We start from the raw sequence: 115,343 nt of genomic DNA, 5'->3' as shown, positions 1-115,343 counted from the left end.
CACGCCGTCCAGCTTCCCGTGTCGCCACTCGTTGAGAAGGATTTCCGACATAGGTTCGTTCGTGATGCCCTCGACAGCCTGCCAAGACAGTGGGCCCTCAACTGCGATGACGCCCGTCAGGTCGTCGGCCTCGTTTGCGTAGGTCCCGTCGAGTCCTTGGTCTTCGATGGCGGACCTCGCAGGCGCCAGAAGAGCGGTCTGCGAGTCCGCGATCACGACAATCGAGTCCTCATCCATGACGACAAGAGACGCCCCTTCGACAGCACCAGATTCGGCCAGAATCAAGGATTCGACGACGGTACCGGGCTCCGCGAACTCCGTTTGTTTGGCGAGCAGCCACGACAGGAGCTGGCCGCGATGCGTACCAGTCAGACGAACGGCTTCTCCTCCCCTGTCGTATACCGCGGCAGAGTTTCGGATCGCTGCGTAGCTTTCATTTGTGGTGAGCATGTTTCTCCTTCGGTGAGCTTTCGCCAGGAACGGATCGGCGCATTGGCTCGTCTTCTGATGCGGTGGATTTTCGATTACAGGTTCAGGCGTTCCAGGAGCATTGTCGACGCCATCGGTAGCCCGGCGATTTGGCGGTTGAGAGTCTGCGATGCGGGTCCGAACTTGATTCCCACATGTTTCCGGATGGCGGAGGCGCAGGCGTCCAGGTCGTAGATTTCAGCTTTGGGTACTGATGCAAGGTATTCGTTGTTGGTTAGAAGCGGAGCCAATTCGTCGGCCCAGCCAAAGGGGTTAACGAGGAATCTGACGTCGAACCCAGGAAAGTATGACTCCATCTGGGCGAGCCACTCGGTGGAGAAGGGGTCTGTGGAGCGATCGTTGCTTTCGTTGACCAAGGCCAGGGTCGCGGTGCCAAGTGCAGCCGCCTTGCCCATGGCACCGGAAGTCAGGTTGTCCGTGACGTACAGATCAGCGGCCGCCAGGATGTCAACAAAGTCATCCATGGGCTGGTACGAGGACGGCAGGAATTCAACACCGTTGTAATAGGTTGCGCTATTGCCTCCCGCTGACACCTCCAGGACAGTGATGGGCAGCCCGACTCTGCTGAACATCTCTGCCGACCACCGGTTCCTAAGATCCCTGTACGTATCCGAATCCGCGTCTTTGCTGATACGCCCCAGTAGCCCGTATGCGGAGGTGGCCCAGTTGGATTGGGCAACAACAACCAGCGACCGTTCCTGGCTGATCCCTAATCGGTCGAAGACGGCCTCTTTCGCTTGCCGCGCCTCCAGTAGAGTTCCGTAAAGGTTGAAAGAGTCGTCGGCGCGTCCAAGCCCGGCAACCGGTACCGGCCGGATCAGGTTCATCTCTTTTGGAAGTCCCGGGACCACAGTCTCGGGATGGAACCAACGGTGTATGGGCTTCATGGACGGTTGTCGGGACAGTGCCATCTTCATGATCGATTCCGAAGGCCCCAAACACAAAGAGTCCAACGTTACGACGGGACGATTCAGCCGAAGGACAGTCTCAAGAGGGAAGTTTGCTCGCTCGAGCGCAAACAGGTGATGGTCAGCAACGACGATTCCTGCTGGATTGAGGTCTTTCAGGATAGCCAGCGTTGTCTCCTGGTTCCGGGAGCCGCGGGGCAACGCGCGGGCTGACACGCCGGAACGCCGCGCAAGATCGAGATACTGTTCCGAAACGAGAAATTCGCTGGCGACCTCCGCAGGGAGTTGCCTCGCCACCGTGATCGCGTTCTGAAGCTCGCCAAAGCTGAACTTCCCCGGGCAGAGGAAGACGACGGGGGTGCGGATCGTCATCGGTCCATCTCCGCGAGAGCCGCGGATCGATGCGGCAGAATGCTTAGCTTCCAACTGCATTTCCCGGTTTCATTCTCGATACGTGACAGCAAAGAGAGGTGAATGCCTTTGGGCTCGGAGCGGACGAAGATTTCCTGGTTCACTCCAGCAACTGTCCGCGCGACGAGGTAGCCGCCGTTCTGCAACTCGATGGCGATGCGTGTCGTGCTGAGCGACCATGGGCGATTCGTTGCCTCCACAACCCACTTCTCGGTGCCTTGGCCGCCGAAAAGGATGGAAGCGCCGGGATTCGTTGCAGGGGTGACATAGAACGCCATGTCCGTTGGCGTGTTCCGGAACGCGAAGTCTGCGGAGATCTCTATAGCAGGGGTTGCCCCTTCGTTAAGGGTTACTGTCCAGAAGTCCTGCACAGTTTGGTCGCCAATCGGCCCGAGTGGAAGGGCCGATGCCCTGCCGACCCACTCAACACCCTGTTCGGGGCTGTCTCGCGGGGTGCATGTTGCGGCCCAAAGTCCCGCCGTCCAGTCGGTCAGCGAACCCCAGCTTCGGACACTGGGATATGGGCTGGAGAGAATCTCATTGCCCTGATGGGACCAGCCGATGATTCCTCTGGCAGACTCTGAGTAGCGCAGGCTCATCTGTTCCCCGCATTCCAGAACGTCCCTTCCCTGACGCTCGGAAGGGTGCCAAGACGGCGGGAGGCACTCGCGGGGCACGGAACAGTCGGGCCGCTGTACCCGCCTGACCTTTTCAACGTTCAGGCCCGCTGGAGCCAAGAAGCGATGCGGTCGTTCCCAGCCCTGGGCTGGGCTCACGCTAATGTCGTAGGTCAGCGGGATGTTCGCCGGTCGCCGGAACTGGGGAAGGTGGTTGCCTTCGTGCCGGACCGTCGTGCCAGCAGGCCAACTGGTGTCAATGACCATACTCGAGTTGCGCCATACGGATCGCACAGCCTCCGAGTTGCTCGGGATCTCATCGACGCAGGCCTCGAAATCCGTATAGTCGGCAGGCCAGATGCCGCGGACCGCGGGGCCGCCCACCCAGGCTTCACTCATCGTGAGGATGTATTTTTCGGCCATCCGCATCGAGACCCAGGGGCTTGCCACAAGCTCGCGGTCGCCGTCCTCGCTCAGAAGGTTGGAACTCACGGACATCTGCCCATCGGTAAACCTGATTAGCTTCGAGACCGTTCCGCTTTCTCCGGCGGATGTCATGAGCCAGCTGTCTTCAGCGGTTTCGAGGTGGACAGGGATCCGGTGGGGCCGACGCCAGCCCGTGGAGATATCTCCTCGAACTACGGGCCAATGATCAACCAGGGCCGGCCCGGGCAGTTCCGGGCCATAAATGCGTACGGAACCGAAGCTGTCCACCTCGGCGATGATCCCGTGTCCCAGGGTCCGGGAGGCCAAGACCTCAGGTCCACCAAGTTGGTCAAGTCCAGGGTGAAGAGGGAGGTCCCCGATGGAACCGGAGATGGTGTCATAGCTGAGTGTCCTTCCGGACTCCATGTCTATGTTCGCCCGCAATTTGAAATCCCCCGCGGTCAGGTCATAGCTGACGACAACTGCCCCGTCAGCCTGAACCCCTACGCCCGATGTCGGCGTCATGTCCCGCCCTCCCCCGGCATTTCGCCAGTTGAAACGCGGCAGAACTCCACTAAGCTCTTCGCCCACGTTGCTGCGCAGGAGATCTCCAATGACGCCGGGAAGGTGACTGACAAGCTCGACGTATCCGTCCTCATCCGCTCTGGCGTCCGGAAGGGCGCGGAACCCCACACGAAGGTAAAGCGGGAAGGCCTTCTTGTTTGTAGGGTTAGCCTCTATCCTCATTGCGCGCGTACCTTTAGCGACGAGCTTTTCGAAAGACTTCACGAACAGATTTCCCGCCAGCATGGAGTTCCGGTGCCTGGGATCCAAAACAAAAAGACCGGCAAAGACCTCCCCCTCCCGGGTTACGCGTCTTCCGGATCCGCGCATGAATCCGATGCACCCGATGATTTCCTCACCGTCTGAAGCGACCATGAATAGTTCTGGCGCTCTCTCGGTGAGGACGGCCGACATGCTTTGAGGTCCAAGCTGGGTGAGCCCGTGATGCGGGCCGTAACCGCTGCGAAGGAAATGGGCCGCGAGGCTGGCAGCATCGGTCTCCGGCACGTACTCCCTGATCACCGTCATCGGCCTGCCCCAAGCCCGATGCTGATGGCGACACTTCCTTCAGCAACGATCCTTTTGCCTACTAGTACCGTGCACTTGAATTCGATGAGTGAGCCCAGCGATACGTGCCTGGCACACTGAATCATCAACTGATCCCCCGGAACCACCAACTCCTTGAAGGCAAACCGCTTGACGGTAGCCAGGTATCCAATCGATGTCTGATCTTCTATTACTTCGGAATCCGTCGCGATCACCCCGCATGCCTGCGCTGCGGCCTCGATCAGCAGTACTCCGGGATATATGGGCTGGCCTGGAAAGTGGCCCGCGAACACAGGGTCGCTGATGCTGATGTTTTTCACCCCGACACCACTTACGCCGGGGACGATTGAATGCAGGCCATCAAGGAGCACAAAGGGGTGCCTGTGGGGCAGCCGGTGCGTGAGTTCTGCCGCTGTGAGCGCCCGTTCCACGTTAGGCGCCGTCTAATGCGGGCTGAGAAGCCTCGGCAAAGTCGACAAGTTTGTTAACTGAGCCAAAGACGAAACGCTGCTCGTCAGTGATGTAAACGCCGAAGTCTTCTTCCATCAGACTTACGATTTCAAGGGTGTCTAGCGAGTCGAGCTCAAGACCTCGGCCGAAGAGCGGCTGGTCATCGTCGACGAGGTCGGGGTCGACTGGGAGGTCCAATCCCCCGATGATGCTTCGCCTAACGGCGGCATTCAATTCATAGCGGTGCACGGCGCGTTCGTACTGAGCGGTTCTTTGTACCATTTCTTCTTCCTTCGGCTTGTTGGAGCTACTAAGCGGTCAGCCCGCCGTCGACCGGTAGGATCTGACCTGTGATGTAGCTGGACTCCTCGGTGGCGAGGAACCTCACTGCTCTGGCGACCTCTTCCGGTTTCGCGACGCGCTGAAGAGGGATGTGTTGAATCAGCCCGTTTCGGGCTTTCACGTCCATGCGACGGAACATGTCGGTCTCGGTGAACCCGGGGGCTACCGCATTCACTCGGATACCGAGTCCGGCCACCTCCTTGGCCAACGCCTGCGTCATGGCGTTGACGCCTCCTTTGCTTGCGCTGTAATTCACTTGGCCCGCTTGCCCGGAAACACCCGATGTGGAGCTGAGCAAAACGATCGCACCTCCGGTCTTGCGCATTGCCTTTATCGCCTCCCGGCAGACAAGAAAGGTTCCGCGCAGATTGACGGCTATGACCGAATCGAATCGGTCAGCGGACATCGTCGCCGCGAGTCCGTCAGAGGTAATTCCTGCAGACACGACCACCGCGTGCAGCCTCCGGCCGTTTGCGGTGAGAAGTGATCTGAACGCCGATCTCACGTCTGACTCCACCGCGACGTTTACCTTGTGCGTGACATATGCTCCGCCGGCCAGGTTGACCAGGCGGCATGTTTCTGAGTTGCCCGAGTCCCCCGACTGGGAAAAGCCGACGATGTCGAATCCGGCTTCTGCCATTGCAACTGCCGACGACTGGCCAATTCCGCGGGACGCTCCGGTAATGAGAGCGACAGGCCGCGCAGATGATTGGTCCGCCACTATCTTCTCTTCAACCACGGTTTGCTCCTCCGAAGTGCTTGACGTTGTCCTCCACGATCAACACTTCACGGTTCCGGACATAGGGTCTGGCGAGTCTTGCGAGGGAACGACCCGAGCCGAACACGCATAGCCGCTGGAAGTCGCTCGTTGCTTCCATCACCGAGGTCCACATCACAGGTTGACAAAGTCCGCGCTTCAGATCTTCCCTAACTTCTTCGCCGCGCTGTGTCGGCTTCCCGTCGGTCGATCCGATGTAGGTGCGGCCCGAATTCTGGATGACCGTGCTGTCCAGAACTTCATGCCACTCAGATTCGACAGGCTCCATGAAACGTGAATGGAATGCGTGGCTAACCTTCAGCCTCTTGGCTTTTGCACCCAGAGCCTCAGCGGCCGCATCCAAAGAGGCATGGCTTCCAGACAATACAACCTGTCGCGGACCGTTGTGGGCCGCGACATCCAGATCAAAGGTGCGCGCCATCTCCAGGCTGAAATGGTGGCTCTCCTCTCTCGTGCCGCGAGCTGGAACAGCGACCGCGAGCATGCCACCACTGCCCGGCGCATCGGCCATCAACCGGCCCCGGGTCCGGGCAAGAATGGCCGCCGACTCGACAGACAGATATCCGGCTGCGGCAGCGGCGGCGATCGCGCCGACGCTGTGGCCGGCAAAGGCTGAAACCACGCCCGTCCGGGCTTCCGATTCGAACGCGCTTTGCGCGGCGAGGCTGAAAACAGTCAGTGCGAGCTGCGCGTTCTCGGTTCGTTCGAGGCCCGAACTCTCACCGGTCCAGCACAGTTCCCGGACGTCGATTCCAGTGGCTACCCCGGCCCGGTCAAAGACCGAAGCGGCGACCTGATTGGAATCAGCCAGCCGACTGCCCATTCCAACATATTGGCTGCCCTGGCCGGGAAACAGCCCAACGGTACGAGTCATCACAGCGGCTCCTGTTAGCGGAAAAATGGTGCACTAAGTCCCACCAGCCCGCATATCACGGTGGCGTTGGGTGAGATCTGAAGCTAAATGGCTTTCACCGAATGTGGGTGCGGATCCGTAACATGCCCAAGGCAGCGAACAAGGCAAGTACACCGGCCATCACGGCGACGGCCATGGGCACGGTCACCGCGAGGTCTGAGACGAAGATGTGAACTCCGTAAAACTTGTCGAGCGCGGTGATCGCCTCTTCTTGTCCCCCAGCTAGCCGGTTGCTTGTCGCCTCGGTGAGCGGACCCCTGACCAACATGGCTGCCTGTGAAAACGGGAGTGCGTTGATCACGTTCCTAACGCCCTCCGGAAGGGTTCCAAGGGGAATGTAAGCCCCCGCCAAGAAGCCAATTACTGTCCCAACAATCGTCCCAAGCGATGAAAAAGCGCTGGAGCTCCGAATGAAGGTGACGATAAAAGAAGACAGTGCTGAAAACGACGCGGAAAGCAGGCAAATATATGCGAAGGTTTGCACCAGGCCTCCCCACGAAGTCACGGCTTGTCCAGTCCACGCCATGTAAGCCTGACCAGCGATGAGAATAACCGAACTCATCGAAACCGCAATGACGAAACTTGACAAGAGATATCCGCCAACTAGATGGCCGCGCCGGACAGGTGAAACCATGAAATCTTTGAAACGTCCAGAAGCCCGGTCTTCGACAAATAGATTGAGCGCAGACAGACTCGTAGTGAGCGTCGTGATCATGATAATACCGGCAAAAACCCAAGAATTGACGAACCCTTTAACGTCCTCGACAGTCGCGTTAGGGAACTTTTCCTGAACGTTCTCGACTTGAAGATTGCCAAGAAATAGAGCATATAGCGCGAATAGAATTACGGCTGACAGCAGCGACAGGAAAACTCCCATTCTATCCCTGAAGAATAGAGAGAGATTGCGCCCCATGAGAAGAGTAATAATGCGCATGTTATGCCTTTCCAGTCAGAGCCAGAAAGACGTCATCCATCGTTCCGTGCCGCAACTCGAAGTGTCCGATGTGTTCGCGGTGGGCCGTGATGACGGCAAGAGCGTCTTGTGCAGTTTCGACGTCAATTTCTAATACATCGGTTCTTGCTTCAAAAGTCAGGCCAAGATCGGTGACTGTTCGCTTAAGGCGATCTTGAGCCGACGACTGGATGGTCAGCACGCTGCGGCTGTACTGCGACCGCAGCTCAGCGGGAGTTCCGGCCGCGACCCGTCGACCCTTGTCGATGATCACCACCTCATCGGCGTTTTCGGTTTCCTGCATGTAATGCGTGGTTAGGAATACCGTAAGCCCCTGCTCTTCACGGAGAGTGTTGATTGCTTCCCAGACCTTTTCACGGCTTTGCGGATCGAGCCCGGCGGTGGGTTCGTCCAAGAAAATGACGGACGGGCTGTGTATGAGGGCACGTGCAATATCCACGCGCCGCTTCTGTCCTCCCGAAAGCAGACCGTATCGCCGTGAGGAAAAGTCTCCGAGATCGACCAGGTCGGTGAGCTCTTTGATCCGGGACTCCGTCTTGCTTCCCAAGTTATAGAAACCGGCGCGCAGGCGGAGATTCTCAACGGGAGTCGCCAGAGGATCCAGAAGGGATTGCTGGAAAACGACGCCTATATCCCGACGAATTCTCTCGTCGTCCTTCCCAATGGTGTTGCCGTTGATTACTATCACGCCTTCATCAAATGGAAGGCTGGTCGTCATACAGGAAATCGTGGTGCTTTTCCCCGCCCCGTTGGTTCCCAAGAACGCAAAGACCGAACCAGTGGGTATCTCCATGGATAGACCGTCAACAGCAGTGACGTCCTGATACTTCTTTTTTAGTCCTTCAACGCGAATCAAGAATGCAGCCCCCAAGCATGCTAAACGGTCTCTTCAGCATGACCAACAAACATCATGCCGCAGTACCTTTGTTTTGACCCGCCCCAACAATTGGCATGTCTAGTCGAAGAGTACATACGCGTTTGAATGTTGGCAAACGATGACACCGGACTCTCGGAGTCGCAAGTCAAGTGCGAACCGGCAGCCCTTCCCCACACAGAAGTGACGCCGCCTTGTGAATCGGTATGAACAGCTCGAAAGATCGGCACCTACTCTCTGTCACTGACAATCACGCGATCTGTAATAGCCCTTGACAAGGACAACATCGAAGGCCGCCCTTGCCAGTCCGCCGGCATCTGAAGTTGCATGATCGGGCCTCGACTTTGTAGCCCGCACTACGACCATTCGGCCTCCTTCGGGTCATGCCTGAAGGCAGAATGACCACCCGGAGACTCTCGACCGATTTCCTGCTCGTTGTCATATGGTGACCGCCTGGCGGGTCAAGGACCTCCGATCGGCGTTTGAAGACTGTAAACACGGGTCCCGCGCCTGCATCCTGCGAGATCGATATGGACAAGAGTTTTCATCGGCTGAGGCGGGGTATGCAGCCCGGGGAAGCCGGCAAAATACGGGGCGGTTCCAAGACTCTGTTACGGACGAACAAAGACAAGTCTGTGGTCAGCAACCCTTGGCGCCAGTCCGGATGAATGCCAGCGCGGCCCGCCCGACATTGTCAACGAGCATCGCAGCAGCCGACCCGTTCGACGGACGGTGACCCGGCGACTTCGACATCAGCAGTTCTTGCGATTTTCGAGAGTCGAACGACCGCGCTGGCACAATTGCCGCGGGCGCGGGGGAGGAGAGATTCAGACGGCCTGTGCACCCTGCGTGATACCAGCCACGGGACTGCGATCAGCAGGGACTCGGCTCCCGAGAGTAGTCGTTCGAGACCCAGATTGCCGACGACTGTCAAGACTCCGTTAGGGAGACAACGGATCAACGGTGGCAACCTTATGACGACTCCCGGGGCGACACCCGCGGTCACTTCCTTCGCGCAATCAAGAGGGTCCGAGGAACCCGAGGCCGTCAAGTGCTTGAGTCGCTCAAGTCCGATCCACTATTTGGTAAGGAAGCTCCGGCGCTGCTGAGGTCCTAGCGCTTTGGCCGCAGGCGGCAGAAGCTTCCACCGGGCCGTCCGGCGAGCCAGCGCGCCCCTACACGCCGACCCAGGCCAGCGCGGATCCCTCGCCCCGAATGCCGCAAGCTTATCCCGGTGCTTTGCAAAATCCAGCGGCGGCCGACGGGTCACATAGCGGTGAGTTCCGGCCGCTTCATTTGTTACGGATGCCGCATTTCTTGCCCAACTGGTCGAACCAGATCGATTGAATCGTTTTTCTGCCACTTGTGCGACCCGTTCATCTGGTGCACCACCATCAATCTTGTAAAGATCCGCGGTGCCAGCATTCGGCCAAAAAGGAGCAATGTCTGCCCCAGAATCTACGGGATTCCTCCCTTCCCAAGACGGAGCTCTCTGCCTGCGGATGCGATCATGCCTAGGTTTTCCTGCCGGGCCCGACGTTATGCAGTCTGTTCCTCCTGGTGTTTCGCATAAGAACCTTCCGCCAAGGTTGTTCATTCGTCAGGGAAGAGTGCGAAGAGGGTCGGAGGTCCAAAGACGACCAGCCATGTGACTCCAGCCGCGACGGTTGCTCCGAGCAATATGAGCAGGACGAGCGACAGTTTGATATGGATGGGCCGGAGTTTCTTGAAGGCATGCTCGTGTTGCTTCAACCAGTCGTTGGCCCGTCGGGTCGTTGCGACTAAACTCAAGCGACGCTGGACGGGAATGTTCCTGAGTTCGAGCAACCGGCGGGCCTGCGTTCTCATTGCCGACTCTATGACAATCCCGCGCATGCGACCCGCTCCGTAGGTGCGACAGCCCCAGATCGCCACGTAGAACGGCAATGAAGTCAGCAGGACATAGAAAGCCATGAAGCGAAAGAGCTTCTTGACGATGGTCGCACCGTCGGCGCCGAGGGATCCGTCGATTGCCAGCTGGAGGCCTGCCTCAAGGAAAACCGCGGCGAAAAGAAGCCAAAGCAACACTCCCATCGCTAGGTTTCCTAGCAACGGCCACGGCTTCTTCGCGTACCAAAGAACACACAGTTTTCGGAGTTGGCTAAATGCCAACCACCCCAACAGCGGAGACGCAACCGCGCCCGCAAAAGCAGCAGTCACGCCAAACCACAGCCACCCCGCCATACCGCATAGCACGGGGCATCCGACAAATAAAACAAGCAACTGGACTGTCTGGCTTGCCACTGCTGGACGGCCCGAGGGAAGTCCTTTCAAAAGCGTTTCGGTGTCACGGATTTCTTTCCAACGGTAAGCTTCCGACTGCGCTTCCAACAGTTTCGCATGCTCGGCTGCGTCGCTCGCGAACAACGCAATCAGCACCCCGAAGACCAGAGATCCCAACCCGTGAAGGACATTGAATGTCGGGAACGACGGGAATCTGCTGAAATCAAAAGACTGGGCAACACCCAAGGTCGTCAACCCGGTGACAGCAAGCAAGATGACCCAGCAGACCCAGCCTAGAAACTCGGCCGGACCTGGCTTGTTGCGCTTATCGCTCCTCCGCAATGAGCGCGCATGCACTTGAACTGCCACCACCAGAGTTGCCAAAAGGCCGAAGCCGGCGAGCAAAGATTCACCCGGAATCGACCGAAAGGAGAACCTCTCTGAGAACGTTTGGCTACTTGAAACTACCCACATGGCCAAGAGGTTCAACACACTGCACACCCAAGCCGGGATAATTCTCTTGAGCACCCTACGCCGATACTCCTGGACGTCGTCCGGTACCCGCTCAAGGACTCCCAAATCACGTTCAAACATCGAAGCCTCCATCTCAAATCGCGACGATTCCGATACACCACGCCCCGCCGCGCGCACAACCGAGGGCACCCGGACCAGGCGGAGACTGTGCGCTGTCTGCCCAGTCGTTGACAAGATCCATCCAGGCCGCCCGACTGTTGACACCCTGCGTGAGACGTCGACATTGCTTTGTCCCCGCATCCCATGCGGCAAACTGCCGGAGCTTGGGCTTTGCTGAGAGTTTGCCAATATCGTTGTACCCTCCTGTCCCTGTCGTTGGCACGAGCAGTGGAATCAATCCCTTCCGCGAGTACCCTGCTCGACGAGTTGATCTTCGCGCCCAAATTGGACGGATTCATTCACTGGACCACGCGCCTTGGCCGGAACCGCTCGATCATCGGGGCCCTGGCAGCAGTGCCTGTCAAGCGGCGGGTAAACCTGCTGTGGTACTGGTGCGGAGTAGGGCTTTGACCCCGGATTGACGTCATGTCCTGGGTTCTCTTGCTTGGATGACGGTGATCCCGGGTTCCGTTCCCGCGTGGACTGTTGACCGGGTCCGCAGGGGCTTGTCCGCGTGCGACCGGACTGCCTGGAGTCCTGCGCCGGCGACGAGCAAAAGGGCTGCGCCGAGAAGGGTGGGGGCGTGGATGGATATCCCCGTGACCGCCGCTCCGCCTGCTGCTCCCGCGGCGATGCCGGTGTTGAAAGCCACGACTGCAGCTCCGGAGGCCAGGGCCCGGTGTCCTGGTGTGCGCTCGAGCAGTTCCGTTTGGAACAGGGTCGGCAGCAGACCGAAGCAGATCCCCGCCAACGATGCGGTCATGATGGTTGTTGCCGGCCAGGGGGTGAGGCTTGCGACCGCCAGGATGATGGCTTCGGCGGCGATGACGGCAATTGCGCGTTGCAAACGCTGCCGGCCGGCGATGGTGCCCGAAAAGGCGGTCGAGATGACCACCGCCGCCCCATAGACGCTGAGGGCCAGAGGTGCCGGGACGGCGTCGGCGGTAGCTGCCGGTGCGAGGAAGGTGTAATAGGAAAAGTGCCCAGCCAGAGCCAGAGCGAATGTGGAAGTCAGCCAGAAAATGCCACGGGCCGGCCTGCTTGCATTTTCGCCGCTTTCGCTCTGGTCATGAAGGGCCGGGCGGGGTGCGAGGAGGGTGGAGACGAGAACGCCGATGGCGGCCAAAGCGATCGGTATCCGCCAGTTCAGGGTGGCCAGTGCCTCGGAGATGGGAACGCCGGCAGCCAAAGCGAAACCGTTGCCGAGCAGTACTCTGGCGACGGCCTTGCCTGTGTTTTGCGGTGCGGACGCAGCAGCAAGCGCGAGGATGAGGGGAAAGAAGGCACCGTGGGCCGCACCGTGGAGGGCGCGGAGAACCAGATAGGCGGGCAGATCGGGTGCCGCAGAGGTGGCCAGGCCCAAGGCCGTGAAGATCGCGCCGGCCAGGATAGTGGCTTTGCGCAGCTCGAATCGTTGGGCAAAGCCGGCCAGGGGCAGCGCGAGGACTGCTGTGCTCAGTGCGTACAGGCTGGAGCCTGCGGCTGCGGATCCGATGTCGGTGTTCAGTGCGGTGGCGATGTGCATGAGGGCGCCGGCGGGTGCCATTTCGACGGTGACTGCGAAGAAGACGGCCAGGGGCAAGGCCACGGTTGCCCGCAGCCTTGCTCCCGGAGTGTCAGATGGCACGTTCGGCCTCGGGAAGTTCCGGTATCCGAGCCGGCAGGGCCCGGGTGACGTGCTCGGGGTAGGTGCGGATACTCAGGACTTCGGTGGTTGTTGTCGCGGTAAGGGTGCCTGATTGCTCGCTGTGGGCGAGCAGCAGATTCCCGGCTGCCAGGGTTTCCCCGGCGAAGGCGGCTGCGCCGGAGAGGAGGAGCAGTGCTTCGTGGACTCTCTGGGTTCCCAGTCGGAGTTCCTGGCCGGGGGTGAGGATCCAGTGTTCGATGGCTTCCGTTTCGCTGTGCAGCATCCCGCGGCGGATCAGGCAACTCCAGTAGTCGTCAGGGTCGATAGTGCTGATGATCATGGCAGGGCGATCCGCAGCTCGACGGTGAACAGTTCGCCGCCGGTTTCCGGAGTGAACGTGGCTGTGGCACCGGCCGGGACCAGAAATGCGGTGGGGGCCTCGATGCGTGCCGTGGAGCCGGGGAAGGCGAGTTCGGCCGTTCCCTGGTTGAGGAAACCGGCGATTTCGGTGGCGTCCTCCCCGAGGGTGAGGGCTTGTCCGGTGGTGAGGGTGTGGCGTTCGACGGCGGTGAGCGGGCCGTCGAAGGTTCCTTTGGTGTCGATTCTGGGTACCGTGTTGAGGTCGAAGATCTGTGCGGGCATGGGTGCGGTCTCCGTGTGGTCGGTGCGGTTCAGGGCGTTCTGGGCGCGGGGTGTGAGCGTCTCGATGACCCACCAGTTCAGGGTGGTGTTCCCGGTGTTGCGCAGGCCGTGGGTGTTCCCGGGCGTGGTGAGGGCGAGTGTTCCCCTGCTGACAGGGTGCGGGGCGCCGTTGAGGAAGAATTCTCCGTTCCCGTCCAGGATGAGGTAGATCTCCTCGGTGCGGGTGTGGCGGTGTTCGCCAGAGACTGCCCCGGGTGGCAGGGTGGCCCATTCGACCGCCTCTGTCGGGGAGGCCAGTTCGCGGCGGGTGTAGAAGGCTTTCCAGCCGGTCTGGCCTTCCGCGCCATGGACGCCGAGAACGGTGGAGTGCCCTGCCGGGGTGCGTGGCCTAGGCGGAGTTGTTGTCAGGGTGTTCATGCGGCTGCGCCCTCGAGCTGGGCTGCCGTGGCCAGGATTTCCAGGGCCGCGGCGATGTCCGCGGGGGTGAGGTCGTTGACGAACACGGCTGCCCCGATGCCTACCGGCAGCGGAAGCCGCTGGAGGCCGTTGCGGTGCCGGGTCGTGTCGGCAAGGCCTTCGAGCAGGTTTTCGGCTGTCATGGCTGGATGGGTCACCGGCAGGCCGAGCTTGCCCATGACGGTGAACACCCGACGGGCCTGTTCTGCGGAGACCAGGCCGCGGTGGACGCCGATGGCGGTGGTCAGTGCCATGTCGAGGCAGACGGCTTCCCCGTGCAGGAGTTCGGGAAGGGCTTTCATTTCGACGGTCGGTGAGAAGCTGTGGCCGTAGTCGACCAGTCGTTCAAGGGTCTGCTCCCACAGGTTGGGTTCGAGTTCTTCGAGCATGCCGGCGATGGCCCGGTCGATGATCTGTTGTTCGGCGTCACTGTGTTGCTGGAACCGGCCGGTGAGGGCCGAGGCGCCGTGTTCTTCCAGCAGGGAGAAAAGGTCCCCGTCTTTAATGAGTGCGATCTTGAGGATCTCGGCGAGCCCGTTGGAGACGTGCCGGGCGCCGAGGGTGGCCAGGAACGAGGTGTCCAGGAGACTACGTGAGGCTGCGAAGTAGGTGCCGATCTTGTTCTTGCCGGTCTGGAAGTTCACCCCGGTTTTGACGCCGACGCTGGCATCGACGATGCCGATCAGGGTGGTGGGGACCCGGACGAAAGGGGTGTTTCGCCGGTAGATGCTGCAGGCGAAACCAACGATGTCGGTCAACACGCCGCCGCCGATGGCGATCACCGGTTCACGCCGGCGGTCCAGTTTGAAGGCTTCGATCGCTTCCAGGACGGTTTCGACGGCGATCCAGCGTTTGTTGCTTTCCCCGTGGGGCAGGACGAGGATCTTGTGTTCGGTGAGGTTAGCTTCGGCGTAGGCGCGGATCTTGTCTCCGTAGAGGGCATCTACGGTGGTGTCGGTGACGATGAGGCGGCGGGAACCGTGTTCGCCGTCGATGAGGGTCGGGTTGGCCGGGTCGAGGATGTTGAAGGTCGTTTCGACGCGGTAGTTCACGTCCTGTTGTGCAGAGACGGTCCAGGATCGGTTGTTCGTGGGCATGTCAGGCCTCTCGTGTGGTGGAACGTCGGGTGGTGCCGAAGGGGTTCAGAGTCCGGAGGGCATTGTTGGCGGGCGTTTCGACCAGCCGCCAGAGCAGCCACGAGGCTGCCAGGCTCACGGCGAAGGAAGCAACGATGACCCCGGCGGCGGGTAAAGGCTGCAACGGGTCGGGGCCCAGGATGGCCCTTGTTGCGGTCAGGACGATGTCGTGGACCATGTAGAGGGCGAAGGAGAGCTCTCCGAGCCGTACGGCGGCCGGTGAAGCAAGGATCCTTGGTGGTGCCGGTTCCTGTGCAGCCGCAATAACAAGCACGGCGACGGGCAGGAGGTAGGCGGCGTCCATCTGCCAGGGCAGCGGTACGAAGAGGCTGAGCGCGTATCCGGCGGCGGCGAACACGGCTGCCGGCACCAAGGGGATCTGCGGGATGAGTCCTTCGAGGACAGCGCGGGCTGCGAGCATGCCGAGGGCGAATTCGATAAACCTGACAGGGGGCAGTGCGTAGACGGCCCAGATCTGGGGGATGGATGCCCCATGGAGCGGGGATTGAAGGTGGTTTGCACCGAACTCGGCCCCATAGGGGAGCATCGCGGCGACCAGGGGTGCCGCGGTGACAAGAAGCACCAGGCCGGCGCCGACGGCGAGCAGCCGCTGGCGGGGAACATGCTTCACGAGCGGAAACGCGAAAGGGAAGGCGAGGTAGAAGAACAGTTCCGCCGACAGGGACCAGCTGGGGTGGTTGATGCTGAAGAATGCCGTGTCGGCCGGGATCCAGGAATGCAGCAGGAAAAAGTTCGCAATGGCTTCGCCGGTGCTCGCGGCACCCAGCCCGCCGATGGCCAGGGCGGCGAAGAAGGTCACGGCATGGTTGGGCACGATTTTGGCGATGCGTCGCCAGATGAACCGTCCCGGGGTGTCTCCGGCCCTGGCCGACCAGGCCAGGACGAAGCCGGAGAGCACGAAGAAGAACGTCACGCCGAACCAGCCGCCGTTTTTCAGGATGAAGCGCAAGGGTTCAACGGCCGGTGCGTCGCCGGTAAAGAAGCGGTTCAGGCTCAGGTGAAAGGCGAAGACGAGCAACGCGGCGTAGAAGCGCAGCCCGGTCAGGGCATCCAGGCGGCGGACGCCCCCTGGCGCCGGGGCTGTTGTTTCAGGCAAGAGGGATGCTCTGGGCATGGGTGAACACTCCTTTCGGGTCGTAGGTGGCGCGTGCGCGCTTTAGGCGGGGCAGGTTGTCCTTGTAGTAGAGCTGGAACGCGCTCAGTCCCGAGGTGTTCCAGGCCCGGTCGTTGAGGTCAACGTCGGCGTAGTTCACGAAGGCGCCGTCGGCGTTCTCGTTCGGGGCGGGCACGCCGCCAGTGGCGGCGAACATGTTCCTGTACGTGGTGCGGGTCCAGGCGACGTTGGCGTCATCGTCCTCCGGGTTGTCCCAGATGGAGACGACCTGGAACTTGATGATCGAGTCACGCTGCGGGACGGCGGTCGCCGCCGCGGAGACCTGGTTCACTGCGCCGCCGTAGGAGGCGATCATCAGCAGGGCCGTCGGGTTGGCGATGGCGGGATCGTTCAGACCCCGGTAGGCGGCGGCAATGGCGTCCGCGGTGTAGCTGCGGCGAAGGTAGGCCGACTTGCCTTTGAAGCGGCGGGTCGAGTCCGGGCCGGTGAACCCGCTCCACTGGGTTGCCTGCAGCCAGGGAACTAGCCGGTGTTGAACAACCTTTGGCGCGGGTATTCCGGCCGAGACGGCGGCGAGGTAGCGGTCAAGGACTCCGGTTGCGTCGGGTGTTGCCCCGTCAACGATGGTGTCCATCGTGATCGAGCCACCGGAGCGGTGCCAGGTTTTCAGCTGGGCGAACAGGTTGGCTTCCGGGGCTCCGGGAGCGGAGTTGACTTCGTGCCAGCGACCGTGGTTGTTCAGAAGGCGGGTGAACGCGGCCTCGTCAATGGAGGCCCAGTCCCACGCCACGGTGCTGAGCCAGACGTGCCGGGGCGGGGCGGGCAAGGCCTTTTCCGGCTGCTCGCCGGTTGCTGAGGGAGACCGCAGCCAGTAGCGCGTGGCGATGCCGAAGTTCCCTCCTCCGCCGCCGGCGTGCGCCCACCACAGCTCATGGTGCGGGTCCCGCGGGTCGCGGGTGCCGCGGCTCACCGCGACAGTCCCATCCGCCTGGACGTGGACGGATTCGACGGCCAGCAAGTGGTCCACGACGAGTCCGTCGCGGCGGTTCATGCTCCCGTAGCCGCCCCCGGCGATGTGTCCCCCAGCCCCGACAGTGGGGCAGTTCCCTGCCGGGGCGTACACGCCCCACTGCTTGTAGAGCAGCTGGTAAACGAGGCCCAGTTGCGCGCCTGCGCCGATTTCGAACGCCCCCATCGCCGGATCCCAGCGGACCTGGTCCATCGCGGAAAGGTCAATGATCGCCTTGACATCTCCGTTGGCAATAAAGCCTTCGTAGCAGTGCCCGCCGCTGCGGGCCGAGGGGCGAAGACCCAGGCCCAGAACGGTACGCAGTTCCTGGGCGACCTCATCGGTGGTTGTGGGAAAGGCGATCCTTTGGGCGGCACCTTTCCAGCGCAGGTTGGTGCCTTGCAGCAGGTCCTCGTACTGTTCCGACCCCGGGGTGATCACCCGGTACGGGGTACGGGGTGATCCGGAGGGCGCAGCATTGGCGCCTGCTGCGATGCTGCTCAGGGCGAAGGCACCTGCGAGAGCCCCCCCGGCTCCGAGGAAGGTGCGGCGGGAGGCCGTGGTGCTCAAGCGAACGCTCCGATAGTGATCGGTGTCCGGCGCGCGGAGGCCCCGGTCTCGTAGGGAAGGGACCCGTCGGGCATGTTGATCAGTTCCAGCTGCAGACCGAACGGCGAGTCAAGGTATATCCACCGGTCTCCGGCAATCGGGCCCTCTGTGATGGTTTCCGGTGCACCTCGGGGGACGTACCGGGTGGCCGCGGGCAGGGACGCCAGGGAGGCATCGATGTCGTCGGCGTGGAACGCCACATGGTGCCCGCCCAGGTCACTGTTCGCCGGCCGCGGCGCAGGAGAGCGGCCGTGAAGGACCGCCAGGGGCGCACCGTGGTCCCCCGCCAGCACGATTCCCGAGGCCCCGAAAGCCGACACTGCGTCGACTTCGCGGAGACCGAAGGCCCCGGTGAGTTCGGTGATCGCCCTGTGGTGGTCGTACCGGTTCAGGCAGACCGCACTGAGAAGCTGTTCCTCGGAACCGTGCTGGATGGCCAGATGGATGCCCGAAGGAAGGGTCACCTGGTAGCCCGGCGCGGGGTGCTCCGCGCGGCGCACCACCGCGTCCTCGTAGAAAAGCCGGGAGATGACCCGTTCCGGCGCCCGGGTCCGCAGCAGCAGGAAGAACGTCCCTGCCGTGCCTGCGGGCGAGGTCCAGGAACGGTGTTCGGCACCGGTGTAGTCGAAGAGTTCCAGGTTGGTTCCGAGCACATTCAGGGCGGCAACACGCAACGTGCAGCTGCCCCGCGCGCCGAGCTTGGCGGCCATCCATCCGGGTTCAGGGTCCCGGATCGGGCCCTCGATGTAGCAGAGACCGGCGCCGAGCGCGTTACTCAGGTCGTGGATCGCGTCCTCCAGCGATCCGACGGTCAGACCGAAATGGTCGATGCCGCGTGTGCGGGCACGGTTCATCATTCCCCCTATGTTTTTTGTGCAATTTGCGCCGGTTGCGCGGGAGGTGTCCCGCCAGATGGTGCGAGTGGTTGTGTCTTAGAGGTTAGTTCCGCCCGTGGCGTCGACAGTCTGTCCGGTGACCCAGCGGCCGTCGTCGGAGGCGAGGAACGCGACGATGCTCGCGATGTCGTCGGGCTGGCCGACACGGCCCAGTGCCGTGCTCGCGGAAACGCCGTCGATGGCGTCCTGGTTACCTCGCAGCCAGGAGGCGTTGATGTCGGTGTCCACGACGCCCGGGGCAACGGCGTTGACGGTGATCCCGCGGGGTCCGAGGTGTTTGGCGAGGGTCAGGGTGAAGGCGTCGATGGCGCCCTTGGTCAGGGCGTAGCCGATGATTTCCGGGAAGGCGATGCGGGTCACGCCTGAGGAGATGTTGACGATCCGGCCGCCGTCGGCGATCCGCGGCAGGGCTTCCTTGACGATGAAGTACGGGGCGTTGACGTTCACGGCCTGCTGGACAAGGAAATCCTCGCGGCTGAAGTCTTCGATCGCCCCGCGGAGGGTGACCCCCGCGTTGTTGACTAGGACCTTCAGGGGGTGGCCGATCACTCCCGTGTCTGCCGCGGCCTTGTCGAAGGAGGCCCAGAAGTCCTCCGCCGCGGTGTTAGATGCGAGATCGGCACAGAAGGCGAACGCTTTGCCCCCGCGGCCCCCGATAGCAGCTGCCATGGCGTCCGCGGCTTTAGCGTCGCGCCCGTAGTGGATCCCGACCGTGAATCCGTTGGCGGCGAGTCGGGAAGCAATCGCGGCACCGATTCCGCGGCTGGCACCTGTCACAACAGCAATCTGGTCTTTGTTTGTTTCGCTCATGAGTGAGATACTTACATACGTGTAACGATCACTACAAGAATTGTTTCTCCCCCGGAGCTGTGAGGCTCGCCACATGCCTATGGCAGTGACCGGGGAGACTGGAAGTCTTGAACGGACGAAAGGGGCGTCTGGAAACAACAGGCAAATGGAAGGACAACGATGTCAGGCAAAACAGGTCAAGGGCGCAAATTCAATGTCGAGGACGCCTTGGAAGCGGCCACACTGGTCTTCTGGAACCACGGCTACGAAGGCGCCTCCCTCGCCGAACTGACCCACGCCATGGGCATCAACCCGCCTAGCCTATACAAAGCCTTCGGGTCCAAGGAGGATCTGTTCTTCTCGGTCGTCGACCACTACAACGCCACCCACGGCAACTTCATGGCCATTGCCTTCGCCGAGGAAACCTCGGGACTGGCTCTCATGCGCCGCCTGCTGCTCGAAGCGGCCGACCACTACGCCTCGGCCTCGTACCCGGGAGGCTGCCTGGTCATCAGCGCCGCCGTGACCGTCACCCCGGCCAACCGGCACGTCGCGGACCACCTTGCCAAAATGCGCAACGACAACATCGCCGCCATGGCCGAAGCCCTCACCCACGACCTGAACGCAAGGCGCATTCCGCAAAACACCGATACCAAAGCCATGGCCGCCTTCGTCGGCGCAACACTGCAAGGCATGAGCCAGCAAGCCCGCGACGGCGCCACCAAGGAAGACCTCACCCGCATCGCGAACTACGCCATCACCGCCATCGGCGCATAGGGCGATTTTGGGGGTTTGCTGGACCGAACCTTCGGCGGCACTGCCTTAGTCTGAATAGGCTCGGGACCACATATCAATCCCGCGACCTCACCCGCGCACGCTGTTCGTCGGCGGCTACTAGCGGGTGGAATGCAGATGCGATATCAGAATTTGAAGGGTTCGCAGAGTAAATGAATACCGTTCGGGGAGCCTGTTTCGGCATGCTCCTCGAACGGCTTCTCCCATCAATCAATGTCATTGAGTACTCGCTTCTGAGGTTCATGAGAACCGCGAGTGGAATCGAAAGCCGCCAGAGAACAGTTACGTATCTGAAGTAACGCCGCCCGACCGACGGCGCTCTGTGAAATCAAAACGGCCTTCAATGAAGAAGGTCGACAGGCTGTTGCGGATTGCAGCCGCCTTGGTGATTTCGGCGTGCGCAGTGTTCCTGGCGTGGGCGTGTCAGTGGCTTCCGCTTGGGAGGCTCAACTGGTGTCGTGGTGGCTAAACCCCTTATTGAAAGAGGGGGTGGTAAGTAGTGGCGACTACTGTCTGGTGTCGATTGCGCCCGACAACCTCGTGGCATTTCATATCACTGCGGAATGTTCTGCTGTCGTCCTGGTTGCGCCCCTTCTGGTTGTTGGTGCGTTCTTCGTGCTTTCTCAACGGATCCGCTGGGTTCGGGCCCTCGCCGGGATAGTAAGTATGCTCGTCGTCATCGTCGTCGCCAACCAACTCCGGCTGGGGTTGATTGCGTGGGCCACCCAGATGTGGGGCATGTCCCATGGGTATGAGATCACTCATCGGCTGGTGGGATCATTGATTGGCATTGTCGGGTTTATCGCCGGCCTTGTGACCCTCATTCTTGCCAGCGGCCTTCGCCGCTCTAAAGAAGACGAAGGAAACGAATGATCTCGCCCGCGTCGGGCGTCTACTCCCCCTTCCGAGGCATAATCGCCCAAACACGATTGTGGGGCGTCAGTCCCGTGGCCGCATGAGTGGCGGGTTGAGCACGGCCCGCGTCGGCTGACCTGTCAAAGGACGCGCCGCCTCGGCGAGCCGGAAAAGTGCCGCGGGGCGCCCTGCGTCGCCCGTCGTCATCCTTCCGGTATCTTCGAGGAAACCTGGGGTTCCGGTGGCTTTGCGGTGGAAATTCCTGGGGTCCAGTCGCGTCCCCCAGACAGCCTCGTACACGGCGCGGAGCTGGGCAATGGTGAATTCCTCCCCGCAGAAGGCCACCCCGAGCGGCGAGTATTCGAGCTTTGATCTCGCCCGCTCCAGGGCGTCCGCGAGGATCCGCTCGTGGTCGAAGGCAAGCTTCAACACACCCTCCAGAACCTGGCTGACCGGGTACCAGGCGGCGTGTTCGGCGTCGCTTCCCGCGGACAGGACGGGGAAGTTGGGCGCGAGCAGCAGGTGGGCGACGGTCAGCACATCCCCCCGTGGGTCGCGCCCCTTCGGACCGTAACTCCCCAGTTGCTCCAAATGCCCCGGGATCTGCTCGACTCCGGTTTCCTCCGCCAGTTCACGCCCCGCCGCCGTCACCAGGTCTTCACCGGCCAGCACGAACCCGCCCGGCAGGGCGAGTGCGCCGCGGAAGGGCTTGATGAGGCGGGTGATCAGCAGGACGTTCAGGACGTCCTCGGAGACGGTGAGGGCGACGACGTCGACGGTCACCGGGAAACGCGCGGGCGCCGGGTAGGACTTAGGCATGGACCCATCCTAGGTAGTTATCGTCACCTTGACAATAAATCGATGGCAGGCCTATCGTCTTGTTATCGTCAGACTGACGACAATCTTGAACGGTTAGGAGAATCCCATGGCCAGCATCAAGCGCTACCCCTGGATCAGCCACTTCCTGGGCAGCCCCACCGGCTACGTCGTCCACCTGCAGAAAGGCACGGTCAGGCACCAGGGTGTAGGCCAGGCGTTCTGGTACCGGCCGGTGAACTCCGTGCTCAGCGAAGTCCCCGTCGATGACCAGGAACTGCCCACGCTCTTTCACGCCATCACCCGCGACCACCAGGACGTGAGCGTCCAGGCCAACGTGACCTACCGCTTCATCGACCCCGTCGCTGTGTCCACCCGGCTCGACTTCGCCCTCCAACCAGCCGGCCCTGGAGCAGGCACGGCGCAGGCGACCGGGAAGGAGCAGGTCGCCACGATCATCGGCCAGCTGTGCCAGAGCCACGCGATCGACCAGATCGCCACCACCACCCTCGCCCAGGCCCTGGAACGCGGAGTCAGCCAACTCCGCAGCGTCCTGACCGACGCGCTCCGGGCGGACACCCGGCTGGTGTCCACCGGCATCGAAATCCTCGGCGTGCAGGTCCTCGCGGTCCGGCCGGAGTCCGACGTCGAACGGGCCCTGCAGACGCCGGTCCGTGAACAGCTCCAGGCCGAAGCGGACCGGGCCGTGTACGAACGCCGGGCCGTCGCGGTCGAGCGTGAACGGACCATCTCCGAGAACGAAATGGCCAGCCAGATCGAACTCGCCACCCGCCGCGAACACCTGGTCGCACAGGAAGGCGCCAACGCACGGCGCGAAGCCGAGGAAAAAGCCGCCGCAGGACTCATCCAGGCCCAGGCCTCGGCCGAACGCCAAGGCATCAACGCCACCGCCGAAGCCAACCAGATCCGCCTCGTCGGCGAGGCAGACGCTGCACGCGAGGCCGCCACCATGGAGGTCTACCGCGGAATGGAACAAGCCACCCTGCTCGCACTGGCCTTGCGCGAGGCAGCAGGATCCCTCCCCCGCATCGGCAACCTCACCATCACCCCCGACCTGCTCAGCGGCGCCCTCGCAGGACTGCTCCAGAACCCCAACGGCGGTACGGTTCCGGTCGCCGCGGCCGGGGCGGCGTCCGGCGGCACCGGCCGGGCCGGGAAATAGACCCCGCTATGGCCAACCCCCGTCTCGTCATCGTCCACCGGCGCACCGAACTGCAGGACCTCCTGGACCGGCACGCCACCCGCGGCCAGGCCGAATTCTTCCTCCGCACCAGAGGCCGCACCATCCAGGACGTCCAATACCACCACGACCGGACCAGTGCGGCACTGACAACCATCCGCGCCGCGGTACCGGCCGATTGGCGTCACGCCGATGTCGAACGCGCGGACCTCAGCCGCTTCCTGTTCACCGCGGAGGACGTCATCGCCGTCGTCGGCCAGGACGGACTAGTGGCCAACACGGCCAAATACCTCAACGGCCAGCCCGTCATCGGCATCAATCCCGAGCCGGGCATCAACCCGGGCGTCCTCGTCCGGCACACCCCCGACGCAGCAACCAAACTGCTCCGGGACGCCGCCCCGGCCGGGCCGGCGGAGCGGCTGTCCTGCCAGGAACTGTCGACCGTGACGGCACGGCTCGACGACGGGCAGGAACTCTCCGGACTCAACGAGATCTTCATCGGGCACTCCTCCCACCAATCGGCCCGGTACCGGCTCACGACCCCGGACGGACAGGCAGAACGCCAGTCCTCCTCCGGTCTGATCGTTTCCACCGGCACCGGTGCCACCGGCTGGTGCGCATCCATCGCCCTTGAACGCGGAGGACGCACCCTTCCCGCAGCCACGGACCCTCGGCTCGCGTGGTTCGTCCGGGAGGCCTGGCCCTCCCCGATCACCGGAGTCTCACTGACCGAAGGTGCCCTGGAGGCCGGCGAAACACTCCGGGTCACCGTGGCCTCCGATCAACTTGTCGTCTTCGGGGACGGCATGGAAGAGGACCGCATCACCGCGTCCTGGGGCCAGGAAATCACCGTCCAACTGGGCGAACGACCACTCCGGCTCGTGGCGTAAGAAGCCATGCTGGAGCAACCCGAAGGGCGCACTGGCCGCCCTGCCTGGGATCGTCTCCGCCTGGGCAACCAGCCATAAGGGTTGCTTTCATTCGCCGGTCAAGGGCAGGGAAGTATAAAAGGTATAAAGACGTATAAAAGGTCCAACAGTGAAAGCAGTGGCTCGCCCGCCCAAACCCGATCGGGGATCCAACATCGCAGGACCCGGCGGCCGATCCCGGAGCCGGTCCGCTTTTCTTATGCTGCTTGAATTCTGGTTCCCGTCCATCGGAACTTCTTTGCCGATCCTCCCCTGAACCAGAAAGGACGCTTTGGCTCTCCCGGGCCCGCGGGTCGCCAATGGTCCAAAGCGCTTTGGACTATTGGCGTTTCAGCGCCGGTGGCGTCTGGGACAAAGCCGACCCGACTACGCCAGCGGACCAACCACAGAATCTACCCGTGGCGAGTGTTTCGACGGCAGCGGAACCTTCCAACCGGAGCCGGCTCCGGGCATGCGGGGCCCGCCAGAGCACCCGGACACGGCGGGAGAATTCGTGTGGTGCCCCCCGGAATTATCCGCCGCGCGTTCTGCCAACTGCATGGACCGGGCGGGGCAGTCTTCGCCTGACACAGGACGGCAAGTTCAGCGTTGGATTCTGACAGCTTCCACGATGTCTTCCGCGTGCAGTGTGTGCAGGGTGGCCTGCCAGGACTCGAAACGACCGTAATTCCCGGGGTCGAAGATCCTCTCCCAGCCCTGCTCGATTTCGGCCCTCAAATCCGCCGGCCAGTCCGCGATTCCCGCACCCCGGGCTCCTGCGGCCCTGAGCCTGGCCCAGAATTCGTCGACCACGCGGTTCATACGGGCGGTGTAGCCTTCATCGCTTTCGCCGCGGAGCTCGGGGACATGCGGGAACTTGTTCAGGACCGAATGCCAGTCGCCATAGTGGGAGAGCAGCACCCGTTCCCGTGGCACTCTGCAGGTCAGCAGAACCTGCCCGATAGAGGCCTTGCAGCTGTCCACCAGATCCCGTCGCGTGATCCGTGCCCAAAGCCAGATGGCCCCGTCCCCGGCCGTGGTGAGCCGTGCAGCCATCTGCCGGTAAAGCCAGTCGTAGGCGTCGACAAGAAAAGGATCGACACGGGAACGATCCGACACGAGCACGCCTGCCGAACAGAGCACATCAAACGCTTCCTCGCTCTGGATGGTGTGGAGAAGGAGCTGGTCTGCGGAAATGTCGTAGCCAATCCGCCCCGGCGGGACGGCATCCGCGGGGCAGGCTTCGCTGATTGAAAAACTCGCCACGACAATATCATCGCTGAGAACACCGACGGCGATCGTCAATTGTGCAAAGCGCCTTTGCACAGTTGACCTATCAGCTGCGATGGCGTCCTGGGGACAAAGCCGAATCGTGGGAGCCCAGAATCAACTCATCAAAACAGTGATCGGGTCTAGGCTAGTCGCCATGGAAGACGTTGTCGTCGATACCGCCGGCGGCCAGAATAACCATGCGATGGTGAGCCGGATGCTCAGCCTGATGGCTCCGGATAGTTTACTGCCCCGGTTTCAGGGGTTCGAGCCTTTCCTTCCAGGGGCACGGCCCGGGGGCCTTCCTACGGACGGTGATGGTCCCCCTTCCCTCTTGGAGAACCTGGGATCATTAGACGAGGCGAATTGGCCTAAAGGCAGGAAGGACGCTGTGGAGAAAAAGCCATTCCTGACCAAGGACGACGTCCTTCGCATACGGGACACCGTCGATGCATGCTATGAACGCGACGTGAAGAACCTCACCGCGAAACGACCGATGACCTCGAGCCCATCCACGTACAACCTCCGACATCAGGGACTGAGACCACACCGGGCAACACACCGTGATGCCGAGGGACTAGCCAACAGGCCGCCCCCACCCGGCCAGACCCGCGGAGGTAACCGCAGCAACCGCAAATTCGGACTCCAGACTGTCTTGGTTATCGTGTGATCATGGGGATGGCGGACGAACACCGGCTGAGCTCGCGGAGGACCGCAGCGATCATCAGCCGTGAGCTGGCTAACGGGGACGTTGATTTCGCTTTCCGGATCATGGTCACCGCCATCGCCGACTTCCGTCAGACCACACCGTCGAATTATGAGGATTTCCTGATAACTCCCGGCTCCACCGGATCCCTACGGTGGGACACACTGCTAGCCGCGGTCATTGGCCGCGAATGCGATCATCTCGGAATCCCCAAGCCTCTATGGACACAACCAAAGCCGCTAGCGGAAGAGTGGGTTGTCACCATCCTGCCGAACGCCACCGAGCGGTGGCTGGCCCGAATCAAGTCCGGCACCCCGGCTGAGTTCTCCCGCCTGGGCATCTGGATCCATGCCCGAGATCTCGAGAGCATGTAAAGAGGCCCGTTCGAGTCAGCACCTTGCCCCGTCGGAGTGTCCATCCGGCGGCCACGATGGCGTGGCAACTCCCTTTGTATTAGGTCTTGGACTCGGGCCCGCTGCTTGGCGAGAAGCTGCGCGCCGTCTAGCATGTGACACAGAAGGGCCGACCGGCCTCCTAACCAATCGAACCCTTCGGATGTGCAGCGTCACAAACGCCAGTAGTGGTCAATAATTCTGACCACTAAGGGCATCAGGGCCGAGATGAGCACCGCACAGGTTCCTAGCCAGCGGCGGGCTTTCTCGGCCCTTCCCGCGAGAATCCGGGCCGAACTTCTTCATCGTATTGGCGTCTTGAGGCCGAAGACCTTCGATCAGGTGCGGTTCGCTGCCCGTCATCATGCCTTGGTTTCAGAACTCCCGCAGGGTAGCCCAATCGATTTCCTCGCGAGACAACCGAAGACCGCCACAGAGCCCGGTCGTACGTGCAAACCCAGAATCCACCGGAGCCGAGCATCGCGCACAGTATTTCGGGCCAATCTTTGCCTCGACTCCCCGGCTGCCTGGCCCGGTTGATTATCTCAAGGCAAAGCCCTGCGGGGGTGGCTTTCATGCCCACCGCTCTCGATGATGCCCGATGATTCCGCCCAGAAGCCAGGTCTGGGGAGGATGGCCGCCCTCATGTTGTGGGCTTGAAGCAGATCAGGGGCCCGGAGCTGTCTCTGTGAAGGCGTCCGGAACGACGCCGCTAGAGGCGGGAACAATCCCCCATAGTCTCCTAACGGGACTGGTGAACTCGACACGGAAGGAAATTCACCCTTTAAGGTCGGCGCGCAACTGCTCGAGTCCGACACGTCCTCCGTCGTCTGCGCTCATGGCGGCACGGTATTCTGCGACATCTCGCGCCACCTCCAGCTGTTGAAGCAACTCAAAATCCGCAGGTCCGACTAGCACCGCCACGACTTTGCCGTTCTTCGTGATTTGGATCCGTTCGCCCTTGCCTGCTCGCGAAACCACGTCCTTCAGACTATTCCGTAGGTAAGAGATCGAAACGGAGGAAGTAATCGTGCTCATGGGTCCACAAACGGTGGCCTCGGGATGGAGGGAAGTCCGACAGGTCGACAGTTGAGCAAGACCGCATTCCACCGGATCGGTTGGAGATTAGGCCTCTTGCGGTTTGCTGCTCTCCGGTCCTGCCTTCAAGAGGCCGCCGCGACAGCGAGCAATCCCCGAAGCCATGCAGTCCCAGCTCCTAGGCGCACCTGAAGGGAATCCAAACCGTTGTCCGTATGCTGGTTCAATGTCGGATCCGAGACCCATCGCAATTTTCGGTGACTGGCACGGCAACGCGGGGTGGGCGGTGACCGCGATCCGGTCCGCAGCCCGTGAAGGTGCAGCCACAATGCTCCACGTTGGCGACTTCGGCCTGGACTGGCCCGGGCGGAAGCGCGGACGCTACGAGGACAAACTGAACAAACACCTTCGCGGACTGGGCGCCACCCTCATCGTCTCCGGCGGGAACCACGACAATTGGGAGACCCTGACCAAGCTCCCCGTCGGGGAGGCCGGGACAGCGTTCGTGCGGTCCAACATCCGCGTGTTGCCACGGGGCGGCCGAATGAAGGTTGAGGGTCTTGTAATCGGCGCCTTGGGCGGGGCCTTCAGCGTGGATTACGAGCACCGGACCGAGGGCAAGGACTGGTGGGCCGATGAGGAACCCACACCGGAAGACGCAAAAAGGCTGATAACCGGCGGACCACTCGACATCCTCATCACTCACGACGCACCAGCAGGAATCGCCGTCAAGGGCGATGTCGAACTTCGGCCGATCCTGAGCTCGAAGGCCGAACGGACCCGCACCCTCATCGGCGAAGTTGTCGATGCACTCGCCGTGCCGTACCTCTTCTGCGGACACTGGCACCAACGAAGCACCCACCAGCTGCCCCACCCTGACGGAAGCATTACCCGAGTGGACGTTCTCGACATGGAGAACTCCCGCGAAGGCAACGGCGTGCTCGTATGGCCAGGCAAAGCCCCGCTGCGCATCGAGCCTCTCCCCATCCGCGGCAACTGACGCTCAGCAGAGCCCACGAAGACCCAACGAGGTAGTCGGCGAACACCTTTACAGGGGAAGTCCATGTTCGCCGGAACGGTGCAATGCAACTCGCGGAGGCTGCGCGGAAGTTCCTCGCCAATGGGGTGAAAGGATCCGGAACTGTTATCCCTCCATCGGTCTGCCACAAGATGGCGTAGCAGCCTTGGAATAGCCCGGCCAAGACGACTCCGCAGTGGCGTGTCAGTCGCAATCTCCAGCGCTTTGCGCACGCCAACGGATGGTCTATGGTCGCGTAGCAAGGCACATTTTGGCGCATGACAGGGAACAGACGATGGCCCCATCTGCAGGACCTTCCGACCAGCACAAGACCGGCGACGCAGCGCACGCCCGATCGGCGGAATCGATCGACGCGTTGTTCCGCGCATTGGAGAGCGTGGACGGCGATGTCTCGCCGCAGCTTGCTCGGGCGGTTCAGGCCACGATCAACCTCGTGAAGCAGATCGGTCGGGAGTTCGGGCTTCTCACCGAGAGCGAAGCCCGCGCAGCCCTCGGGCCAGGGAACGACACGGACGTCTTTGATTTCGGGCTCCGGCATCGTGGCCTGACCTTGTATCCGGGATTTCTATTTGAAACTTCACCCGACGGTGAGGGGCCGATGAGAGTGCGCCCACTCTTGAAGGAATTGAAGAAGATCGCCAGCGAGTACGACTGGGATGGCCAGGACGTCGTCTTTTGGATGACGTCTCCAACAACGTGGTTCGCGGAATACGGCCGCCCCGTCGACCACCTTGATGAACCTGCCGCAGTCATCGCCGCACTCACAGCCGAGGCCGGTATCCAATGGTGATCAGACCGCGGCGGCGGGCAGCGACCGAACCGCCCACCCCAATAGCTGACCGGCCTCTGTACTACTATTCCGTGTCCCTTGACAGGACGTTCCCGGTCGCCCGGCTCGACTGGGCCGCCTCGTACCAGGAACGGATGGCCGCCTCCCCCCACTTGGACAACGAGGAACTGCTCACCAACCTGCTTCGCGAAGTTTCAAAAGAGACCCGCTCCGCGGCGGACCCTCTCCATGACATGCCTTGGTATCAACGGGAAAATACACAGCACTCGCCGCGATCAGCGCCGACTGGGCAGCTCCAAGCCCCCAACGGACGCCCGAACAGGGCTTCGAGGACCCGGTGGCCGCGGGGCAGCACTATGTCGAATCCAAGCCGGGCAGATCAAGTACTCGGGGAGCCAGCTCGACTCGAGCACCTCGGCAAGCGTGAACCCCCAGCTTGATGAACTGGATTTGCTCGGTGCACTCATCCACGCCACAGCTTACGCCGCTTAGCAGGCCGGCATGCCCGAACCCGAAAAACACCACTACCTCGCACGCGCGATCGTTACCGCCGGGTGGATGCCCTCGGATGCAGAAAGGCCCTGAAGCCGCTGGAGGGAAAGCAGATGCCGGCGAAAGAGTCCGGACTTCTTCGGAGTTCCTGTTGGTGCCAGTTCAGGCCGTGCTTCACACCGACGCGACCGCTAGTGGAAGTCGTTCATTGCGAAGTTCGAAAGCCTGCGAGCACGACCACACGCGACGATGGATCCTGCTTGCCATTCCCAACGATGAACTTGGCACAAAAGTAGACACCGCGGCCTGGTCCAGGTCGCCATGAGACCGACCGGCCAAGATTGCTCCATGGGAGAAGTAGTCGCGCTGGCATCCCCGGAACGAATTTCCCAGCCGGCGTACCCGCCGCACGGTGACTCCCAATCACATTGGAACGGGACACGGCAAAGATTTCGGTCAGGGACGAAATGCCAATTCCCTACGGAAGACCCGTTTTCCCTCGAAGATTTGTTAAGTATGCCAAAATCTCTATGTCCACGATGGTTTTATCAAACTTAGACCGTCAGTGTTGGCCGAGAGGTGCCGATTCTTGCAGATCCTGAGCGTCTCGGGCGTCCGTTGGTACGCTCTCGGATCCGACGGTGCTCTCCGATTTGTACCCAGCCAAGGGATCTGCGGGCAGAGTCTTGAAGGCATCGTTCTTGGCATCAGGCAAGTACAAAACGAAAGGCCAACCAGCGCTTAAATAGCAGGCCCTGCAGAGCTCCATCACGTCTTCGGGGGCTGCACCGTTGCTTACAAATTTGGAATAGGCCTTATTGAGGTCGGAGCCGTGATCCAAGTCAATGGCAAACAACGGGTAAGGTTGCCCTCCCCACACTCCTTTGAGTTCTTCGGCGCCGATGAGAACGAGGTCTTCACTGAGGAACTCATCTCTATCAGGACGGGGAGACAAGTGCGCGCAAGCGAGGGCGTAGGCCACCTCAACGGAGACGGTGAAGTACCTGGCAGAACACTTGCTCAAGACCCTGAATCCGGTATCTATGCTCGGGCCGAAGAAGTCATACAGATATTTGCTGTGCGATCGGTTGCCGGCAAGGGCCCCCTTGTTGAGCTCGACTACGTCGCCGCCCGAAGTTTCGTCCTTGGGGTTCCTCGGGATGCTTGATTCGCTGTCTGGGCCCGGGAAGGTAGCGATAAAGGCCCCGCCTTTCGTCCCGAGGCTAGTCCCTGCGAGGCTGTTGTTGGCATAGTCCTTGATTGTTGCTATCCACGTTCGAACGGCATTGTAGATGTCATTTTCGCTGACCACGGGACACGTCAGTATCAGCTCATCACCGACGGCCTTCCACAGGTCGAACTGGAGCCCTTCAGTCCCTAGCTCGACCTGCTTCAGGGCAAGCTCTTGCGGGAACTCCCGGTAGAACTGCAGGAACGTTTTTTGCCACGGACTTTCGTTGCCCCGCACCCCATTCTTGGCTTGGTTCTGTTTGAAGTGCGTTGACCCGGTCAGGTCACAGGACAGGAACAGCAGCGAGTGCTGCTTGGGTTTTTTCGCCATCAAAGACCGAGGACCTCGGCTCGAACTGCGGCTGCCGCAGGCGAGACGTCAAAGTGAAGGGCCAGGTGCCAGGCATCGCCGTTGTATGCCTTGTGCGCCCTTTGGAAGGGTTCGGCGGGCATCAGTAGGGCCGACGCGAAAATGTTGGCCTCCGTTTCGGCCCGGTTCCTATCTCCACGTGCAAAGGAGCATTCCCCAGTCAGTTTGGGGTAAAGATAATGAAGGAAGTAGTGCCCGAGTTCGTGGGCCTTGGTAAATCGATCGCGACGATTCGAGGTGAACTGAGGGAGGTAGACGGTAAAGTCACCCACATTTCGGACGTGAAGAGATTCCGAATCCGATGCGTACTCAGTTGTCCCTCCGAGCTTCTGCAGAAGCAAATCCAGGTCCGCACAGCCCTGCTCATCGTAAACATGGTATGCATCACCAACCTGGCATGCATACTCTTGAATTGCAGACGCTTTGAGATTTGACGGCTCAGTGACCACTCCAACTCCGTCCCCCATAGATGGTTTACCGCAGCCCGGACAAGACTTTATCGGCGGGCCGTACAGCCAGTCTAAGCTGAGCCGTCGGTCTTTCAGTAAGAAAATCGTACAGGTCACACAACAGTTACACCAATGAGATTCGCCTGTGTTCAGCGCAGTCCGGGCCTGGACTTCCAACCACCGGACTCCGCTCCCGATGACAACTGGGAGAAAGGTATTGAGACGGTTTTGAAAGGCCCGGCAGCGGCTGCCGGCCGCGAAAATTTCGGTCTCGCAGGAACCCAGTGCGGGTTATGTCCAGTGTTTTTCATCCGCCCCGGCTACATCCAGGAGTCTGTAAAGCTCGCCGATACCCCCGTTTCTTGCCCGAGATGTCGCGCAGGTAAAGATCAGCCGGTGCGCGGCTCTCGATAGGCCAACAAAGAAGGTTGAGATGGCCTCCCGCACGTCCTTCCGATATGACCACCACTGTCTGTCGTCGAGACCGAGCACTATTACCGTGTGGTATTCCAACCCTTTGCTGCGGTGGATGGTCATGAGTGTCACCGCGTCTTCTGCGCTGACTGCGGAGAACACGCGGCCCCAGTTCGTTTCACCAGCCATGACAGCGCCGAGACGATGTGCAAGTGCGGATAAGACCACTTCCGCTTCGTCACCGGCATGCTGGCTCCGCGCAAACCCTTCGAGTTCGTCGGTATCGACAATCGATGCGGCCAGGTTCACGAGTTCACGGGGGTCGGTTGTCGCCACGGAGTGCTGTTTGAGCGCGCCTCGCAGGTGGGCGGTGAATGCGGCAAGGTGGTCCGAAGCCCTGCGGGACGAGTGCGCGTCGTGACCGTCGCCGCGTATCCGGCTGATCAAAGCGTGAGTGTCAGTCCAAATGGTAGGAAGCCCGCGGTCCTGGGCTGAGAGCCGGAGGACCCCGAGGACGAGGCGCGCAATGTCGTGTTTCAGAACGTCCTGCAGTCGCAACTTTCCGTAGTAAGTGTCGTCGTTGCGCAGCGCGATGCCGTGCCGCGCCAGTTCCTTGGCAAGCAGCGGCTCGAGGTCTGCGACTTTTTGCCGGGCAACTATGGCGAAGTCGGAAGCCGCCCGGTTCGCCGTTGAGATGTCTTGCGCGACCCAGTCTGCGATGTGTTGTGCTTGGCGGCGCTCGTCGTTGTACGTCCAGATAGTGAGCGGCACGTGGCCGACTTCAACGTTGGCTTTTGAGATGGCCTGCACTATCGCCGGCTCGAGTTGGGTAGCCACATGGTGTTGGACTGCAACGAGGTCCGGGGATGAGCGGAAGTTCCACCCCAGGTTGAACTGTTTGGCGTTGAAGTCGGACCGATACCTCGCCATCGCGTCTTCGAGGGCTCCGGCGAATCGCATGATGCGCTGTTTGTTGTCTCCGACAGCCGTGGTGACAACCCCAGGGTGCCCGAATGTTGTTTTCAGGAAGGTGATTTGGGCGCTGGTGGTGTCTTGGAACTCGTCGATAAAGACGAAGGGGTAGGTCGCGCGTAACGCGCGCTGCAGGCCAGGGTTGGTCCTGACAATCAAGTCAGCGAGACGATTCAGCATGGTGAAGTCAACCTCTGGTTTCGGTGGGCGTAGGTATTGTGCGTTCCACCAGGACCATGCTGCGAATTCGGCGGCCGTTGCGGGAGGACTGCCGGGGTCGGTAGGGAGTGACCATGCGCCGACGATGTCAGACAGGAATCGCCCTTCATGCAAGGCGAACAGCTCGGAGCGCATGGGGCCCGAGGCGTCCCACGCGAGCGTGGTCAGGAAGGAGCGAATCTCTTTGTCCTTCGGGAACTCAATTTCGTAGTCGTCGAAACGCCACGGACCTGGCAAAGACTGGGAGAAGCGGTCGACCAAGCCCTTGGTAAACGCGTCGAAGGTAATGGACACGAAGCGATGGGCTTCGTCGGGCACCCGCGCGGCCACGCGGCGGGCAAGGTTCGATGCGGAGTCTCGTTTATAGGAGATTGCCAGGATCCGCCGAGGTCGTTGACACGTTCCGGTTTGGAGGAGGTAGGCGGCTCGCTGTGCGAGAAATTCCGTCTTGCCTGCGCCCGGGCCGGCAGACACGGCAGCGGATCCCGGGAATTTAAGCGCCGCCCACGCGGCCGGTTCGAGGTCGTCTACATCCGTGGGCCGCCAGAGGTCGGGCGGCACTGCACTCGCGGGGCGTCCCCCATACCGCATGGGATCCTTCTTCATCGCAGCTCAGCGGCGACGAACTCGATTATCGCCTTCAATGCGCCGGGCGGAGAACTCAGGTCGCCGTCGTTCATCCGGCTCAGGGCCGACAGATGGGTCGCTGGCTTTGACCGGTTTGTAAACAGGTACCGGTACCAGCCCAGATCCGACTGCCGCTTTTTGAGCTCCTCCGCATCGGAAGGAGCCCAGTACTTTTTGCCGCGAACGGTACCTCCGACGCCGAGCACTGCTTGGGTTGCATCGGAATCCTGAGGCCCGTGTGCGCCTTCGTCCAGTTTCGTGTAGGCGTCCCTGTAGTGGCACAGCATCAGCATGTCCAGATCAAGCGGAGCCGAAAAGAAAACACCGAGTTCGCGTAAACGGTCCCTCACGGGCCGCAGCTCGCTCAGTGACAGGCTGTCGTGAATATCACTTGGGCCTCCGAATCCCTCCAATGATCCAAAGACATCCACCCCGACCCCAGTAAGGTTGACGCAGGCATTACGCAGGCGCCCTGGACCCCCGCCGGACCGGCCGTAGTCGAAATCCAAAAGAGTTGCGTGTGGAATCTCAAGGTCGGTGAGCAGGCGCCAGAAATGCTGGGTGTGCCGCCCTCCAAGCGGCACCATCGCAACAAATGACGGATCCAGGTCAACTCCCAGCGCTTGAGCAATCGCGGGCAGGACAACCTGCTCGGAGTCTCCCTCCCCCAGGACGACAAAGCGTGCAAAGTACAGCTCCGGGTGAGCACGCACCGCTTCCCTGACGTAAGTTCCGGCCTCATCTTCGTTGCCGGGCAGAGTGATCGCGCGTACAGACGTGGAACCGAGAATGCTGTCGCGGCGAAAGTACCGGACATTTGACGGGTCGATACGGCTCAACGAGCTGGCGGAATGACTGGACAACAGCACCTGCACCCGGGGTGTGCGGCCGAGTTCCAGAAGCTGCCCGATGATACGCGACAGGTAGAACGCGGCCAGATTGTTTTCCGGCTCCTCGACGGCAAGGATCGTCAGCGCGGGCAGATAAAGCGCGTCGACGTCGAACCCCGCGTCCGACGCGGACTCGAACAGAGATCCTTCGATGTCAAGAGAGGCGGTGGTCATCGCCAGATGAAGGAGAGACCGTTGGCCGTCACTAAGTAGCCGGGCGGGCCGGGCCGCGTTCCTGTGGTCCGGTTCAAACGCCAGTTCGGCGTTGCGCAGAAACTGATCAACGTCCTGTTCCAACGGTTGAAAGCGCGGCGTGGCATGCATGCCGGCATCGTGCAGCTCTTCCAGCGCTTGGCGAAGGCCCCCTCGACTGTCCGTGTCGGTCTCTCGTGATGAAACTTCGATCCAATTGCACTTGCGGTGTCGCTGACGAGGGTCCGTAATTCATCGGACCACTGCGCGGCCCGCCACAATCGGCCTCGCAAGAATGCAGTTACCTGCCGGGCCCCGTCTCGCGACGCCGGTACGTAGACCATCTGGATCCTCGACCGTTCTGCTGCCGACAGGGGCACTAACTGCTCGCGCGTGTAGTCCTGCGCTAAGGTCAAAACGGCGAATACGCGGCTCTCGATTGCGCCATCGAGGGTTCCATCCGCATCCCAAGTAGCTTCCAGCACGATCCTGCATTTCAAGGTTCCATCTTCGTCTGCAGCCATCTGCCGGAAGAAGTCGGGGACCGCTGCCGGATCCGATTCCTCGCTCATGAGCTCGGGGAAGGCCAGAACCGCTTCAATCGACAGACTGCGAGAAATCACTTCCTGTTCCTCATCTGGAACGATATGGAAGTCGTCGAGACGCACCGTTCGTTCTTCCGAGCTGATCCCGAATACCCGCTGGAGGGCCTGACACACCGCCGTCTTCCCGGTGCCGTTGTTTCCGATGAACGCTGTTAGATCCGGTTGCAAATCGATCCGAGTGCGCTGCTCACCAAATGATCGAAAATTCCGCAGCGTCACAGACTCTATGTACATGCCCCCACCCTCATAACCTCTGTTGATCTGAAGGCAAGGTTACGCGGGAACCGTCCGAATATCCCGCCGATTTCGAGCCGCGCCCCGGGTACTCCGTCGGCCCAATAGCTTTCAGGTTGCCTCAGTTTTCAAAAGCCCGGGGAGTACGGAACGACGGAAGGCAGGCACTGCTGCCACGAACGGCACCGACCGTTGCCGAACCTGTTGGAGCTCGCCCGAACGGGCCATATCCGTGTGAATCCCGGTTCTAGGGAATCTCGACCGACAGATAGGGCCAGGCGAAAAGGATGCCCTGCAAGATTGCCCTTCCTAATGAGAATGGTCATCAGAAATGCCTGCGCGCCCTCCTCCTCAGGCCGCCCGCGACAGTCAGGATGAGGGGAGCGGCCATGCCGGGGGTGGACTCTCACTTCGTGGCTTGCTACCCACAATTGAGTGCTAAGGGTGGTTGCAGTAGATGGTGTTGAGCGTGCAGCGCCTGGCAATCAAGCACACAAAGCCCAAGCCGTTGGCCCGTCATCTCCGGCGCGACGAGCATGAACACCAGGGCCGTCCAGTGCCGATCCTAATCAGTCAGTTGCCGAAGGTAGAAGCGCCCATGCTTCCATATCTCTGCGTCGTTCAAGGTCATGGGAGGCGGCATTTCAAGGAGAACGTGCCGGTCCGTCCACTGTCGCGGGCGCAACAACGTCCGCTTTGTCATCCGGGGCGATCAATAGACCGACTGGAGCGAAAGCTCCAACGTTAGTGTCCGGAACCCGTGGTTGAGTGTCTGGAGGTCCTCGGTCGCGAGACTGGGACGGACCAATCTGTCCCATTCCGCCTTGCTGCAAATCCCGAGGCCTACGGTCGTCGGTTCCGGCAATTTGGGTACTAGCGGTTGAACCCGCGCTATCTCAGCACGCAGCACGGACTCAAAATTCTCTGGTACGGGTCGTTCCAAGGTTGAGCTTTCGAGGCCCCATCTTTCCAAAGCTTTTCGCTGGATGAAGCGAGATTGCTTCCAGACATCGGGTAGCCGTTCGGAGAATTCGATCATTTCTCGGGAACAGTACGGATTACTCGGCCACACTCCGCGCGACATGAACATGGGTGCACGAGCGTTGGCCGCAAGCAGTGCTGTCTCCGGCACGGCGGCCTTCGGCGGTCTCTGCGGCGGTGGCGCCTCCGCCGATTCGGCTGATTGGTAGGGCCTTTGACGAACACGCGGCAAGAGGGCCTCATCGCCGCCAATGCCGGTCAGCATGACGGCAGAAGGGCCCAGATCCGCGGCTTCGAGACCGGTTTCAACAAGTTGCCGGTAAATCTCCTCGTAGGGGTTTACCCATTGGCTTCCTGTCAGCCAAGAGTCCAGGAAGTGTTCACCTTCGACGGGCGTGGCGCTGTCAGTGGCGCCCAGTTCTCTGATGACGGCGTCCCTTCGAGCGGACTGGTGCTTGCCGGCGTCACCCGGAAATATGAGTCCGTAGCTTCGCAATCCACTCAATCCTGCCTGTGCAGTAGCCAAGGCAACGTTCGACGAGTCGAAACCGCCACTCAGTTCCAGGCAAATGGCTGCGTTCTCGCGGAACTGACTGGCGAGAACGGCGCCGAAGAGACTGATATATGCTCCGCAGACATCGGCTTCCGCCACCACGTCCCGGGGTTCCAGCGAGAGTGCGTCGTCGGGCAGGAATTGCTGCATTCCGCTTGGGGTCGCCCGAACAGAGGAGCGCTCCGAGAGTAGTTTGATATTTTGAAAAATTGTCGAGCTTTCATATCTCTGTTTGCCCGCAATGTAGGCCTTGGCACGTTCCACGTCGACCTTCCCCGAAAGGCCGGCGGTGACCAGATCTTCCAGCATCCAGCTAAAGTGGACACCCCGCGCATCAAGCGCAACGTAGACTGGCACGAGGGCAAGTGGACCAGTCTCCAGCGTGACAGCCCCGTCACGCTCCACAACGATGCTTACGTACTCAGTAAACTCCGCACGGGCCTTGGCAAGGTGGGTAAGGTAACCACTTGTACTCAGGGACGCAGATCCACTGTGATGGCGGACCACCAATAGTCTTAAAAGGAATCCGGCCCTCTCTGCGACTACAGTGAGGGCCGGATGATCGTAATATTCAACCCAGCTTCCGGACTTCCCCCGACTACCTTCGCCGTTTCTGGCCGTTAGTTCAACAGAGGCTGGGTCGAAGCCAACGAAGCCACGGATCATTAATCGTTTTCATCCTTTTGACCCTGATCCTGGCTGCCATTCGGTTTTCGCTGGTATCCAGTTCTGTCCAATTGCAGAGAACGCTGATCCGCACCTGAAAAGATCGATATCCAGGGTTGAGGTTTCGATTGTGGCATCGGTGCTCCTTAGTTCTTGTTCCGCTTATCCTGCCAGACGGTACTGAACCGGGCAAGGTTCCCCGGAAATAATCTAACCTCGGAACGACACGCAGAAACTTGATTGGCCGCTCCCGAAGAGCGAAACGCCGCGGAACGATAGCTGGTGGCTCAGCCGCGGAAATTCCGCGCGGACTTACCTATTGAACAATGAAGATCCGTCCCATGGATTCGTATAGCCCCAGATGCTTCCGCTGCACGCCACCGAGGTCGAGCTCGAAACTGTCGGCGTCATAGTGGAATTGCGGAAATTCTTCTGCCGCTGCCCGTCGGACTTGGGTGAACAGTTCGGTTCTATCAATTCCGGCTTCACCGGCGTCAAGAATTAACTTGGCGATGAGCCCCTTGGTGAGCCGGTCGTACTCTATGCCGATCTCCAGCAGTGTCTTGGGCGCGTCGTGCACTCGTTCCATCAAGGCATTTGCCATTATCTAACAACCCCTTCTTCTATTTTTGCGATTCTAAACAAATAGTCGAGCACTACGTCAGCGACAGATTCCGAACTGGGAAGTTGCGCACGGTGATCCCTCGGGATGAAGAAAACCCACACTGCAGGACGCTTCTGGTGGGACGACACGAGGGCCTCATAAACCGGCGACAGGTCTTGGAAAGGGATTTTGACTCCTCTTTCCCGATCCCAGAGCTTTGCATACGCTCCCTTTACAGCAGAGAACCCCAACCGCTCAGCCACAATCCAGATTCCGGAGACGCCCTCAACCACCCCGTGATGCCGGTTCAGCTCGTGTTCCAAAAGCTCCTCGTGCTCAAGAGCTACGACCCCTCCGGCGTTGCTGTCGCCAAGGCCAACCTTCTGGAGGATCTCATATCGGATCTGGAAAGCTTCGAGAAGGTCATCCGCGCTCACAGGTCCTTCTTGGTCCGGCAACAACTCTAGTGCTCTTCGTTTCAGAGCCCGTACGAATTCTCCATGATTCTTCCAGGCGGCGCTATAGCGAGCGGAAGACTCGTCGGCTATGCGCAGGTACGTGTTGAACGAAACGCTGTCGTTGTCGTGAATGTCGTTGGCCGTCCGGCTTCTGCGCCGACGAAGCAGCTCGATCACGCGCGAATCATCAGCGGAGAAGGACTCGGGGCTCCCCATGGGTCCTGGCGATTTCCAGTTACTCACGTAATCCAGGCTAGTACTAAGATCACCGTCCAGCTCGCGCTTCCACGTGCGGACGAGAAGGTCGAACGCCCGCTTTAGGCAGGTGTCTGCAAGCAATGCCTTGGGATGGAAGATGACCCATCGGTAGTATTGCATCCGCTGGAATAGAAGCGATTCCACGGCGGACACCGCCCGAGTGTTCAGCCCTAATTCCCAACAAGATACGCCCTCGTCCGACTGACCCAGGTCGTGAATTTCCAGGCTTTCCAGAAGCCTGTCCTTGTCGACCGTCCAGAAGTCAGTCCCAGCCCGCGCACCATCCCGAATGATGTAGTCCAGCCGATCCACGTCGAACTGGCTGTCAATCAGTCCGTGCAGACACGAACTCCAGTCCGAATCACCTCTTGAGGAGAAAACTCTCTGAAGGAGGTAGACGGAAACCTTGGAAAAGGCTCCCGGGTCGTGGGTAATCATTTCGTCAAGTATGAGCTTGCTGGCAAACTCATGGAACTGAGGGTGCTGACCGTCTCCGACGCCTTCCTTGTACTCCTGAAAACCCTGCTGGGTCGTCGGAGAGATGACCACGCTCGCATGCCTGTAGTACAGATTCTCGAGCAGGTGGGAGTACGGCGGGTGCCCAACGTCGTGCAGCAGGCCCATCAGCCCTATTACATTGCGAATGATCGTCGGGAATTCCCCGAAAAATATATCTCGGGCTTTGCGCTTCTCTTGTTCGCTGGCGTTCGCTTCCGGTAAGAACTTGGCTGTGTAGTGGTCGACCTTGGGCCTGTTTAGCAGCAGCTCAGCGTAAACGTCTTTCATGAAATTCAGTCGGGTGTCACCGGGTTCGTCATTGGATCCGGCTTTGGGAACAATGTTTCCCCATGCCGCCGACCACGCGAGCATTGCCAAGTGCATCGTGCCGAGCGCGTGCTCGAACCGAGAACCGTTCAGGGACGGGTAAGGAACTCTGACATTTGCCGTTTGACTGATGTTGCGCAGTCGCTGTATCTGAAGGGTCTGCACGACCGGCACCAATTCTTCCGGGATCCGGACGTACCCGTGGATCGGATCGCGAACAACTTTGTGCTCGTCTCTGGAAAGATGCTCCACACCAGCTCCTTTAAGGCCTGCACCTGCGGGCCGGGCTAATTTGCATGAGTCTAACCGAACCAGCTCCCGCAAGCGTGCACGCCAGCATGTCGTTTGGCAAAGGTGTGTGCGGTAATTTTCATCGAAACCGGCCCTAAGTACGATCCTTCGCGAGGAATCGTGCGCCGCGCCTGCCCGGGGTCGCATGCACCGCGCCGGTCGGCATCCCCGCCGTTCCTCCAGCCTTACCACGTGCTCGTCTCCTCCCCCGTTGCCCCATCTAGACTGGCTGTGAGCAGCCTGACGACAGGACTCGAATATGGGGGATCCATGGGCCGGACGAACCGCAAACGCAAAAGGCCGATCGCCATTGGGAATAGCCGCTCACCCGGCGCCAGTTCCGGTGCCGAAATCAGCCCGGAACTGAAACAGATTCTCAACAACTCTCGGGTCATGACGGCGAATGGTACGGAACCGCGAAGACACCACCTGGTGCCAAGGTTCTATCTGGACCGTTGGGCCGAGGACAACCGGGTCAGAGTCACGGACCTCAACTCGAAACAAAAGAGCTACGTGGTCGCGCCGAATAATGCCCTGGTCGAGACCGACTACTACCGGGTGCCCGAAGGGACCGTCAAGGACGGGTCTCCTGTCGTGTGGGAGGTATGGCTTTCCAAGATGGAATCCAAGGCTGCCGCAGTGTTCCGAGCGATCGACTCAGGAGGGTTAGAGAGCCTTGATGACACACAGTGGAATGATCTTCTGGTCTTCCTTGGTGTGCAGATAACACGATCCCGTGCGTTCCGTTACAAGGGGCGTTGGATGAGCGGGCCTGGGCAGTACCAGCTTTGGGAACTCGACAGGCCCGGAGCCATTGAAGCCCTTTTGACTCGTATGGGTGAAGACGCGACACCAGAACGTGTCGCCGAATTGAGGGACTATTTCGACAAAGTCAACGCCGACCCGTCGAGCGTCCCCCTGGACGCCGGTCTGGAAATGGACATGTCGATTCGGTCTGCGCGCGGATTGGCCGAGACGCTTTCCACGCGGCAGTTCCTCCTGTTCGAGACGGCAAAGCCTCTGATGACATGCGATGAGCCCATCGTGGAACTGTACGAACATATGGGTGTGTCTACGCCGAATGGGGGCGGCGTGTATGGAGCACCGATCATCGTTTTTCCGTTCGGCCCCACCCAAGTGCTGGCCTTGTTCCGGTCCAACATGCCTGCGGGAAGAAAGTTCCGACTATCCGCCTACGAGACTCTTGAACTAAACCGGGCCATCGCGGGCAACGCACACAGACACCTGGTGGAAAACCCGGCCAGCCGGCTTGGGTCCAAGCTCTTCATCCCGGAGTTGAAGGAGGAGCCGATTCGTATCGTGAGCGTCCCGGTGCCGAGCGGTGAAGGGGATTTTATCTGGACTCCGATCCAGCGCCGCTGGCACGGTTGCTCAAATGCGCCAATCCGACCGGTGGCTTCTTGGTGGCCTCATACCGTCCCCCCGCCTCCACCAATCCCGAGAACCCGCGAGGAATGGAATAGAGAGAGGATTGCCTATTTCAGTTAAGAAATTTAGGGATTCTTCTCCCGAACTTTCTTAACTGATTCGACTTTGCACTCTCCCTGTAGCGGCGGCAAGCTTCGGCAGTCGGGGAAGGTGCTGCGCAACTCGGGTCGTCAAGGCAGCAAGGGATCTCTTCAAGCTATTCGGGTGGGTAGGATCAACGAGTGCAGGCGCGAGGGCATTATGCCCGGGACCACGACAGCCGCCAGTGCCATTTGCTGTTTGCTGTTTGCTGTTTGCTGTTTGCTGTTTGCGTCTGGTTTAGCCTGGTATTCGAGAGCGGTGTGCGCGGCCGCTGAGCGCGAGCCCGGTCCCAGTTACCCCGGCAATGAAGCCTTGGACCACCGTGAGCTCAAGTAGGCCTCGGGGAACCCACGAGACGGGGCCCCGGGTGACGGGGGTTAGGGCGCCGAGCTGACTCGAAATTCTAGCCTCCCGGCTACCCGTGACGCGGACTGCTGCCTACCCAAGACGGGCGCTACTTGATGAATCGAACCGCCTCATGACCCTTCTTTCAGACTTCCGCCCACTAGCGCCACGCCGTCATCGCAATCAGTGACAGGTCCCCCTGTGGCAAGTCCATATGAGCCACCGACGGGCGGTCCTAGTTCAGGGAGGGACACCGTGGAATTCAGGTCTGGTTGTGGCCGCCACGGGAACGGACGCTGCGGCTAGTTTCGTTTTCGGACGCGGCATCGTCCAGGCAGTAGACGCAACCAGACCGGTAGGCTTCTATGAGTGATGGGGACACAGAAATGACGACAAAGGCTGCAGATTCTGTCTCCAAGCCGACCCTGGATGAGCAGCCAGCCGGGACCACACGTGCTGTGGCTCTCGTCCTGCGGCTGATTTGCCTCATCCCGCTCGCGATCCTTGCCACAGTTGCCACGATTACTTCGGTAAACAAGGAGAGCTGGGAACGCCTTTGGACCATCGTGACGTTGGTAGGCATCATGGCGGCGTACTCGGCGGCCTTCGCTGCCTTGATCGTGGTGCTCCGCCGAGACCGGCGGTAGAGGCAAATAGCGGACCCTGCCCCGGTTCTGAAACGGGGTCTCAAAACCTCCGCTCAAAATAGCGTTCCTAAACGCCCATATGTCCTGTTTCGCGCTAGCCGCGGACGACTATCCCGATCGGATAGTGCTGGGCGCCGTGCGGGACACAGCACGGTTTGATATAGTCACGGCCGTCGAACATCTCGGCTCGGCCGCACGCCTACTGAGCACCGCCGTGCGAGTTCTAATCCAACGCTCCATCCGCCGCCGAACCATCGTGGGATCGACTGATGATGTCGGCACCGGATCGCATCGGTCGCGCATTAAGAGCACCGCCGGCTTCGAAAGGGCATATTCTCTAGCTCCTCGACACAGTGACCATCCCATCAACAAAAGGGCCGCTCATCGCTACCATGTCCTCGCTGACGGCCGATCGAAGTCTAGAGAATGGAGTGCACGGTTTCAAGGTGATGAGTGATCTGATGGCGCTTGCTGGTGGCAAGGTTCGTCTCTTTCCTCATCGCTTGGAATGCTTTCAACGCACCGATGCCGAAAGTGGGAACGTATTTTCCAGGATTACGTGTGAGATCGCCGTCGAGTTTGTCGAGGGCTTCGAGGAATTTACTTCCGATGCTGCCCTCAGAGCGCTGCGTCGTGTCCGAAACGTAGTGATGGACCCAAATATGGTTGGTCGACGGGTTTATGAATGAGAGGTGTATGGCAACGGCGGACGCGAGCCCACCTTTCGACAGTTTCGGAATTCCTTTGGGGAGCAGAGTGAAATCCGAGAACCCCGGGTGCCCCTTGGCCAAAAAGGTCGAAACCTCGTCGCTGAAGAGCTCGGCAGGGCCGTAGTCAGCGTTGCGTTCCTCAGGGACAAAGCTCTCGGAGACTCTCACGCATGCCGACGCAGGCAGTACTGCTTCATATTGAGAGGGATCGCACGCGCGGTGCAGGAATACCAGAGCCTTGCGGGATCCGAGCTCTTTCTGCAAATCGTTAGGATTGATTGAGTCTCGTCGGAGAACGATGCCGATGTCTTGAATCGGGTACTGGGTGAGGAATGCCCTGAGCTCAGACCTTTGCGTGTTGGCAGTCACCATAAACGTCGGCAGAACGACAAGAGGGTCAGCGAGGTCTGCGCTGAGCGCTAACATCCATGCCGCGTTGTTTGTCGCACTTGCGAGCTCCTCGTGGCAGGGATTGGTGATCACGAAAACCTTCATACCGGCCGCTCGAAGTGCGTCCAAAGCCTTTTTTAGGGGTCCAGCATTGGCTTGGAGCGATTCGATGATCGGGAAAACCTTCTGGCCGCCGCCTGGACTCGATGCCAGCGTCCCAGCGACATCCCTCAGTGCCAGCAGTTCCGCTCCGCGACCGTAGAAGTACGGAAAATACATTTCTCCCCCAAATTTCGTGGATCTCGGCACCCACGAAATCATTATGCCGAAAGAATCACAACGCAGCCAATGACGACACGGGCTGGTTCAGCCTAGTCATCAATCGACGGAAGCCGACCCGAGACAGTCTGCTTGAGTAGGCCAACGCCCGGACACTCTTTGGTAGAAGCCGAATTGACGGATTAACCTTGGCAATTGCCATTCCCCGTCTTCGTAGTTCCCCCAACACCTCATGCCGGACTATGTTCGGCGGAAGTGCCGCAAAAGCGGCACGCGCCTCGATCCAGCCGTCCCCTTCTCTGGCATCCACCCCGAAGCCGACGGTGCGCTTGAGTATGGCAAGGTACTCCTCGCGCCGAAGCATTCGAAACATCAGTCGCGGATCCAGACGCGATTCATCAACCGTCGGCTCACGATACGTGCGCATCCTTCCTCGCCGATCTATGCCGATAACGCCATGAGCTGACGGGACGAGGTCGAGCGCAGCCTCCGCCCTGGCGCGTGAGGTCACCACGACGACCTTGTCGAAACATCTGGCGTAGTCAGCGACCTGCTGGGAAAGACGAGAAAATTGATCTAGATCAGTTTTAATTTCGTAGGCTGTTGATGCTCCGTTTAGAACGACTATGTCGGCAATAGAATCGCCGGCGGCCAGTTCCAGAACGGCCGACGCCGTGTCGGGACTGTGCCGGCCGAACACCATGCTCGACGCGATGGTGTTCTTATACACATACTCCACCCGGTAGTCGCAAACGAGCTGGGCATATGCCATCTCGAAAGCCTCTCCAAGTAGAGTGCTGGCGGTCACGCCGTCCACTGCGCGTAAAGCTGCGAGCCGCGACAGTGCCGGAGTCCATTGTGCCTGAGCGAGAGCACGGTACGTGGGCGAGGAGAAGACGGACGCTACTTCCCTTAGTTGGATGCATTCGCTCAACTTGAGAACACCAGCATGGCAACTCCTTCAGATTTGGTCCATGGATACCTTACAGCTTTCGCCGCATACGACCGCCTTGACGTTCGCCGCCCGATCCTGCAATGTCGAGGCCCAAGTGCTGCTGACACCGTGGAACCTCAACTGGGACTTCATGAATTTATGCAACCGCCGGCGCAGGTCCAGTTCGTCCCCCTAAGCAACGCGGCCCGGCGACCCGCTACCTCGCGCTGATTTGTTGTTTTTGCAGCGGACTTGCCCACACCCGTGGGAGTGGTAGGCAGGACTGCCCCTCGAAAACGTAATAGACCCCGAGAACTCTCCATTCACACATTCACAGCCGAGTCAGCTGGCTGGGACGGACGGATCGACAGCCGGTGGACTTCGATGCATTCGGCTTGACGCCAGTCGTTCGGCGGGCAGGCACTGCTACAACCGTTCGGTGGCACGACTGCTTTGGCGTGAATCCAAATATCCTTAGCTGCGGACCCCAAAGTGCACGGCCCGTTCCCGCTAGCTGTCGTGACTGCGGGGAGGTGGCTACGAGTGGAGGCGGAAGATCGCACGCAGGCGCTGAGGCAGCGCCGATAGCGGAGCCCGCACGGGCGCCGACGCTATCCGACCGCTCTTCTGGTGCCTGACGACTATCTCGTGCTGTGTCTCGACTCCCGTGTGGGCTGTGCAGACCGCCAAAGCTGAGCCCCCTTTATTCCCCTCAAAACAATCAAAATGCCCCGGGTGCGGTGATATTCGTGTCCAGAGCCGCCCGGTCTGAGTTAGACGGGCAAGAGCATAGTCCAGCTCAGAGGCGGTCTGGAATCGATCGGCGGCGTTGCGAGACATCGCTTTCTCGACAACCCCCCTCACCCCCTGCGGCACATGAGGGGCAGTCGTTTGCAATCTCAGCGGTGGACCGGCAAGGACCTGATCGAGCACGTCGCGAGGCGTCGGCCCAATGTACGGGGGACGTCCCGTAAGGAGCCAGTATAGGGTTGCGCCCAGCCCGTAGACGTCGCTGGCCACAGAGCACGGATCCGCCCAATTGCCGCTAAGGATGACAGCGGCCGTCTCCGGTGGCATGGTTGCCGGCGTGCCGCCCGTGAGAGGAGCGAAACCGCTTGGGCGGAGTTGGGACGCGTAGCCCAGGTCGCCGAGGAGTGCGTCCCCATGCGAGTCCAAGAAGAGGTTCCCGGGCTTTATGTCGTTGTGAACGAGACCGCTGTCGTGCATGCGGGCAATTCCACGACAAGCATGTATCACCCAACCGACAGCCTTCGCCGAGGCAACCTCAATCCCCTTGAGCGAATCCTCTGTTGTTCCGTGGCGCGCTATCTCAGTCACGACATAGGGAACGCCGCTGATCAGGTCCGCATTGCGGACGGGTAGCAGGAATTTTCCGCTCAGGCGGCTTAGAAGTTCGGCCTCTTTCCAGATCTCGTGGGGCGTGACGTCGGTAAGGATCTTGAGCGCGCTATTCTGCTTCATGTGGTGATCGAACACCTCATATACGACGCCTTGCCCGCCGCTGCCAAGCGGCATGACGATCTCGTAACGGGATGCCAATATGAAGCCAGGAGGAAGTGAGTTTGCTGCAGTCGTCGGTGAAGTCACAAGTATCAAGATAGGGGACAATCAGACATGCGCGCTCTCGGTCTCTGTGTGGACATTCCTACCTCTAAGAAACCCACAATCCGGGCCGTACTACTTGGAGACGACTTGGCTGAGGATCAAGTACCATCGCTTCCCGAAGTGACTTTTGTCGATTTCTTCGAGGTTGCGGTGACCAGCGTAGACCTCGCAGAACAGTTGAAAGAACTCAGCGTTGCCGTCACCGGGCGCCTTGAGTCACTGAGGCCAGACATCGTCGTCGTTCGTCGCGCCGACCGACCCCCAAAAGCAAGCAACCAGGATGGCCCGCGCTTCCGGCTTATGTCGGAGGGGGCGATCGCTGCGGCTGCGCGGACGCTGGTCGTCAAGACACGAGTTCGGACGGGCAAGGAGTGCGGTGCAGCCTACGGAGCCAAGAAAGCTGACGTCGAAGTCGATGCCGCGGCCTTCGTTGGGAAGCGGCAACTTCTTCCCGCGGCTGCGGCAGCATTATGTGGGCTCCTGGCCGATAGGTGAAGGGCGCCGTATTGACTGATATCCCGTCGTTTCGTTGCGTAGGCGACCAAAATAGTCTGATGAGTCCGCGCGAAGCAGCGGCCTCAAACGTCGTCGGGCTGCTATTCGCCGCCCAATGCCACGCCGGTTCCTTTGGCGGTGAGCGCCTCCTGGCGGCTGCGGAGCACGCCGCTCGACTATCCAGCCAAAATGGTTGGGGCCTCGTCGCGTCCGATTCCGCGGGTGAGAGAATCGTTGGAACCGCCACTGTCGTCGGCGACTGCCATGTAGTTGACACCTCACGTCGACAGGACGGTGCATCAGTCCTCCTTGTGGCCGGCGCAATCGCTGGGCCATTCGGCCTTGCGCGCGCAGCCTCGGTTGCACGATCACAGGGCGCATCGGAAGTGCACTGTGCGTACGTTGGAGGCTGGGTGGGGCCTATCCCCGGCTGCGACACCATAACCTTCCTTTCCGATGTCAGACTTCTGCATAGACTTGCGCCGTGATCTCTCCAGCAGGCTTGTTAGCCCATCTGCCCTTGGATTCAACAGCTGTCAACTCTCCGTGGGAGTGGGGCTGGACCGCGGTCGGGTCTCTTGCTACAGGCTTGGCCGCAATAGTGACGGCCATCACAGCGGTTTTCATATACTTTCAAACCAAAGAAACGGCGAAGGCTGCATCCGCGGGCCAGCATTCAGCGGATGCCGCGAACGAGGCTCTGGCATTGACAAGATCTCAACAACGTCAAACGCTGTTCATCGCGGCCGAGACGGTGAAAAATCGCGTTGATGCCACGATGCCGAGCGTCAGAGTCATCGCCGACAAATCGATCATCTGGCAGCCGCAGTTTCCCGGCGAATTCCTAGATAGCCCGAACTGGAGCGTGCCCTCCGGCTTGGAATTCAATCTTCCCGCGGACGGAAAGAAACAGATTTTGATACAGGTCAGCGTCTCCATCTGGAACGAGGGACCTGGCATGGCGCACCTTCGATTCAATCACCCGATCACGAACGGCGACGAAACACTCAGCGGGGCTGACCTCCCCCAGGGCCAAGGTCTCGATGAATACACCTACTCAGTTCAACTCTCGCTTGATGAATGGGCGGACATCTACCAGGAACGCCAGCAAGGCGCAGAGAGTCGGCATTTCTCGTTCGAAGTAACGACTGTCCATCCGATGGACACCGGCGCTGTTGACCTAACCCGGGTGGGATTCGGCGGCACTCTTGTTGAACCCGTACCGGAGAAGACTGGCGTTTGGAGGCTCCTGTTGACGCCATCCTCGTCCGACGACTATCCAGGTGTCGGCACTGAGCCCACAGTGCGAACCTATTTTGTTTCACGTGTCGATGGAAGGCGTCTGCCGGACTACCCGTTGCAGGAAGCGGGACCAGGGTCGGGTCCGGAGATTCTCTAAGGTGCCTTCCTCGGTCGTGGTAACACTCTGCACCCTGACCGCTCAAAGGAGTAGCCAATCACCGTTGCGCGGCATTGGTTGCTCACCTTCCGGACCCTGGCACGGGACGCCCACGGTGTGCTAAATCAGGTGCTTAGCCTGTGCCTGGCTCATTTCCGCGTCGCCAACGATCCCTTGCGCCACAAGGGATCTGGCCAATTCGTAATACCCCCGCCACGTTGAAAGGCCCTGGATCCCTTTATTTACAAGGAATCCGGGGCCTTTTGCTTTGCCGAAATCAGGGTTTTGGGCACATTTTGGGCACATTCGCCAGGGACACTGCGTGGTCCAGGGCGTCCGAGACGCTGTCCAAGTCCCCATCAAACAGGTCCGCATAGATGTCCAGGGTCATGGCTGCCGAGCTGTGACCGAGCATTCTTTGCACCGCTTTGACGTTCGCACCGGCCGATACGGCAAAGCTCGCGGCGGAATGCCTGAGATCGTGAGGCGTGATTCGTGGCACTCCCGCTCTCTTCACGGCCCCTGCGAACCAGCTCATGTTGTCATCGTGCACGCGTGCGAGGCGGAGGTGGTGGCCATTCTCGCCGGGAAACACGAGATCGTTTCTGTCCTTGTTCTCACACTGCTGAGCCAGGGGCTCAGCGAGGAATCGCGGGAACGGCACGGTTCGTTTCTTGTGGTTCTTGGGCGTACCTACTTCGATCACCGAACCGACCTGAACCGCGTTTTCCTCAATCACGAAGCGCCGCCGCAACATGTCCAGATGCTTGACTCGCAGTCCAGTCGCCTCTCCCCACCGCAACCCGCAGTAGGCAAGCACGAGAACCAGTGTCGGATATTTACTGGCCGCGGCGAGTGCATGCACTTGCTCGTGACTCAGGTAGACGTGCGGCTTCTTGACCTTGCGTGGCAGCGTTACGCCACGTGCGGGATTACTCAATGTTCGACGGTCGCTCACGGCGTCATCCAAAATGGAGGCCAAAACACCGTAGGCGCGGATTACAAGTGTTGCACCCTTAGGCTTCCGGGGCGGTTCTGCGCTCTGGTCCCCAGTCGTCAAGCCTGAGACCCACTGCTGCACATCTGTCTTTCGGATGTCAGAAACTGCCGTACCGCCCCATACCGGCAGCACATGATTACGCCAAGCCGACTCCACCGGCCGGAATGAAGATGGCTTCAAATGGGTCTGCCGTGACAACCACGCTTCCCCAAGCGGACCGATCAGGGCCTTGGCGGCTGCCGCATCTATGAACTCCCCGCGGGCCTTGGAAACCTCAACGCTGGCGAGGAAGAGCTCGGCATCCCTCTTTGTCCTGAATCCACGTTTCTTGGTCTGTACCCGGCCAGGTTTCCGGTAGCGGACCTGATACCGGCGCCCGGCCCGTGTCTCATAGGGTTCAATCGTTGCCATCGCCGGATTGTTCTTTCGCTGCGTTCTGATCAACCAGGGTCTTGATAATCGCGCTGAGCTCGTCCACTCGTAAATTGAGGTCATCGAATGTCACGGGACCAATTTTGGTATTCCCGGCCGGGATGAAGTCGGGGCGCAGCCCCCGTATGTAGTCATCACTGCCCACGTCGCCGTCGATCGGTGTTATGCCATCCGCCCATTCCCAAACCCGTACTAGGCCAGCCGGGTCAGCTCCGGTGACGGCCACCGGCTCGTCGAGCGACTTGGGAAACAACAGTGCATTTGGGTTCACGCCGAGGACTACCGCCAGGGCCACGAGATCATCAACATCAACCCGCCTAACGCCGGCCTCGATCTTCTGTATTCCGCTCGCGGAAATTTCGTGCCCGACGCCCCTAAGCCTTTGCTGAAGCTCCCGCAGGGTGACATTCCCCCGCAAACGCTTCAGGTTCCGAGCGACGGTCTTGCCGGTTGGACCAATGTCATGTCCTCGCAGCCGCTCTCCGCTATGTACCATATAAGAAACGATACACGCCATATAGACAACAAGCGTAATTAGCAACTTTGCATCTAATATGACGAGGCGTTCACGGAAGGAATGAGGCTTCATGGAATCGGAATTGCTGACCCCGGCAGAGCTGGCAGCCAAGCTTCACAAGACGGCGCCCGCGTTGGCGCAATGGCGCTATAGAGGGATGGGCCCTAAGTTCGTGAAATTAGGCAGCGGCGTCCGCTATCGCGCCAGCGATGTAGAGGCATGGCTCGACGCACAGACACGCTCTCAGACGGGCCAGGTAATCCCTAGCGTCTAGTCGGCACCGCTCGCGGCCGACCCGATGGGCGCGCCATTGATGCGGACATAGATGCCCGGTTGGGAGACCACCACCATGAACGGCGTCCCCGCGTACGCGCGTCATCGACGTTTAGCTGTATGAACAGACCTCCTTGGGTTGGGATCGCATCCCGGCCTCTCATGCTCGCCGTCCACGCCGCTCAGTCAAGGGCGCGTCCGCGTCACTGCGTGATGGGCCTTCGGCCCACCCTTGACGGTGCGTCAAGGACGGACATAACCGGCCTTTATCGGGATGCGGGCAAGACTGAAATGGTCTAGCGGGCGTACAACTGGATCCGAGCGGAGCGGCCTGCGCGATAGCCAGTTTGTCCGCGATGACCAGCGGATCGGAGGCTCGCCGGCCACAGGGCGGGCCGATCTGTTTCACTGCCCGACGCCAGCGTTGACCCGCTCGGTGATGAGTTCGCGGTCGTATTCGTCGAGGGTGGCGATCCGCGCGGATGGCTGAACGTGCCGAAAGCGTGCGGCCCGAGCTGAGCCTGACGGCGCTGCGGTAAAGGAACGACAGCTTTGGACCGAGCTCGTCAGCGCATGCAGGAACTCGTGGGCGCCAATGTCCTGCAGCAAGACATTCGATCCGTCCTGATCCGTGTCCGCTCGTCCGCCACTTCTTCATGCTGTATGTCGTGACCCCCGGGTAGCATCAGCCATGAATGGGGAAGGAATTTAATTGAATCGTGAAACCTTTGCGGATGGGACGCTAGCACTGCGGAGTCTAGCTCCGGAGTTTGAGGACCAGCACAAGCTGTATGTCGATCTGCTGGTCGATGCGATCGAGAAAATGCCCGCGGTGCGGAACATCGCTTTGACCGGCCCATACGGTACTGGAAAGAGCAGCATCTTGGGAGAGATTGCCAGAAAATACCCGAAACGGGTTGTCGAACTTTCGTTCTCCACGGTTGGCAAGGTACCTGTCAAGGAGCCCGGTAACGAACCCGCTGGAGCGCCGGCGGCTGATGCTGCGAAAACAGCGGACGCAACGCCGACAAATCGGATCGAGAAGGAGATCGTGAAGCAGATCCTCTACAAGGAGGATCCGTCCAGGACCCGGGGGTCGAGATTCCGCCGTATCACCCGTTTCCAGTGGGGACGGCAAGTAGTGTTCGGGCTGACGGTCGGGTTACTTGCTCTGGGTGTGCTGTTCCTGACCGGCCTCGACAAACCGTTCATGACAATAGCGGGCGCCGACACTGCCCTGCTGTGGCTCGCCCATGGCATGCTCTTCCTCCTCCTGTCCGGGTCGGTGGTAGTCATCCGTTGGCTCACCCACAACAGGGTGTTCCTCGATAAGTTCACCGCAGGGCCGGCCACGGTCTCTCTGTCGTCTCAATCATCCAGCTATTTTGACCAGTACCTCGATGAGATCGTCTATTACTTCGAGGTGAGCAAGCGAGACATCGTGGTCTTCGAGGACATCGACAGGTTCAACGATGTGCATATCTTCGAAGCACTCAAGGCGCTGAACACTCTCCTTAACGGCGCAAAGCAGGTCAAACGCCGGCGGCCGCTGAAGTTCATCTACGCTTTGCGGGACAGTGTCTTCGAGAAGATCGGTGAAAGCTCCGGGGACGAAGGTCAAGCGGACGAAGCGAGGGAAGAAATCGAGCGGGCCAACCGGACGAAGTTTTTCGACCTGGTCGTACCCGTTGTACCGTTCATCACCCACCGAAATGCCCGCGACCTCATGGCAGATGACATGAAGGGCACCGGCGTCTCCCGAGACCTAATCAACCTGGCTGCGCGGCACGTTGCAGATATGCGCCTCATCCACAATATGCGCAACGAATACGACGTGTTCGCCAGCAAGCTCCTGAGCTCCACTGAGGACAAGCGCCTCAGCGGTCTCGACGCGGATCGACTCTTTTCCATGATCGTGTATAAGAACGTCCACATGGCCGATTTCGAGAAGATCCGCTTCGGCGATAGTCAACTCGATATGCTGCACGGGGAATGGCGGAAGCTGGTCAGGGAGAACATCGCGCACGAGACGAGCACGGCCCGCGACGCCGCTTCACGGCTGGAAACCCTCAACGCCATTGCTGCTCGGAGCGAACAGTTGGGCGAGCGACTGGAACAGCTCGCCCAAGTGTTGGGCCGGCGCCACCCGAACGGGGAGGCGCGGGCGACGGTCTTGATGGGTGGAGTCGTAGTAGACAGCGCCGGCATCCGTGACGGATCAACATGGACAAGACTGATCACCGAACGCGGCCCGGTGGGGATCCAATTCAACCCTGGCTACCCCGCATACTCCGTGCCCTTCGAACAACTCTCCTCCTTCCTCGGGATCGAGATCGTCCCTGAAGCCTGGAACGAAGCGGACCGGACCGAGTTGAATCGCATCAAAGATGATGCGATTCAACGAACTGACTTCCTCCGCCACAACACGTGGCAGGAGCTCGCAGCGCGACCAGAGTTTACTCTTCCCGCCCGTTCGAATGAAGGGGAGACCTTCCGCGGCATCAGCAAGCGGCTGCTCGGATCAGAACTCGCCCGCCAGCTCGTCGCCAACGGCTACATCAACGACTACTTCGCCCTCTATGTCTCGGTCTACTACGGCAAGCACCTACGCCTCGATGCTCAGAACTACATCGTCCAGCACATCGACAAAGGACAGGCCGACCCTGTATATGTCCTTCTCGGAGATGATGTGGATGCCATCATCGCCGAGAAGGGAGAGGGGGTCCTCCGCGATCCGAGCATGTATAACTGCTCCGTCATGGACCACCTTCTCGAGAATAAGCCAAAGCTCGTCAAGCATCTGTTCGGCCAAATGGGCGCCTGGGGAGAGGCCGAAAAAGCCTTTGGTAGCGAATACCTCGCCCACGGACAACAGCGCCGAAAGTTCATCGAGGGGCTAGTGCCCCTCGTGCCGGCGATCTTCGAATGGCTGGTCGCCGAGGAAGGCGAGCTGACCGTCGTCCTGATCGATGAAGCTCTGCGCAACTGGAGCCCAGGCCTCACCTACAACCTCGGTGGAGCAGTCCGCTCCTACTTCGAAGATCACGCCGCAGAAATCGCCTCCCTCACCGCCGACAAAAAACAGGATGACGCCGCAAAGGCCATGGCGCTGATCGCTGAGAGCGAAGCCGCACTGCCATCACTGAGGGCACTGAGCCCTGCAGCGCTCGAGGTCGCCGCCGACCTAAGTTGCTACAGGATCACTGCCGAGAACCTCCGGTTCCTCGCCGGAGGTCAGGACATTGCGTTGGACCGCCTCCGCGAAACCGCAGAGAACGTCTACCGACACGTGTTGGAGGAGCTCGACCAGTACCTCGCAGTCGTTCACGACGGAGATCGGACCGTTTCTCACCCGGAAGCATTCGCGCAGATCATTCAGGACGTTCACGCGGCCCAGATAGACCAGGACCTTCTCGCAGCGGTCATCCAAGGTGCCGCGGAAGACTGCTTCGTTCCGGACCTGAAGACCGTGCCTGCTGCGGCCTGGGACGCCCTTGCCGGGGATCACAGGACCACGGCAACTTTCGAGAACGTCACCGCCTGTATCGACAATCTGGGCGAAGTCGGTCCCGGGCTCGCGATCCTTCTTCGAAAAGATGTGGCGATTGCCGCGGTTGACGGCACAGACGGCTCCAAGCGAATTGCTCTGGCCATCACGCTGCTGGCTTCGCGGGAGGCCCTTTCGGATCCGGAGCTGCGCGTAGGGCTCGCGAGTAGTCTTGTCGATCCAGGTCTTCACGTCCCGGCAGAAAACATCCAGCCCGAATCAGGAGAACTGATCGGCCATCTCCTTGAACGAGGCGTCATCGCCGACGGACCATCGGCATTCTCCAATGCATTAATGCTCGACTGGTCAACTCGTGAGTCCGCGATCGAAGGCTCGGAGCATTTCGCTGATTACATGAGCCCCGCGATACTCCCCGCCGCCGACCTGCCTTCGCTTTTCGCCAGTGCCCGGATCTCGCCAAACGTGAAGGCCGCTGTACTCGAAAGTCTTGCTGAGTATGCAATGGGCGATGACGGCACAGGGGTCCGCGCTGCTGCTCGATATGCGGAACAGGATCAGGATATCCAGCTCGACTACCCGCAGATCCAACTGGCCACCCGGTCTGGGGTGGAGGACAACACTTTGGTGCGGCTGATGGCTCATTCTCCCGCCCTCACGGAACCGGAGATGCGCGACCTCCTCCGCGGGATGGGCGGAGACTACCCCCTCATCGCCGACCCTGGCAGGGAACGCCCCCTCTTGCCGGACGATTCAGCCCACCTGACGATTCTCAGACGCCTGAAAGACGCCGGAGTTGTCAGCAGCTACCCCCAAGAGGGGGGCCGCCGGAGGGTCCATCGGTTCCACAGCTAGCCAGCACGCCGACGAGAGTCGAATGGTTTTTCTCCGGCACGCCAAGCAGCAATCATAGGCGATTTCCCCCGCGTCTCGTCGATGAGCTGTCCCTCACCGGCCGGACGGCCCAGCGAGACGTGGAAGACATGCTTACTGCCCTCCTTCCCCGCACCGAAGGCAGACCTGGGAATGTCCAGCTCGCTGATGATCGACTCTGAAGCAGCAACAACCTTTTCGCGGAGAAGATGGGATTTACCGGCAGCGACGGGAAGCCGCGGTGCCGGTGGGTTGCCATCCACCACGGGTCCAGCAAGTCGGGCAATGACCACATTCACCTTGCATGTCGATGGTCCGCGAGGACGGCACCCGGTGGAGCCAGCACAAGGAGTTTAAGTGCGCCCAAGATGTCGGTGCGAGCTGGAGGAGAAGCACGGACTGCGGGTTGCTCGTTCTCCTCACGCCAAGCGCGGCTACAACCCCAAAGAGCGTGAACGCGCCGTCGCCGTTGGTTCGTAAGACGTCTGTGTCGGCCCGTGGATGGGGATTGAGTGCGCTGGCGCCGCCAGTGCGGTCGAGCTGATGCCAGTGTTAAAGTGTGCGGAGACTGACGCTGGTCTCGCGGGCGCGGGCGGCAAGCGGGATCCGGCCCTCGACGTGAAGTCGGCTAACCCTCCAGCGCTCGTGGCCGTTCAGATGGCCTACCGTCGCTGCCACTAGCAGTGCAACACCCTCTAGGGCCCGCAGCCCAAGCTGGATATCCTATTGCTGAGACCGCCCCTGTTCCATAAGATCTGCCACCCATGGCAGGTAACCTCGGCGAGCTGTCATTCCGTCTGGCAATCCCTTGACAGAAAATCCGGACCCGGAAATGTCGATAGTGATTCGGGAGTCGCCCATCGTTGCGTTGGTGATGTGCAGATCTCCATAGGACTCCGGGGAGTACCGGATCCATCCATATTCCGCGCAGGGATACGTCCGGGTCGTATCGCATCAACGTTGTAACAAGCATGATCGGTGCGGTCGCTGCCCAGGCCTGCGGTGAGCACGCCGTAGGATAAGCTACGGGCTCGGTGAACTCCTCCCGACTGAATCCGCAGAACAATTCGGGAAGTCGCTCGTCCGAGAATTCCGCAGCTTCAAGCAACGCCGTGGAGACCCGCTGAGCCTCCGCCTAGTTGATCGCGTTGTCGTGCGGCCACACCGAACCGTTGTGGTAGCTAGCCGGATGGTAGGCCCCATATCGGTAGCAAGTGTGCGCACTCCCCAACCGCTGAACATCTCCGGGGACATTAGTCGCTCGACCACGACTGCGCCTTGTCCTTATCAACGATGCCCGTTGTCAAGCAGTGGCCCATGTTAGAGGCGCATGCATCGAGCGGTCGCACGTCCGGACGGTACGTGTCGAAGACGGCATCAAGCAGCCCCCGGACATTTTCAAGTATCACAGCCTTGGGGCGAATCTCGTCGACAAGATGGATTGCCTTGGGGAAAAGGTTGCGCTCGTCCTCGGCCCCGAGCTGCTTCCCGGCCTTGGAGAAGTGCGGGGTGCACTGACACTGTTACTCACGAACCCGCGACTGAGCGGTCGCTCGCGGCGTACCGCGGAAGGGCCGCCATACGGACACGAAACGTCGGTTATCAAGCGGCGGCTGGAGCAGCGCCCCGCGGTTCCAAGACTCGGGCTCTGACAACTACCGATTCAAGCAAATCAGTGCGCGAGCCGAGTAGAGAGTTCAAAGAGACGCGTCTGTCCTGTTCCATGCGTGAAACGAGACGTGTCTCGATTTAGCGGGATGGAATATAGCACATTCGCGACTCTCGCAACCGAGGCGAATGCTGCGGCGCCTACCGTCTGCATTTTGGTGCCCGTCAGGGCCAGCTCTATGCGATATGCATTGTCGAGGACGTACTGGTCATAGTACTCCATAAGCAGATCATAAGTGGCGGCGGCGTCCATTGCGCTGACCGAACGGAGTTCACCATTCTGGCTCGCAACCAGGTAGTCGCTGATCAAACCCACCGCCCTGCTCTCGATACCCTTCGGCGTGCTGGAATGGGTGGTCCTGACGCCGATGATTTTGTCTGTTGCGATACTCTCGAGTAGCGAGTCGAGCCTACGGTACTTGAGAGTGACGAACGCGACAAGAATTGATCGGAGGGAAGCATCGAGCCATGGCTCACCCACGGATAGCGGGACGAATTCGGTTCCTTCCCCTGGTGTGATCGCATCGAGGTGCTTGAGTGCGTCCGGGAACTTTCCTTCCCCGAGGAGGTCCATTACGGGCTGCAATTCTTCTGGTCGCGGATCGTATGTTTTCGCTGCGCTGTGGACAATGAATACTTGGCGGCGCGTGCTGAGCAGCTCTTTCGTGAAGCAATAGATAAGGGGCTTTGTGAGCGCCGAAACATCTAGGATTACGGGTCCCGGCTGGAGCGATTTCACTGCATCACATACAGCTTCGCTCGGATCAATACGCGAATCGGCGTCGAAGAAGTCAATTTGGTCTGTAAGGGCCCCAACGGCTGCAGCAACGTCAGCTGCATTTCCCTCATCTGCGTACCGTACTAGAAGGAATCGGTTCACCTGAGCGACTCCACCTATGTTGAGCGCGCCTATAGAGCCGGCGGCGCGGTCTTCGAATCCGACGCCAGCGATTATGGTGGCCGATTGCCAGCTAAGCGTGTCGGGTCCAATGGGGAGCTCGTCTATGCTGACCTTGAGAGCTGTCCGCGGCAGATCGGCAGGGGGGTTGGGCATGAGGAGGTCCTCATCGAACAACGCCAGTTGTGTCTGATCATCGCCCACTGGGGGATCAATCGATTCTTCGTCGTTCTCGTCGTCTTCACTGAGGTCACGCAGCCAGCTTTTACCTTTGTCACTCCCCGACTCCGGGAGTGGTGTGAGACCCTCTGAACGGGGTTCCTCAAGCCATCCCGCGACAGAAGCGCCCGTCAGTTCAAATCGATCCCTATTGCTCAATGGTATTTGGAAGTTCAGCCCGAAGAGTTTTCGAAATCGAAGGGCGAACTGGTAGATCGGGGCTCCGTCGACCGCCTTTGACCTTTGCCTAAAGCCGATGATGACATACACACCGTTGTCAACGAGGTTCATGAGCTTTCTAAATGCGGCATTGTCGCTGCTATCGACTTCGACGAAGATGTCGGAGTACTGGCGCAGTCGTTCTCTCTGTTCGAGTTCGCGGTGGCTTGCGTTTGCGAACGCTGCGCTGTGGTTGAAATACCAGGCGTCATCTACATCCAGCTTTACCAGTGACAGGAGGCGCAACCGACTTTCGGACACGAGCACCTCATGCTGCCGTCGCTGGCTGATTACACTGCCGGGTTGGGTGCCGAGTGTCATCTTGTGAAAGATCTGAAGGACATCGCCGATGTCGCCCACGCAGACGGCAGCGAGGGCGCTCAATCCGTAGTACGGATACCTGTCCATATGCCCGCTCTGCCCGGCCGAGTTCTTGATTGACTCCGCAATGCTCCGCAGGCTCCGGTTCCCCAGACGCTTCCGTGCAGGGACCGCGGCGCTGCCGCTCACAATCTGCTGGCGGCGATCCAGGATCTGCTCAAGGAATCGCCCACCGGCCGTTCCCTTCAGAGCCTCCAGGACGTGTTCGCCAAGATGGAAGACCTGGTAATCGCGGCCTTCGAGCGCCCTTTCTCCGCTCGGTGAATGAAGCACTTGAGATTGCGTCTCTGTGCTGATCTTGAATCCGAATGTCTCGCTCTTGAGGCAGAACTGTGTCAGCAGATCCGTGAGGTCGTCTTCGCTCACGAACCGTTTGCTTACATCGTCGAGAAGAAAAAGGACGGTCTTGCCTGCCCAGATGTCGATGAGCGACCGGATGCCCTTTGCGAGCTCCGTGAAGGCCTCTAGCGGAACGAAGGCGCGCCGGACGTCGTAGGGCACGTCACGCTGTATCGCTTTGCTAAGCTCGAGCTCGATGCGGGGGAGGGCAGCAGCCTGCTCACCGTGCTCGAACGTTGGAACGGTGGCAGATATGAGTTCGCAGAACCGGTCAATCGCTTCCGGCCGTAGGTCGCCAAGACCATGAACATCGAACGTCTGCACGGCTCTGATTGCTTCCCGTGCATAAGCGAGATAGAGACGCTGGAGGGCGCCTTCACCAACGCGTTCCCGGGGAGCCCGGCGTAGATGTGCGCAAGACACGAAAAGACCCAAGTAACTCTGATCCGAGATCCGCGCAACGGCTTGAGCTCGATCTTCCTCCGGGGATACCACGGCGTGTGCCGACCACTCGAGTGAACGAAGTAGCATTGTCTTCCCGCAGCCGCGCATGCCGACGACAAGTTGAGGCCCGGCGGAAGTCATTGCCCTTGTCCATTGCCCGTCAGGGTCATAGATCAAGGTCCTTGCGAACGCCGATGGGAGTGTCTGGGCATTGTAGTGATCTTGAATGGATTGGAACTCGATCGGACGGTATTGTTCCGGGTGCACCGCCACCTCGTACGCACGCCGCACTTCCCCGAGCATGTCTGTTGCAGTCACGCGCCGCGATTCCCAGTCGATTTGGGCATGTGCCTGCGCCACCCGTCGCAATTGCGCAGAGAGCCTCACATCACTGGCGATGATTGCTGACGACGAAGCGGACTGATCGAAACGGTCCAACAGCCGGTGAATCTGCAGGGAAATCTGCTCCAGATCACCTAGCCGGGACGAATTGAGGTCCGCTTTATCGTCTTTCGCCGCGCTGCCAAGATCGAAGACCCTCACCGCCACCCCCGGATCGATGGCACGTCGTCGGTGCTTTTCCGGTGGGAGATTAACGATGACCGCGTTGCCGCCATGCAGGTCGTTATGAAATATGCTCTGTGATTTTAGCTTGTCGCTCAAGGTCAAGAGATCCTCGGCAACTTGTGCGATCGCACGTGGCATCAAAACGCTACCTTGAGCGAAATAGTGCTCTATGGTTTCGCCTCGCACGAGTTCCATCTGGGTCCAGTACACATCAAGCGGTGTTCCTGCCAGATCGACGCAAGCCTCACCCCAGTTGGCGATTCGCGCAATCTCGGGGATGTCTTCAAGGGAAGCGTGAAGACGGCATTCGCTTTCGAAGTCGCGCCGATTTCCGTAACCACCGACTGTTTTGTCATTCGGATCGGGAAGCTCATATACCGCTTTGGGAGTCACCTTCATCACGAACGAAATGCCGGTCCGCGGGTGCCTCACCCTGTAGGCGACTGCATAGAAGCCTCGTCCGAGTTCGTGCTCAACATCGAACCCGGCAATTGCCGAGGGCGGATTCATGCTCGGAAAGTCGAAACGCCTACTACACGCGCCGCACAGCTGGTCGGGAGCCGTTCCCTTGACTCGCGGGTGAAAGAAGCAAATGTACTCCATCAGATTGAACCCCCATCGTTAACCTTATGATTCGGCGCGGTCACTGTCAGGGATAGCCCAACAGCCTCGAGTGCCTTCCGCAGAATTGCTGAGTTCTTACCACGCACCCGGGCGACTGGATCACCTGCATCCACGCGAGCCCCAGTACCGCAGAAAAGCTCCACGCCGCACGTATCAGGGAACCTGCCATTGGCAGGGATCTCAGCGCTTTGATTGGAAACAACCGCTGCCCGCAGCTGGGCCATGTCCCACGACAGGTGCCCCCCTGCCGGGGCGTAGAGAAGCGCGGTCTGGTGCGTACGTTCGACTTCCTCGAGATATTCCTCGGCCGCGGAGAGGCCCTTCGCTCCTTGGACTTGAAGATGGAGGTCTAGCACGGCACGCATCTTCTCTCGGTCGGGCTGCTCATCAGTTGATCTGGCTTGCGCAAAGTCGGTTAGCGCAGTACAGCTCACGAAGTGCCGCTCCAGCCAAGGTGACGCACTGTAGTCAAGAAGGGCAAGGAGGCCCCGAAGCGCCTCGGCGCGCCCCACCATTGGTTGAGACGGCACTTGCCCATCTGTTACCACACAGTAAGCGGTGACGCCCACCAGCGCCGCTGTTTCTTTCAAGAGCTGGATGTTGGCGTGCGCCTCAGCGGTGTTCTGCCCGAAGTTGCCGCCGACCATCGTGCGGACGTCGAACACTACGCGTGTAAGCCCCGCGGCCAACTTCTTTGATAGCAGGCTTGCTATGACTAGGGCGGGCACGCTCTGCATGCCGAGTTGCTGGCGCGCTCTGAACAGAACACTATCCTCCGGCGCGAAAACTCCGGTTGAAAGGGTATTCCCAAAGCCAGATGCTCGAATCGCATCCTGGAGCTCGGCCCGGGAGAGAGCCGTCTTATAGCCTGGTAGCGTGCCGAGTGTGTCAATCACCCCCGCCGGCCTTCCAGGCACCCCGATCTTCGGCACCCGGATTCCGTTCGACGCAAGGATCAACGGGGGGACGAATGTAGTCAGGCTTGCTGGACCTCCTGTCGACGCGACATCGGCCGCCGCCCGATCCTTCTCTAAAATCTCTCCGGACTCCGCCAACCGTTGCGTCAACGCAGCGATCCTCTGAGGTGACTGCGCGTCGCGCCCACGGAACGTGTCGATGATGTCGATACACCACCGGGGCGGTTGGTCCTTGAACGCAGTCATGGTGCAATCGTATCGAGGAGCCTCGATGACAGACGCGCAACACAGTTAGCTTAGTGTTGAAGTTGTTCCAGGGACACAATCTGTGCGCGACGCGACAGCAAAATTGAATATCGAGATTCCCTGTCTTCTGGGTGATGAAACCGGGATTGCGGCCAGAGGCAGAGCTCTGGAGAAGTCGCCGTGATGGGCTCGCATCCGCGCCTAAGGGCGTTCCGGTTCAGACACACCGCAGCCCTGGCGTATTGATGCCTTACGTTCTGGAGACTCGGCGACCCGTACCAAGGCCTGTTCGAGTCCAGGTAAGGATCCCACGTGCCTCGCTCGGATTGAGGCCGATCCCGACATATTCCAGGGCGGCGTCGATGGTGTGGAGCGCCTTGGCTACCTTTGGTGGCTCATCGCATTTGAGGGTGTAATCGCGGTCTGAATCCGCCGGTCTCAAGGAGCGACCGGGCGATATAGTTGGCTAGGTTGCGGAAGCCGAGGGCGGAGCCGCGGAGGTGTTCGAGCCGGCCATTGAGTGCTTCCGTGGGCCCATTGCTGGTGCCGGGCCGGTCGAAGTACGCGAGCACGTCCCCTGCGCGGCGTTCCAGCGTCCGGCCCAGCGTAATGACCTCGGTCAGCGCAGCGGGAACGCCGGCACTGATCGCGCCGATCAGCGCTTGCATGAGCTGTTTGCCCCGGGTGCCGTCAGGGTCGCGGTAGGCGGCGATGACGCGCTGGTAGATGCCCCAGGGGACTGCCCCGGGTTTGCTTGACTCCTGACTTGTGAGGATTCTGTCCTTGCAGCAAGGATGTTCATATGCCCAAGCCTTTCCCCGCTGAGTTCCGCCGTGACGTGGTCGCGGTGGCGCGCAAGCATGAAGCCCCGATCTCGCAGATCGCCAAAGACTTTGGGATTTCCGAAGCAACCCTGCATAACTGGCTCAAGAAGGCCGACATTGAGGACGGCGCCCGTCCCGGCGTGACGGAGAAGGAAGCCGCAGAGCTCAGGGATGCCAGGAAGCGGATCCGGCTGCTGGAACAGGAGAACGAGATCCTGCGCCGGGCGGCGGCCTTCTTCGCGAGGGAGCTGCCCCCAAAATGAGGTTTCCGCTGGTCCTTGACCTTGCCGCGGACGGGATTCCCGTCGCGGTGGCCTGCCGGGTGCTGGGTTTCTCCAAACAGGCCTTCTACGCATGGAAGGGGGCGCCGGTCACGGAGCGCGACTGGTCTGATGCGCACCTGATCAACGCGGCCCTGGACGTTCACCGGGACGATCCGGCGTTCGGGTACCGGTTCATCGCCGACGAGCTCGAAGACCAGGGATTCAGCGCCGGCGAGAACCGGGTGGCACGGCTGTGCAGCAGCCAGCGGATCTGGTCGGTCTTTGCCAAGAAGCGCGGCCTGACCCGCAAAGCCGGCCCGCCCGTGCATGATGACCACGTCCGGCGGGATTTCACCGCGACCGCACCCGATCAGCTGTGGCTGACGGACATCACCGAGCACCGGACCGATGAGGGCAAGATCTACCTGTGCGCCATCAAAGACGTCTATTCCAACCGGATCGTGGGCTACTCCATCGATTCCCGGATGAAAGCGTCTCTGGCCGTCTCGGCACTCCACAATGCGATAGCGCTCAGGGAGCCGGCAGGAACCGTGGTCCATAGCGACCGTGGTTCGCAATTCCGTTCCAACGCCTTCGTCAGGGCGCTGAAGGGCAACGGGCTGAAAGGCTCGATGGGGCGGGTGGGCGCGTGTGCCGACAATGCCGCCATGGAATCGTTCTTTTCACTCCTGCATAAGAACGTGCTGGATCGCCACCGCTGGTCCACACGGGCTGATCTTCGCTTGGCCATCGTGACCTGGATCGAGAAAACCTACCACCGGAAACGCCGCCAGCGGCGCCTCGGACGGCTAACGCCCGTCGAGTTTGAGACAATCAATACCGGCCTCAAAGCCGCCTAGCAACACTCAACCCCGAGAGTCAACGAAATCCGGGGCAGTCCCCAGGTCGCTTCGACCTCGGCATGGTTGTCCGCAACGAACAGGGCCTTCAGCCTGTCCTTCTGCTTCTCGGTGAGCAGATCGTGCCCGGTATGCAGGGTCCGGCGGGCTGCGTAGAGCGGGTCCCCGGACCGTCCGCGGTGACCAATGGTCTGCTGCTGAACGCGCTGGCGGCACCTGTCCAGGGCATCGCCGGCAAGCCGGACGACGTGGAAAGGATCCATGACCTCGACCGCGTCCGGGAGCTCCTCGGCGGCCGCAGTCTTGAACCCGGTGACCCCGTCCATCGCAACGACCTCGATCCCGTCCCGCCAGACCTTGGGCCGCTCGGCGAGCCAGGACTTGAAGACCTGTTTCGAGCGGCCCTCGATCATGTCCAGCAACCGTGCCGGGCCGGTCCTGTCACGGACCGGGGTGAGGTCGATGATCACGGTGACGTACTTGTCCCCGCGCCGGGTGTGCCGCCAGACGTGCTCGTCGACGCCGAGCACGGCCACCCCGTTGAACCGGGCCGGGTCCTCGATCAACACCCGCTTGCCCTCGGCAAGGATCGCGCTGTTCGCTGTATGCCAGGACACGCCCAGGCCTTCTGCGACGCGGGCGACGGTCAGGTGCTGGCACACGATGCCCTCCAGCGCCCACCGCAGCCCGCGGCGGGAGATCTTCGCCCGGGGCTGCGCGGCTTTGGAGATGTCCTGCCGCCACACCCGGCCGCACCCGGTGCACTTGTAGCGGCGGACCCTCACCAGCAGCGTCGTCGGCCGCCACCCCCAGCGGTTCGTGCGCGAGCGGCCGTGTGACCGTGCCGCGGGCGATGCCGTGGCCACCACACGAATGGCACCAGTCGTCCGGATCAACGGCCCGGCATTCCAGCACCGCACGGCCAGGGGCGAGACGCTGCCCGGCGGCTTCGAGCCCAAGCTCATCGAGCCGGCAGAACGTAGTCAGGTCAGGAGGCAGGAAGGTAGCGTGGGACACGGCGAGGTCTTCCGGATGCGCAGTGTAGGAACTTCCATCATCGGAAGACCTCGACCTCTATCCGGCCACCGACGCGCCCACCCCCGCTACACCCTCAAATGCGATGAGCCCCTTTGGTCTTGCGCGCAATGGCGCGCTGTAGCCAGCCGACCACTGCGGGCCAGACAGCCCTAACCACGCTCATCTGCGAAGGGCCGCTCTAACTCACCTACGACGATCCGCAGCTGGCTCGGGAAAGCACCGAGTCCGCTCCTTGCGTTGTCTACTCTGGTGCCTATGAAACCTCGATCGTAAGTGCGTCAGGGCGGTCGGGAGCTCGCACGCTGAAGCCTGCCTTTCCCTTTGGTGCAGCGGCGTGGGGAAGGGCCCACGAGAAGAGCGTGGCTATGTCCTCCGGATTTACTACGTCGGCAGGCAGAGATGTGGGCTCCGAGAATGCGGCTTGGCCGTTCCATTGATCAGCGGCGAGGGTGAGTATGATGGCCCCCGTTGTGCGGGAGGAAGGATCGTTCGCCTCCTTCTTCGTGGTGAATTCGTCTTCAAGGGGCTGTCGGGTCCATCGAGACGACCCAGAAAAGTCTCCGCGTTCGCGCCTGTTCCGTTCGATGATGGGGAACTGGGTAGCCCCCGTCTCATCGAGATCAATCATCCTGATCAGTGGGTCTCTTGAAGGAATTGCCATGACAACTTTGAAGTTTGTAATGCTTCCCTTGCTGATGGCTTCTTTGACGAATTGAATGTCCGCGTCAGCGAGACCCGGTTTGCTCCACTCAAATAGAGATAGTGCATCGATAACGACTTGTGCAGGCACGAGACCTGTTTTGGCTGCGTAGGAAGAGAGGTTCTTGGTGGCCGTTGTGTAGTGGAGCGTTTCCATGTCGGTGAGACGGTTGAGCACGGGGGCCATTGCTATCAGGTTTTCGCGGTTCTTGCTTTGCTTCGGATCCCGGGGCGGCAGATAGAAGAAGTCCTTAAAGCGGTCGCCCTTGGCGTACTGGACGATCTGGGCGTTGTACATGCGGCTGCGCGCGGTTGGCCTAAGCCAAGGCAAGCTCTGTGATACGAGCGGCGGAATATCGATGGGGCGCACCTGCGGCTGTCCGTTTTCATCCAGTTCAGCGAACTGTTCGAGCTGGTCCCGAAACTCTTCCTCGTCGCCGATCATCGATTCAAAGGCTTCATAAAGATCGTATGGCTTAGGGTTTCTGGCCGAGGCCGGGACATTTCGTCCGATGTATAGCCGCACTAGGTCCCGGTAGCCGGGTCGGTACCCGAACCAGCGGCCCATCTGCATCAGGGTGTCCGCTGCTAGTGCTCTTCGTGAGTACCAGGTCACTGTGAGGCCTTCAATAGTGTAGCCACGGGAGAGCTTTGCCCCGCCTACCAGCATTTTCCACACCGGACCTTTCTGGAAGTCGGCCCCAGCCTGGGTGTATTCGCTGTCTTTGTCACCGTTTACGACCGCGATTGGGCGGACGCCGTCCTCGACACGTTTCACGACTTCGGGGAGGTATACCGCGACGTCGTCGAAGGAAGAAGGGATCTGGTGTGTCCGTGGATCGGGAAGTTCAGAATCGGTCCTCTGCGTCAGCTCGTGCATGACCACAGCAAAGTCGTTTGCCCATAGTTCTGCCATTCGGTCATATCCGTCGAAGCCCAGATAGTCTGCCCGCTTCCATAGCAGGTGGATTTCGTCCGCCAGAGCGTTGTGCTCGGATTGCTTGACGGATTCATGGAAGAGCATCGTGTGGTGCTTGAAGTCGCCCTTACTGCCTCGGGCCTGGCGCCACAGCTTGATTGCTCCCGAGAGAACAAAGGAATCCATGGCTCTTTGCATTTCGCGCTGCCTGAGCTCAAGGGTGTGCGGCGTTGAGAATATGTTTCTTACATACGCTGCTTGGTTGCTCGTTGCAGGGGTCTTGGGCTCGTCGGGTGCAAGGAGTAGATGACGGTCGTGGAAGGATCGGCCTCCCATGTAGGCGTCGGGCGGAGTCAGGCTGAAAATGAAGTCCTTGGGGTAGATGTCATCAACGTCTGAGGCATCAATGAAGACGTTAGCGAACGGAGTCGCCGTGTATCCCACATACTGGGCGCGTGGCAAAATCCCCAAGAGTTCGGACAAGAGTTTGTTGATGGCTGTTCGCTCGCGGGCCTCCTTATTTTCTTCGTCCTGTTCTTCTTTGGTGAGCTTCACAGGGGGTTTTTTGGTATTGATTCCGGCCTGATCGGCTTCATCGTCGATAATCAGCGCTGGATAGTCCTGGGTGTTGCCCCGAATCTGTTTGAGGTCTTTGATGAGCTTGCGTAGGACTGTTGCGTTCTTCTTAATCACAACAAGCCGGACAGGTGTGTCCCACAGATTGTCCGGGTGGTAAATCTTCTGTTGGTTACGTATGTTCGATTTGTAGTCGAGAGTACTGAGGCCGGCTCTGAGCGACTTATAGTCGTCGGTGCTTTTCGTAAGGCGGATAATGTGGGGGACGCCCGGCACGCTCTCTGGGTCGTAGCCGAATTTTACGAACCTGTCGCCTGCCAGCCAGTCTGCATCCTGGTTCGCTATGTAGTCGATGTTTTCTCGCGCGAGTGCTTCGTCTGAGAGGTCAATTCCGCCGACGATGTTTTCGAAGCCAACGAGTTCCTTGTCCAGGCGCCGTTGAGTCTGACTTCGAAGAAGCTCAAGGGTTCCGGTCAGTACGATGATGAGTCGGTAGCCGGCATCAATCGCTTTGGCCACAGTGCCGGTAAAGTTGGCCGTCTTCCCACTTTGGACATGTCCGACGACAAGGCCCTTGGTCTGGTAGGTTTCGTCCCACGTTGGGTCTGCGAACCGGCTAACGATTTCTGTGGTTGATTCATCCAACGCCACGATTGCATCCGAATCGAAGCCACGGCGTTTGAGTATCCCTTGGTAGACGTCCCAGTAGTGGCTGCGCGTCCGCCTCTCCGATGAGTACCACGGCCATCGGCCGTCGTCGGTGACGTTCGCGACGATCGTGCCGGCTTTGATAATCGGATAGAAAGAGTTGATGGCGGCAAATACGTGCTCGGAAAAGCCTAGTTTCCCGAGCACGTAGGCGCGTCGTTCTGGGCCCTTCGGATGGGTAGCGGGTTTGGGCGCCTCGCTGAGCCACTGTGCATCCGTGGTCTGGTCCCATCTGGACAATGCCAAACGGAATTCGACCTGGGCGGGATCGTTCGGATCCCCTTCCCGAGTCAGGAGATCGGTCAACTCCGAAGGTGTGATCGTCTCGACGCCGTCTTCCTCGAGCGAGAAGTTGACACGGTTGAGGAGTAGCTTCGGGCCCTTCTCGGCAATCATCGCGATGGCACTCGTGATTGCGTCGCTTCTGGTTTCTGTAATGGGCATCAAGACCTCCGAAGTCGCGAATTCGCGTAGACCGCAAACCCGTTTAGTGCGTCTGGGACCCGAACCGGCTGTAGGTGTGAGACGTCGGTCCGATAAGAAACTTCTGATAGATGCTCGTAGTTGGGGATCGTCTGCCGTAGAACGGAGTTCTGCAGCGAGGGGAATTGTTCATCTACGGGGTAAAAAGCTGGGCGGGAACGGAGTACGTACTTGGCGCGGTATGAGTCCACGTCGGCCGACCTCCATCCGAGTCTGGCCAGGTATTCGTTGAATAGCAGAGCATGCGGTCCAAGGAGATTTTGAATTTTGTCTACCAGCCCCACCAGGCTGAATGCGTTATCTGCACCGCCGGCCGCAGTGAGCTGAATGGAGAGAAACAAGAGGGAACGGTTCTCGGAAGGTTCAAGCTGGGTGGCTGATCCGATACGGTATGTTCGTCGTTCCGATTTCGTCGTCTTGACTTCGAGGTCGAATGTGTCGAACGAGAAGTCGTGTTGTTCCGATTCCGGCCCCAGCCACGATGTTATGGCCGAGACCGGGTCGATACTGCAGAGATACGTCAGCAGCAGCAGCTCTCCTAAGAGTCCGGTCTGCTTCTCGGAGCTTAGTAGCCTGCGGCTTTGGATCAGCAGCTCGTATTCTTTGAGGCTGTGGGAGACTGCGCTGGAAAAGAAGTGGCCCTGCTGCAGTTCCTCGACGATCTTGGCTATGAACGAGTACGCCGCGTAGTGCATTCCACCGGCAGCGAGCCTCAGTACGAAGCAGTCCTGATCCGGGTCGGTCGCGTAGTCAATTTCAATGTTCTCGAACGGACTGAGATCGGGATTCGAACCGTCATTCGGAACGCGGAGCTCCATGCTCTCGGTGGCGGGTTCGATGCGAAGCTCACATCGAGGAACTTGTGAAAGCAGATGCACGACAGTGTTTGGTGACTTGAAATACCGTTCTATGGTTTCGGGTTCAAGTCTACGAACCTCGCCGGGTGAATCTTGGGCCATCTGCTAGGCACCGCCGTTCTTCTCGTGTGCCTGGTCTTTTTGCACGTTCGGCTGGATAAAATCTTCGGCAAAGGCGGCCAACAGCACGTCATTGAGGATGCGATGCCTGTCCTCCCGAATGACGTTCCATCGTTGTTCAACTTTGAAGTCGCTTTCGAGGAGGAAGTAAAGGAAGGCCTTGAGCAGTTGGCCGTCTCGGTTGCTCAAGCGGCCTTCTGATCCATAGATCCTTCGGACGAGCTCTACGTTGACGTCGATGCGTCGTGCTGTCCGATCAGCCCGAAATAGTTCTGTGGATGGGAGGGTAACGAAGCGCAGATCGAGGGGATCGAAGTCAGCAAAATCCTGGAGGTCAGTGAGGCGGGAAAGGACTGCGGGGTTCAACCCAACGGCGGGTTCAACCAGCCGTATTTCCTGACGCTTCGTCTTTTTGGATTCCTTGTGGGCTCTCTGAAGGTCAGTAAAGTATGAATCGAGGCTGGACGATGAAGGACCTGGTGCATGGGCCCGCGCCATCGCCCGGGTGAAGTCCTCGGAGTATACGGGGGTGACTTTCTCCGCATTGAGTGCTATGTAGTGCTCGTTTGCTGAATCAAGATCGATTTTGATTCGGCCGAGTCCCAACTCTTTCTTGGGGAGACGCAGCCCTGCCCAGTTTTTCCCACCCGATAGGAGCCGGCCCCGTCGATATAAGTAGATTCCCTGCCTCGCTTCTCCGGGTTCCCCGTATAAATCGAAAGCTGCCGAGTTCAGACGAGGAGGAAACAGGTGCGCCTCGATCGTGCACGATGCTCCGTCCGGAAGATCGACGACAAAGGTCCGGGGGTAGCCGTCCTGTTGCAAGGAGCCCTCGAAGGGGTCGATGGGATCAACTTTGAGGGGAGGGAGGGTTCTGTTTCGCTCAACGTCGAATGTGTCTATGTCCATTTCCACGGTGCCAAGTCGCAGTTGACGATGAAAGGTAACACCCAAGTGCTCGCGAATAGAGCGAAGCTTGGCTGATCTCCATTCGGTGAGTTCCCCATGGTCGGATGTGTGTATTACGTCCTTCAGGCCTCGCCACTCCACCAAGGTGCCACTTGGTACTTCCATGCCTGCAACGCTGTCAAGCCGCTCATTTGCGGCTCCTGGCTCCATTACTCCGACGCTGAAGTCCTGACTTACTGTTTGATCCATCCGGCGGCCGACTGCAGGTCCCCATTTTTGGCGAGAATAGATCTCGAAGGAGGTGGCCTGAGATAGAGAGGCCGCCTTAAGGCCGAGCCCAAAATGCCCAAGATCTTCAGCCCCGTACTCACGCCGCGCTCCGAAGGTCATCGCCTGCTTTAGCCCCTCAGCAGTCATGCCTCGCCCATTATCAATGATTTGGAGCCCAAGTATGGTGGTCCCGCGCTGCACGAAACGGATCCGGATGTGGCTGGCCGTAGCATCAATGGAGTTATCAACGAGGTCTGCCAGGGCGCTCGTGAGGTTGTGGTGCATTCCGATAGCCGCAATGGTTGAGGGGTCCGGCAAAACGGTTTCAGTAGACCATTGCCGTTCGTCGAGTTCATATCTGGCGGGCATCTTTAGTCCTCGAACCTAGCTTGACCACCGAGCTTCGACACATTTTCTGTGACCTTGCTGGCTGCCTCATTTGTGATGCCTTGGGAGACATCGACCTCGAAGTTGAGCCTGAGGTCGAAAACATTTGCATCAGGGGTGTCCAGGTAACGAAGAACTGCTCGTTCGATTAGCGTGATCTGTTCGCTGAGGTTCCTGGTTGCGTCAATCGGGATGAATCCGCTGGCATGTGTCTTGAGGTGTTCAGGCTCTGGGGCCGGCTCGGGATCGGCTCCCGGAAGCGTGCGTTCTACCTTGGCCAGCCGTCTCATCTCTGCTTCGACATCGGCGGCGCGGCGGGAGCTGCCAGCATCCTGGAGCAAGGCGGTGAGTAGCCTTCTGCTGGACAAGATGGAGGCATAGTAGAAATTTGAGCCGTCACGGAACGTCTCGTGATGTTCCAGATCTTGCTCTTCGTTATAGCTGTTTGAACGGACAGTGCTCAGGGACAGACACGGGATGCACTTGGTGCTTCGCCTAATTTTCGACTCGATCTGGTGAAGGAATGGATACAGGGAGCTGATTGTCTCCGTATCCAAGTCTTCATCTTTCACATGTTCGAAGGCGCTAAAAAACTCAACTTTGACTGTCTGGAGTTTCCATCGCTCAGAGAGGGGTTCAGTCAGCTCTGGATTCCCGGTGTAAAGTGCCGCGACTTTGCCGGACCGCAAAAGGAACTGATAGGTGTCATCATCTTCGGCAACGGCTACGAACTCTGCAGGGTATCGCGTAGTGGTGCCGTCCGCCTGCTGGACTAATAGTTCCGTGGGTCGACGAACGCCAAGTTTTGCCAGGAGTCCATACAGTTCATGAACGCGCCCGTATGGAAGTTTCTGCTCGGCCAACGGCAGCGCGTAACCCCAGTTGACCCCGTCGACGGAGTCTGGAAGCTCTAGCTTTTCGGCGTGGGATGGCCCAGGGTAGGGAAGGAACCCCACGGGAATCCCCTCAACGGCCCCAGCACAGTACTTCACGTCCACCAAGTCGAGCCGGGTTTGCAGGACACCATAGTTCCGCACCCACCACATATCCGGCCCATCAATAATTTGCGCGCTCTTGTAGGTGCTGCTGAATTCGACTTTTGTCTTGTATTGAGTGTCAGAGAGGATCCTCTGAGTGACTTTTTCCCGAGTGCGCATGGATGCCTTGCACAGGAGGTGAAGGTCCGAGGTGGCCAATACCGGGCTGAAGCGAAGGGATGCTTCCGACACTGGAACAGGTGAAGTTCTTGATTCAGCAGAAATTCTTGCAGCTTCCGAGGACTTCCACAGGTCATAGGAAGGCCCACTTTTCACCGTGGCGGGCTCCGCTAACGTGCTCTTCACTTCTAGGTTCTTCATCAGGTTGAGGTCTTGCCGATGAAAAAGCTCATCAACGAGAAGGTGTTCGTCGCCGACGCTGTTAGTCGGGATGAGACCATTAGGCAGCCAGACGTCGGCGGTCGGACGCCACCGGCCGTCCTTTGACCTAACGCGGAGCTTACCGATATCAAGGCGGTCACCGATAATGGCAAGCATTTCCGGAATTGGCAGGGCTCGAGAAAGCCGCCAAAGAGATTCGGCTGCACTTTCGTCCTCGTAGTCTTTTGCGACTTGGCGGGCGATGCGGTCAACTTTTCCTCTGTCATCAAGTGCCTGGAAATCCAGGGCCTTGAGGAGGGTGCTGACGTCACCGTGATGCAGAAACTCATAAGAGACGAGGTTATCTCCTTCATCCTCTTCATCTATGGGGAGGAACACTTTTGAAATAATCGGCGGCCGGGCACTACTGTCCTGCATGAGCACGATGCGACTCCGGCGCATCGCGGCCCGATGGTCCGGGTGGCGCTTGTCGATCTCGACCGCCATCCGAAGAGCATTTTCGAAATCGTCCAGACGGCGGCCGTAGGTGATCTCTTCGAGCCATACTTCAACCGGGGCTCTCCCCTTGTTGGCAAGACCCAAGAGACGTCGAACCATAAGCCGCCGTTCCTTGGTCGTGGAAGCTGAACGATGCAACCACGGCCGGTCAAGCCCAACCCAGCTATCCCACATCTCCTCAAGGTGAGTGGCTTCTTCCATATCTGGCGGGAACAAGAGATCCGAAATGAGCTGAAGCTCCCCGGCTCTGTCGGGCAGGCACGGGATCCCCGATAGCGCTGCGAAGATGGGTTCATTGATGACAGAGTCGGCCCATGAAGGGGCTTCCCGGCCACGTGCGGGCAATAAGTCCAGGAAACCGGCGGGGTCCGCGTCGTCCCGGAAAGATGCCAACGCCCCAGCAACCATCATCGGGACGGCTTTCTGCAGAATTTCCTTGTTATACAGCGTGTGAAGCATGCTGTGGCGGTCTTCGTTCATCTTGAAGGCCGCGTTCACAATTCCTCTTAGGGAAGTCGTGTGACTTGTTGGGAAGTAGTTCCAAAATGAACCACGTTGACGGCGGGGGTTGCCCTTGATGGGTACTGCCCAAGTGACGTCCACCGTTTCCCTGGCTGCGATTGATCCTGCCTCAACGGCCGCCTGGGGACTGACATGATGCTTGGCTCGGAAAATCCGCCATTCCTCCTGCAAATCATCGTTTTCGAGGAGGACGTCGGAGCCATCACGGCGTGCCGACCAGGCAGTAAGAGTGCCTTCTATTCTGTTGTCGAACTCAAAGAGGCCTATGTTTTGGGAAAATAGCAAAAACTCGTGGGGAAACTTCCGCATCTCCTCGCTTAGCCATGCAGCCTGCTGAACCAAGGGGAGCTTCACAACGGTAGTAGCCCATGACATGAGTTCGTCAAGAATGGGATCCGAGCTGGCAGCAGCGACAGGATCGACCGGTGTGGCGATTCGCAAGACTGGGTACGAAGGCAGCCCCGGCCTCAGCGGTTCAAGGAGTTCGGTGCTTTGCCGGCGGTCCCACTTGACAGAACCGCTCTTACTGAATATCTGAGGGGAGTCGGAAATCTGAATGACGGACTTGAATCCAAGCCCGAACCGCCCGATCTGGTCATCCCTCTTCTCAGAGGAATGCGAAAGCATCAGGGTGCGGTAGCCCGCCTCAGTGAACGGTGATCCCTCGTTGGCGCAATACAACGTTCCGTCGGTCAGCACGATGCGAATTCGGCCGTTTGGAAGATCGATGGCGTCTGCCGCGTTCTGAATCAGCTCATTCAGCTGTTTGCGGCCGTAGCCGCTCTGGGTGATTGCCTGTTCAATATTGCTGTGTTCGCGGATCAAGTCTGGGCGGGCTTTATACGCGTCCAGCGCTTGAAGTGTCTCGCTTGCCACGAAGCGACTCAGATCGCTATCTGTGTCCGCCCAAAAATCGTATGGCAAGTTGCTCCCCCGCAAGATCGATGTTTGTCAGTAACCACGCTGTTGTAAGACAGTTCTATCAGGCCGGATGCCCCAGCCAAGCCGGTGATACCGAAGCCGTGACTGTTGAGCTTAAATGGACTCCTTGCCGGACACGACGACTTCGGCATGAAATTGAGCGGCAACCAGGTTCGCTAGGTGGTTCGCAAGCTGCACCGGCACCGCGTTACCAATCTGACGCGCTATGGAAGTCTTCGATCCTGCCCACTTGTAGTCGTCTGGAAAGCCTTGGAGCCTTGCTGCCTCGTAGTGCGTAATTGCCCGGTGCACGCTCGGGTTGGGGTGAAGATACCTGCCCTTTTCAGGTTTAAAGAATTCTGTTCGAATGGTCACTGAAGGGCGGTCATTGCGCAACCGTCCCATCACGTCTCCTGAACCGGTCGTGTGATTCTTCCAGCAGTTAGCCAGCAAGTCCGTAGGAATGTTGAACCTGTTTCCACCAGCTGGGATTTGCTTAAACCTGTCGAGCGACAGCTGCGTATAGTTCCTAGTGACGTGCAGATCCTGCGTGCTATACGGTCCCGGAATTCGCTGCCCGTTATACTCGAAGGAGACCTCCGGGAAGGTGGTTTCGACTACGTGCGCCTCAATTGAGGCAAAGGCTTCTCCGACAGTCCGATGGCAGCCGCTGTAAGCGCCTTCGGGTTCGGGCACCTCAGGAAGCTCTCTCAAGCGACCGATCACGATACTCCGCACACGCGACTGATAGGCACCAAAGTCGGCCGCGTTTAGCAGGTACGGCTGAAGAACATACTTCTCCAGGGGGTTCCCGGGTCGAGTCCAGCGTTCAAATTCTTCATACTGATCGGACTTCAAGAATTGGCGCACATTCTCGACAACAAAGTACTTTGGCTTCGCCGCTAATATGGTTTCCGCATATTTCTGCCAAAGAAAGTTTCGCTCATCCAGTACGTTTTGCTTGCCCAAAGCCGAAAACCCTTGGCAGGGAGGTCCTCCGATGATCACATCAGCTTCAGGCACCCGCCCCTCCTCGAGCCAATCCTCGATTTTGCCCGCGTACACGCGCTCAGCCTGGTGATTCAGTGCATAGGTGGCAGCGGCATGCTGGTCATGTTCAACTGCGACAATCGTCTTAAACTTGCCAGTGGACTCAAACCCTTCCGTCATCCCGCCTGCACCAGCGAAAAGATCAATGAGTCGTAGTGGTTTGGCCATGCCTAGGATTCTAGCCGGCCCCAGGCCGTAACCCGTAATAGGGCGAGGATCCGCAGGGCGAGTCGCAATGTTTGAGGGCCTGAGCCTTCTGTGCCTTTGGCTTTCCGGATCGCAAGCCGCGGTGGGTTCAGCTAACGACCCCCGGTTACGACTTCTCAGGGCTGCCAACGGCTGCCAACTCACTAGCTGCCCATCATCAAAGCCTTACTCCGCGAGGGCTAGGAGGGGCAGACCGCAACTGGCAGGATTCCTACGGCTCACGGCGTAAAAGATCGCTTTCGACCGCGAGCATCCACTCACCGTCGCCGAAACGGATTTCGTACATCATGACTCCAGTCTGATCTGTGCCTCTTGGATTTGCCTCAAAGTAGGGCCACCCGTCGCGGGTTTGAGCCACGGCATCTCGTGTCTTAACGGCGTGAAACCATCCCAGAGGCGCACCCTGATCATTCGTCATGTTTCCCTTTCCCCAAGTTCCTCTCGTGTTCGGCAACGAAACCAAAGGTCGTACAACGGGTCCTCCGAACCTAAAATTCCATCTCGATCAGCAGGGGGCCACCGTCGGCCCGGCGTATAGCCATCAAAGCCTGCAAGCGGATGAGCCATTCGCTGCGGACAGATTCTTCCAATTCAGGGGCTTGTGGCAGGAGCTTCCATAGCTCGAGGAATTGGACGATGCTCATCGCCACAACAGCTTCAGTCTCCGCCGCTTCGTCACTTAGGTATGGACGCTCGGGGAACACACTCGAGATGATGCCGCGTACCAGAGCGCCTGGGGCAGCGTGCGCCTGCTCCGACCAGGTGGAGAACAAGGTCTGGTAGTTGACCATTCGCAGTTCGCTCGGAGATGCGGCAGATAACTCACGAATATTCTTGCCGCTCCATGACTTCGCCCATCTTGTCTGCCCGTTCGCGCCGGTGGTCTTGAACTGTGCATAATCCGGGTTGTCCAAAGCAGATTTTGCCTGCAACAGGCGGGCCACAGGTATCTTCCTGCCCCTGGCGTGTGCGAGCTCCAGCTCTCCGAGAATGCCGAGGGCCTCCTGCAGGGATCCGAACTGCATGAACCTGATAGCCGCTAACTCCCGGTCCGGGCATGAAACTAAATACTCCATGTTGACCAACAATTCGAACAGCTGGCGCACGGGCGCGTTGGCCGTTTCCCAGTGCCCTGCTGCAGCTAGTACGTAGACGGCATGAAGAACCGAGACCGCACGCTCAAAAACAGCACGGTCAAACCTGCCCAGTTCAGATGGAGGGTTATGACGCAACGTATCCCGCCGGGCGCGCTCAATGACTTGAGCCTGAAGTTCAATTAGTTTGCCGACGGCTGTCATCGAAGCCTTCGCTTCTTCACTGAGGCGAGGTGACATCTTTCTAGTCGTTGTTTGCCTCTTCTTTGGTCGAACCACATGTCCCCCTGTTCAAATAGGCGCCGCAATCCACCGGCACGGAACCGATAATTGGCGCACAGCAATCGCTCTAAGGCTCTGCCGAGGCTTACCAGGCACCCGGCCCTACCCTAAGGCATCGCCACGGCTACGCCGCAGACTTTCACCGTGGACTCCTGGCCGCGAAAAGCAAACCCGACCAGGAGTCCCCCACCCGAAATGAGGGGCGGGCGTGCACCGCATACCAGCCCACATCCACCGGGTTGGAGCTGGCGTTGCCTCAAGAGGCGTAACGACACCGGTTCCTCTCGTATACCTTCCCGTCTCGCTCACCGGACCCGACCCATCCGGCAGTCCTGAATCGGCCCGACTTTGTCGAGGCTGCTCCCACCGGCTCTCGGTGATCCCCGAGAACGGCTGCCTCCAGCTTCACCCCGCCGCTACGACGGCGAAGCGACGAAGGTCTCCCACCTCCATTCGTAACAAACAGCGCCTCGTGGCGCACTGCTCTACGGCAACAATCCGGCTCACCCACGGACCCCGCGTCATACACGTCTACGGGCTCACCCGCACCAATGTGAATAGACGTCACCAAGCGGCACCCCAATTCTCACCCCTCGGCCCGCGGAAGATACTCCCGCATGAGCTACACGTCTGGCATCCAAGCGGGTGCCACCTGTTGACGGAAAGGTGACAGACCGCCGGTAGTCATGTCCCCGAGCCCGTTGCGGACGATGAAGGGGGGTGAAGCAACGACGAAACAACATCACCACCTCATGCCCCGAGTTCGGTGCCTGCCCGCATTGCGCGGGTGTTCCCGTGGCATTGCGGTGACGATGTCCATTGCCCGGCTGTCTGCGGATGCCGGGGTGAAGTACCTGCTGAAGACCACGGCGCATGGTGATGTGACCGTGCGCGATCTGACGGACTACTACACGAAGTCCGGGAACCCGGCCGGGACCTGGCTGGGCAGCGGCATCGACGGTATTGGCCTTTTCCCCGGCACTGTCCTGACGGATGATTCGGCGAAGTCAGTCTTCGAAGGAGCACTGCATCCGGTCACCGGTGAGCCGCTGGGCCGCCGGCACGGGCGGCGGGCCACCGCCCCGGCAGGGCCCGGCAGGGACGGAACATCAACGCGTCACCCAGTCGCCGGGTTCGACCTGACATTCAGCGTTCCGAAGTCAGTCTCGGTCCTGTGGGCCCTCAGCCCACAAGACGTCCGGGATCAGGTGTTGGCGGCGCATCACCGCGCCATGCAGGACACCCTGATCTGGCTCGAGCGCCGGGCCATCGGCACCCGGACCGGCCGCAGCGGCGTGGCGCACGTCCCGGTCCGCGGAGCCATCGCCGCAGCGTTTGATCATTGGGAATCCCGGGCCGGCGATCCGCAACTGCACACCCACCTGGTCGTCGCCAACCGCGTTCAACGAACGAGCGACGGGGCGTGGGCCACTCTCGATTCCCGAACCCTATACAAGGCGGTGGTCGCGGCCAGTGAGCACTACAACGGCCTGCTCTTCGACGAGCTGCGGCGCAGCCTGGGAACCGAGACCGAGCTGCGGGCACCGGCCTCGGTCGAACGCAACCCCAGCCGCGAGCTATCCGGGATCGATGCCGGGCTGATCACGGAGTTCTCCGCCCGGGCACGGATCATCGAACTCGAGAAGGACCGGCTAGTCCGGCTCTGGAATCTCGAACACGGGACCAATCCCTCCGACGCCACCGTCCTGAAGCTGCGGCAGCAGGCCACCCTCTCCACCCGGACGGCCAAGGACGCCCAACCCGTACCATTGACCGAGCGGCTTACGTCCTGGCGCCGCCGGGCCGAAAGCCTTGGCTGCACGCCGGAACGCTTGATAACCGCCACTGTCCACCAGTCCCGCACCCGACCCCTCACGAGTGCGGACCTGTCCCCGGAATGGCGGCACGTCACCGGGCAGCTGGTCATGGACCTCGTCGCCCAAAAACGCGCCACCTGGAACCGGTGGAATCTGCTCGCCGAGGCCGAACGCGTCTGCGCCGACATCCGGATGGCCAGCCCCGCCGAACGCACAGCGATGATCGAAGCCCTTGCCGACGACGCCCAGACGTTCTCCGTCCCCCTCAACGACCACCGGTACATCGCCCCGGAGAACGCCTTGGCTGATCTCGCCACGGACGGGCACACGGTTTTCGACCCGGTCACCGGAACGGTCTTCACCAACACCCGCATCCTCGCCGACGAGGAAGCCATCATGGCCGCCAGCCACGCCACCGACGCGCCCGGTCTGGAGCCCTGGGACGCCGTCGACGCCGTCACCGCCACGCCCCGCAGTGCCGGGTCCGTCCTGTTCGCGGACCAGCAGGACGCCGCCCTCCAGATCCTGACCAGCTGGCGCCGCCTGGACGCGGTCACCGGCCCGGCCGGGGCAGGGAAGACCGCCACCATGAAAGCCGTCAGCGACGGCTGGCAACAGGTCCACGGCCCCCGCAGCGTGGTCGCCCTCGCCCCGGCCGCCGTGTCCGCCGACGTCCTCGGCGACGCGCTGGGACTCGAAGCGGAGAACGTGACGAAATGGCTCTACGAATCCAACGGCCCCGGAGCAGCCAACCGCGCCCGCCGCTACCTCCTCGCCGAACACGCCCTGGAACACCCCCTGGTCAGTGGCCCGACTCAGAAGCGGCGGCGGCAGGCGGCGCAGGTCCTCGCCACCGTCGCCGCCGAACACGCCCGCTGGCAGCTCCACCCCGGCCAGCTCGTCATCATCGACGAAGCGTCGATGGTCCCCACCTACCAGCTCGCCGCCCTCACCGCGATGGCGTCCGCGGCCGGGGCGAAACTGGTGCTGGTCGGTGACCCTGCCCAGCTGGACTCCATCGACGCCGGCGGGATGCTCGGCTGGTTAGACCGCACCGGCCGGGCCGTGCGGCTGACCTCACTGCACCGCTTCACCCACGCCTGGGAAAGCGCCGCATCGCTCCACCTGCGGGCAGGGAACTGGGACGGGATCCTGGAGTACCAGCGACACGGCCGGATCCAGGCGGGAAACGAGCACCGGATGATGGAGGCAGCCTACGCGGGATGGGCCGCCGACGAGAAAGCAGGGCTGGCCTCCATCCTCATCGCCGCGGACAATGACACCGTGACCGTCCTCAACCGGCGCGCCCAGGAAGACCGGGCCGCCACTGGAGCCGTTGACACCCGCCACACCGTGCCCCTGGCCGACGGCCTCACTGCCGGGTGCGGGGACGTGATCCTGGCCCGTCGCAACGACCGAAGGATCAGGGACAGCCTGGGCGGGTTCATCCGCAACGGCACCCTCCTGACCATCACCGCACCCCCCACCGAAGCCGGCAGCGTGCCCTGCGTCAGAAAAGACACCGGCGCCACCATCAACCTTGACCGGAACTATCTCTCCGGGTTTACGGAATTGGGGTACGCAACCACAGCGCACCGGGCGCAGGGAATCACCGTCGACACCGGGCACATCGTCGTCACCGAAGGCAGGCTCACCCGCGAACTGTTCTACGTCGGCATGACCCGCGGCCGGACCACCAACACCGCCTACATCGTCGAACCCGATACCGACGCGGACGAACGGATTGATCCGGCCGGCCTGCCTGGCTGGCCGGAGATCCTCGGCCAGGTCCTCGCCACAGAGGGCGCCGAACACACCGCACACGAAACCCGGCAGGAACTCCAGGACAGCACCGATACCCTCCACCAGCTCGCCGCCGAGCACGACTACCTCACCCAACTCGCCGCCGACGACGACCTCACCGATTTCCTCACCACCAACTCCCCCGGTCCGGCCGGGGATCTGCGGCGCTCCCCGGCATGGGGCCCCGCCGTCGCCGCCTGGAAGCGTCTGGCAGCACATGACCGGAACATGGCCGAGCACGAAGTGCTCAACGCAATGACGCCCCACGGCGAAGTCCGCGACCTCACGGCCATCATCCACCACCGGCTACGCACCGCCGCCAACCTCCACGCAGCACCCGAAGGGCTCGTCCGGTGCCCCAGCAACCGGCCAGACCTGAGCAACCTCATTACCCAAGTCGAACAACGCATCCGCCACCGCGCCAGACTCGTGGCCGCACGCATCCCCACCAGCCAAGAACCATGGGTGCAAGACCTGGCATCGCAACTCCAGAAGATCCCGGACCCGGACCGGCGACGGCGAGCGCTGCAGGAGGTCCTCATCTACCGGGATCGCTGGGCCATCACCGACAACGCCAACCCGCTCGGAACCCCAGTCAGCTGGGAGGAACCAGACAGGCAAAACCAGCGCCAACGGCTCCAGACGAAACTCTCCACTGTTATCCACTCCCGCACCAGCCCCGCCACGGCAGCGGTGGACCCTTACCAGCCGTCCCCTTCGACACGGGACATGGGACTGCGGATCTAAAGTTAGAAGTCATACTTCCCATCGCTGGCCGAAGATGCCGACCCGCTCAGAAAGTGGAATCCTTTCAATAACGAGAAGCGAAGGAATCTCACGTCAGCGGAAATGACCGTGCTCAGAGTCGATGCTTTGGAGCCCATCGGTCGTATCCCATTTGATGCCTCTTACAAAAGCCCACGTGGACGGCACGCACGAGATATCGGGGCTCGCTCCGCGGGAACGGCAGCTATTGGCGAAGCCCTTCCCTTTCGAACGTGATCCGTCGGTTTGGAAGCGGTGCGATTCAGCGCCGCTGGGGCCTCCATCAAAGCCCACGGCCGTGGGCACTTTTTGGGCACATTTTGGGCACATCCGATGTAAAAACGGGTGATTTGAGGTAACCAAAATCCTTGAATTCTAGGGATTTTTCATGCCCTGATTAGGACTGAAAAGGTTTCAAATCCCACCGTCACCGCCAAAGAAAACCCCCGGAAATCCGGGGGTTTTCTGCTTCTCGAAACTGGTCGCGCCCGCGTCGGCGATGTTGACGTGGCGGCTACGCGTTGGGCGGTAGCCTCCCGATTCAGGTCTGCGTGATGTCAGGTGTCGATGTTCGAAGCGAGCCAGAGCAGACATGGGTCCGCCCGGTGGATCATCCTGGTCGTTACCCCGCGTTCCGGGCCCGCTGCAAGACTCGCCAACGAGGTGCGGGTTCCCGCAGCATGGTCGACTGCTAAATCTCGAGTACGGTCGCGTGACGCCGCCTGAACGGTGCGACAAGCCGCTCGGCCTGGCGAGGCCCCCATAGCGGCCTTGTGGCTGGTCGCGGCTGAAGGTGGCCAACGCGCTCATGATGGGCCGCGGAGCTGACCATGAAGCCAAGGATGGCCAGGCCAGCAATGAACGCGTAGATGACGCCACGCTCAAAAATGCCTGAGAATTCGGTTTTACCGCCGGTGAGCAGCATCAACAATCCCGATACGCCAGCGACGATGGCCAGTCCGAAAAACCAAAGGCTTGCGTCGGTCCGCCTGAACCAGAGCACGCCGATCGAGACGAGCGTTACGAAGATACCCAACGACAGAATGACGACGGCGGGGTCGTGGATGCCAATAGTGTGGCCTGCATTTGGATAGTCTTCGGGGAAGACGCCGATTGCGAAAATAGCCAGCCCGGTAACGGCGAGCGACCAACGAATGATGGTTGTCGTTGCTTTGGCAAAACCGGTGGGCTGCATTCGAATCTTGCCGTCAGTTTTGTCCCGGCGTAACGCCTTGTACGCGTCATCAAGGTCGCCGGCATGTGCTGCAATCCAGAGCACCGGTGAAGTGATGAGACAGGCCGCTACGACGACGTTCACGCCGATGAAGATAAGAGCCAGATCCATCGCAGCGAAGGACGGAGAACACACGTAGCGGGCAGGGTTGCCGATGTCGTCGCAATGTACCGCGCCGAGGTCGCTGACGTAGTTCGATGCGTAGCTGTAGGTTCCATTGCCTTTCCACCCAAGCTGAACGACCCACTCAAATACGATGAAGCTAAGCATCGCTTTTGCCGCCCATGATCCGATCATGTGCCGAGTATCCGACGTCCTTGGACGCCGCCCCAAACACCAGCCGCCGAGTAACTCGATCCAGCTGTTCACCTTGTTCATAGCAAGGATTAAGGCGCTCGACTGGACAAAATACTAGAGGTTCCGCTACTCGAATGAAGACCTGCGCATCCTTGCACGGAATTGAGTAGAGGAGAGCCCGCCGTGCTACCCGTTAACTAGTCCAGCGAATACCCTCCGTGGCAAGGCGGTGATAGTTGAGGCGTCGTTAAGTGGGCGGCCTAGAATCATCGTATGGGTCTCCTAACGTTCAGCATCAACGTCACCCTGGATGGTTGCGTTGACCACCAGGAAGGCATCGCCGACGACGAGACGCACGCCTACTTCACCCGCCTCATGGACGAGGGGGGCGCAATGCTCTGGGGCCGCACCACCTACGAGATGATGGAGAGCTACTGGCCAGCGGTCGCCCGCGGCGACGAGGACGCGCCGCCTGCGATGCGCGAGTGGGCGCTCAAGCTGGAGGCCAAGCCGAAGTACGTTGTGTCGTCGACGCGAAGCGACTTCCCGTGGACCAACAGCCACCACGTCGTCGGCGACCTGCGCACGGCGGTGCAGGATCTCAAGGATGCGACTCCCGGCGGGGTGCTCGTCGGCAGCGGCAAACTTGCGACAGGGCTGGACCAACTGAATCTGATTGACGAGTACAAGTTCCTTGTTCATCCCAGGATTGCCGGCCACGGTCCTACCCTGTACCAGGGCGGACTGCCTAGCACCCGACGCCTCGACCTGATCGCGGCGCAGCCGCTCAGCAACGGCGCGGTCGCCTTGCACTATCGACGGGCTGATTGAGGGTGGCTGTCGCGCGCGACTAGGGTGTTACGTTGAACGATTTCTCTGGGACAGCACAGGAAGCGCGCTGCAAAGTGGCGTTGCCGCTCACGCGGTTGTTGTGTCCCGTGTCATCACACCAGTCGATGTTGTGAGGCATGGCGACTACCTTTGCCTCTCCTGGGGCGGCACCTTTCGGGAGGACAAACGTGAAAGTGAAGCCGCCCTTGTCACTCATTGGCGCCGTCTTGTCGACGAGTTTGATACCAGCAGCGTCCGTAACTTTGAGTTCGACAAGAGCATTGGCACCGTAGCGCGGATTGCACTGGGCGTCGGGGGCGCTGGTGGTTAGCTCGTCACCCACCTTTGCGACCTCGGGATTTACGGAAAATTTTGGAGGCAAGCAAGGCGGTTGGCCTTGAGGTGATGCACATCCCGACGCCGCACCTAGAGTCAGGACTGCACAAACCACGCCCAGCCCAAAGGTCCGGGATGGGCGTCCCCTAAGCGAAAGCCTTGACAGTTCCCCCATCTACTCATTGTTTCGCACGAGAACCGGGACGAAGGTAAAGTTGCTTGACCCCTACAGATCTACTCGTGTAGATTCAGATGAAATGTTAGCCAGGTCACACTCAAGAAGGTTGCCCAACAGCCTCTGAGCCCAAAAAAGAAATGACCCGCCCATGAAGACCCCAACGACAGCCGTGGACCGTCCAAGCCTGGCCATACTCGGTGCCCGTACCCTGGGTCGCGCACTGGGCTCCGGACGAAACTCGCTGAACGCCGTGCGCTTGGTCTTCGCAGCAGCCGTGATCGTCTCCCACTCCTGGTGGCTAGGCGGCTACGGCCCGGAACCCTCGCTTTACGGGATCAAGCTTGGCACCGCAGGCGTCATGGGCTTCTTCGCCATCTCCGGCTATCTCATTACCGTCAGCGCCGAACGCTCGGCCACAGTGCTGGAGTACGCCGCGGCCCGACTCACCCGCATCTATCCGGCCCTCGTGGTCGCCGCGCTTGCTGTTGCCTTCGTGGCCGCACCGCTTGGCGCCCTCCTGACGCACGGGACCTACGACCCGCGCGGAGCGTTGACCTTCCTCGGCTCGGCCCTGGCACTCAGCATCGGCGTTATGGACACACCCGCCATCGGGACGTCCCTCTGGGGCAACAACGACCGCTTTGACTGGAACGGCCCCCTATGGACTCTCACCTGGGAGGGGTTCTGCTACGTCATCATCGCCGTGATCGTGTTCCTGCTCCGTAGGATTCCGGAGAGCAGGCGAGGCGCGGCCACTGCAATATTCCTGCTTTTTGCCGCATCCACGGGAGCGGTCTTCGGAAAGCTCCTCGCAGGCGGCTTCGGGCCGAACCGCACCGAGTTCGTCCTCCCGTTGCTCGCGATCTTCATGGCGGGATCCCTCCTTGCCACCCAGAGGCACAGAGTCCGCGTCGGTGCGGCGCCAGGCATTCTCGCCGCACTCGCCGTCTGGGGCGCCCTCGCCACGGGCTACGGTACAGCCCTCGCCCCACTGCCGTTTGCGTATCTCATCCTGTCGATCGGTTCAATCGGCAGCGCGTCCGCTATCGGGTCCCGCTACGACATCTCCTACGGGATCTACATCTACGGATGGCCGATCCAACAGCTCCTCGCCGCAGCCCACGTGCCATCACATTTTCCCGTGCTCGGGTTTGCTGCGCTCGCTCTCATGGCGTCCTGGCCCCTCGGTTTCCTGAGCTGCGTGGCGGTCGAACAACCAGCCCAGCGGATCCGGCGCGCCCTCATGAGCCGCCTCACCGCCCGTGTGGCCAACTAAAATAATCCGCTTAAACGCTTGATCACAAACTCATCACCAGTTACTCTTTCCGTGATTAAGCGTTTAATCAGAAATCCTTAGCTCCACCACAAGCTCCCCCGCCTGCTCAACAACGCCGTGTGCAGAGGCTCGATGCAGAGCTATCGGCGATCGAGTAGTCCTCACCGAGACCCGGAGATTTTATGGCCCGCTCAGCAAGGAGGCTGTCGAAGAGGGCGAGCATGCTCGCCCTCTTCGCCGCACTCACGATGTTTTTCACGACCACCATAGTTACCGGGGACATCCCCGGCGCAGGAGCCGTCGGCAGTGCGACCGCACCGCCAATGCGGGCCGTGTACCACATGACCCCGCCGTCAGGATGGCTGAGCGACCCTCAGCGGCCCATCTATCTCAACGGCAAGTACAACCTGTATTACCTTCACAGCAACCAGGACAACGGCCCCGGCGGGTGGCGACACGCGACGTCGTCGGACACTGTGGTGTTCAACGACCAAGGCGACGCCCTCCCCCTCCAAAGCAATTTCCCCGTCTGGACCGGCTCCTCAGTGGTCGACACCAACAACACCGCGGGCTTCGGAGCCGGCGCCGTCGTCGCGCTCGCCACGCAGCCAACCGACGGTGACCCATTCCAGCAGTCGCAATACCTCTGGTACTCGACCGACGGCGGGACAACCTTCACGCAGTACGGCGCGCCGGTCATCGCCAACCCGGACGCCTCGGACTGGTTCCGCGACCCGAAGATCGTTTGGGACGCGGCGCACTCGAATTGGGTAGCCGCGATCGGCCGTCAGCAGAAAATCACGTTCTACACCTCGCCGGACCTCAAGACCTGGACGCACCAAACTGACTTCAGCTACACCACCCCGAACATCGGCGGTGTTGAGTGCCCGGACATCTTCCAAATGAAGGCCAACGACGGCAGCTGGCATTGGATCATGGCCGGGAGCATGCAGGGCGACTATAGCGGCAAGCCGGACACCTACGCGTACTGGACCGGAACGTGGAACGGCTCGGCGTTCGTCGCGGACCAGGCGGACCCGCAGTGGCTCGACTGGGGCTCGGACTGGTACGCCTCGGTGACCTGGCCGGACGCCGCGAATCCCGATACCTCCCGTTACGCGATCGGCTGGATGAACAACTGGCACTACGCGCCGCACACCGTGCCGACTGACTCCACGGACAACTACAACGGCCAGATGTCCGTGGTGCGCCAGCTCAGCCTCAAGTCCGAGGGCAGCGGTGTCTACAGCCTTCTGTCCCAGCCGACCCCGAATCTTGCCAACTACGCCACTAAAACCGTGAAGCCCGCCAACGCCACGGTCAACGGACGGACAACCCTCGACTACCACGGCTCCGCCTACGAGCTCGATGCGGACGTCAGCTGGACCACCCTCAACAACGTCGGTATTTCCGTCGGTGAGAACAAGGACGGCAGCCGGCACACGAACATCGGCGTCTACGGGGGCAACCTCTACGTCGATCGCTCCGCGCAGGACCAAGTGCCGTACTCCTTCGGCACGTACCAGCAGTCCCAGGCGCCGCTCGCCTCGGGCACGACCTGCGTGCACCTCCGGATCCTCGTGGACCACGGCAGCGTGGAGGTCTTCGCCGACGACGGCCGGATCGCACTCTCGAACCAGGACTTCTTCACGTCGTCGGACACGGGGATCTCCCTCTACACGATCGGCGGCAGCGCAAACTTCGCCAACCTCTCGATCACGGAATTCGCCAACATCACCGAACAGGCGAACCCCGCGGCGCCGTACGCGGACTTCGAGGGCAGCACATATGGTTCATGGACGACGGCGGGAGCGGCCTTCGGTTCCGGGCCCGCCAGCGGGGCTCTCCCCAACCAACAGCCCGTCACGGGCTACCTCGGGAACAAGCTCGTCAACAGTTTCAACGGCGGCGACGCGTCGACCGGAACGCTGACCTCGCCGTCGTTCACCATCGGCCACTCGTACGTCAACTTCCTCATGGGAGGCGGGAACAACCCACGGCCGTCGGACGTCTTTGCCGACTTCGAGGGCGCGACGTGGGGTGCCGGCTGGACGGCGTCAGGCAGTTACGCCGGCCAAGGCCCGACGGCGGAATCCCTCCCCAACCAGCTCGGCTCCAAGGTCCTCGACACGTACGTCGGAGGAGGTGATGGGGCCACGGGTGCGATCACATCGCCGACGTTCACGATCACGCGGGACTGCATCGATTTCCTCATCGCGGGAGGAAACCACCCCTGGGGCCAGTCCGGCGCCGCGGCGGTGAACCTCCTCGTCGACGGGCAGGTAGTCCGGACGGCAACGGGCCAGAACTCATCGACGATGTCGAACGTGAACTGGGACGTCCACACGCTCGTGGGGCAGAAGGCCCAAATCCAGGTCATCGACCACGCAAGCGGATCCTGGGGCCACATCATGGTGGATCAGATCGTGTTCAGCAGCGTGCCGAACGCGGTTGGCGGTGAACCGGACAATCAGACCACGGTGAATCTTGTGGTCAACGGGCAAGTGGTCCGGACCGCGACGGGCCAGAACAGCGAACGCCTCGCCTGGACGTCGTGGAACGTCTCCGACCTGATTGGTCAGAGCGCACAGCTTCAGGTGGTCGATAACGGCACGGGAAGCTGGGGCCATGTCCTGCTGGACCAAGTCATCTTCGAAGACATCCCGGCCGCCTGAGTCGAACGTGGCCTGTCCGTCCTGACCTTCTTTGCCGCGCGAAAGCCCTGAAATGACACGACTCGCCGTGTCGTAAGCGCTTTCCGAAACGAAAGAAGGTCAGGACGGGGCGCCCATTTGTGCCTATGCTGGGCCCATGGGGAGCGACTCATCGACGACGCCGGATGCGCGGCGCCTCCTCGCGGCGCTGGCAAACGCGCAAGCCCGGAAAGTCTTCGCTGAGATCAGCGTTGGCGGAACCCCGGGCAGCTCGCTCTCGCCGGCAAAACTCGAACGGGCGCTCACGCTCCTGAACCAGGCGGGGCTGGTCGAAACGGTCGAGACCGAAGGCAGTGTCCGCTACCGCATCCGCGAGCATGCCTTCCGGGACGCGCTGGCGAGCCTCTCGTCCGCGCCCAGCCCGTCCGGCGTCGAGCGCTTCTTGACCGCGGACGGGCGTATCGATCGCTATCCCGCGCGGGAAGCAGACCGACTCAAGCTTCTCGATTGGGTGGCCACACGCGTCCTGGACAGCGGTGAGCGGGTGGCGGAACGAGAGCTCAACGAACGTATCGCCCGGTTCACTGGAGACGTGCCAATGCTCAGGCGGTACCTGGTGGACTCCGGTTTCGTGAGCCGAACGTCCGACGGCTCGGCCTACTGGCTGGCCCTCAAAGAAGACGGCGACGGCGGCGACTAAAGATCCCGGGCATTCGCCAGGACCGGAAGCTTGCCCCGGACTTCTTCCACAACAGACGGATCGATGTCGACGACGGCGAGTTCAGGCATTTCCCCGAGGGCCACCATCACGGCACCCAGTGGCGAGATCACGGCACTGCGCCCTATTCCCGTGGGCGCGGTGCCGGTGGTGGGCAGGCCGACACTGGCCGGGTTGCCTTGGCCGCACGCCACCACGAAGGTGGTGCTGTCCACTGCGCGGGCCCGCACCAGCAAGTCCCACTGCTCGGCTTTGCCTTCGCCGGCGCCCCACGAGGCGCAGACGATGTTGACCTGCGCTCCCGCCCGGGCGTTGGCTGTGAAGAGGGCGGGAAAGCGCACGTCGTAGCAGGTGGAAAGGCCAAACAGGGTGCCGTTGAGTTTGAAGGTTACCGTTGAGGTCCCGGCGTCGACCGAATCGGATTCCGCGAAGCCGAAGGCGTCGAAGAGGTGGATCTTGTCGTAGGACGTGTCCACCCCGGGGCCTGTGACCAAAAGCGTGTTCCGGACCCGACCGCCCTCGCCGGGAGTGAACATTCCCACCACGATGGCGATGCCCAGCTCCCGCGCAAGGCCGCGGACCGCTTCGGCCCATGGTCCGTCCAACGGTTCGGCGATGTCGGCCAGGCTGTTGCCGAAGGCGCGCATGGCTGCTTCGGGAAAGACCACGAGTTCGGCTCCGGCGGCTTTGGCGCGGGTGGCGTATTCTCGGATCAGTTCCAGGTTGGCGGCCAGATCGGCTCCCGTGATGATTTGTGCCACGGCTAAACGCATGAATTTACTCCAGATTGTTGTATACATGATGTATGCGAAAAAGTTCGGGGACTGCGGCGTCCGGCCGCGAGAAGGCGTACGCGTACCTGCGTGAAAATATCCTGATCGACCCCGAGGTCCAGGGGAAGTTCCTGAACGAGCAGGAACTGGCCGCGGAAATCGGCGTATCGCGTACGCCGGTGCGTGAGGCGCTCCTGCTGCTCGTTTCGGACGGCTTGGTGGAACTGATTCCCCAACGCGGAGCTTATGTTCCTCCGGTGACCGGCCGGGAAATGTCCGAATTGATGGAACTGCGCGGGATCCTTGAAAGCCACGCCGCCCAGCTGGTCATCGAGCAAGGCCGGGTTCCCGCCCGGACGATGCAGGAAACCCTTGACCAGCAGGCGAAGCTTCCCGAGGAACTGAGCCCGGAAGCGGCCCGCGAGTTTATCCGCCTGGACACCCTGTTCCACCAGCAGCTCATCGACGCGGCGGGCAACGAGCTCATCTCCCGGACGTACAGCAAGCTCCACGTCCGGCAGATTCTGGTAGGCGTCTCCGCGCTGTTCCGTACCGGAGGCCGGCGCGAGCAGGTGTGCGCCGAGCACCAGGACATTCTCGACGCCCTGATGTCCGGCGACGCGGCGAAGGCCCAGAAGGCGATCGACCATCACCTCGCGGTGACCCGGGACATCCTGCTCCGCACCTGAGGAATCTTCTGCCCGCCCAGCGCAGCTTGTCAGGATTTTCGAAGGCATGACGTGAGAGTCAGCGCGTTTCCGCGACGGTGGACTGTCGGCTTGCCGCCGCAGAACCTTCCAGCAGCAGGCGATAGTCCTCGTCCTCCACGGTGTTGGAGTCCCGTCCGAGCGCCAACCCCACTGCGGTGACGACGGCGGCCACGGCCACATAGATGGCAACCGGAATCCAGGTGCCGAACTGGGACAGCAGCAGCGTGAACATCAAGGGTGCGATGGCGCCCCCGATCACGCCGGCGAAGGTGTAGGCCAGCGAACTCCCGGTGGACCGAAGCCGCGGAGAGAACTGTTCCACGATGAAGGCGGCTTGAGGTCCGTACATGAAGGAGTGCGCCATGAGTCCCAGGACAATTCCCGCGATCAGCAGCGGCTCGCTGTGCCCGCCCAGGATTCCGAAGAAGACGAAAGTCCAGGCGGCTCCCACCACTGCCGCGATGCTGTAGACGAGGCGCCGGTTGAAGCGATCGGATACGGCACCGGCCAGAGGGATCATGAACAGCTGGAACGCGGAGCCGATCAACACGGCGGTGAGGACCTGGCTGCGGTCGTAGCCGAGGACCTGGATGCCGTAGCTCAGGGTGAAGACGGTAAACAGGGCATACAGCACGTCCGGGCCAACCCGGCACAGCGTGGCAGCGACGAGCGGCCGGAGTTCCTTGCTGAAAACTTCGCGGACAGGGGCGTTGGGCTGTTCACCATGGGCCTCAATGGCCTTGAAAATCGGGGTATCTTCAAGCTTCAGCCGAATCCAGAGACCGAAGCCCACCAGCACGGCCGAGACCAGGAAGGCGATGCGCCAGCCGAAGCTGATGAACTGCGCTTCGCTGAGCGTAACGGTCAGGACGGCCAAGATGCCGTTGGCCATGAGGTTGCCGGCCGGCGGTCCGACTTGGGCCGCGGAGGCCCAGAAGCCACGCCGATGGGGATCGCCGTATTCGCTGGAGAGCAGCACTGCCCCGCCCCATTCGCCGCCGACGCCCACGCCTTGGGCGAAGCGCAGCAACACCAGGATGATCGGAGCCGAGATGCCGATACTGCCGTAGCCAGGCAGTACCCCGATCAGCACAGTGGCGACGCCGATGATCATCAGCGTCGTCACGAGGACTTTCTTGCGGCCGATGCGGTCACCGAGCCGGCCGAAAATGATGCCGCCCACAGGACGGGAGACATAGCCCACCGCGTAGGTGGAGAACGCCAGGATGGTCCCGGTCAAGGGATCCGATGACGGGAAAAAGACGATGGGGAATACGACGGCGGCCGCGGCGGAGTAGACGGCAAAGTCGTACCACTCGAGCGCGGTGCCGGTGAGGCTTGCCGCAAAGGCCTTGTACAGGCCTTTGGGATGCATCGGCTTTCCGGGACGCGGCGCTGCGCCGGAAGCCGGAACTGGAACGTTGGCCATGGGTTTCCTCCACGAGAAGTTTACGGTGACGCCTGCCACACTGGCGTTAAATGTATACATTACGCATACTGGATGTACATTGGCGACTGTTTCCGGTTTCCGATTTGAAAAATTTCTCCAGCAGGACACGCAAAGGATGGACAGAAAATGACGACTCTGAGCTTTGAACTTCCCGATGGCACCAAGCGGAATGTCCAGGTCAAGCACCTCCTGAACGCCGGCTACGCAGGGCGCGAACAGGAAGAAGTGCAGGCCCACATCGCCGAGCTGGCCGAACTTGGCGTTCCCGGCCCGGCAACCACGCCAGCGCTGTACCCGGTGTCCCCGTACCTGGCCCAACAGGTCTCGGAAGTCCGCGTCCAGCACGGCCGGACCTCGGGCGAAGCCGAATGGGCGCTCGTAATCACCGACGAGGACGTGCTCTTGACCGTGGCGTGCGACCATACGGATCGCGAACTCGAAGTCCACGGCGTGGCTTGGAGCAAGAACGCCAGCCCGGACGTGTTGGGACGCAAAGCATGGCGCCTGGATGATGTTCGCGACCATTTGGACAAGATCACCCTCAAGGGCTGGGTGGGTGACGGCGAAACTCCGGACACCCTGATCCAGGACAGTTCGCTGGAGGCGCTCCTCAGCCCGGACTACTGGCTGGCGGTGCTCGCAGAACGCGGCCTGAACCAGCCGGGCACCGTCCTCATTTCAGGCACAGTGGCAATGAAACAGGGGGTCGACCAGTTTGCCCGCAGCTGGAAGGTGGAAATGACCGATCCGGTGACCGGCACGTCGGTGGACGCCCAGTATGTTGTGGAGAAGATGGCAGAGCCCATCGGCTGAGTCCGGCTCCGCCGCCGTTCGCCCGACCGCGGTCCATTGTGGGCGCTCGGGACCGGGCATACTCTGGGAGAGGCACAAGCGGTTGGCACTACTACCGCATTGAGAGGGCGCTGCATGGACGCCAATTCCATCACCGACACCTTCCACCGGCCCTTGCGGGACCTGCGGATCTCCGTCACGGACCGATGCAATTTCCGCTGCGTCTACTGCATGCCCAAGGAGATCTTCGGCAGGGATTTCGTTTTCATGCCCCGGGACCAGCTGCTGACGTTTGAGGAAATCACTCGGCTGGCGTCGATCGCGGTTGGACACGGTGTGCGGAAGATCCGGCTGACCGGCGGGGAACCCCTGTTGCGGAAGGACATCGAGGAGCTGGTCCGGATGCTGGCCCGGTTGCGCACTCCCGACGGGCTGGCGCCGGACCTGGCCATGACCACGAACGGCTCGGTCCTGGCGCAGAAGGCGCAAGCGCTCAAGGATGCGGGGCTTGACCGGGTGACGGTCTCGCTGGACTCCCTCCGGGAGGAGACCTTCCAGGCCATGAACGACGTCGGCTATCCCGTGGCGAAGGTCCTGCACGCCGCGGACGTTGCCCAGGCCGCGGGACTTGGGCCGGTGAAGATCAACATGGTGGTCAAGCGGGGGACCAACGACCAGGACATTCTTCCCATGGCCAGGCATTTCAAGGGATCCGGGTTCATTCTGCGGTTTATCGAGTACATGGACGTGGGAGCATCCAACGGCTGGAAAATGGATGAAGTGATGCCCTCAGTCGAGATCCTGGCCCGCATTGGCGCCGTGTTCCCTCTGGAGCCCGTAGCCCCCAACTACCCCGGCGAGACCTCGGATCGCTGGCGCTACGCGGACGGAAGCGGCGAAATCGGAGTCATTTCGAGCGTGACCCAAGCCTTTTGCCGCGGCTGCACCCGGGCCCGGCTCTCGGCCGACGGGAAGCTGTTCACGTGCCTCTTTGCCACGGCCGGCACGGACCTGAGGGCACTCCTGAGAGGCGGAGCGTCCGACGTCGAACTTTCGACGGCGTTGTCCGCCCTGTGGGGCGGCCGCACGGACCGCTACTCGGAACTGCGCAGTTCACACACACCCAAGGATCCCGCTGCGGCACACAAGATCGAGATGTCGTACATCGGCGGATAGCCGAGCCGGACCGCATCCCAGCCGGTGACCCTATGCTGGTGCCATGACGCAGACGTCGATCAGCTCCGCCACAGCGCTGGCCGAAATGCTGGCCGCCACAGGCTACCTCGCCGACGACGGCCTGGCCACCGTCGGTTACCTCGCCCTGAGCATGGAACGGCCGCTGCTGCTGGAAGGCGAACCGGGCACCGGCAAAACCTCCCTGGCCGAGGCCCTCGCGCAAGGGTTCGGGCTGCCGCTGATCCGATTGCAGTGCTATGAGGGAATCGACGCCTCGCAGGCGCTGTATGACTGGGACTTCACCGCCCAGATCCTGCATCTGCGCAGCGTGGAGGCCAGCGGCGGCTCGGGAATGAGCGCGCGGCTGAGCGTGGCCGAGCTGGAAAGCTCGCTCTATGACAAACGGTTCCTCTTAGCCCGCCCTATCCTCAAGGCGCTACAGCAAAGCCCGGCCGTGCTGCTGATCGACGAAATCGACCGGGCCGACGACGAGTTCGAGGCGTTCCTGCTGGAAGTGCTCTCCACCTACCAGGTCTCCATCCCCGAGTTCGGCACGGTCAAGGCCGACACTCCGCCGATCGTGGTGCTCACCTCCAACCGGACCCGCGATCTGCACGATGCACTCAAACGCCGCTGCCTCTACCACTGGATCGACCACCCCGGGCTGGCCCGCGAAGTGGAAATCGTGCGCACCCGACTCCCCCAAGTACCTGCGCTCCTGGCCGAGCAAGTGGTTCGCGCGGTCCAACAGATCCGGGTCACCGACGACGTACTGAAGCCTCCCGGCGTCGCCGAGACCCTGGACTGGGCGCGTGCCCTGCACCAGCTCGGCAGGGCGGAGCTGGACCTTGCCTCGGCCGCGGCCAGCATCGGCGCGTTGTGCAAGTACCGCGAGGACACCGAGCGGGTCTCGGCGGCCCTGGCCCGGATGCTCGGCTGAGCCCATGCCAACGGCAGAACACGGCCCCCCGGCCGGCCCCGCGGCAGGCCAGAGCACCGGCCACAGCGCCGAAGAGATCCTCCTTGCCTTCGCCGCAGCCGTGCGTGCGGCCGGCGTGAAAGTGACCGCGGACCGCTCGCTCAGCTTCGTCGACGCCGTCGGCAGGCTCAAGTTGGACCGCCGTTCGGACGTGTTCTGGGCCGGCCGCGCGACGCTATGCGCCTCGCCCGAGGACTTGCCCGCCTTCCAGCGGACGTTTGAGGCCTGGTTTGCCGTGGAACACTCCGCCGCCCAACGCCTGGAAAACTCCGCGACGTCAGTCAGCGCTGCCACTTTGGATGACGACGACGGCGGGCCGGAAGGTAGGCGGGAACAGTTGCGGGCGCTCGCCAGCCGCCGGGAGCTGCTGCGGCACCGCGACGTAGCCGTCCTGGACGACGCGGAACGCGCGCTGCTGCACCGGATGTTCGAGGAGTTGCCGGTGCGCTTGCCCACCCGGCAGACCCGGCGCAGGCACCTCGACCGGCACGGCGACGTGGACCGCGTCCGGACCCTGCGCGACCAGTTGCGCCGCGGCGGGGAACCGGGGCCCCTTCGCCGCGCCCGGGCCCCGCGCAAAACCCGCCGGATGGTCTGGTTGATCGACGTTTCAGGTTCGATGGCACCTTACGCGGACAGCCTGCTTCGTTTGGCCCACCGGGTAGTGGAAGCTGCTCCGCGCCAGGTGGAGGTGTTCACGATCGGCACCCGTCTGACCCGCGTGACAAGTGCGCTTCGTGTCCCTGATCCCGAAAATGCCTTGGCCCTCGCCGGCCGCACAGTCCCCGACTGGTCCGGCGGAACCCGGCTTGGAGAGGTGCTGCAGGCTTTCAACGACCGCTGGGGCCAGCGCGTGATGGTGCGCGGCGCCGTCGTCGTGATTGCCAGCGACGGCTGGGAGCGGGGCGACCCCGCGCTGCTGGGACGCCAGGCCGAGCGGCTGCACCATCTGGCGAGGCGGATCATTTGGTCCAACCCGCACCGCGGCAAAGCGGGGTACGAGCCCCTGCAACGGGGAATCAGGGCAGTGCTGCCGCACGTTGACTTCTTTATAGGGGGGCACTCAATGCAGAGTTTCGAGGAGTTGTTGGACGTGGTTGCCAATGCGTGAGGTCTTGGACGATCTGGTTGCTGCCATGGCGGCCGGCCACACAGTAGGACTCGGCACGGTGGTGCGCACCTTCCGCTCCGCACCGCGGCCGGCCGGCGCCGCCATGATGGTCGACGCCGACGGCAGTGCGGTGGGCTCGGTATCCGGCGGGTGCGTCGAAGGAGCGCTCTACGAACTGGCCACCAAGGTGGTCGAGTCCGGCAAACCGGTGCTGCAGCGCTACGGGATCAGTGACGACGCCGCGTTCGAGGTCGGCCTCACCTGCGGCGGGATCCTGGACATTTTCGTGGAGCCGGTCTCCACTGAGAACTTCCCGGAACTGGCCCAGGTAGCGGACGACGTCGGTGCAGGCCGTCCGGTTGCCATCGTCACCGTGATCGAACACCCCGATCCCGCGTGGCTGGGCCGCCACCTGGTGGTCCGCCCGGAGGGGTTCGTGGGTTCCCTCGGCAGCGAGCGTGCCGACCATGCGGTATCCGACGACGTCCAGGGCCTGCTGGCCGCAGGCCGCAACACGACCCTCATGTACGGACCGGACGGGCAGCGGCGCGGCGAAGGCATGCGCGTTTTCGCCCTCAGTTTCGCCCCTCAGCCGCGGATGCTGGTGTTCGGCGCGATCGACTTCGCCGCCGCGGTCGCAAAGCAAGGCACCTTCCTCGGCTACCGGGTCACGGTCTGCGATGCACGCGCGGTTTTCGCTACCGCTGCGCGGTTCCCGCAAGCCGACGAGGTAGTGGTGGAATGGCCGCACCGCTACCTGCAGGCGCAGATCAGTGCCGGCCAAGTGGATGAACGCACCGTGATCTGCGTGCTGACGCATGATCCGAAATTCGACGTGCCGCTGCTGGAGTTGGCACTGCGCCACAACGTGGCCTATGTGGGGGCGATGGGATCCCGGCGCACGCACCACGACCGATTGGAACGGCTGCGCGAAGCAGGCCTGGGCGAGGCCGAATTGGCGAAGCTCTCCAGCCCGATCGGCCTGGACCTGGGATCCCGCACCCCGGAGGAAACGGCCGTCTCCATCGCCGCCGAAATCATTGCCTTGCACTGGGGCGGCGGCGGCGGAAGATTGAGCACCATGGAGGCCCGGATCCACCACGAACCCACGGTTGAAGCGGACCACGAGGATGCGGGGTACGAACTCAAGCCAGGCTAGGGCACTCGCCCCTTCCGAGGAGTAACCTGTGTCACATCAGGACTGGATGCCGGGCAGTCGTGCCCGTCGTCCAACGCGACAGGAGATCCCAATGGCGAGTTCCAAGACGATCACCGTCGAAGTCGATGATGTGAGCTACACAGACGACGTCGAGCCACGATTGCTGCTGGTCCAATACCTGCGCGAACGGCTCGGCAAGACCGGCACATTGATCGGCTGCGACACTACCAACTGCGGCGCCTGCACCGTCCATCTGGACGGAGTCAGCGTCAAATCCTGCACCATGTTCGCGGTTCAGGCAGACGGCCACAGCGTCACCACCATCGAAGGCCTCGCCCGGGACGGCAAGCTCGCCCCGCTGCAGCAAGCCTTCCACCAATGCCATGCGCTGCAATGCGGCTTCTGCACGCCCGGCATGATCATGCAATCGGCATCCCTCCTCACCGAAAACCCACACCCCACCGAGCAGGAAATCCGGGACGGCCTTGAGGGAAACCTTTGCCGGTGCACCGGGTACCAGAACATAGTTGCCGCGGTGCAGGCCGCCGCTGACGGAACCGTTTCTTCCGACGGCACGGTTTCTTCTGACAGCACAGTGTCCGCGGACAGCGACGAAACAGAAACGGCAGGTGTGGCATGACCATCGCCGAAGTCGGCAGGCCCCGCCTCCGCAAGGAAGATGCCCACCTCATCACCGGACGCTCCAGGTACACCGACAACATGACGTTGCCCGGCATGCTCCATTTGGCCATGGTCCGCAGTCCGTTCGCCCACGCGAAGATCACCTCGATCGATACCTCCGCGGCAAAGTCCTCACCCGGCGTCGTCGCCGTGCTTACCGGAGCCGATGTGGCCGCGGAACAGGGCAGCCTGCCCAATGTCTGGCCGGTCACCACCGAGCAGAAGGCACCAGCGTTCCCATCCATCGCCGTCGACGAGGTCGCCTTTGCCGGCGAAGTAGTTGCCTGCATCGTTGCCCGGAGCGCCGCAGCGGCGCGGGACGCCGTCGAACTCGTGGACGTCAGTTACGACGAACTGCCGGTGGTCCTGGATCTGGAGGAAGCGTTCACCGACAAGGTGCTGGCCCACTCCAACTTGGACTCCAATCTCTCGGCGACCTGGGTGTTTGACTCGGGCGAAGCCGGCACCGGCAAGCCGATCGCCGAGGCATTGGCGAACGCCGAAGTCCTCATCGAACGCACCTTTTACCAGCAGCGCCTTATCCCGGCCTTCATGGAACCGCGCTCGATCGTGGTTGACCCGACGAGTGAGCAAATCACCATGTGGTCGTCCACGCAGATACCCCATATCCTGCGGCTGATCCTGGCATTGACGCTCGGCCTCCCGGAAAGCAAGCTCCGTGTGATCGCCCCCGACGTGGGCGGCGGTTTTGGCGGAAAGCTGACGGTGATCCCCGAGGAGTTCATCACCCTCATGGCAGCCCGGCGGGTCGGCAAGCCCTGCAAATACACCGAAACCCGCAGCGAGTCCCTGCAGTCCGGACATCACGGCCGGGCCCAAGTGCAGAAGGTGAAGCTCGCGGCCACGAAGGACGGGATCGTCACCGGGCTGGACATTCAGCTGCTGGCGGACATGGGAGCCTACCTGGGCATTATCGGCTCGGGCATCCCAATCCTGGGCGCGTTCATGTACAACGCTATCTACAAGTTCCCTGCCTACCGCCTGGAATGCAGCAACGTCTTCACCAACAAGGCGTGGACGGGCGCTTACCGCGGCGCGGGCCGACCGGAAGCAACCTTCGCTATCGAGCGCTTGATGGATGAGCTCGCCGTCGACCTGGGCATGGATCCCCTGGAACTGCGGAAGAAGAACTGGATCAACCACGAGGAGTTCCCCTTCACCACTGTCACGGGACTCGAATACGACAGCGGCAACTACGAGGCGGCCACGGCGAAGGCCCTGGAGCTCTTTGGCTACGACGAACTCCGGGCAGAGCAGGCCAGGCGCCGCGAGGCGAACGATCCTGTCCAACTCGGCATCGGCATCTCCACATTCACCGAAATGTGCGGCTTGGCTCCATCCCGGGTGCTCGGCGCGCTGAGTTACGCCGCTGGCGGCTGGGAGCACGCCCAGGTGCGGGTACTCCCCACTGGCAACATCGAAGTGGTCACCGGCACTTCCCCGCACGGCCAGGGCCACGAAACCGCGTGGAGCCAGCTTGTGGCGGACAAGCTCGGCGTGCCCTTCGAAAATGTCGAGGTGCTGCATGGCGATACCCAGATCTCCCAGCGGGGCCTGGACACCTACGGCTCCCGCTCGCTGGCGGTCGGCGGCATGGCGGTGCTCGCCGCGGCGGATAAGGTGATCGAGAAGGCCAAGGTCCTGGCAGCGCACATGATGGAGGCCAGCGAAGAGGACATCGAGTTCACGGACGGCAAGTTCAGCGTTAAGGGGACTGACCAGTCCACGGCGTTCGGTGAAGTCGCCTTCGCCGCCTTCTCGGCGCACAACCTGCCGGACGGGTTTGAGCCCAATCTGGACTCGGATGCCACCTTCGACCCGCAGAGCTTCTCCTTCCCGCACGGCACCCATCTGGCCGCCATGGAAGTGGACACCGAGACGGGGCAAGTCACCATACGCAAGTATGTTTGCGTGGACGACGTCGGAGTGGTGGTCAATCCGCTGATTGTGGAGGGCCAGGTCCACGGCGGCCTGGCGCAGGGAATCGCCCAGGCTCTCTATGAGGAGGCCGTTCACGACGACGCCGGGACCCTGGTCACGGGCTCGTTTGTGGACTACTTGGTGCCGAGCGCGCCGGATCTGCCGCACTTCACGACGGCGCGCACCGAGACGCCTTCGACCACCAACCAACTGGGGGCCAAGGGAGTCGGCGAGGCGGGAACCATCGCCTCAACGCCCGCCATTGTCAACGGTGTGCTGGACGCGGTGCGGCACCTTGGCGTGAAGGACATCAAGATGCCCTGTACGCCGGCGCGCGTGTGGGCCGCCCTTGAAGAAGCCAAGACCACCGGAGGTGTGCAATGATTCCGAGCGCATTCGATTACGCCGCTCCGGCTACGGTGGCGGAGGCGTTGGGCGTGTTGGCCGACGCCGGCGACGACGTGAAGCTGCTGGCCGGGGGCCAAAGCCTGATCCCCGTGATGAAACTGCGCCTGGCCGACCCGGCGATGGTGGTCGACTTGGGCCGGATAGGCGAGCTGTCCGGGGTCCGCGACGACGGCGACGCGCTGCTGATCGGAGCCATGACAACGCACCACGAGATCGTCACCGACCCGCTTATTGCCGAGCACGTGCCGTTGCTGGCCATGGCCGCTGCGACGGTCGCGGATCCCCAGGTCCGTCACCGCGGTACGTTCGGCGGCGCCCTGGTGCACGCCGACCCGGCGGGCGACATGCCCGCGCCGGTGCTGGCCGCGGACGCGACCTTCATCCTGGCAGGTCTGGACGGGGAACGCCGGGTGGCAGCGGCGGACTTCTTCCAGGGGTACTTCACCACCGCCGTCGATGACGGCGAGATCCTCACCCATATTCGGGTGCCGAAGTACACCGGGTGGGGTGCACGCTACGAGAAATTCACGAGGGTGGCCCAGCAATGGTCTATTGTCGCCGTGGCCGCGATGGTCCGGGTGGAAGGCGGCACGATCGCCGAGGCCAGGATCGGCCTGACCAACATGGCCAGCACGCCGTTGCGGGCGACCGCCGTCGAGCAGGCACTAGTAGGAGCACCGCTAACCCGTGAAGCGATCGCCACCGCGAGCGCACACGCTGGCGAAGGGACCGATCCCGCGAGCGACCTCAACGGGGACGCGGCCTACCGCCGCCACCTGGCCGAGGTCCTCACCAAGCGGGCCGTCATCGTGGCCGCCGGACTCTAGCGGAACACGGACGGGAGGAAGACGTGGAACTCAAACATCATTTCGTGGTTCCCAGTTCGCTGGAGGACACCTGGCATTCCTTCAACCAGCTGGAAGACATCGCGCCCTGTTTCCCCGGGGCGACACTCACGTCCGTGAGCGGCGAGCAGTTCACCGGAACGGTCAAGGTCAAGCTCGGGCCGATCGCCATGATCTACACCGGCACCGGTGAATTCCTCGAACGCAACCAGGAGACGCACACGGTAGTCATTTCGGCCACGGGCAAGGACAAACGCGGCAACGGAACGGCGGGTGCCACTGTGACGGCAGTGCTGACGCCCGACGGCGACGGCACCTCCGTGGACGTGACCACCGACATGAACGTCACCGGCAAACCGGCCCAATTCGGCCGGGGCGTCATCCAGGACATCTCGGACAAGTTGCTGGAGCAGTTTGTCCAGTGCGTGATCGGGAAGGCGGGCGGCGGTTCTGAGAAGGATACTGAGCCCGACGCCGGCGGCTCGGCAGCGTCTGCAGGGTCCGGAACGGATGGGGAGGCGGAGCCCGGGGAGCCCGCGGCTGGAGCAGCCGCCGGGCCCGCCGCCGCCGTGCCCGCTGCGGGTCCCGCAGCGCCGGTGGCCGGGCCTCCGGCGGCTCCTGTGCCGGCGGCGGCGGCTGCACCTGCACCGCCTTCCGCGCCGTTCGCGCCGTCGTCGGAATTGGACCTGGGCTCTGCCGTGTGGCCGGTGCTCGTCCGACGTTTCGGCCCCGTGCTTTGCGCCGCCGCAGTCGTGGTCCTGGTGGCTTGGCTGCTTCGGCGACGCGGAAGGGGCTGAACGCGCCATTTAGTCTGCGTTGATGCCGGGTTCGGGCGGCGCGGCGTGCTTGCCGCGCCCCTCACGGCGTCGATATCATCAGGGTGGGTTATGCAGCCGGCCCTCGGAACTCTTTTCCATGGAGTGACCCATGACCCGCCGGACCCCCACCTCTTCCAAGTCTTCTTGCGCCGCCACTCCCAAGCTTGGAGCCGCGCTGTGAACGCGCTACTCACCTCATGCTTGGAAGGCGAGCTGGACCCGGTCCAAGGGCTTGCGAAGTTGTCCGTTGCCGAGCTCAACTTCTTGGCTGACGCTCTCTTCAGGTTGCTCGACGTCGGGAAGCCTGAGTTCGGGGTCAAGTCCTGGTACGACGCGGTCCTGGATGAATTGGCTGTGCGCGGCGAGGGTCCGACGGCCGTTGAGCGGTCCGCCGTCGACGTTTCCAAGAACCGCTGGGGCCTCCTGGGCGAGAAGCCCGAATGACGGTTTCCGACTCGCGCTGGGACTAGTCTTCCCGTGCTGCGGAGGCAAGAGGGGCGCTAGCGTTGACTCCCCCGGGTCCTTGCCGGCCTGCCAGCTCGCGCACGAGTACCTTCAATTCCTGCCTGAACATCGACGTATCGATGGACACTTGGGCGAGGACCTGTTGCTCCGACTCGACCGCCCGCTCAAGCGCTTCTTTGCCGACGTCGGTCAGCGAAACGACGTGCACCCTGCGGTCTTCGGAACTTCGACGGCGGCTTATGTGGCCGTGGGTTTCGAGCCTGCTGAGGGTCTGCCCCATGGTCTGGGCCTGCACGCGGACGATCTGCGCGAGCGCGGTCTGAGTGATGGGGCCCGTGACGGCAAGAACCTCAAGGGCGATGACACCGGCGTGGGTGAGGCCGATCTCCCTGAGATTCTCGTCCCAAGCGTGTTCCACCAGCCGGGCCGCTGTAGACAACAACCGTCCGGTGGGCCAACGCTCAATGTCCGGCATATTTCTCATTGTAGCCGCGAGGGGATTTTGCGGGGCTGGGGGTAACTAGTCCTGCGGGGGACTCGTGTGAAGACGGACGTAGCTTCGAATTCGGTAGGCTGAGCCAAAATTGTCTGCGATTGGGGCTACGGATGTTTGGGCTGAGCGGGTGTCGCCCTTGATTCGGCGGGGCGGAGCTATTTGGTGGGGCAGGGCATATTTTGCCATGCAGGCGATTGCCGGTTTCTTCTGGTGGGCCGCCGTCTTCCTGTCGTCGGTGGTGCGCGAGGCGACCCTCGGTAACCTCGACCCGGTTGCGGTTACCGTGTTCGACATTCCTTTGTTCGTCGTGGCGTCGGCCGTGGCGGCGTTTGGCGTTAAGGCTGCCGCGGTGGCGAGTACCGGCTGGACGAGTGTTGTCGCCGTCGCACTAGCGGTATACGCCACCGTCACAACCGAAGCGGGCTGGGGCGTACTAGGCATGGGCGCTGCGACCGCGGGTTCAGTGATCGCACTCTGCCTCATCTTGCTAGGGCGTGTACCGACCGCGTGGATCATCCGCGGTCCATTCTCATTCCGGCCCGCAATCCCCCGCCCGGTCGCCGCCACCCATGTGGTTTCAACATTCGGGCAAATCATCATTTTCTGGGGGTTCTTCCTGGCGGTGATTCCGTTTGGGATAGCGGCTCTCGAACAGCGCTGGGCGGTGGTGCTCCCGTTTCCCTCGTTTGCCGCTCCTGTGGGTGTCGCGGTTCTGGTACTCGCCAGCGCCCTTGGCATCTCGGCGGCCGTAGTGATGTCGACGTTGGGAAATGGCACCCCGCTGCCGTCGGCAATGCCAAACCATTTGGTCATCGCAGGTCCGTATCGCTCGATACGTAATCCAATGGCGGCCGCGGGCATTCTCCAGGGCGCGGCAGTTGGCGTCATCCTGCAGTCATGGCTGGTGGTGGCCTACGCCGTCGTGGGCTCGCTGGTGTGGAATTACGTTGTCAGGCCGCTTGAGGAATCTGACCTGGAGGAGCGGTTCGGCGGAGAATTCCAGCAATACCGCGATGCCGTGCGCTGCTGGGTACCGCGGGTGTCGAAGACCCGCTCCCAGGCCGCGGATCCCTTAATTCTTCCGTGAATGCTTCCGAGACAGTGATCTCGGCACCAGTATGGTGGTTGCATAACGCAACCACTGATCTGAGGGGACCTTCACCATGGCTGTTCGAGTTGACCTGAATATCTCGCTGGATGGTTTCGCCACGACCACGGACGCAACTCCGGAGAATCCGTTCGGATCGGACTGGGGCCGACTAGTTGACGCATATACGTCCACCCGCACGTTCCGTGAGCGGGTCCTGCATGACACGAGTGGAGAAGGAACGTCCGGCGTCGACGACAAATACGCGGCGGCCTACTTCGAGGGGGTCGGCGCTGAGATTATGGGTGCCGGAATGTTCGGGTTCCATAACTTCCCCAATGACCCCGAGTGGAAGGGCTGGTGGGGCGACGAGCCTCCCTTCCGCGTTCCCGTGTTCGTCCTCACTCACACGCCCCGCCCTGCCATCACCATGGCCGGCGGTACGACCTTCCACTTCGTAAATACCAGCCCCAAAGAAGTGCTTGAACGAGCGCTCAGTGCAGCGGGTGAAAAGGATGTGCGTATCGGAGGTGGCCCTACCGTGGTGCGCGATTACCTCAGTGCCGGACTTGTCGATCGGCTGCACGTCGCGATCACCCCGATCCTGCTTGGTAGTGGAATACGGCTTTGGGACGATCTCCGGGGACTGGAAAGCGAATACACCGTCACGTCAGAGACCGCCGAAAGCGGCATCATCCACGTCACGTTTCGCCGATGACCATCGCAAGGAATCGCCTGGTTGGGCCTACTCGCGGTTGAGCGTGAGGGCCAGGCTGGGAACCGCGAAGGACAAGAGAAAGATCGGCAGGGGGCTTTTCCGCTGCACCGGAATCTGGCGATTTCGCCCTCGGCGACGCCGAAAGACTTGGTCCGGCTCGAATTTCGGCCATTTCGGACTTGCAGGGTGTGATGTCCAGGTTCGACCGTTATGTCGATCGTCTCGTTATCGAACGGCATTCGCCTAGCTTTATGCGCAGGCTAGTCGGAGTCCGGTTGGCCGGCTTTGGGTTCAGTCCATTCAAGCGCGGCCACAAGGTGGCTCTCGTTGGGAAGGGACTGCTGTTCGGCGGCAGGCAGCTTGTCATAGGTGTAAGCTGCCACGGCCATTGGGGACGTTGAACGCCCAAGGGTGTACCTGACGCTGCGGTCGTTCTTGGTGCCGCAGATCAGGATGCCGATCGTTTCGTTGTGATGTTCACGGCGGAGGACATCGTCGACAAGCGCGACGTAGAAATTGAGCTTTCCGGCAAACTCCGGCTGGAACTTGCCAGTCTTAAGTTCGATAACCACGTATCTGTTTTGGTCCATGTGGAAAAACAACATGTCAACGTAGTAGTCGTCGCCGTCGACATCGAAATGGACCTGCCGGCCTGCGAAGGCAAACCCAGGTCCAAGTTCCCGCAGGGTTTCGGTGATCCTGTTGGTCAAGGCCAGTTCCAGTTCCCGTTCAGCGACTTCGCCGGACAAGCCCAGGAATTCGAAGTTGTATGGATCTTTCGCGATCTGCTGGGCCAATTCGGACTCCTGCGCAGCAAGCTGTTGCGCAAAGTTGGACGGCGCCGTGCCGGTCCGTTCCAAGGTCCGGTTCATGATCATGTTCAGCAGGACATTTCTCGACCACCCATACTGGACGGCTGCCGCGGCATAGGATGCACGATCTTCCTGCGTGCTCAGCCTATCCAAAAGGACGGTGACATGGCCCCATGGCAATTGCGCAACAGGCTGTTGCGCAATTGGACCTTCCCGCCACGCGCCCGCAAAAGTTGTCATGTACTGGATGTTGCGCGGTGAAAGGCCCTTCATCTCGGGGAACTCCGCACGCAAATCGGAGGACAGCCGTTTGATTACCCCGCTCCCCCAGCCGCGCTTCTGCTGCTGCAGCCTGACACCTTGGCCGATGGTCCAATACAACTCAATCAACTGACTATTAACAGCCCGCCGGACCTTGATTCGTGCGGTCCGGACAGCCGTCCTTAAGCCTTCAAGCAGTTCAGAGTAGCCGCCGGGCAGGTCCAGGTCGCGCGGGTCAGTCATGCGTTCCACCGTAATCGGGGCCGCCGACAATTCCCGTTGTCAGTTCGGGGTCGCCCGCTTTGTCCAAAAGGGCTGCCGCCCTAACCGCTCGAGTGCGCTAACGTCCCCGCGCAGGACGACGCCGGTACCAAGCAACAAAACCCCACAGCGCGAAGATCAAACATACGGCAGCGACAATCCCCCGCCACCATACAAAAGGCTGCCACAGCCCGAATATCAATGCCCAAACTAGGAGAACGCCACTCACGTCGAGTCGTGGGGCACGGATCTTCACGGAGGCTCTCCTTCTTTCATTTGTCTCAGTCCAGGAGCGCGAGCACCAAAGACCAACTCAATGAAGAATACTTTCCCAACGGCCCGCAGGCCGACGGCCCCATAGCCCGACGGCCGCACGGCCCGACGTCGGACCCGGAGCCCCGGCCCCCTACCCCCGGTACCACACTTCCCCGCCCACCACCGTGAGCGCGACTGACGCCGTCAGCAGCGAGTCCAGTCCGGCGTCGAACGGGTCCGTGTCCAGTACCACAAAGTCCGCCAGCATTCCGGTGGCGAGCGTACCCAGCTCAGCCTCCCGACGACAGGAGTAGGCCGCATCGCGGGTGGCATGGCTGAGCGCGTCGGCGAGGTCCAGGGCGTACTTCGGCAGGTTCGCCGGCAGGCTCGCGTCCAAGGCGGACTTCCGGGTGGTCGCGACGAACATGTTGGGTAGCGGCTGGTGCGGGGCGGTGGGAGCATCCGAGCCCAGGGCCAGGGTGGCGCCGGCGTCGGTGAATTCCGTCCACGGGTAGGCGCGGTCGACGCGATCGTCGCCCAGCATGGCACGCCAGTTCTCCTGCACAGCCGGATCCGCGTGGACGGGCTGCATGGAAGCCACCACACCCAGCCTTGCCAGGCGTTGGATGCTCTCCGCCGTCACGGTTTCCATGTGTTCAATCCTGTGCCGTCGATCCCTGGGCCCGTTCACCTCGTTGGCGTATTCCAAGGCGTCAAGGGCTACTTCGGATGCGAGGTCGCCGATCGCGTGAATGGCTACCTGGAGACCCTCGGCATCGGCGGCGGCTACCACCGGATTGAGGAACTCGGGCTGCCAGATCAGCTCCGCGTTGCTGCCGTCCGCATACGGTTCCTTCATGGCTGCGGTACAGCCGTCAATAACTCCATCCGCGATGATCTTGATGCCGATCACCCTCAGCCACGGCGAATTCACCTCGCGGGCCAGCTCCGCCGCGCGAGCCACCTGGGCAAGGTTTTCTTCATGGTTTCCGGTAGGAGCAACCAGCCAGTGGGCGTTGACACGTAGGGGCAGCGTTCCGTTTCCCCTCGCCAGCGCACGACGCATCGCGCCAAGCTCGTCTTCGACCAGCGCCATGTCGATTCCGCTCGTCACACCTGTGGACAAGTAGTGCTCGAATGCCGCAGCCAAGTGCTCGTCGCGCTGCTCATCGGTTGTCATGGAAGCCAATTTCGGCCACGCGTACTCATGCATCGCGGTTTCTTCCAACAGCCCGGTTGCCTCGCCCGTTTCCGGATCGCGCAGGATCCTGCCGCCCAGCGTGTCCGGTGTGTCCTTGTCGATGCCCATCTCCGCCAGCGCAGCGGTGTTGACCCACATGGAGTGGAGATCGTTCGCGTCCAGGTACACCGGGCGGTCGGGCACGACGGCGTCAATCATCGCCGCGGTCGGCGCACCGCCCGGGATGGCCGAGAACAGCCAGCTGGTGCCCAGGATGCGCGGAGCCTCCGGATTTGCGGCGGCGGCTTCCTTGAGGCGGAGCTGGATCTCCTCGAGGTTGGCGGCGTCGCGCAAGGCAACCTTCTGCATGGTCTGGCCCATCATCACGATGTGCGTGTGCGCGTCGATGAAGCCTGGGAGCACAAAGGCACCACCCAAATCCACGACGGCGGCCGGAACCGCCTGGCCGGCCATCCGAAGCGTCTCGGCCTCGCTGCCAACAAAAGCCAGTCGCTCTCCCTCAATAAGCATGGCCTCGGCCTCAGCAGGCCCGGCTGCGGTGAAGATCTTGGCGTTTCGGTACAGGGTGCGCGGCAAGGTGGTCACTGGGTGTTCCTCAATCACTAAACGAAAGGCTTTCGTTTAGTATGGCGAGCAACCTCGTCGAACACAAGCCCGGGCGGAAACTTCCCTTGACTACGCGGGACCCTGCCTGTTCAACGCCCCAGCCGGCCTTGCCCGCAAGCGCAGGCCGTCCATGAGGACGTCAAGCCCGAACTCGAAAGCCGTTTCGGCCCGGTCGGTGAGTTCCGATGCTCCCTCTACGGCACGTCCCAGCGCGGAGTCGGTGCCCGGTGCCACATCCCAAACACTGCCCGGAGCGGCCAGGTCGAGCGCCGCGCCAATGGCGAAACTGTCAATCATGGCGAGGGTCGAGGCAACCTCAGGGCCCCGAAAGCCAGCATCCTCCAGGGCAGAAGCCATGCGCTCATAAAGAGCTATGACGTGGGGGTTCCGGACGGTCTGCATCACCATGAGCGGGGCCGCACGCGGATGCCGGGCGAAGTTTTCCCGGTAGGTGCGGATCTCGGACCGCAGCACATCCTCCCAACTGGCCTCGGCACCGGGAGCCACGTCGAGAGGCAACGGCTCGCCTTCGGTAATGCGGCCCCGGACCAGTTCCAGGATCTCTTCCCGTCCCGACACGTGGTTGTAGATGGAGGACTGGCTGACACCGATCCGCGCGGCGAGTTTGGGGAGGCTAAAATCGCCGGTCTCATCAATGAGTTCCAGGGCGGCCGTGACCACGGCATCGATGGAGATCAAGGGTTTGAGCGGGCGCGCCATCAACGGACTCCTGAGGTTGTTTAGGACTCAAACTATCAGTGACACCACCGCCGCGGGCGGCCATACTGGGAGCATGAGCGTCAACACCCGCCGCACAGCGGAAGGCGCCGCTGTTGCCACCCCGGCCCCCACCGCCCCTGCTGCTCCGACAGAACCAACCACACCGGCCACTCCCACAACCGGTCCCATCACCCGCGAAGAACTGCAACTGGCTTCGCGCAACCACGCCATGCCGTTGGAGATGCTCCGATGGCCCGTCACACCGCTGGGCATGCACTATCTCCTGGTCCATTTCGACGTCCCCCAGATCGATCCCGTCTCGTGGCGGCTGAATATCGGCGGGCTCGTAGACCATCCGCACGAGTACACCCTGCCTGACCTCCAGCACCGCGAGCGCCGCACTCAAGCCGTCACGATGGAGTGCGCCGGCAACGGCCGCTCGCGGCTGGAACCGCGGCCTGTGAGCCAACCATGGGACCAGGGTGGAGTGGGCACCGCCGAATGGACCGGCACCCCGCTCGCTCCGTTGCTGCTCGACGCGGGCGTCTCCCCCGACGCCGTCGAACTCGTCTTCACGGGCGCGGACCGCGGGATCCAAGGCGGTGTGGAGCATCAATACGCGCGCAGCCTGACGCTCGCGGAAGCAATGTCCGACGACGTCCTGCTCGCCTATGAGGTGAACGGCCAAGCCCTGCCACCGCAGCATGGCTACCCTGTCCGGCTGCTCGTACCGGGCTGGTACGGGATGACGAGCGTCAAATGGCTGCAATCCATCGAGGCAATAGACCACAGCTTCGACGGTTACCAACAGCTCGACTCCTACCGCTACACCCAAGACGCAGACGATCCCGGCGAACCCGTTCAGCGGATCAAAGTCCGCTCCCTCATGGCTCCCCCAGGCGTCCCCGATTTCTTCACGAGGCAACGCACTGTCGACGCCGGACCTGTCCAGCTGAGCGGCCGGACCTGGTCCGGGAAAGGAACCGTAGATAGCGTTGAAGTCTGTGTGGACGGGGCCTGGGAGGAGGCCCAACTTCAAGCTCCGACCGGCCGGCATGCGTGGCGTGGATGGACGTTCACGTGGATCGCAACGCCCGGTTCCCACGAGCTGGCATGCCGCGCGACGGATTCCACCGGGCAGACCCAGCCGGAGGCGCCGGAGTGGAACTATCAAGGCATGGGAAACAATGACATCCAACGGCTGACGGTGACCGTCCGGGAGTAACCAGCCCGCGGGCACACCGAAGCCGGGCCGTTGACCGTGTGCAACGGCATGAGTACTGTGAGTCCACTATCCATCCGCGCCGTGGAGGCAGCAATGGGCGGCATTTCCAAGAGCAACGCCGACTACGAGTTCCTCACAGTGTGGCGCGTCGCGGGGACCCCGCGCGAAGTCGTGAATATTTTGGGCGACGCCGGAACACTGCCCCACTGGTGGCCTTCGGTGTATTTGAGGGTTGTTCCGCTGGATCCGGGAAATGCGGACGGGACCGGAAAAGCCTTCTCGCTGCACTCGAAAGGCTGGCTGCCGTACACGCTTCGCTGGAGGTTCACTGTCACCGAACCCATCACCGAGAGAGGTTTCGCGATCGCAGCGAGCGGTGACCTGAGCGGTACCGGGCGCTGGACTTTCGAACAGGACGGACCGGAAACGGTGGTCACCTATGATTGGCGGGTCAGCACCTCGAAACCGCTGCTCCGGCGGCTAAGCTGGCTGCTCAAGCCCGCTTTTGCCGCGAATCACCATTGGGCGATGGCGCGCGGTCAGGAGAGTCTCGCCCTTGAATTACGACGACGACGTCCCGGCACGGACCTCTCCAAGGTCCCGCGTCCGGCGCCCCCTACGTTTGCAAGCCGTTACCGCTGGCCAAGGAGCACAACGCATGCCTGATGACAACAAAGACGAAGTCCGCTGGTTGGCGCAGCCCGAGGACCAGGACTATCCGAGCGCGGCGGACTATTTGTCCCTGTTGGAATCAGACGACGTCGTTGCCTCCGTGGTCGCGGCGCTCAAGGATGCGCCCATCCAGCACCGCAAGGCCAAGGACATCCTCCGTGCCGCGCGGCTGGCGCTGTTGCCCGAGGACAACGCCCACGTCGCCTCGGACTTGAAGAAGATCAAGGAGGGCAAGAGGCTCTCGCCTATCCTCATGGTCAAGGGCGACCTTGCCAGGGGCATTCCCGCGCAAGTGGCCGATGGCTATCACCGGGTGTGCGCAAGCTACTACACGAACGAAAACACCGACATTCCCCTGAAACTGGCTGATGCGCCCCGGTGACCACCGCTAACCAACCGCAACGCCGGTAGAAGGAGGAACGTGTGTCGTTCTTTCAGCTTTCGCTGATCGCCGCGGTCGCGCTCCTCGGACCGTTGCTCGCGCTCCCCCGGAAATGGCACCTTCCGGTTGTGCTGGGACAGTTGCTGGCGGGCATCGTCATCGGACGCACGGGTCTCGGCCTGGTGGACTCCTCGGATCCGACGTTCACGTTCGTGGCCGACGTCGGATTCGCCCTCATCATGTTCGTCGCCGGGACGCATGTCCCCGTACGGGACAAAGCCATCCGTCCCGCACTGGGTAGCGGCGCACTGCGCGCCGGCACCGCGGCGGTGCTGGCCGCCGTCGTCGGAATCGCAATCGCTTTTGCCTTCGGCACCGGACATGCTCCCCTCTACATCGTTCTGCTCGCGTCCTCCTCCGCAGCGTTGGTCTTGCCGATCGTCGACTCGCTTCGGCTGACAGGGCCGAAGGTCCTGACGACGACGGCGCAAGTGGCGATCGCTGATATCGCTTGCATTGTGGCGCTTCCGTTAGCCGTTGACCCGCCGAACGCCGGCCGGGCGGCGGTCGGGGCAGCCGTCGTCGCGGCTTGCGCGCTGGTCCTGTTTTTTGTGCTTCGCTGGCTGGAGAACAGCGGCAACCGCGGAAGGTTGCACGACATCTCCGAAGACCGGAAGTTCGCACTGGAACTACGGATCCAGCTGGCCTTGCTGTTCGCGCTTTCAGGGCTCGCGGTCCTCGGCCACGTCTCCATCATGCTGGCCGGGTTCTCCTTCGGTCTGGTGGTCTCCGCGGTGGGCGAACCCCGTCGCCTTGCGCACCAGCTCTTCGCCGTGAGCGATGGTTTCCTGGGGCCGGTCTTCTTCGTCTGGCTGGGCGCATCGCTCGACCTGCGGACTCTCGCGGGCAGCCCGAGAATGATCCTCCTCGGGATCTGCCTTGGCTTTGGAACACTGCTGGTGCACGGAAGCATCCGGGCCCTCGGCCAGCCCTTGCCGCTCGCAGTACTGGCCTCGTCCCAATTGGGAGTGCCGGTTGCAGCCGCCACCATCGGCTCCCAATTGCACCTGCTGGAACCGGGAGAAGCGGCCGCCATGATCCTCGGCGCCCTCATCAGCATCGGTGCAAGCACCATCGCCGGCTCGCGGGCGGCACGAAGATATTCGGAAGCCGCGCCGGAATCCGCGCCGGAATCCGCGGGCAAGGGGCCAAAGAGCGAGGGTCCGTCCGACAAAGGCCAAGCCGGCAAGCCGTCGGAGGGCGGTCCAGCAATAACTGCCTGATTTCCAAACCCGCGTATTGATTCGGGTAACGTCAGTGCGGTAGTTGTGCGCCCGGGAAGCGAAGGAGCGGCCATGAGCCGGAAGACGAAAAAGCCAAAGGCCCGCGGCGGGCACCTCAAGGCAGCGCCTTCGGCCCCCAAAATGCCTTTGCAGTTGGTCCTCAACCATCGCGTAGTCGACTCCCTCACCCCGGAATTCGTTCACTGGTACGAGAGATTCAGTGACGCCGAAGACGCCTTAAGGTGTCTGCATATCGTCAAACTCTTCATCTCGGCGAGCCACGCGATCAGCGAGGAAAGCTCCGCAACCAGGTTCGACCCTGACAGCTTGGACGATGCAGCCCTTGCCCTTGCCGGGATGCTTGACGTGGCTGACAGCGATGAGGCGCTTGTCGAGATCTTCGATTACTTGCACCTTTATGCTGAATTCCTCTTTGAAACGGGCCGCTGGTCGGGAACCGAGGAGGACTACTTCGTCCTCCATATGCTCCTCAGCGAAGAAGCTGGCGGGGAATTGGATCTTCCTGGCAATATCCCGGAGCTCTCCGACGAAGAGCAGGACCGGGCGTTCCAGGAACTCCCGGTCCTCCAGTTGACCGGACGTTTGCTGGAGTGGCTGGGATCCGGAAAGGACGTCACCAGCACGGGCGTGCTCCGGCTGAAAGACATTGAAGGTGCGGCCGGAGTTGTAGGAGTGAAAGCCAGAGGGAAAAAGACCGGGAAACGGCCTCTCCCGGAGGGCCAGGGCGCGGCCGAAGTCGAGGGTGAAGTCGATCCTGAGTCATTTGAAGTCGGCTCCATGCACGAAGTTCCCGTACTAAGCGATATCTGGGCTGCCATGGTCGGCACCCGTATCCTGTCGATTGGGTCGACGCGTGCGCTACCTGGCGCTGGCGCCGAATCATGGCACTCCCAGGACCTCGATTCGAGGCTTCAGATCCGGCGAGAGTTCCTCACGGTATTCCTTGCAAGTGCAGTGATGGATTCCGGCAGCATGTGGGAGGAAGGTCCCCGGGACAATGCAACCCTGGCCAGGGTCCTGCTGAGGGGAGCCAGTGGGGAGCCTGTCAGCGTGGACGAACTCAAGAGTGCGGCAGCGAACGAATCGGTGGGCAGCGCGTTGCCCACTTTCGAGGCGATCCGGGCGCTCCGCGAGCTCGCCACCCTCGCCGATCTTGGCCTCGTCCACGTGGACACCTACTACACCGTTCCCCCGGCGGTCATCCAGTGTGTGATCCCGGCGCTCGCCCTGGTTCTTACGATGGAAGACAAGTTCGAACCGGGCCCGTCACACGACCCATCCGACAGCGGTCCGGTCACGAACCACCGGTAGAATTGCGGGGTTGACCAGCCGGAACTGGACGGTCGACCATCCGCTTGAACGCTACCGAGGGAGGAACCCGTGAGCGCACCGCATGCCCGGACACCCTTCCATGCCATGCGTTCGGGCGCTCTGGCTATCGCCATTGTGGCCCTCGCGGCAGGGGCCCACGTCCTCTCCGGCGGCGCGCTTCCCGTGGCGCCGGTATTGCTGGCCGTCCTCGCATTGACCGGGCTCGTCACGACTCTTGCCACCCGGTTCAAGCTCGGATTCCCGGCCATCGCCGCGCTTCTGGGAGCCGGCCAGCTGGTCCTGCACGAAGCCTTCACGGCGTTCGGCCCGCTTACCGTTCCGGCTCCGGGTTCACCGGCACACCACTTGGCGGCCGAACACCTCTCCCCGCCGCTGGGCACTGAAACAGTACATTTTCACGAGGTCGACACTCCCCTCAGCTGGTTGATGCTGACCGGGCACGCCCTCGCCACTGCCGCTTCGGCATTGCTCCTGGCCAAGGGCGAGCAGGCACTGTGGCAGCTCGAGGCTTGGCTTCGTCCCCTCCTGCAACTCCTCCGACTGATCTTCAGGCCCGACCCCGGTAGCGGAGCTGTTGCGTTCAGCGCACCTCCGGTATTCATCCCCCGCCCGTGGCGGAACCTCAGGCAGGACAGCAGACGCGGCCCGCCCGCCGTCGTCGTACCCTCCTGACTCCGCCCGGCACCGCCTTCAACTGGTGACGGGCACATCCCCCGCATTTTGGCGCGCTTTCGCGCGCCCGTTGAAAGGCAATAACCATGAACAAGTCCCCACTCCGCCGTGCCCTCTCCGCTACCGCAATCGCGGGCGGCACCGCCGCACTGATGATGGCCGGGCTCGCAGGCGCATCTGCCCACGTCTCCATCAACCCGGACAAGACCACCGCCAACTCGTACGCGCTACTGACCTTCGGCGTCCCGCACGGCTGCGACACCTCGGGCACCACCAAGCTGACCATCAACCTCCCCGAGGAACTGACGGACGCCACGCCCACGGTGAACCCCAACTGGACGGTCGAGAAGGTGACGCAGACCCTGCCCGAACCCAAGAAACTGGCCGACGGCACATCCATCACCAAGCGCACCAGCCAGATCGTCTACACGGCCAAGGCCCCGCTGGACCCGCACTTGCGCGACGCTCTGGTCCTGTCCGTGAAGCTGCCCGACGCCGCCGGCAATACCCTCTACTTCCCCACGCTCCAGAACTGCGAGCAAGGGCAAACAAACTGGGCTGAAATCCCGAAGGACGGCCAGGACCCGCACTCGCTGAAGGCTCCGGCTCCGTCGGTGGCCGTCACAGCCGCGGATGCGGCCGCGGCTGATGGTCATATGGCTGCTTCAATCTCCACAGACCAAGCAGCTTCCGTTACCGACGACGGCTCGCAGGCACGCAGCTGGGCCGGCCTGATCGCCGGGGTGGCAGGGCTGGGGCTGGGTGGCGCGGCCTTCTTCCGCAGCCGTTCCGCCAAGGCTTCAGTATCCAAGTAACGAGTCCGCTGGGTCGGCGTCCGGAACATTACGATCCGGACGCCAATCCGGCGACGCTGCCGCGCCGTAGTTGACTCCGGCAAATGACGACGAAATGCTGTGCGCATGACGAATATGCGAGTCAAGAACGGTCTCCTGCTCACAATGGCAGCAACCTCGTTATTCCTGCTCTCCAGCTGCGCCCAAAGCCAAGTCCAGCCCTCGGGCACAGCCACGCCCAGCGACACGGCTTCGGCCTCGTCGTCACCCTCGGCCTCGAGTACTCCGACTTCCAGCGGTAGCGCCACACCATCGAGCTCCGGGACGACGGCATCCGGCGTCGCCCTCTGCAAAGCGGGCT

Annotated in this window: 93 protein-coding genes and 4 pseudogenes (2 of these 97 cut by a window edge); 41 read left to right on the top strand and 56 right to left on the bottom strand. The window is 61.3% G+C overall.

All coding sequences use genetic code 11. From position 1 onward, the window contains the following. The 10 genes from QRN52_RS13405 to QRN52_RS13360 form a co-directional block, all read right to left on the bottom strand. On the bottom strand, window positions 1-450 hold the start of the coding sequence (locus QRN52_RS13405; protein WP_284753235.1) for a hypothetical protein. It extends 552 nt beyond the left edge of the window; 450 of the gene's 1,002 nt are visible here — the first part of the coding sequence; it begins with the start codon at window positions 448-450; its stop codon lies off the left edge, out of view. A gap of 74 nt (window positions 451-524) precedes the next feature. Further along, a complete protein-coding gene (locus tag QRN52_RS13400; protein WP_284753233.1) occupies window positions 525-1,769 on the bottom strand; it encodes a DUF6365 family protein in 1,245 nt (414 codons plus the stop codon). Next, a complete protein-coding gene (locus tag QRN52_RS13395) occupies window positions 1,766-3,829 on the bottom strand; it encodes a GNAT family N-acetyltransferase (RefSeq protein WP_502869708.1) in 2,064 nt (687 codons plus the stop codon). The genes QRN52_RS13400 and QRN52_RS13395 overlap by 4 nt, the downstream gene beginning before the upstream one ends. A 110-nt stretch (window positions 3,830-3,939) precedes the next feature. Then, complete coding sequence (fabZ, locus tag QRN52_RS13390; protein ID WP_284753230.1) at window positions 3,940-4,392, bottom strand: 3-hydroxyacyl-ACP dehydratase FabZ; 453 nt, start codon at window positions 4,390-4,392, stop codon at window positions 3,940-3,942. A 1-nt stretch (window position 4,393) separates the two neighbouring features. Beyond that, a complete protein-coding gene (locus QRN52_RS13385; protein WP_284753229.1) occupies window positions 4,394-4,693 on the bottom strand; it encodes an acyl carrier protein in 300 nt (99 codons plus the stop codon). Between the two features lie 28 nt (window positions 4,694-4,721). Then, window positions 4,722-5,492, bottom strand: coding sequence for an SDR family oxidoreductase (locus QRN52_RS13380; protein ID WP_284753228.1), 771 nt, complete (start codon window positions 5,490-5,492; stop codon window positions 4,722-4,724). Continuing rightward, window positions 5,485-6,405 (bottom strand): ACP S-malonyltransferase, encoded by a 921-nt coding sequence (locus tag QRN52_RS13375; protein WP_284753271.1) that lies wholly within the window; start codon window positions 6,403-6,405, stop codon window positions 5,485-5,487. The genes QRN52_RS13380 and QRN52_RS13375 overlap by 8 nt, the downstream gene beginning before the upstream one ends. Window positions 6,406-6,499: 94 nt before the next feature. Next, window positions 6,500-7,378, bottom strand: coding sequence for an ABC transporter permease (locus tag QRN52_RS13370; protein ID WP_284753226.1), 879 nt, complete (start codon window positions 7,376-7,378; stop codon window positions 6,500-6,502). 1 nt (window position 7,379) lies between these two features. After that, window positions 7,380-8,210, bottom strand: coding sequence for an ABC transporter ATP-binding protein (locus QRN52_RS13365; RefSeq protein ID WP_284753224.1), 831 nt, complete (start codon window positions 8,208-8,210; stop codon window positions 7,380-7,382). A 1,674-nt stretch (window positions 8,211-9,884) separates the two neighbouring features. After that, window positions 9,885-11,147: a hypothetical protein gene (locus QRN52_RS13360; protein WP_284753223.1), complete on the bottom strand. Its 1,263-nt coding sequence runs from the start codon at window positions 11,145-11,147 to the stop codon at window positions 9,885-9,887. Between the two features lie 267 nt (window positions 11,148-11,414). Between QRN52_RS13360 and QRN52_RS13355 the strand changes: the two genes are divergently transcribed. After that, complete coding sequence (locus tag QRN52_RS13355; RefSeq protein WP_284753222.1) at window positions 11,415-11,597, top strand: hypothetical protein; 183 nt, start codon at window positions 11,415-11,417, stop codon at window positions 11,595-11,597. A 13-nt stretch (window positions 11,598-11,610) separates the two neighbouring features. On the opposite strand, the gene QRN52_RS13350 is transcribed toward QRN52_RS13355, so the two are convergent. From QRN52_RS13350 to QRN52_RS13315, 8 genes are all read right to left on the bottom strand, one after another. Then, window positions 11,611-12,813, bottom strand: a complete 1,203-nt coding sequence (locus QRN52_RS13350) for an MFS transporter (protein ID WP_284753221.1) — start codon at window positions 12,811-12,813, stop codon at window positions 11,611-11,613. Further along, entirely contained in the window at window positions 12,803-13,153 is a 351-nt protein-coding gene (locus QRN52_RS13345; protein ID WP_284753220.1) for a hypothetical protein, read from the bottom strand. The genes QRN52_RS13350 and QRN52_RS13345 overlap by 11 nt, the downstream gene beginning before the upstream one ends. Continuing rightward, complete coding sequence (locus tag QRN52_RS13340; RefSeq protein ID WP_284753218.1) at window positions 13,150-13,872, bottom strand: cupin domain-containing protein; 723 nt, start codon at window positions 13,870-13,872, stop codon at window positions 13,150-13,152. The genes QRN52_RS13345 and QRN52_RS13340 overlap by 4 nt, the downstream gene beginning before the upstream one ends. Further along, window positions 13,869-15,008: a sedoheptulose 7-phosphate cyclase gene (locus tag QRN52_RS13335; RefSeq protein WP_284753217.1), complete on the bottom strand. Its 1,140-nt coding sequence runs from the start codon at window positions 15,006-15,008 to the stop codon at window positions 13,869-13,871. The genes QRN52_RS13340 and QRN52_RS13335 overlap by 4 nt, the downstream gene beginning before the upstream one ends. A gap of 1 nt (window position 15,009) precedes the next feature. After that, window positions 15,010-16,182: an acyltransferase family protein gene (locus QRN52_RS13330; protein ID WP_284753216.1), complete on the bottom strand. Its 1,173-nt coding sequence runs from the start codon at window positions 16,180-16,182 to the stop codon at window positions 15,010-15,012. Then, window positions 16,157-17,761, bottom strand: coding sequence for an FAD-binding oxidoreductase (locus tag QRN52_RS13325; protein WP_284753214.1), 1,605 nt, complete (start codon window positions 17,759-17,761; stop codon window positions 16,157-16,159). The genes QRN52_RS13330 and QRN52_RS13325 overlap by 26 nt, the downstream gene beginning before the upstream one ends. Continuing rightward, window positions 17,758-18,657 carry a VOC family protein gene (locus QRN52_RS13320; RefSeq protein ID WP_284753212.1) on the bottom strand — a complete coding sequence of 300 codons (900 nt, stop codon included), beginning with the start codon at window positions 18,655-18,657 and terminating at the stop codon, window positions 17,758-17,760. The genes QRN52_RS13325 and QRN52_RS13320 overlap by 4 nt, the downstream gene beginning before the upstream one ends. A gap of 75 nt (window positions 18,658-18,732) precedes the next feature. Beyond that, window positions 18,733-19,506: an SDR family NAD(P)-dependent oxidoreductase gene (locus QRN52_RS13315; RefSeq protein ID WP_284753211.1), complete on the bottom strand. Its 774-nt coding sequence runs from the start codon at window positions 19,504-19,506 to the stop codon at window positions 18,733-18,735. A gap of 159 nt (window positions 19,507-19,665) precedes the next feature. Here QRN52_RS13315 and QRN52_RS13310 point away from each other — a divergent pair, with 159 nt between their 5' ends. After that, window positions 19,666-20,262 (top strand): TetR/AcrR family transcriptional regulator, encoded by a 597-nt coding sequence (locus QRN52_RS13310; RefSeq protein ID WP_284753210.1) that lies wholly within the window; start codon window positions 19,666-19,668, stop codon window positions 20,260-20,262. A gap of 444 nt (window positions 20,263-20,706) precedes the next feature. Continuing rightward, the gene (locus QRN52_RS13305) at window positions 20,707-21,153 is read left to right on the top strand and encodes an archaeosortase/exosortase family protein (RefSeq protein ID WP_284753209.1); all 447 of its coding nucleotides are present in this window, start codon (window positions 20,707-20,709) and stop codon (window positions 21,151-21,153) included. A 66-nt stretch (window positions 21,154-21,219) separates the two neighbouring features. On the opposite strand, the gene QRN52_RS13300 is transcribed toward QRN52_RS13305, so the two are convergent. Then, on the bottom strand, window positions 21,220-21,954 hold the full coding sequence (locus QRN52_RS13300) for an NUDIX hydrolase (RefSeq protein WP_284753208.1): 735 nt from the start codon (window positions 21,952-21,954) through the stop codon (window positions 21,220-21,222). A gap of 106 nt (window positions 21,955-22,060) precedes the next feature. Here QRN52_RS13300 and QRN52_RS13295 point away from each other — a divergent pair, with 106 nt between their 5' ends. Together QRN52_RS13295 and QRN52_RS13290 are read left to right on the top strand one after the other, a co-directional pair. Next, window positions 22,061-23,134 (top strand): SPFH domain-containing protein, encoded by a 1,074-nt coding sequence (locus QRN52_RS13295; RefSeq protein WP_284753207.1) that lies wholly within the window; start codon window positions 22,061-22,063, stop codon window positions 23,132-23,134. Between the two features lie 8 nt (window positions 23,135-23,142). Next, the gene (locus tag QRN52_RS13290; RefSeq protein WP_284753206.1) at window positions 23,143-24,042 is read left to right on the top strand and encodes a diacylglycerol kinase catalytic domain-containing protein; all 900 of its coding nucleotides are present in this window, start codon (window positions 23,143-23,145) and stop codon (window positions 24,040-24,042) included. A 621-nt stretch (window positions 24,043-24,663) separates the two neighbouring features. On the opposite strand, the gene QRN52_RS13285 is transcribed toward QRN52_RS13290, so the two are convergent. Continuing rightward, complete coding sequence (locus tag QRN52_RS13285; RefSeq protein ID WP_284753203.1) at window positions 24,664-25,326, bottom strand: DUF3841 domain-containing protein; 663 nt, start codon at window positions 25,324-25,326, stop codon at window positions 24,664-24,666. Window positions 25,327-26,001: 675 nt separating this feature from the next. Here QRN52_RS13285 and QRN52_RS13280 point away from each other — a divergent pair. Beyond that, complete coding sequence (locus QRN52_RS13280; RefSeq protein WP_284753202.1) at window positions 26,002-26,409, top strand: hypothetical protein; 408 nt, start codon at window positions 26,002-26,004, stop codon at window positions 26,407-26,409. Between the two features lie 795 nt (window positions 26,410-27,204). Here the strand turns inward: QRN52_RS13280 and QRN52_RS13275 are convergent. Beyond that, window positions 27,205-27,465: a type II toxin-antitoxin system prevent-host-death family antitoxin gene (locus tag QRN52_RS13275; protein ID WP_284753201.1), complete on the bottom strand. Its 261-nt coding sequence runs from the start codon at window positions 27,463-27,465 to the stop codon at window positions 27,205-27,207. Window positions 27,466-27,691: 226 nt separating this feature from the next. Between QRN52_RS13275 and QRN52_RS13270 the strand changes: the two genes are divergently transcribed. Together QRN52_RS13270 and QRN52_RS13265 are read left to right on the top strand one after the other, a co-directional pair. Beyond that, entirely contained in the window at window positions 27,692-28,465 is a 774-nt protein-coding gene (locus QRN52_RS13270) for a metallophosphoesterase family protein (protein WP_284753200.1), read from the top strand. A gap of 313 nt (window positions 28,466-28,778) precedes the next feature. Further along, complete coding sequence (locus QRN52_RS13265) at window positions 28,779-29,294, top strand: hypothetical protein (protein WP_284753199.1); 516 nt, start codon at window positions 28,779-28,781, stop codon at window positions 29,292-29,294. 1,054 nt (window positions 29,295-30,348) lie between these two features. On the opposite strand, the gene QRN52_RS13260 is transcribed toward QRN52_RS13265, so the two are convergent. From QRN52_RS13260 to QRN52_RS13225, 8 genes are all read right to left on the bottom strand, one after another. Further along, the gene (locus QRN52_RS13260) at window positions 30,349-31,347 is read right to left on the bottom strand and encodes a hypothetical protein (RefSeq protein WP_284753198.1); all 999 of its coding nucleotides are present in this window, start codon (window positions 31,345-31,347) and stop codon (window positions 30,349-30,351) included. Next, window positions 31,347-31,835, bottom strand: a complete 489-nt coding sequence (locus QRN52_RS13255; protein WP_284753197.1) for an ImmA/IrrE family metallo-endopeptidase — start codon at window positions 31,833-31,835, stop codon at window positions 31,347-31,349. The genes QRN52_RS13260 and QRN52_RS13255 overlap by 1 nt, the downstream gene beginning before the upstream one ends. Window positions 31,836-32,126: 291 nt before the next feature. Beyond that, window positions 32,127-34,046 carry a UvrD-helicase domain-containing protein gene (locus QRN52_RS13250; protein ID WP_284753196.1) on the bottom strand — a complete coding sequence of 640 codons (1,920 nt, stop codon included), beginning with the start codon at window positions 34,044-34,046 and terminating at the stop codon, window positions 32,127-32,129. After that, window positions 34,043-35,215, bottom strand: a complete 1,173-nt coding sequence (locus QRN52_RS13245; RefSeq protein ID WP_284753270.1) for an ATP-dependent nuclease — start codon at window positions 35,213-35,215, stop codon at window positions 34,043-34,045. Before QRN52_RS13245 ends, QRN52_RS13250 begins: the two co-directional genes overlap by 4 nt. Further along, a complete protein-coding gene (locus tag QRN52_RS13240) occupies window positions 35,128-35,988 on the bottom strand; it encodes an ATP-dependent nuclease (protein ID WP_284753195.1) in 861 nt (286 codons plus the stop codon). The genes QRN52_RS13245 and QRN52_RS13240 overlap by 88 nt, the downstream gene beginning before the upstream one ends. Window positions 35,989-36,700: 712 nt before the next feature. Further along, window positions 36,701-38,188 carry an asparagine synthase-related protein gene (locus QRN52_RS13235; protein WP_284753194.1) on the bottom strand — a complete coding sequence of 496 codons (1,488 nt, stop codon included), beginning with the start codon at window positions 38,186-38,188 and terminating at the stop codon, window positions 36,701-36,703. Window positions 38,189-38,504: 316 nt separating this feature from the next. After that, window positions 38,505-38,792 carry a hypothetical protein gene (locus QRN52_RS13230; protein ID WP_284753193.1) on the bottom strand — a complete coding sequence of 96 codons (288 nt, stop codon included), beginning with the start codon at window positions 38,790-38,792 and terminating at the stop codon, window positions 38,505-38,507. Next, entirely contained in the window at window positions 38,792-40,585 is a 1,794-nt protein-coding gene (locus QRN52_RS13225; RefSeq protein WP_284753192.1) for an HD domain-containing protein, read from the bottom strand. Before QRN52_RS13225 ends, QRN52_RS13230 begins: the two co-directional genes overlap by 1 nt. 270 nt (window positions 40,586-40,855) lie before the next feature. On the opposite strand from QRN52_RS13225, the gene QRN52_RS13220 reads away from it, so the two are divergent. Beyond that, window positions 40,856-42,133 carry a DUF4238 domain-containing protein gene (locus tag QRN52_RS13220; RefSeq protein WP_284753191.1) on the top strand — a complete coding sequence of 426 codons (1,278 nt, stop codon included), beginning with the start codon at window positions 40,856-40,858 and terminating at the stop codon, window positions 42,131-42,133. 752 nt (window positions 42,134-42,885) lie between these two features. Then, window positions 42,886-43,146, top strand: a complete 261-nt coding sequence (locus QRN52_RS13215; protein WP_284753189.1) for a hypothetical protein — start codon at window positions 42,886-42,888, stop codon at window positions 43,144-43,146. Window positions 43,147-43,565: 419 nt separating this feature from the next. Here the strand turns inward: QRN52_RS13215 and QRN52_RS13210 are convergent, their stop codons facing one another. From QRN52_RS13210 to QRN52_RS13200, 3 genes are all read right to left on the bottom strand, one after another. Next, window positions 43,566-44,525: a sce7725 family protein gene (locus tag QRN52_RS13210; RefSeq protein ID WP_284753188.1), complete on the bottom strand. Its 960-nt coding sequence runs from the start codon at window positions 44,523-44,525 to the stop codon at window positions 43,566-43,568. Window positions 44,526-44,580: 55 nt separating this feature from the next. Next, window positions 44,581-45,342: a sce7726 family protein gene (locus QRN52_RS13205; RefSeq protein ID WP_284753187.1), complete on the bottom strand. Its 762-nt coding sequence runs from the start codon at window positions 45,340-45,342 to the stop codon at window positions 44,581-44,583. 654 nt (window positions 45,343-45,996) lie between these two features. Further along, window positions 45,997-47,067, bottom strand: a complete 1,071-nt coding sequence (locus tag QRN52_RS13200; protein ID WP_284753186.1) for a serine/threonine protein kinase — start codon at window positions 47,065-47,067, stop codon at window positions 45,997-45,999. A 138-nt stretch (window positions 47,068-47,205) separates the two neighbouring features. On the opposite strand from QRN52_RS13200, the gene QRN52_RS13195 reads away from it, so the two are divergent. Further along, window positions 47,206-47,580 carry a hypothetical protein gene (locus QRN52_RS13195; protein ID WP_284753185.1) on the top strand — a complete coding sequence of 125 codons (375 nt, stop codon included), beginning with the start codon at window positions 47,206-47,208 and terminating at the stop codon, window positions 47,578-47,580. A 484-nt stretch (window positions 47,581-48,064) separates the two neighbouring features. Next, window positions 48,065-48,979 (top strand): hypothetical protein, encoded by a 915-nt coding sequence (locus QRN52_RS13190; RefSeq protein ID WP_284753184.1) that lies wholly within the window; start codon window positions 48,065-48,067, stop codon window positions 48,977-48,979. 277 nt (window positions 48,980-49,256) lie between these two features. Here the strand turns inward: QRN52_RS13190 and QRN52_RS13185 are convergent, their stop codons facing one another. Together QRN52_RS13185 and QRN52_RS13180 are read right to left on the bottom strand one after the other, a co-directional pair. Next, a complete protein-coding gene (locus QRN52_RS13185) occupies window positions 49,257-50,390 on the bottom strand; it encodes a site-specific integrase (protein WP_284753183.1) in 1,134 nt (377 codons plus the stop codon). After that, on the bottom strand, window positions 50,377-51,000 hold the full coding sequence (locus tag QRN52_RS13180) for a helix-turn-helix domain-containing protein (protein WP_284753182.1): 624 nt from the start codon (window positions 50,998-51,000) through the stop codon (window positions 50,377-50,379). Before QRN52_RS13180 ends, QRN52_RS13185 begins: the two co-directional genes overlap by 14 nt. Between QRN52_RS13180 and QRN52_RS13175 the strand changes: the two genes are divergently transcribed. Further along, entirely contained in the window at window positions 50,999-51,202 is a 204-nt protein-coding gene (locus QRN52_RS13175; RefSeq protein ID WP_028265857.1) for a helix-turn-helix transcriptional regulator, read from the top strand. The two genes, QRN52_RS13180 and QRN52_RS13175, sit on opposite strands and share 2 nt — an antisense overlap. Window positions 51,203-51,606: 404 nt before the next feature. Here the strand turns inward: QRN52_RS13175 and QRN52_RS13170 are convergent, their stop codons facing one another. After that, window positions 51,607-51,810, bottom strand: coding sequence for a hypothetical protein (locus QRN52_RS13170; protein ID WP_028265856.1), 204 nt, complete (start codon window positions 51,808-51,810; stop codon window positions 51,607-51,609). Between the two features lie 103 nt (window positions 51,811-51,913). On the opposite strand from QRN52_RS13170, the gene QRN52_RS13165 reads away from it, so the two are divergent. Continuing rightward, on the top strand, window positions 51,914-55,561 hold the full coding sequence (locus tag QRN52_RS13165) for a YobI family P-loop NTPase (protein WP_028265855.1): 3,648 nt from the start codon (window positions 51,914-51,916) through the stop codon (window positions 55,559-55,561). Here QRN52_RS13165 and QRN52_RS13160 read toward each other — a convergent pair. The 6 genes and pseudogenes from QRN52_RS13160 to QRN52_RS13135 form a co-directional block, all read right to left on the bottom strand. Beyond that, on the bottom strand, window positions 55,558-55,872 hold the full coding sequence (locus tag QRN52_RS13160; protein WP_197023148.1) for a hypothetical protein: 315 nt from the start codon (window positions 55,870-55,872) through the stop codon (window positions 55,558-55,560). The two genes, QRN52_RS13165 and QRN52_RS13160, sit on opposite strands and share 4 nt — an antisense overlap. Before the next feature lie 430 nt (window positions 55,873-56,302). Continuing rightward, window positions 56,303-56,925: pseudogene (locus QRN52_RS13155) on the bottom strand (amylo-alpha-1,6-glucosidase); the annotation flags it as partial. Window positions 56,926-56,964: 39 nt separating this feature from the next. Continuing rightward, a pseudogene (locus QRN52_RS13150) lies at window positions 56,965-57,072 on the bottom strand (DNA cytosine methyltransferase); the annotation flags it as partial. Window positions 57,073-57,251: 179 nt separating this feature from the next. Then, window positions 57,252-60,824, bottom strand: coding sequence for an ORC-CDC6 family AAA ATPase (locus QRN52_RS13145; protein WP_155854312.1), 3,573 nt, complete (start codon window positions 60,822-60,824; stop codon window positions 57,252-57,254). Window positions 60,825-60,916: 92 nt separating this feature from the next. After that, window positions 60,917-62,101 (bottom strand): hypothetical protein, encoded by a 1,185-nt coding sequence (locus QRN52_RS13140; RefSeq protein ID WP_284753177.1) that lies wholly within the window; start codon window positions 62,099-62,101, stop codon window positions 60,917-60,919. A 395-nt stretch (window positions 62,102-62,496) separates the two neighbouring features. Then, window positions 62,497-62,883, bottom strand: a pseudogene (locus QRN52_RS13135) (transposase); the annotation flags it as partial. Between the two features lie 20 nt (window positions 62,884-62,903). Between QRN52_RS13135 and QRN52_RS13130 the strand changes: the two are divergent. Then, a protein-coding gene (locus QRN52_RS13130) for an IS3 family transposase (protein WP_284753176.1) occupies window positions 62,904-64,048 on the top strand; the annotation gives its coding sequence in 2 pieces (ribosomal slippage) (window positions 62,904-63,177 and window positions 63,177-64,048; 1,146 coding nt in all). Window positions 64,049-64,083: 35 nt separating this feature from the next. Here the strand turns inward: QRN52_RS13130 and QRN52_RS13125 are convergent. From QRN52_RS13125 to QRN52_RS13095, 7 genes and pseudogenes are all read right to left on the bottom strand, one after another. Next, window positions 64,084-65,065 (bottom strand): annotated as a pseudogene (locus tag QRN52_RS13125) (ISL3 family transposase); the annotation flags it as partial. A 274-nt stretch (window positions 65,066-65,339) separates the two neighbouring features. Then, window positions 65,340-68,432 carry a Z1 domain-containing protein gene (locus QRN52_RS13120; RefSeq protein ID WP_028265848.1) on the bottom strand — a complete coding sequence of 1,031 codons (3,093 nt, stop codon included), beginning with the start codon at window positions 68,430-68,432 and terminating at the stop codon, window positions 65,340-65,342. Further along, a complete protein-coding gene (locus QRN52_RS13115; protein ID WP_284753173.1) occupies window positions 68,432-69,430 on the bottom strand; it encodes a PD-(D/E)XK motif protein in 999 nt (332 codons plus the stop codon). Before QRN52_RS13115 ends, QRN52_RS13120 begins: the two co-directional genes overlap by 1 nt. Window positions 69,431-69,433: 3 nt before the next feature. Beyond that, complete coding sequence (locus QRN52_RS13110; protein ID WP_284753171.1) at window positions 69,434-70,996, bottom strand: ATP-binding protein; 1,563 nt, start codon at window positions 70,994-70,996, stop codon at window positions 69,434-69,436. A gap of 2 nt (window positions 70,997-70,998) precedes the next feature. Continuing rightward, window positions 70,999-74,289 (bottom strand): sacsin N-terminal ATP-binding-like domain-containing protein, encoded by a 3,291-nt coding sequence (locus QRN52_RS13105; protein ID WP_284753169.1) that lies wholly within the window; start codon window positions 74,287-74,289, stop codon window positions 70,999-71,001. A 159-nt stretch (window positions 74,290-74,448) separates the two neighbouring features. Next, entirely contained in the window at window positions 74,449-75,552 is a 1,104-nt protein-coding gene (locus tag QRN52_RS13100; RefSeq protein WP_035741489.1) for a DNA cytosine methyltransferase, read from the bottom strand. Between the two features lie 527 nt (window positions 75,553-76,079). Continuing rightward, window positions 76,080-76,925: a DUF5677 domain-containing protein gene (locus QRN52_RS13095; protein WP_028265844.1), complete on the bottom strand. Its 846-nt coding sequence runs from the start codon at window positions 76,923-76,925 to the stop codon at window positions 76,080-76,082. 854 nt (window positions 76,926-77,779) lie between these two features. Here QRN52_RS13095 and mobF point away from each other — a divergent pair. After that, window positions 77,780-81,334 carry a MobF family relaxase gene (mobF, locus tag QRN52_RS13090; protein ID WP_284753269.1) on the top strand — a complete coding sequence of 1,185 codons (3,555 nt, stop codon included), beginning with the start codon at window positions 77,780-77,782 and terminating at the stop codon, window positions 81,332-81,334. Window positions 81,335-82,043: 709 nt separating this feature from the next. Here mobF and QRN52_RS13085 read toward each other — a convergent pair. Further along, entirely contained in the window at window positions 82,044-82,883 is an 840-nt protein-coding gene (locus QRN52_RS13085; protein ID WP_284753165.1) for a DUF998 domain-containing protein, read from the bottom strand. Between the two features lie 273 nt (window positions 82,884-83,156). Between QRN52_RS13085 and QRN52_RS13080 the strand changes: the two genes are divergently transcribed. Further along, complete coding sequence (locus QRN52_RS13080; RefSeq protein ID WP_284753164.1) at window positions 83,157-83,714, top strand: dihydrofolate reductase family protein; 558 nt, start codon at window positions 83,157-83,159, stop codon at window positions 83,712-83,714. A gap of 19 nt (window positions 83,715-83,733) precedes the next feature. Here QRN52_RS13080 and QRN52_RS13075 read toward each other — a convergent pair whose 3' ends face one another. Next, a complete protein-coding gene (locus tag QRN52_RS13075) occupies window positions 83,734-84,057 on the bottom strand; it encodes a hypothetical protein (RefSeq protein ID WP_284753163.1) in 324 nt (107 codons plus the stop codon). Window positions 84,058-84,376: 319 nt separating this feature from the next. On the opposite strand from QRN52_RS13075, the gene QRN52_RS13070 reads away from it, so the two are divergent. The 3 genes from QRN52_RS13070 to QRN52_RS13060 all read left to right on the top strand — a co-directional run bounded on the left by QRN52_RS13070 (window position 84,377) and on the right by QRN52_RS13060 (window position 88,858). After that, the gene (locus QRN52_RS13070; RefSeq protein ID WP_284753162.1) at window positions 84,377-85,504 is read left to right on the top strand and encodes an acyltransferase family protein; all 1,128 of its coding nucleotides are present in this window, start codon (window positions 84,377-84,379) and stop codon (window positions 85,502-85,504) included. Window positions 85,505-85,725: 221 nt separating this feature from the next. Then, on the top strand, window positions 85,726-88,179 hold the full coding sequence (locus QRN52_RS13065; protein ID WP_284753161.1) for a glycoside hydrolase family 32 protein: 2,454 nt from the start codon (window positions 85,726-85,728) through the stop codon (window positions 88,177-88,179). A gap of 136 nt (window positions 88,180-88,315) precedes the next feature. Continuing rightward, window positions 88,316-88,858, top strand: a complete 543-nt coding sequence (locus tag QRN52_RS13060) for a DUF2087 domain-containing protein (RefSeq protein ID WP_284753160.1) — start codon at window positions 88,316-88,318, stop codon at window positions 88,856-88,858. Here QRN52_RS13060 and QRN52_RS13055 read toward each other — a convergent pair. Continuing rightward, window positions 88,855-89,649 carry a carbon-nitrogen hydrolase family protein gene (locus QRN52_RS13055; RefSeq protein ID WP_284753159.1) on the bottom strand — a complete coding sequence of 265 codons (795 nt, stop codon included), beginning with the start codon at window positions 89,647-89,649 and terminating at the stop codon, window positions 88,855-88,857. The genes QRN52_RS13060 and QRN52_RS13055 overlap by 4 nt on opposite strands. 32 nt (window positions 89,650-89,681) lie before the next feature. Between QRN52_RS13055 and QRN52_RS13050 the strand changes: the two genes are divergently transcribed. After that, window positions 89,682-90,338: a GntR family transcriptional regulator gene (locus tag QRN52_RS13050; RefSeq protein WP_284753157.1), complete on the top strand. Its 657-nt coding sequence runs from the start codon at window positions 89,682-89,684 to the stop codon at window positions 90,336-90,338. Between the two features lie 58 nt (window positions 90,339-90,396). Here the strand turns inward: QRN52_RS13050 and QRN52_RS13045 are convergent, their stop codons facing one another. Beyond that, a complete protein-coding gene (locus tag QRN52_RS13045; protein ID WP_284753156.1) occupies window positions 90,397-91,788 on the bottom strand; it encodes an MFS transporter in 1,392 nt (463 codons plus the stop codon). Window positions 91,789-91,935: 147 nt separating this feature from the next. Between QRN52_RS13045 and QRN52_RS13040 the strand changes: the two genes are divergently transcribed. The 10 genes from QRN52_RS13040 (at window position 91,936) to QRN52_RS12995 (ending at window position 102,163) form a co-directional block, all read left to right on the top strand. Further along, window positions 91,936-92,622 (top strand): DUF2848 domain-containing protein, encoded by a 687-nt coding sequence (locus tag QRN52_RS13040; protein ID WP_284753155.1) that lies wholly within the window; start codon window positions 91,936-91,938, stop codon window positions 92,620-92,622. Between the two features lie 114 nt (window positions 92,623-92,736). Continuing rightward, the gene (gene moaA, locus QRN52_RS13035) at window positions 92,737-93,777 is read left to right on the top strand and encodes a GTP 3',8-cyclase MoaA (protein ID WP_284753153.1); all 1,041 of its coding nucleotides are present in this window, start codon (window positions 92,737-92,739) and stop codon (window positions 93,775-93,777) included. A 43-nt stretch (window positions 93,778-93,820) separates the two neighbouring features. Then, on the top strand, window positions 93,821-94,717 hold the full coding sequence (locus QRN52_RS13030) for an AAA family ATPase (RefSeq protein ID WP_284753151.1): 897 nt from the start codon (window positions 93,821-93,823) through the stop codon (window positions 94,715-94,717). A gap of 4 nt (window positions 94,718-94,721) precedes the next feature. Continuing rightward, window positions 94,722-95,867 (top strand): vWA domain-containing protein, encoded by a 1,146-nt coding sequence (locus QRN52_RS13025; RefSeq protein ID WP_284753150.1) that lies wholly within the window; start codon window positions 94,722-94,724, stop codon window positions 95,865-95,867. Beyond that, entirely contained in the window at window positions 95,860-97,026 is a 1,167-nt protein-coding gene (locus QRN52_RS13020; protein ID WP_284753149.1) for an XdhC family protein, read from the top strand. Before QRN52_RS13025 ends, QRN52_RS13020 begins: the two co-directional genes overlap by 8 nt. Before the next feature lie 91 nt (window positions 97,027-97,117). Beyond that, complete coding sequence (locus QRN52_RS13015; protein WP_284753148.1) at window positions 97,118-97,666, top strand: (2Fe-2S)-binding protein; 549 nt, start codon at window positions 97,118-97,120, stop codon at window positions 97,664-97,666. Then, window positions 97,663-100,032, top strand: coding sequence for a xanthine dehydrogenase family protein molybdopterin-binding subunit (locus tag QRN52_RS13010; protein ID WP_284753147.1), 2,370 nt, complete (start codon window positions 97,663-97,665; stop codon window positions 100,030-100,032). Before QRN52_RS13015 ends, QRN52_RS13010 begins: the two co-directional genes overlap by 4 nt. Then, window positions 100,029-100,883 (top strand): FAD binding domain-containing protein, encoded by an 855-nt coding sequence (locus tag QRN52_RS13005; RefSeq protein ID WP_284753146.1) that lies wholly within the window; start codon window positions 100,029-100,031, stop codon window positions 100,881-100,883. The genes QRN52_RS13010 and QRN52_RS13005 overlap by 4 nt, the downstream gene beginning before the upstream one ends. Before the next feature lie 23 nt (window positions 100,884-100,906). Further along, entirely contained in the window at window positions 100,907-101,698 is a 792-nt protein-coding gene (locus QRN52_RS13000; protein ID WP_284753145.1) for an SRPBCC family protein, read from the top strand. A gap of 198 nt (window positions 101,699-101,896) precedes the next feature. Next, window positions 101,897-102,163 (top strand): hypothetical protein, encoded by a 267-nt coding sequence (locus QRN52_RS12995; RefSeq protein WP_284753144.1) that lies wholly within the window; start codon window positions 101,897-101,899, stop codon window positions 102,161-102,163. Between the two features lie 22 nt (window positions 102,164-102,185). Here the strand turns inward: QRN52_RS12995 and QRN52_RS12990 are convergent, their stop codons facing one another. After that, window positions 102,186-102,659 carry a MarR family winged helix-turn-helix transcriptional regulator gene (locus QRN52_RS12990; RefSeq protein WP_284753143.1) on the bottom strand — a complete coding sequence of 158 codons (474 nt, stop codon included), beginning with the start codon at window positions 102,657-102,659 and terminating at the stop codon, window positions 102,186-102,188. 205 nt (window positions 102,660-102,864) lie between these two features. Between QRN52_RS12990 and QRN52_RS12985 the strand changes: the two genes are divergently transcribed. Together QRN52_RS12985 and QRN52_RS12980 are read left to right on the top strand one after the other, a co-directional pair. Beyond that, the gene (locus QRN52_RS12985; RefSeq protein ID WP_284753142.1) at window positions 102,865-103,767 is read left to right on the top strand and encodes a methyltransferase family protein; all 903 of its coding nucleotides are present in this window, start codon (window positions 102,865-102,867) and stop codon (window positions 103,765-103,767) included. A gap of 76 nt (window positions 103,768-103,843) precedes the next feature. Then, window positions 103,844-104,485, top strand: coding sequence for a dihydrofolate reductase family protein (locus QRN52_RS12980; RefSeq protein ID WP_284753141.1), 642 nt, complete (start codon window positions 103,844-103,846; stop codon window positions 104,483-104,485). A gap of 260 nt (window positions 104,486-104,745) precedes the next feature. On the opposite strand, the gene QRN52_RS12975 is transcribed toward QRN52_RS12980, so the two are convergent. The 3 genes from QRN52_RS12975 to QRN52_RS12965 form a co-directional block, all read right to left on the bottom strand. Beyond that, a complete protein-coding gene (locus QRN52_RS12975) occupies window positions 104,746-105,801 on the bottom strand; it encodes a PDDEXK nuclease domain-containing protein (RefSeq protein ID WP_284753140.1) in 1,056 nt (351 codons plus the stop codon). Window positions 105,802-106,225: 424 nt separating this feature from the next. Then, on the bottom strand, window positions 106,226-107,860 hold the full coding sequence (locus QRN52_RS12970) for an amidohydrolase (protein WP_350225150.1): 1,635 nt from the start codon (window positions 107,858-107,860) through the stop codon (window positions 106,226-106,228). Between the two features lie 90 nt (window positions 107,861-107,950). Continuing rightward, window positions 107,951-108,601: a TetR/AcrR family transcriptional regulator C-terminal domain-containing protein gene (locus tag QRN52_RS12965; RefSeq protein WP_284753139.1), complete on the bottom strand. Its 651-nt coding sequence runs from the start codon at window positions 108,599-108,601 to the stop codon at window positions 107,951-107,953. Between the two features lie 73 nt (window positions 108,602-108,674). Here QRN52_RS12965 and QRN52_RS12960 point away from each other — a divergent pair, with 73 nt between their 5' ends. The 8 genes from QRN52_RS12960 to QRN52_RS12925 form a co-directional block, all read left to right on the top strand. Next, window positions 108,675-109,826: a sulfite oxidase gene (locus QRN52_RS12960; RefSeq protein WP_284753138.1), complete on the top strand. Its 1,152-nt coding sequence runs from the start codon at window positions 108,675-108,677 to the stop codon at window positions 109,824-109,826. 93 nt (window positions 109,827-109,919) lie between these two features. Beyond that, complete coding sequence (locus QRN52_RS12955; protein WP_284753267.1) at window positions 109,920-110,492, top strand: SRPBCC family protein; 573 nt, start codon at window positions 109,920-109,922, stop codon at window positions 110,490-110,492. Beyond that, window positions 110,485-110,880, top strand: coding sequence for a hypothetical protein (locus tag QRN52_RS12950; protein WP_284753137.1), 396 nt, complete (start codon window positions 110,485-110,487; stop codon window positions 110,878-110,880). The genes QRN52_RS12955 and QRN52_RS12950 overlap by 8 nt, the downstream gene beginning before the upstream one ends. Window positions 110,881-110,921: 41 nt before the next feature. Continuing rightward, on the top strand, window positions 110,922-112,163 hold the full coding sequence (locus tag QRN52_RS12945) for a cation:proton antiporter (RefSeq protein WP_284753136.1): 1,242 nt from the start codon (window positions 110,922-110,924) through the stop codon (window positions 112,161-112,163). 72 nt (window positions 112,164-112,235) lie between these two features. Next, window positions 112,236-113,495, top strand: coding sequence for a hypothetical protein (locus QRN52_RS12940; RefSeq protein ID WP_284753135.1), 1,260 nt, complete (start codon window positions 112,236-112,238; stop codon window positions 113,493-113,495). A 69-nt stretch (window positions 113,496-113,564) separates the two neighbouring features. Beyond that, a complete protein-coding gene (locus QRN52_RS12935; protein ID WP_350225149.1) occupies window positions 113,565-114,188 on the top strand; it encodes a hypothetical protein in 624 nt (207 codons plus the stop codon). A gap of 86 nt (window positions 114,189-114,274) precedes the next feature. Continuing rightward, window positions 114,275-115,003, top strand: a complete 729-nt coding sequence (locus tag QRN52_RS12930) for a YcnI family copper-binding membrane protein (RefSeq protein WP_284753134.1) — start codon at window positions 114,275-114,277, stop codon at window positions 115,001-115,003. A gap of 105 nt (window positions 115,004-115,108) precedes the next feature. Continuing rightward, window positions 115,109-115,343 carry the 5' end (the start) of a DUF4232 domain-containing protein gene (locus tag QRN52_RS12925; RefSeq protein ID WP_284753133.1) on the top strand. The gene runs 398 nt beyond the window's last position, so the window shows 235 of its 633 coding nt (coding positions 1-235); it begins with the start codon at window positions 115,109-115,111; the stop codon falls past the right edge of the window.

The sequence above is a fragment of the Arthrobacter sp. efr-133-R2A-120 genome (assembly GCF_030209835.1).
Taxonomy (GTDB): domain Bacteria; phylum Actinomycetota; class Actinomycetes; order Actinomycetales; family Micrococcaceae; genus Arthrobacter.
The sequence above is the reverse complement of the archived record's forward strand: the minus strand, read 5'-3'. Positions and strand labels throughout refer to the sequence as shown.

Excerpts from the sequence above, each read along its gene's own strand:
- QRN52_RS13400 (WP_284753233.1), bottom strand. The coding sequence starts at position 1,769 with ATGACGATCCGCACCCCCGTCGTCTTCCTCTGCCCGGGGAAGTTCAGC.
- QRN52_RS13395 (WP_502869708.1), bottom strand. The coding sequence starts at position 3,829 with ATGTCGGCCGTCCTCACCGAGAGAGCGCCAGAACTATTCATGGTCGCT.
- QRN52_RS13385 (WP_284753229.1), bottom strand. The coding sequence starts at position 4,693 with ATGGTACAAAGAACCGCTCAGTACGAACGCGCCGTGCACCGCTATGAA.
- QRN52_RS13375 (WP_284753271.1), bottom strand. The coding sequence starts at position 6,405 with ATGACTCGTACCGTTGGGCTGTTTCCCGGCCAGGGCAGCCAATATGTT.
- QRN52_RS13370 (WP_284753226.1), bottom strand. The coding sequence starts at position 7,378 with ATGCGCATTATTACTCTTCTCATGGGGCGCAATCTCTCTCTATTCTTC.
- QRN52_RS13365 (WP_284753224.1), bottom strand. The coding sequence starts at position 8,210 with ATGGAGATACCCACTGGTTCGGTCTTTGCGTTCTTGGGAACCAACGGG.
- QRN52_RS13360 (WP_284753223.1), bottom strand. The coding sequence starts at position 11,147 with ATGTTTGAACGTGATTTGGGAGTCCTTGAGCGGGTACCGGACGACGTC.
- QRN52_RS13345 (WP_284753220.1), bottom strand. The coding sequence starts at position 13,153 with ATGATCATCAGCACTATCGACCCTGACGACTACTGGAGTTGCCTGATC.
- QRN52_RS13340 (WP_284753218.1), bottom strand. The coding sequence starts at position 13,872 with ATGAACACCCTGACAACAACTCCGCCTAGGCCACGCACCCCGGCAGGG.
- QRN52_RS13335 (WP_284753217.1), bottom strand. The coding sequence starts at position 15,008 with ATGCCCACGAACAACCGATCCTGGACCGTCTCTGCACAACAGGACGTG.
- QRN52_RS13330 (WP_284753216.1), bottom strand. The coding sequence starts at position 16,182 with ATGCCCAGAGCATCCCTCTTGCCTGAAACAACAGCCCCGGCGCCAGGG.
- QRN52_RS13320 (WP_284753212.1), bottom strand. The coding sequence starts at position 18,657 with ATGATGAACCGTGCCCGCACACGCGGCATCGACCATTTCGGTCTGACC.
- QRN52_RS13315 (WP_284753211.1), bottom strand. The coding sequence starts at position 19,506 with ATGAGCGAAACAAACAAAGACCAGATTGCTGTTGTGACAGGTGCCAGC.
- QRN52_RS13310 (WP_284753210.1), top strand. The coding sequence starts at position 19,666 with ATGTCAGGCAAAACAGGTCAAGGGCGCAAATTCAATGTCGAGGACGCC.
- QRN52_RS13300 (WP_284753208.1), bottom strand. The coding sequence starts at position 21,954 with ATGCCTAAGTCCTACCCGGCGCCCGCGCGTTTCCCGGTGACCGTCGAC.
- QRN52_RS13295 (WP_284753207.1), top strand. The coding sequence starts at position 22,061 with ATGGCCAGCATCAAGCGCTACCCCTGGATCAGCCACTTCCTGGGCAGC.
- QRN52_RS13290 (WP_284753206.1), top strand. The coding sequence starts at position 23,143 with ATGGCCAACCCCCGTCTCGTCATCGTCCACCGGCGCACCGAACTGCAG.
- QRN52_RS13280 (WP_284753202.1), top strand. The coding sequence starts at position 26,002 with ATGGGGATGGCGGACGAACACCGGCTGAGCTCGCGGAGGACCGCAGCG.
- QRN52_RS13275 (WP_284753201.1), bottom strand. The coding sequence starts at position 27,465 with ATGAGCACGATTACTTCCTCCGTTTCGATCTCTTACCTACGGAATAGT.
- QRN52_RS13270 (WP_284753200.1), top strand. The coding sequence starts at position 27,692 with ATGTCGGATCCGAGACCCATCGCAATTTTCGGTGACTGGCACGGCAAC.
- QRN52_RS13265 (WP_284753199.1), top strand. The coding sequence starts at position 28,779 with ATGGCCCCATCTGCAGGACCTTCCGACCAGCACAAGACCGGCGACGCA.
- QRN52_RS13260 (WP_284753198.1), bottom strand. The coding sequence starts at position 31,347 with ATGGCGAAAAAACCCAAGCAGCACTCGCTGCTGTTCCTGTCCTGTGAC.
- QRN52_RS13250 (WP_284753196.1), bottom strand. The coding sequence starts at position 34,046 with ATGAAGAAGGATCCCATGCGGTATGGGGGACGCCCCGCGAGTGCAGTG.
- QRN52_RS13240 (WP_284753195.1), bottom strand. The coding sequence starts at position 35,988 with ATGTACATAGAGTCTGTGACGCTGCGGAATTTTCGATCATTTGGTGAG.
- QRN52_RS13235 (WP_284753194.1), bottom strand. The coding sequence starts at position 38,188 with ATGATCCGTGGCTTCGTTGGCTTCGACCCAGCCTCTGTTGAACTAACG.
- QRN52_RS13230 (WP_284753193.1), bottom strand. The coding sequence starts at position 38,792 with ATGGCAAATGCCTTGATGGAACGAGTGCACGACGCGCCCAAGACACTG.
- QRN52_RS13215 (WP_284753189.1), top strand. The coding sequence starts at position 42,886 with ATGACGACAAAGGCTGCAGATTCTGTCTCCAAGCCGACCCTGGATGAG.
- QRN52_RS13210 (WP_284753188.1), bottom strand. The coding sequence starts at position 44,525 with ATGTATTTTCCGTACTTCTACGGTCGCGGAGCGGAACTGCTGGCACTG.
- QRN52_RS13185 (WP_284753183.1), bottom strand. The coding sequence starts at position 50,390 with ATGGCAACGATTGAACCCTATGAGACACGGGCCGGGCGCCGGTATCAG.
- QRN52_RS13175 (WP_028265857.1), top strand. The coding sequence starts at position 50,999 with ATGGAATCGGAATTGCTGACCCCGGCAGAGCTGGCAGCCAAGCTTCAC.
- QRN52_RS13180 (WP_284753182.1), bottom strand. The coding sequence starts at position 51,000 with ATGAAGCCTCATTCCTTCCGTGAACGCCTCGTCATATTAGATGCAAAG.
- QRN52_RS13145 (WP_155854312.1), bottom strand. The coding sequence starts at position 60,824 with ATGAATCCGCCCTCGGCAATTGCCGGGTTCGATGTTGAGCACGAACTC.
- QRN52_RS13140 (WP_284753177.1), bottom strand. The coding sequence starts at position 62,101 with ATGACTGCGTTCAAGGACCAACCGCCCCGGTGGTGTATCGACATCATC.
- QRN52_RS13120 (WP_028265848.1), bottom strand. The coding sequence starts at position 68,432 with ATGCCCATTACAGAAACCAGAAGCGACGCAATCACGAGTGCCATCGCG.
- QRN52_RS13115 (WP_284753173.1), bottom strand. The coding sequence starts at position 69,430 with ATGGCCCAAGATTCACCCGGCGAGGTTCGTAGACTTGAACCCGAAACC.
- QRN52_RS13110 (WP_284753171.1), bottom strand. The coding sequence starts at position 70,996 with ATGCCCGCCAGATATGAACTCGACGAACGGCAATGGTCTACTGAAACC.
- QRN52_RS13100 (WP_035741489.1), bottom strand. The coding sequence starts at position 75,552 with ATGGCCAAACCACTACGACTCATTGATCTTTTCGCTGGTGCAGGCGGG.
- QRN52_RS13095 (WP_028265844.1), bottom strand. The coding sequence starts at position 76,925 with ATGTCACCTCGCCTCAGTGAAGAAGCGAAGGCTTCGATGACAGCCGTC.
- mobF (WP_284753269.1), top strand. The coding sequence starts at position 77,780 with ATGTCCATTGCCCGGCTGTCTGCGGATGCCGGGGTGAAGTACCTGCTG.
- QRN52_RS13085 (WP_284753165.1), bottom strand. The coding sequence starts at position 82,883 with ATGATCGGATCATGGGCGGCAAAAGCGATGCTTAGCTTCATCGTATTT.
- QRN52_RS13080 (WP_284753164.1), top strand. The coding sequence starts at position 83,157 with ATGGGTCTCCTAACGTTCAGCATCAACGTCACCCTGGATGGTTGCGTT.
- QRN52_RS13070 (WP_284753162.1), top strand. The coding sequence starts at position 84,377 with ATGAAGACCCCAACGACAGCCGTGGACCGTCCAAGCCTGGCCATACTC.
- QRN52_RS13065 (WP_284753161.1), top strand. The coding sequence starts at position 85,726 with ATGCTCGCCCTCTTCGCCGCACTCACGATGTTTTTCACGACCACCATA.
- QRN52_RS13060 (WP_284753160.1), top strand. The coding sequence starts at position 88,316 with ATGGGGAGCGACTCATCGACGACGCCGGATGCGCGGCGCCTCCTCGCG.
- QRN52_RS13055 (WP_284753159.1), bottom strand. The coding sequence starts at position 89,649 with ATGCGTTTAGCCGTGGCACAAATCATCACGGGAGCCGATCTGGCCGCC.
- QRN52_RS13050 (WP_284753157.1), top strand. The coding sequence starts at position 89,682 with ATGCGAAAAAGTTCGGGGACTGCGGCGTCCGGCCGCGAGAAGGCGTAC.
- QRN52_RS13045 (WP_284753156.1), bottom strand. The coding sequence starts at position 91,788 with ATGGCCAACGTTCCAGTTCCGGCTTCCGGCGCAGCGCCGCGTCCCGGA.
- QRN52_RS13040 (WP_284753155.1), top strand. The coding sequence starts at position 91,936 with ATGACGACTCTGAGCTTTGAACTTCCCGATGGCACCAAGCGGAATGTC.
- moaA (WP_284753153.1), top strand. The coding sequence starts at position 92,737 with ATGGACGCCAATTCCATCACCGACACCTTCCACCGGCCCTTGCGGGAC.
- QRN52_RS13030 (WP_284753151.1), top strand. The coding sequence starts at position 93,821 with ATGACGCAGACGTCGATCAGCTCCGCCACAGCGCTGGCCGAAATGCTG.
- QRN52_RS13025 (WP_284753150.1), top strand. The coding sequence starts at position 94,722 with ATGCCAACGGCAGAACACGGCCCCCCGGCCGGCCCCGCGGCAGGCCAG.
- QRN52_RS13020 (WP_284753149.1), top strand. The coding sequence starts at position 95,860 with ATGCGTGAGGTCTTGGACGATCTGGTTGCTGCCATGGCGGCCGGCCAC.
- QRN52_RS13015 (WP_284753148.1), top strand. The coding sequence starts at position 97,118 with ATGGCGAGTTCCAAGACGATCACCGTCGAAGTCGATGATGTGAGCTAC.
- QRN52_RS13010 (WP_284753147.1), top strand. The coding sequence starts at position 97,663 with ATGACCATCGCCGAAGTCGGCAGGCCCCGCCTCCGCAAGGAAGATGCC.
- QRN52_RS13005 (WP_284753146.1), top strand. The coding sequence starts at position 100,029 with ATGATTCCGAGCGCATTCGATTACGCCGCTCCGGCTACGGTGGCGGAG.
- QRN52_RS12990 (WP_284753143.1), bottom strand. The coding sequence starts at position 102,659 with ATGCCGGACATTGAGCGTTGGCCCACCGGACGGTTGTTGTCTACAGCG.
- QRN52_RS12985 (WP_284753142.1), top strand. The coding sequence starts at position 102,865 with ATGCAGGCGATTGCCGGTTTCTTCTGGTGGGCCGCCGTCTTCCTGTCG.
- QRN52_RS12980 (WP_284753141.1), top strand. The coding sequence starts at position 103,844 with ATGGCTGTTCGAGTTGACCTGAATATCTCGCTGGATGGTTTCGCCACG.
- QRN52_RS12975 (WP_284753140.1), bottom strand. The coding sequence starts at position 105,801 with ATGACTGACCCGCGCGACCTGGACCTGCCCGGCGGCTACTCTGAACTG.
- QRN52_RS12965 (WP_284753139.1), bottom strand. The coding sequence starts at position 108,601 with ATGGCGCGCCCGCTCAAACCCTTGATCTCCATCGATGCCGTGGTCACG.
- QRN52_RS12960 (WP_284753138.1), top strand. The coding sequence starts at position 108,675 with ATGAGCGTCAACACCCGCCGCACAGCGGAAGGCGCCGCTGTTGCCACC.
- QRN52_RS12955 (WP_284753267.1), top strand. The coding sequence starts at position 109,920 with ATGGGCGGCATTTCCAAGAGCAACGCCGACTACGAGTTCCTCACAGTG.
- QRN52_RS12950 (WP_284753137.1), top strand. The coding sequence starts at position 110,485 with ATGCCTGATGACAACAAAGACGAAGTCCGCTGGTTGGCGCAGCCCGAG.
- QRN52_RS12940 (WP_284753135.1), top strand. The coding sequence starts at position 112,236 with ATGAGCCGGAAGACGAAAAAGCCAAAGGCCCGCGGCGGGCACCTCAAG.
- QRN52_RS12930 (WP_284753134.1), top strand. The coding sequence starts at position 114,275 with ATGAACAAGTCCCCACTCCGCCGTGCCCTCTCCGCTACCGCAATCGCG.